At 69.3% G+C, this 115,343-nt stretch carries 96 protein-coding genes and 1 tRNA gene (2 of these 97 running past the window's edge); 41 read left to right on the plus strand and 56 right to left on the minus strand.

What is annotated here, in order from left to right; genetic code table 11:
- The 4 genes from ACWDV4_RS00860 to ACWDV4_RS00875 all read right to left on the minus strand — a co-directional run.
- Positions 1 to 1,372, minus strand: the 5' portion of a protein-coding gene (locus ACWDV4_RS00860) for an acyl-CoA mutase large subunit family protein (RefSeq protein WP_449973751.1). 317 nt of this gene lie to the left of the window's left edge; the window shows 1,372 of its 1,689 coding nt (coding positions 1-1,372); the start codon lies at positions 1,370 to 1,372; its stop codon lies off the left edge, out of view.
- A gap of 139 nt (positions 1,373 to 1,511) precedes the next feature.
- Positions 1,512 to 1,982 (minus strand): Asp23/Gls24 family envelope stress response protein, encoded by a 471-nt coding sequence (locus tag ACWDV4_RS00865; RefSeq protein ID WP_449973752.1) that lies wholly within the window; start codon positions 1,980 to 1,982, stop codon positions 1,512 to 1,514.
- 184 nt (positions 1,983 to 2,166) lie between these two features.
- Positions 2,167 to 3,150, minus strand: coding sequence for a methylmalonyl Co-A mutase-associated GTPase MeaB (meaB, locus tag ACWDV4_RS00870; protein ID WP_449974124.1), 984 nt, complete (start codon positions 3,148 to 3,150; stop codon positions 2,167 to 2,169).
- An 86-nt stretch (positions 3,151 to 3,236) separates the two neighbouring features.
- On the minus strand, positions 3,237 to 4,481 hold the full coding sequence (locus ACWDV4_RS00875; RefSeq protein WP_449973754.1) for an acetyl-CoA C-acetyltransferase: 1,245 nt from the start codon (positions 4,479 to 4,481) through the stop codon (positions 3,237 to 3,239).
- A 65-nt stretch (positions 4,482 to 4,546) separates the two neighbouring features.
- Between ACWDV4_RS00875 and mce the strand changes: the two genes are divergently transcribed.
- Complete coding sequence (gene mce, locus ACWDV4_RS00880; RefSeq protein ID WP_449973756.1) at positions 4,547 to 5,044, plus strand: methylmalonyl-CoA epimerase; 498 nt, start codon at positions 4,547 to 4,549, stop codon at positions 5,042 to 5,044.
- Between the two features lie 75 nt (positions 5,045 to 5,119).
- Here the strand turns inward: mce and ACWDV4_RS00885 are convergent, their stop codons facing one another.
- On the minus strand, positions 5,120 to 5,980 hold the full coding sequence (locus ACWDV4_RS00885) for a hypothetical protein (RefSeq protein ID WP_449973758.1): 861 nt from the start codon (positions 5,978 to 5,980) through the stop codon (positions 5,120 to 5,122).
- Between the two features lie 207 nt (positions 5,981 to 6,187).
- On the opposite strand from ACWDV4_RS00885, the gene ACWDV4_RS00890 reads away from it, so the two are divergent.
- The 6 genes from ACWDV4_RS00890 (at position 6,188) to ACWDV4_RS00915 (ending at position 15,743) form a co-directional block, all read left to right on the plus strand.
- A complete protein-coding gene (locus ACWDV4_RS00890; RefSeq protein ID WP_449974125.1) occupies positions 6,188 to 7,141 on the plus strand; it encodes a TIGR03621 family F420-dependent LLM class oxidoreductase in 954 nt (317 codons plus the stop codon).
- A 339-nt stretch (positions 7,142 to 7,480) separates the two neighbouring features.
- Positions 7,481 to 8,836: a crotonyl-CoA carboxylase/reductase gene (gene ccrA, locus ACWDV4_RS00895; RefSeq protein WP_449973760.1), complete on the plus strand. Its 1,356-nt coding sequence runs from the start codon at positions 7,481 to 7,483 to the stop codon at positions 8,834 to 8,836.
- 404 nt (positions 8,837 to 9,240) lie between these two features.
- Complete coding sequence (locus ACWDV4_RS00900; RefSeq protein ID WP_449973761.1) at positions 9,241 to 10,482, plus strand: DivIVA domain-containing protein; 1,242 nt, start codon at positions 9,241 to 9,243, stop codon at positions 10,480 to 10,482.
- A 226-nt stretch (positions 10,483 to 10,708) separates the two neighbouring features.
- Positions 10,709 to 12,682, plus strand: coding sequence for a hypothetical protein (locus tag ACWDV4_RS00905; protein WP_449973763.1), 1,974 nt, complete (start codon positions 10,709 to 10,711; stop codon positions 12,680 to 12,682).
- A 275-nt stretch (positions 12,683 to 12,957) separates the two neighbouring features.
- Positions 12,958 to 14,127: an AI-2E family transporter gene (locus tag ACWDV4_RS00910; RefSeq protein WP_449973764.1), complete on the plus strand. Its 1,170-nt coding sequence runs from the start codon at positions 12,958 to 12,960 to the stop codon at positions 14,125 to 14,127.
- 272 nt (positions 14,128 to 14,399) lie between these two features.
- Positions 14,400 to 15,743 carry a hypothetical protein gene (locus tag ACWDV4_RS00915; protein ID WP_449973765.1) on the plus strand — a complete coding sequence of 448 codons (1,344 nt, stop codon included), beginning with the start codon at positions 14,400 to 14,402 and terminating at the stop codon, positions 15,741 to 15,743.
- Positions 15,744 to 15,762: 19 nt separating this feature from the next.
- Here ACWDV4_RS00915 and ACWDV4_RS00920 read toward each other — a convergent pair whose 3' ends face one another.
- Genes ACWDV4_RS00920 through ACWDV4_RS00940 form a run of 5 tightly spaced genes read right to left on the minus strand, consistent with a single transcriptional unit; the run spans position 15,763 to position 21,082 of the window.
- Positions 15,763 to 17,091 carry a Coenzyme F420 hydrogenase/dehydrogenase, beta subunit C-terminal domain gene (locus tag ACWDV4_RS00920; protein WP_449973766.1) on the minus strand — a complete coding sequence of 443 codons (1,329 nt, stop codon included), beginning with the start codon at positions 17,089 to 17,091 and terminating at the stop codon, positions 15,763 to 15,765.
- Position 17,092: 1 nt separating this feature from the next.
- The gene (locus ACWDV4_RS00925) at positions 17,093 to 18,394 is read right to left on the minus strand and encodes a polysaccharide pyruvyl transferase family protein (RefSeq protein ID WP_449973767.1); all 1,302 of its coding nucleotides are present in this window, start codon (positions 18,392 to 18,394) and stop codon (positions 17,093 to 17,095) included.
- Positions 18,391 to 19,038, minus strand: coding sequence for a PIG-L deacetylase family protein (locus ACWDV4_RS00930; RefSeq protein WP_449973768.1), 648 nt, complete (start codon positions 19,036 to 19,038; stop codon positions 18,391 to 18,393). Before ACWDV4_RS00930 ends, ACWDV4_RS00925 begins: the two co-directional genes overlap by 4 nt.
- Entirely contained in the window at positions 19,038 to 19,853 is an 816-nt protein-coding gene (locus ACWDV4_RS00935) for a glucose-1-phosphate cytidylyltransferase (protein WP_449973769.1), read from the minus strand. Before ACWDV4_RS00935 ends, ACWDV4_RS00930 begins: the two co-directional genes overlap by 1 nt.
- Complete coding sequence (locus ACWDV4_RS00940; RefSeq protein ID WP_449973770.1) at positions 19,853 to 21,082, minus strand: methyltransferase domain-containing protein; 1,230 nt, start codon at positions 21,080 to 21,082, stop codon at positions 19,853 to 19,855. The genes ACWDV4_RS00935 and ACWDV4_RS00940 overlap by 1 nt, the downstream gene beginning before the upstream one ends.
- A 180-nt stretch (positions 21,083 to 21,262) precedes the next feature.
- Between ACWDV4_RS00940 and ACWDV4_RS00945 the strand changes: the two genes are divergently transcribed.
- The 4 genes from ACWDV4_RS00945 to ACWDV4_RS00960 are packed head-to-tail and all read left to right on the plus strand — an operon-like array spanning position 21,263 to position 26,010.
- The gene (locus ACWDV4_RS00945) at positions 21,263 to 22,303 is read left to right on the plus strand and encodes an NAD-dependent epimerase/dehydratase family protein (RefSeq protein WP_449973771.1); all 1,041 of its coding nucleotides are present in this window, start codon (positions 21,263 to 21,265) and stop codon (positions 22,301 to 22,303) included.
- Complete coding sequence (locus ACWDV4_RS00950; protein ID WP_449973772.1) at positions 22,300 to 23,505, plus strand: methyltransferase domain-containing protein; 1,206 nt, start codon at positions 22,300 to 22,302, stop codon at positions 23,503 to 23,505. Before ACWDV4_RS00945 ends, ACWDV4_RS00950 begins: the two co-directional genes overlap by 4 nt.
- A gap of 13 nt (positions 23,506 to 23,518) precedes the next feature.
- A complete protein-coding gene (locus ACWDV4_RS00955; RefSeq protein WP_449973773.1) occupies positions 23,519 to 24,457 on the plus strand; it encodes a glycosyltransferase family 2 protein in 939 nt (312 codons plus the stop codon).
- A complete protein-coding gene (locus ACWDV4_RS00960; RefSeq protein ID WP_449973774.1) occupies positions 24,457 to 26,010 on the plus strand; it encodes a lipopolysaccharide biosynthesis protein in 1,554 nt (517 codons plus the stop codon). The genes ACWDV4_RS00955 and ACWDV4_RS00960 overlap by 1 nt, the downstream gene beginning before the upstream one ends.
- Here the strand turns inward: ACWDV4_RS00960 and ACWDV4_RS00965 are convergent.
- The gene (locus tag ACWDV4_RS00965) at positions 25,991 to 28,807 is read right to left on the minus strand and encodes a PQQ-dependent sugar dehydrogenase (protein ID WP_449973775.1); all 2,817 of its coding nucleotides are present in this window, start codon (positions 28,805 to 28,807) and stop codon (positions 25,991 to 25,993) included. The genes ACWDV4_RS00960 and ACWDV4_RS00965 overlap by 20 nt on opposite strands.
- 253 nt (positions 28,808 to 29,060) lie before the next feature.
- The gene (locus ACWDV4_RS00970) at positions 29,061 to 31,901 is read right to left on the minus strand and encodes a PQQ-dependent sugar dehydrogenase (RefSeq protein ID WP_449973777.1); all 2,841 of its coding nucleotides are present in this window, start codon (positions 31,899 to 31,901) and stop codon (positions 29,061 to 29,063) included.
- 389 nt (positions 31,902 to 32,290) lie between these two features.
- On the opposite strand from ACWDV4_RS00970, the gene ACWDV4_RS00975 reads away from it, so the two are divergent.
- The 6 genes from ACWDV4_RS00975 to ACWDV4_RS01000 are packed head-to-tail and all read left to right on the plus strand — an operon-like array spanning position 32,291 to position 38,789.
- Complete coding sequence (locus tag ACWDV4_RS00975; protein WP_449973778.1) at positions 32,291 to 33,595, plus strand: glycosyltransferase family 4 protein; 1,305 nt, start codon at positions 32,291 to 32,293, stop codon at positions 33,593 to 33,595.
- A gap of 46 nt (positions 33,596 to 33,641) precedes the next feature.
- Entirely contained in the window at positions 33,642 to 34,520 is an 879-nt protein-coding gene (locus tag ACWDV4_RS00980) for a hypothetical protein (protein ID WP_449973780.1), read from the plus strand.
- 24 nt (positions 34,521 to 34,544) lie between these two features.
- Positions 34,545 to 35,897 carry an O-antigen ligase family protein gene (locus ACWDV4_RS00985; protein WP_449973781.1) on the plus strand — a complete coding sequence of 451 codons (1,353 nt, stop codon included), beginning with the start codon at positions 34,545 to 34,547 and terminating at the stop codon, positions 35,895 to 35,897.
- Positions 35,894 to 36,736 carry a glycosyltransferase family 2 protein gene (locus ACWDV4_RS00990; protein ID WP_449973783.1) on the plus strand — a complete coding sequence of 281 codons (843 nt, stop codon included), beginning with the start codon at positions 35,894 to 35,896 and terminating at the stop codon, positions 36,734 to 36,736. The genes ACWDV4_RS00985 and ACWDV4_RS00990 overlap by 4 nt, the downstream gene beginning before the upstream one ends.
- 29 nt (positions 36,737 to 36,765) lie before the next feature.
- Positions 36,766 to 37,743 (plus strand): glycosyltransferase family 2 protein, encoded by a 978-nt coding sequence (locus tag ACWDV4_RS00995; protein ID WP_449973785.1) that lies wholly within the window; start codon positions 36,766 to 36,768, stop codon positions 37,741 to 37,743.
- Positions 37,740 to 38,789, plus strand: a complete 1,050-nt coding sequence (locus ACWDV4_RS01000; protein ID WP_449973786.1) for a glycosyltransferase — start codon at positions 37,740 to 37,742, stop codon at positions 38,787 to 38,789. The genes ACWDV4_RS00995 and ACWDV4_RS01000 overlap by 4 nt, the downstream gene beginning before the upstream one ends.
- 46 nt (positions 38,790 to 38,835) lie before the next feature.
- Here ACWDV4_RS01000 and ACWDV4_RS01005 read toward each other — a convergent pair whose 3' ends face one another.
- Both ACWDV4_RS01005 and ACWDV4_RS01010 read right to left on the minus strand, forming a co-directional pair.
- Positions 38,836 to 39,660 carry an alpha/beta hydrolase gene (locus ACWDV4_RS01005; protein ID WP_449973787.1) on the minus strand — a complete coding sequence of 275 codons (825 nt, stop codon included), beginning with the start codon at positions 39,658 to 39,660 and terminating at the stop codon, positions 38,836 to 38,838.
- 175 nt (positions 39,661 to 39,835) lie between these two features.
- Positions 39,836 to 40,162, minus strand: coding sequence for a hypothetical protein (locus tag ACWDV4_RS01010; RefSeq protein WP_449973788.1), 327 nt, complete (start codon positions 40,160 to 40,162; stop codon positions 39,836 to 39,838).
- 148 nt (positions 40,163 to 40,310) lie between these two features.
- Here ACWDV4_RS01010 and ACWDV4_RS01015 point away from each other — a divergent pair, with 148 nt between their 5' ends.
- Positions 40,311 to 41,411 (plus strand): FG-GAP-like repeat-containing protein, encoded by a 1,101-nt coding sequence (locus tag ACWDV4_RS01015; protein ID WP_449973790.1) that lies wholly within the window; start codon positions 40,311 to 40,313, stop codon positions 41,409 to 41,411.
- Positions 41,412 to 41,506: 95 nt separating this feature from the next.
- Here ACWDV4_RS01015 and ACWDV4_RS01020 read toward each other — a convergent pair whose 3' ends face one another.
- Together ACWDV4_RS01020 and ACWDV4_RS01025 are read right to left on the minus strand one after the other, a co-directional pair.
- Positions 41,507 to 43,297 (minus strand): 3-hydroxyacyl-CoA dehydrogenase family protein, encoded by a 1,791-nt coding sequence (locus tag ACWDV4_RS01020; RefSeq protein ID WP_449973791.1) that lies wholly within the window; start codon positions 43,295 to 43,297, stop codon positions 41,507 to 41,509.
- 110 nt (positions 43,298 to 43,407) lie between these two features.
- Positions 43,408 to 44,034, minus strand: coding sequence for an FHA domain-containing protein (locus tag ACWDV4_RS01025; RefSeq protein ID WP_449973793.1), 627 nt, complete (start codon positions 44,032 to 44,034; stop codon positions 43,408 to 43,410).
- A gap of 265 nt (positions 44,035 to 44,299) precedes the next feature.
- Here ACWDV4_RS01025 and ACWDV4_RS01030 point away from each other — a divergent pair, with 265 nt between their 5' ends.
- Both ACWDV4_RS01030 and ACWDV4_RS01035 read left to right on the plus strand, forming a co-directional pair.
- Complete coding sequence (locus ACWDV4_RS01030; RefSeq protein ID WP_449973795.1) at positions 44,300 to 45,799, plus strand: aldehyde dehydrogenase family protein; 1,500 nt, start codon at positions 44,300 to 44,302, stop codon at positions 45,797 to 45,799.
- 132 nt (positions 45,800 to 45,931) lie between these two features.
- Positions 45,932 to 46,591 (plus strand): class I SAM-dependent methyltransferase, encoded by a 660-nt coding sequence (locus ACWDV4_RS01035; RefSeq protein ID WP_449973797.1) that lies wholly within the window; start codon positions 45,932 to 45,934, stop codon positions 46,589 to 46,591.
- On the opposite strand, the gene ACWDV4_RS01040 is transcribed toward ACWDV4_RS01035, so the two are convergent.
- Both ACWDV4_RS01040 and nucS read right to left on the minus strand, forming a co-directional pair.
- On the minus strand, positions 46,562 to 47,983 hold the full coding sequence (locus ACWDV4_RS01040) for a DUF2786 domain-containing protein (RefSeq protein WP_449973798.1): 1,422 nt from the start codon (positions 47,981 to 47,983) through the stop codon (positions 46,562 to 46,564). The two genes, ACWDV4_RS01035 and ACWDV4_RS01040, sit on opposite strands and share 30 nt — an antisense overlap.
- A gap of 119 nt (positions 47,984 to 48,102) precedes the next feature.
- The gene (gene nucS / locus ACWDV4_RS01045; protein ID WP_449973800.1) at positions 48,103 to 48,762 is read right to left on the minus strand and encodes an endonuclease NucS; all 660 of its coding nucleotides are present in this window, start codon (positions 48,760 to 48,762) and stop codon (positions 48,103 to 48,105) included.
- Positions 48,763 to 48,907: 145 nt separating this feature from the next.
- Here nucS and ACWDV4_RS01050 point away from each other — a divergent pair, with 145 nt between their 5' ends.
- From ACWDV4_RS01050 to ACWDV4_RS01060, 3 genes are all read left to right on the plus strand, one after another.
- Positions 48,908 to 49,525, plus strand: a complete 618-nt coding sequence (locus ACWDV4_RS01050; RefSeq protein WP_449973801.1) for a DUF4126 domain-containing protein — start codon at positions 48,908 to 48,910, stop codon at positions 49,523 to 49,525.
- 92 nt (positions 49,526 to 49,617) lie between these two features.
- Positions 49,618 to 50,532, plus strand: coding sequence for a polysaccharide deacetylase family protein (locus ACWDV4_RS01055; protein ID WP_449973802.1), 915 nt, complete (start codon positions 49,618 to 49,620; stop codon positions 50,530 to 50,532).
- Positions 50,533 to 50,582: 50 nt separating this feature from the next.
- Positions 50,583 to 50,879 (plus strand): DUF1540 domain-containing protein, encoded by a 297-nt coding sequence (locus ACWDV4_RS01060; RefSeq protein WP_449973803.1) that lies wholly within the window; start codon positions 50,583 to 50,585, stop codon positions 50,877 to 50,879.
- Between the two features lie 132 nt (positions 50,880 to 51,011).
- Here the strand turns inward: ACWDV4_RS01060 and ACWDV4_RS01065 are convergent, their stop codons facing one another.
- Positions 51,012 to 53,057, minus strand: a complete 2,046-nt coding sequence (locus tag ACWDV4_RS01065; RefSeq protein WP_449973804.1) for a protein meaA — start codon at positions 53,055 to 53,057, stop codon at positions 51,012 to 51,014.
- A gap of 106 nt (positions 53,058 to 53,163) precedes the next feature.
- Here ACWDV4_RS01065 and ACWDV4_RS01070 point away from each other — a divergent pair, with 106 nt between their 5' ends.
- From ACWDV4_RS01070 to ACWDV4_RS01085, 4 genes are all read left to right on the plus strand, one after another.
- Complete coding sequence (locus tag ACWDV4_RS01070; protein WP_449973805.1) at positions 53,164 to 54,027, plus strand: ABC transporter ATP-binding protein; 864 nt, start codon at positions 53,164 to 53,166, stop codon at positions 54,025 to 54,027.
- Positions 54,024 to 54,866 carry an ABC transporter permease gene (locus tag ACWDV4_RS01075; protein WP_449973807.1) on the plus strand — a complete coding sequence of 281 codons (843 nt, stop codon included), beginning with the start codon at positions 54,024 to 54,026 and terminating at the stop codon, positions 54,864 to 54,866. Before ACWDV4_RS01070 ends, ACWDV4_RS01075 begins: the two co-directional genes overlap by 4 nt.
- 601 nt (positions 54,867 to 55,467) lie before the next feature.
- A complete protein-coding gene (locus ACWDV4_RS01080; RefSeq protein ID WP_449974126.1) occupies positions 55,468 to 56,223 on the plus strand; it encodes a helix-turn-helix domain-containing protein in 756 nt (251 codons plus the stop codon).
- Positions 56,214 to 56,402: a DUF397 domain-containing protein gene (locus ACWDV4_RS01085; protein WP_449973808.1), complete on the plus strand. Its 189-nt coding sequence runs from the start codon at positions 56,214 to 56,216 to the stop codon at positions 56,400 to 56,402. The genes ACWDV4_RS01080 and ACWDV4_RS01085 overlap by 10 nt, the downstream gene beginning before the upstream one ends.
- A gap of 155 nt (positions 56,403 to 56,557) precedes the next feature.
- Here the strand turns inward: ACWDV4_RS01085 and ACWDV4_RS01090 are convergent, their stop codons facing one another.
- The 3 genes from ACWDV4_RS01090 to ACWDV4_RS01100 all read right to left on the minus strand — a co-directional run bounded on the left by ACWDV4_RS01090 (position 56,558) and on the right by ACWDV4_RS01100 (position 60,284).
- A complete protein-coding gene (locus ACWDV4_RS01090) occupies positions 56,558 to 57,406 on the minus strand; it encodes a 3-hydroxyacyl-CoA dehydrogenase family protein (RefSeq protein ID WP_449973809.1) in 849 nt (282 codons plus the stop codon).
- A gap of 66 nt (positions 57,407 to 57,472) precedes the next feature.
- Positions 57,473 to 58,549: an MBL fold metallo-hydrolase gene (locus ACWDV4_RS01095; RefSeq protein ID WP_449973810.1), complete on the minus strand. Its 1,077-nt coding sequence runs from the start codon at positions 58,547 to 58,549 to the stop codon at positions 57,473 to 57,475.
- Positions 58,550 to 58,625: 76 nt separating this feature from the next.
- Positions 58,626 to 60,284, minus strand: a complete 1,659-nt coding sequence (locus tag ACWDV4_RS01100) for an FAD-binding dehydrogenase (RefSeq protein WP_449973812.1) — start codon at positions 60,282 to 60,284, stop codon at positions 58,626 to 58,628.
- Between the two features lie 111 nt (positions 60,285 to 60,395).
- Between ACWDV4_RS01100 and ACWDV4_RS01105 the strand changes: the two genes are divergently transcribed.
- Positions 60,396 to 61,646, plus strand: coding sequence for a PucR family transcriptional regulator (locus tag ACWDV4_RS01105; protein ID WP_449973813.1), 1,251 nt, complete (start codon positions 60,396 to 60,398; stop codon positions 61,644 to 61,646).
- Here ACWDV4_RS01105 and murA read toward each other — a convergent pair.
- Complete coding sequence (murA, locus tag ACWDV4_RS01110) at positions 61,636 to 63,066, minus strand: UDP-N-acetylglucosamine 1-carboxyvinyltransferase (protein WP_449974127.1); 1,431 nt, start codon at positions 63,064 to 63,066, stop codon at positions 61,636 to 61,638. The two genes, ACWDV4_RS01105 and murA, sit on opposite strands and share 11 nt — an antisense overlap.
- Before the next feature lie 88 nt (positions 63,067 to 63,154).
- Between murA and ACWDV4_RS01115 the strand changes: the two genes are divergently transcribed.
- Both ACWDV4_RS01115 and ACWDV4_RS01120 read left to right on the plus strand, forming a co-directional pair.
- Positions 63,155 to 63,727 carry a cob(I)yrinic acid a,c-diamide adenosyltransferase gene (locus ACWDV4_RS01115; RefSeq protein WP_449973815.1) on the plus strand — a complete coding sequence of 191 codons (573 nt, stop codon included), beginning with the start codon at positions 63,155 to 63,157 and terminating at the stop codon, positions 63,725 to 63,727.
- A complete protein-coding gene (locus ACWDV4_RS01120; protein ID WP_449973816.1) occupies positions 63,703 to 64,122 on the plus strand; it encodes a VOC family protein in 420 nt (139 codons plus the stop codon). Before ACWDV4_RS01115 ends, ACWDV4_RS01120 begins: the two co-directional genes overlap by 25 nt.
- 61 nt (positions 64,123 to 64,183) lie before the next feature.
- Here ACWDV4_RS01120 and ACWDV4_RS01125 read toward each other — a convergent pair whose 3' ends face one another.
- The 17 genes from ACWDV4_RS01125 to prmC all read right to left on the minus strand — a co-directional run bounded on the left by ACWDV4_RS01125 (position 64,184) and on the right by prmC (position 80,041).
- Positions 64,184 to 64,639, minus strand: a complete 456-nt coding sequence (locus ACWDV4_RS01125; protein WP_449973818.1) for a DUF2550 domain-containing protein — start codon at positions 64,637 to 64,639, stop codon at positions 64,184 to 64,186.
- A gap of 12 nt (positions 64,640 to 64,651) precedes the next feature.
- Positions 64,652 to 64,936: a F0F1 ATP synthase subunit epsilon gene (locus ACWDV4_RS01130; protein WP_184536120.1), complete on the minus strand. Its 285-nt coding sequence runs from the start codon at positions 64,934 to 64,936 to the stop codon at positions 64,652 to 64,654.
- An 88-nt stretch (positions 64,937 to 65,024) separates the two neighbouring features.
- The gene (locus tag ACWDV4_RS01135) at positions 65,025 to 66,158 is read right to left on the minus strand and encodes an LCP family protein (protein WP_449973820.1); all 1,134 of its coding nucleotides are present in this window, start codon (positions 66,156 to 66,158) and stop codon (positions 65,025 to 65,027) included.
- Positions 66,159 to 66,348: 190 nt separating this feature from the next.
- Complete coding sequence (atpD, locus tag ACWDV4_RS01140) at positions 66,349 to 67,803, minus strand: F0F1 ATP synthase subunit beta (protein ID WP_449973821.1); 1,455 nt, start codon at positions 67,801 to 67,803, stop codon at positions 66,349 to 66,351.
- Positions 67,803 to 68,741 carry a F0F1 ATP synthase subunit gamma gene (locus ACWDV4_RS01145; protein ID WP_449973822.1) on the minus strand — a complete coding sequence of 313 codons (939 nt, stop codon included), beginning with the start codon at positions 68,739 to 68,741 and terminating at the stop codon, positions 67,803 to 67,805. The genes atpD and ACWDV4_RS01145 overlap by 1 nt, the downstream gene beginning before the upstream one ends.
- Before the next feature lie 10 nt (positions 68,742 to 68,751).
- The gene (gene atpA, locus ACWDV4_RS01150) at positions 68,752 to 70,401 is read right to left on the minus strand and encodes a F0F1 ATP synthase subunit alpha (RefSeq protein WP_449973824.1); all 1,650 of its coding nucleotides are present in this window, start codon (positions 70,399 to 70,401) and stop codon (positions 68,752 to 68,754) included.
- A gap of 53 nt (positions 70,402 to 70,454) precedes the next feature.
- The gene (locus ACWDV4_RS01155; RefSeq protein ID WP_449973826.1) at positions 70,455 to 71,276 is read right to left on the minus strand and encodes a F0F1 ATP synthase subunit delta; all 822 of its coding nucleotides are present in this window, start codon (positions 71,274 to 71,276) and stop codon (positions 70,455 to 70,457) included.
- Positions 71,276 to 71,800: a F0F1 ATP synthase subunit B gene (locus tag ACWDV4_RS01160; protein WP_449973828.1), complete on the minus strand. Its 525-nt coding sequence runs from the start codon at positions 71,798 to 71,800 to the stop codon at positions 71,276 to 71,278. The genes ACWDV4_RS01155 and ACWDV4_RS01160 overlap by 1 nt, the downstream gene beginning before the upstream one ends.
- A gap of 33 nt (positions 71,801 to 71,833) precedes the next feature.
- Positions 71,834 to 72,067: an ATP synthase F0 subunit C gene (gene atpE, locus ACWDV4_RS01165; RefSeq protein ID WP_449973829.1), complete on the minus strand. Its 234-nt coding sequence runs from the start codon at positions 72,065 to 72,067 to the stop codon at positions 71,834 to 71,836.
- 91 nt (positions 72,068 to 72,158) lie between these two features.
- Positions 72,159 to 72,938 carry a F0F1 ATP synthase subunit A gene (atpB, locus tag ACWDV4_RS01170; protein ID WP_449973831.1) on the minus strand — a complete coding sequence of 260 codons (780 nt, stop codon included), beginning with the start codon at positions 72,936 to 72,938 and terminating at the stop codon, positions 72,159 to 72,161.
- A gap of 40 nt (positions 72,939 to 72,978) precedes the next feature.
- The gene (locus ACWDV4_RS01175) at positions 72,979 to 73,200 is read right to left on the minus strand and encodes an AtpZ/AtpI family protein (protein ID WP_449973833.1); all 222 of its coding nucleotides are present in this window, start codon (positions 73,198 to 73,200) and stop codon (positions 72,979 to 72,981) included.
- A 402-nt stretch (positions 73,201 to 73,602) separates the two neighbouring features.
- The gene (locus tag ACWDV4_RS01180) at positions 73,603 to 74,034 is read right to left on the minus strand and encodes a hypothetical protein (protein WP_449973834.1); all 432 of its coding nucleotides are present in this window, start codon (positions 74,032 to 74,034) and stop codon (positions 73,603 to 73,605) included.
- The gene (locus ACWDV4_RS01185) at positions 74,031 to 75,347 is read right to left on the minus strand and encodes a serine hydroxymethyltransferase (RefSeq protein ID WP_449973836.1); all 1,317 of its coding nucleotides are present in this window, start codon (positions 75,345 to 75,347) and stop codon (positions 74,031 to 74,033) included. The genes ACWDV4_RS01180 and ACWDV4_RS01185 overlap by 4 nt, the downstream gene beginning before the upstream one ends.
- Positions 75,348 to 75,437: 90 nt before the next feature.
- Positions 75,438 to 77,489, minus strand: coding sequence for a transglycosylase domain-containing protein (locus tag ACWDV4_RS01190; RefSeq protein WP_449973837.1), 2,052 nt, complete (start codon positions 77,487 to 77,489; stop codon positions 75,438 to 75,440).
- A 241-nt stretch (positions 77,490 to 77,730) separates the two neighbouring features.
- Entirely contained in the window at positions 77,731 to 78,360 is a 630-nt protein-coding gene (locus tag ACWDV4_RS01195; protein ID WP_449973839.1) for an arsenate reductase/protein-tyrosine-phosphatase family protein, read from the minus strand.
- Complete coding sequence (locus ACWDV4_RS01200; RefSeq protein ID WP_449974128.1) at positions 78,361 to 79,005, minus strand: L-threonylcarbamoyladenylate synthase; 645 nt, start codon at positions 79,003 to 79,005, stop codon at positions 78,361 to 78,363.
- A 202-nt stretch (positions 79,006 to 79,207) separates the two neighbouring features.
- Entirely contained in the window at positions 79,208 to 80,041 is an 834-nt protein-coding gene (gene prmC / locus ACWDV4_RS01205) for a peptide chain release factor N(5)-glutamine methyltransferase (protein WP_449974129.1), read from the minus strand.
- A 134-nt stretch (positions 80,042 to 80,175) separates the two neighbouring features.
- On the opposite strand from prmC, the gene ACWDV4_RS01210 reads away from it, so the two are divergent.
- Positions 80,176 to 81,714 (plus strand): diguanylate cyclase domain-containing protein, encoded by a 1,539-nt coding sequence (locus ACWDV4_RS01210; protein ID WP_449973840.1) that lies wholly within the window; start codon positions 80,176 to 80,178, stop codon positions 81,712 to 81,714.
- Between the two features lie 34 nt (positions 81,715 to 81,748).
- Here ACWDV4_RS01210 and prfA read toward each other — a convergent pair whose 3' ends face one another.
- Together prfA and rpmE are read right to left on the minus strand one after the other, a co-directional pair.
- Complete coding sequence (gene prfA / locus ACWDV4_RS01215) at positions 81,749 to 82,837, minus strand: peptide chain release factor 1 (protein WP_449973842.1); 1,089 nt, start codon at positions 82,835 to 82,837, stop codon at positions 81,749 to 81,751.
- A 211-nt stretch (positions 82,838 to 83,048) separates the two neighbouring features.
- Positions 83,049 to 83,273: a 50S ribosomal protein L31 gene (gene rpmE / locus ACWDV4_RS01220; protein WP_449973843.1), complete on the minus strand. Its 225-nt coding sequence runs from the start codon at positions 83,271 to 83,273 to the stop codon at positions 83,049 to 83,051.
- A 276-nt stretch (positions 83,274 to 83,549) separates the two neighbouring features.
- On the opposite strand from rpmE, the gene ACWDV4_RS01225 reads away from it, so the two are divergent.
- The 4 genes from ACWDV4_RS01225 to ACWDV4_RS01240 all read left to right on the plus strand — a co-directional run bounded on the left by ACWDV4_RS01225 (position 83,550) and on the right by ACWDV4_RS01240 (position 88,645).
- On the plus strand, positions 83,550 to 84,680 hold the full coding sequence (locus ACWDV4_RS01225; protein ID WP_449973845.1) for an RNA ligase: 1,131 nt from the start codon (positions 83,550 to 83,552) through the stop codon (positions 84,678 to 84,680).
- A gap of 61 nt (positions 84,681 to 84,741) precedes the next feature.
- Positions 84,742 to 86,115 carry a glycosyl hydrolase family 18 protein gene (locus ACWDV4_RS01230; protein WP_449973846.1) on the plus strand — a complete coding sequence of 458 codons (1,374 nt, stop codon included), beginning with the start codon at positions 84,742 to 84,744 and terminating at the stop codon, positions 86,113 to 86,115.
- Between the two features lie 59 nt (positions 86,116 to 86,174).
- Positions 86,175 to 87,668, plus strand: a complete 1,494-nt coding sequence (locus ACWDV4_RS01235) for an SMI1/KNR4 family protein (RefSeq protein ID WP_449973848.1) — start codon at positions 86,175 to 86,177, stop codon at positions 87,666 to 87,668.
- Positions 87,669 to 87,748: 80 nt separating this feature from the next.
- Positions 87,749 to 88,645 (plus strand): phosphatase domain-containing protein, encoded by an 897-nt coding sequence (locus tag ACWDV4_RS01240; RefSeq protein ID WP_449973850.1) that lies wholly within the window; start codon positions 87,749 to 87,751, stop codon positions 88,643 to 88,645.
- A gap of 160 nt (positions 88,646 to 88,805) precedes the next feature.
- Here the strand turns inward: ACWDV4_RS01240 and ACWDV4_RS01245 are convergent, their stop codons facing one another.
- The 4 genes from ACWDV4_RS01245 to thrB all read right to left on the minus strand — a co-directional run bounded on the left by ACWDV4_RS01245 (position 88,806) and on the right by thrB (position 97,353).
- Positions 88,806 to 89,837, minus strand: coding sequence for a hypothetical protein (locus ACWDV4_RS01245; RefSeq protein ID WP_449973852.1), 1,032 nt, complete (start codon positions 89,835 to 89,837; stop codon positions 88,806 to 88,808).
- Positions 89,838 to 90,390: 553 nt separating this feature from the next.
- A complete protein-coding gene (locus tag ACWDV4_RS01250) occupies positions 90,391 to 93,879 on the minus strand; it encodes a phosphodiester glycosidase family protein (RefSeq protein ID WP_449973854.1) in 3,489 nt (1,162 codons plus the stop codon).
- Between the two features lie 219 nt (positions 93,880 to 94,098).
- Positions 94,099 to 96,084, minus strand: coding sequence for a transcription termination factor Rho (gene rho, locus ACWDV4_RS01255; protein ID WP_449973856.1), 1,986 nt, complete (start codon positions 96,082 to 96,084; stop codon positions 94,099 to 94,101).
- A 294-nt stretch (positions 96,085 to 96,378) separates the two neighbouring features.
- Positions 96,379 to 97,353, minus strand: coding sequence for a homoserine kinase (thrB, locus tag ACWDV4_RS01260; RefSeq protein WP_449973858.1), 975 nt, complete (start codon positions 97,351 to 97,353; stop codon positions 96,379 to 96,381).
- A 110-nt stretch (positions 97,354 to 97,463) separates the two neighbouring features.
- Between thrB and ACWDV4_RS01265 the strand changes: the two genes are divergently transcribed.
- Entirely contained in the window at positions 97,464 to 97,997 is a 534-nt protein-coding gene (locus tag ACWDV4_RS01265; RefSeq protein WP_449973860.1) for a hypothetical protein, read from the plus strand.
- Positions 97,998 to 98,034: 37 nt separating this feature from the next.
- On the opposite strand, the gene ACWDV4_RS01270 is transcribed toward ACWDV4_RS01265, so the two are convergent.
- The 9 genes from ACWDV4_RS01270 to argS all read right to left on the minus strand — a co-directional run bounded on the left by ACWDV4_RS01270 (position 98,035) and on the right by argS (position 110,630).
- Positions 98,035 to 98,217 (minus strand): hypothetical protein, encoded by a 183-nt coding sequence (locus ACWDV4_RS01270; protein WP_449973862.1) that lies wholly within the window; start codon positions 98,215 to 98,217, stop codon positions 98,035 to 98,037.
- Positions 98,218 to 98,232: 15 nt separating this feature from the next.
- The gene (locus ACWDV4_RS01275; protein WP_449973864.1) at positions 98,233 to 99,099 is read right to left on the minus strand and encodes an SPFH domain-containing protein; all 867 of its coding nucleotides are present in this window, start codon (positions 99,097 to 99,099) and stop codon (positions 98,233 to 98,235) included.
- Between the two features lie 73 nt (positions 99,100 to 99,172).
- Entirely contained in the window at positions 99,173 to 100,429 is a 1,257-nt protein-coding gene (locus ACWDV4_RS01280; RefSeq protein ID WP_449973866.1) for an MFS transporter, read from the minus strand.
- A gap of 43 nt (positions 100,430 to 100,472) precedes the next feature.
- A complete protein-coding gene (locus ACWDV4_RS01285) occupies positions 100,473 to 101,327 on the minus strand; it encodes a polysaccharide deacetylase family protein (protein ID WP_449973868.1) in 855 nt (284 codons plus the stop codon).
- 127 nt (positions 101,328 to 101,454) lie between these two features.
- A complete protein-coding gene (locus ACWDV4_RS01290) occupies positions 101,455 to 104,751 on the minus strand; it encodes an efflux RND transporter permease subunit (RefSeq protein ID WP_449973870.1) in 3,297 nt (1,098 codons plus the stop codon).
- A 266-nt stretch (positions 104,752 to 105,017) separates the two neighbouring features.
- On the minus strand, positions 105,018 to 106,067 hold the full coding sequence (thrC, locus tag ACWDV4_RS01295) for a threonine synthase (RefSeq protein ID WP_449973872.1): 1,050 nt from the start codon (positions 106,065 to 106,067) through the stop codon (positions 105,018 to 105,020).
- A gap of 164 nt (positions 106,068 to 106,231) precedes the next feature.
- The gene (locus tag ACWDV4_RS01300; protein ID WP_449974130.1) at positions 106,232 to 107,545 is read right to left on the minus strand and encodes a homoserine dehydrogenase; all 1,314 of its coding nucleotides are present in this window, start codon (positions 107,543 to 107,545) and stop codon (positions 106,232 to 106,234) included.
- A gap of 8 nt (positions 107,546 to 107,553) precedes the next feature.
- On the minus strand, positions 107,554 to 108,939 hold the full coding sequence (gene lysA / locus ACWDV4_RS01305; protein ID WP_449973874.1) for a diaminopimelate decarboxylase: 1,386 nt from the start codon (positions 108,937 to 108,939) through the stop codon (positions 107,554 to 107,556).
- A 32-nt stretch (positions 108,940 to 108,971) separates the two neighbouring features.
- Entirely contained in the window at positions 108,972 to 110,630 is a 1,659-nt protein-coding gene (gene argS, locus ACWDV4_RS01310; RefSeq protein ID WP_449973876.1) for an arginine--tRNA ligase, read from the minus strand.
- A gap of 95 nt (positions 110,631 to 110,725) precedes the next feature.
- On the opposite strand from argS, the gene ACWDV4_RS01315 reads away from it, so the two are divergent.
- The 4 genes from ACWDV4_RS01315 (at position 110,726) to ACWDV4_RS01330 (ending at position 113,408) form a co-directional block, all read left to right on the plus strand.
- Positions 110,726 to 111,637 carry a DUF3105 domain-containing protein gene (locus ACWDV4_RS01315; protein ID WP_449973878.1) on the plus strand — a complete coding sequence of 304 codons (912 nt, stop codon included), beginning with the start codon at positions 110,726 to 110,728 and terminating at the stop codon, positions 111,635 to 111,637.
- A 34-nt stretch (positions 111,638 to 111,671) separates the two neighbouring features.
- Positions 111,672 to 112,373 carry a DUF305 domain-containing protein gene (locus tag ACWDV4_RS01320; RefSeq protein ID WP_449973880.1) on the plus strand — a complete coding sequence of 234 codons (702 nt, stop codon included), beginning with the start codon at positions 111,672 to 111,674 and terminating at the stop codon, positions 112,371 to 112,373.
- A gap of 179 nt (positions 112,374 to 112,552) precedes the next feature.
- Positions 112,553 to 113,239, plus strand: a complete 687-nt coding sequence (locus ACWDV4_RS01325; protein WP_449973882.1) for a winged helix-turn-helix domain-containing protein — start codon at positions 112,553 to 112,555, stop codon at positions 113,237 to 113,239.
- A 94-nt stretch (positions 113,240 to 113,333) separates the two neighbouring features.
- Positions 113,334 to 113,408, plus strand: a tRNA-Arg gene (locus ACWDV4_RS01330).
- 245 nt (positions 113,409 to 113,653) lie between these two features.
- Here ACWDV4_RS01330 and ACWDV4_RS01335 read toward each other — a convergent pair.
- Complete coding sequence (locus ACWDV4_RS01335; protein ID WP_449973884.1) at positions 113,654 to 115,066, minus strand: MFS transporter; 1,413 nt, start codon at positions 115,064 to 115,066, stop codon at positions 113,654 to 113,656.
- Positions 115,067 to 115,284: 218 nt separating this feature from the next.
- Here ACWDV4_RS01335 and ACWDV4_RS01340 point away from each other — a divergent pair, with 218 nt between their 5' ends.
- Positions 115,285 to 115,343, plus strand: the beginning of a protein-coding gene (locus ACWDV4_RS01340) for an AraC family transcriptional regulator (protein WP_449973886.1). The gene runs 742 nt beyond the window's last position; 59 of the gene's 801 nt are visible here — the first part of the coding sequence; its start codon is at positions 115,285 to 115,287; its stop codon lies off the right edge, out of view.

The following is a 115,343-nucleotide window of genomic DNA, read 5'->3' on the forward strand; positions in this document are numbered from 1 at the left end:
GGTAGGTGAAGGCGGACTCGGCGATCTGACCGGTGAACCAGCCGTCCTCGATGCCCCGGAGGATGCCGGAGGTCATCGGGCCGATCTTGTGCGGGCCCTCCCCACCGAGCTGACGGATCCGGTCGAAGATCGCCTCGGCCTCCGCCTCGATCTTGTCGGTCAACGCCTCGACGTACCACGAACCGCCCAGCGGGTCGGCCACGTTGGTGACCCCGATCTCCTCCATCAGCACCTGCTGGGTCCGCAACGCGATCTCGGCGGACTCGTCGGTGGGCAGCGCCAACGTCTCGTCGAGCGCGTTGGTGTGCAGCGAGTTGGTGCCACCGAGCACCGCCGCCAGCGCCTCGACCGCCGTACGGACCACGTTGTTGACCGGCTGCTGGGCGGTCAGCGACACCCCGGCGGTCTGCGTGTGGAACCGCAGCCAGAGCGCCTTCTCGCTGGTCGCCCCGTACACCTCGCGGAGCCAGCGGGCCCAGATCCGCCGGGCCGCCCGGAACTTGGCGATCTCCTCGAAGAAGTCGACGTGCGAGTCGAAGAAGAAGCTGAGCCCGGGGGCGAAGACGTTGACGTCGAGGCCGCGCGACAGCCCCAGCTCGACGTAGCCGAAGCCGTCGGCCAGCGTGTACGCCAACTCCTGCGCGGCGGTCGAGCCGGCCTCGCGGATGTGGTAGCCGGAGACGGAGAGCGGCTTGTAGCGCGGAATCTCGGCGGCACAGTATTCCATCAGGTCGCCGATCAGGCGCAGGTGCGGCTCGGGGTCGAAGAGCCACTCCTTCTGCGCGATGTACTCCTTGAAGATGTCGGTCTGCAAGGTCCCGTCCAGGGTGGACAGGTCAGCGCCCTGCCGCTCGGCCGCCACCAGGTACATGCAGAAGACCGGCACCGCCGGACCGGAGATGGTCATGCTCGTCGTCACGCCGGCCAGGTCGATGCCGTCGAAGAGCACCTCCATGTCGGCCGCCGAGTCGATGGCCACGCCACAGTGGCCGACCTCGCCCAACGCCTGTGGCTCATCGGAGTCGCGCCCCATCAGCGTCGGCATGTCGAAGGCGACCGACAGGCCGCCGCCACCCGCGCCGAGGATCATCTTGTAGCGCTCGTTGGTCTGCTGTGCGTTCCCGAACCCCGCGAACTGCCGGATGGTCCAGGTCCGCCCGCGGTAACCGGTCGGATACAACCCCCGGGTGTACGGGTATTCGCCCGGCCAACCGATCCGGTCGAACCCGGGATAGGCGACGCCCTCGGGTGGGCCGTACACCGGCTCAACGGGCAGGCCCGAGAGGGTGGTGAAGTCGGCGTCCCGCTTGCGCGCGGCGTCGTACCTGGCTTGCCAGCGCGCCCGTCCGGCGGCGATCTCGTCGGCGTTCATCGGCGGGGTCCTCCTCGACTCGTCGACTGCACGTCGAGTGTAGAGCGCCAGCCTGAACGATCGATAAGGAAATGCGTACCGAGCGGTAACGTACGGGCCGGGCCGTGGTCGACCCGTACCCGTACCCGTACGTGACCGGTCAGGCGCCGGCGGCCGGCGCGGTACCCAACTCGATGTCGTCGACCTTGACGTTCACGGCGGTGACCGTGAGGCCGTACCCCTGCACGGCGGTGACCACCGCGACGCGCACCGCCTCGGTCACCTCGGCCACGACGTGCCCCTCGGCGATCACCAGTACGACGTTGATGACGGCCGACGTGCCGTCGACCTCCGCCGAGACACCCCGGCGGGCATCTCCCACACTGTCCAGGCCGACCCGGTCGAGCACGCTGTTGAAGAACCGGGCAACGTCGCCGCCGAGGTCGGCGACGCCGGGCACCTTCCGCGCCGCACTGCCGGCGATCTTCTCCACCACTTCCTCGGAGACGGCGGTGGCCCCCTGCGCGGCGCCACCCGGCGCGGCGGCTCCACTCGGCGCGGCCGTCGGTACGGCGGCAGGTGCGGCCGGAGCATCCTCGGCAGCCGGCCCGTTATCCACAACCTCGGTCATTGTTCACTTCTCCCCTGGTCTCGGCACCGGATCGACAGCCTGCCCCGATGCCATCCGCGATGAGCGAGCGTACTAGCCAAACGCGACTCCACGCCGGCCGACAACCCACCGCCCAGGGTGTAAGGAAGGGCCCCTTCTTATCGCTTTCTGTATAGGAAGGGGCCCTTCCTAACCACAGTCACAGTCAGCTGCCGAGGCCCGCCAGTAGTTCGTCGGCGGCGGCGTACGGGTCGCTCGTACCCTCGGCCACTCGCACCGCGAGCGACGACAGGGCCGTACCGTCGCGCAGCGAACCGATCCGCCCACGGAGTACGCCCAGCGCGATCGCCTCGATCTCGGCGGCGGCCCGCGCCTCCCGACGCCGACGCAGCTCGCCGTGCTCGTCCAGCCAACGGCGATGCTTGTCGATCGCGGCGGCGATGTCGTCTACACCCTCGCTGCGCACGGCCACCGCCCGGACCACCTGCGGTCGCCACTGCCCCGGCCCCCGCTCGCCCAGCGCGATCATGCCCTGGATGTCGCGGACCGTGGCGTCGGCACCATCCCGGTCAGCCTTGTTGACCACGAAGATGTCGGCGATCTCCAGGATGCCGGCCTTCACCGCCTGGATGGCATCCCCCATGCCGGGGGCGAGCAGCACCAGCGTCGTGTCGGCCAGCGAGGCGACCTCGACCTCCGCCTGCCCGACGCCGACGGTCTCTACCAGCACCACGTCGCAGCCGGCACCCTCCAGCACCCGTACGGCCGCTGGGGTGGCCGCCGACAGTCCGCCGAGGTGACCCCGGCTGGACATGGACCGGATGTAGACCCCCGGATCGGTGGCGTGGTCCTGCATCCGGACCCGGTCACCGAGGATGGCCCCGCCGGTGAACGGGCTGGACGGGTCGATGGCCAGCACCCCGACCCGGTGACCCCGCGCCCGCAGTGCCCGGACCAGTTCGTTGGTGGTGGTCGACTTGCCCACCCCGGGTGACCCGGTCAGCCCCACCACCTGCGCCTTGCCGGTGTACGGCGCGAGGGCCGCCGCGACCTGCGGCAGCACCTCGTCACCCGACTCGACCAGGGTGATCAGGCGGGCCACCGCACGCGGGTCGCCCTGCCGGGCCCGCTCCACCAACAGCGGTACGTCCCGACTGCGCCGCAGCGGCGGCGCGCTCGTCCCGGCCACGCCGGCTACCGGCGTCTCGACGTGTTCCCCGGTCCCATTGGCTACCGGCGTCTCGACCCCGCTCACTGTCGGCGTCTCGGCCTCGTTCACTGCCCCTGCTCGACACCTGGGACGTGGATGATCAGCGCGTCACCCTGGCCACCACCACCGCAGAGGGCCGCCGCGCCGGTGCCGCCGCCGCGCCGCTTCAACTCGTACGCCAGGGTGAGCACCAGCCGCGCGCCGGACATGCCGATCGGGTGGCCGAGAGCGATCGCCCCGCCGTTGACGTTGACGATCTCCGGGCTGATGCCGAGCTCCCGGGTGGACTGGATGCCGACCGCGGCAAACGCCTCGTTGATCTCGATCAGGTCGAGGTCCTCGATGCCCAGCCCACCCTTGCGCAGGGCGTGGGTGATGGCGTTGGACGGCTGGGAGTGCAGCGAGTTGTCCGGGCCGGCCACGTTGCCGTGCGCGCCGATCTCGGCGAGCCAGTCCAGCCCGAGTTCCTTGGCCTTGGCCTTGCTCATCACCACCACGGCGCAGGCACCGTCAGAGATGGGGGAGGCACTGCCGGCGGTGATCGTGCCGTCCTTGGCAAAGGACGGCCGCAGCTTTGCCAGCGTCTCGACGGTGGTGTCCGGCCGGATGCCCTCGTCCTCGGAGATCATGATCGGGTCACCCTTGCGCTGCGGGATCAGCACCGGGGTGATCTCCTCGGCGAAGACACCGTTCTTACGCGCCTCGGCGGCCCGCTGGTGGCTGGCCGCAGCGAAGGTGTCCTGCTCCGTCCGGGTGATGCCGTGCTTCGCCCCGTGCCGCTCGGTGGACTCCCCCATCGAGCAGCAGTCGTACGCGTCGGTCAGCCCGTCAAGCGCCATGTGGTCCTTGATCACCACATCGCCGTACTTGTAGCCGGATCGCTGCCCGATCAACAGGTGCGGCGCGTTGGTCATCGACTCCATACCGCCGGCCACCACGATGTCGAACTCGCCGGCCCGGATGAGCTGGTCGGCCAGGGCGATCGCGTCCAGGCCGGAGAGGCAGACCTTGTTGATGGTCAACGCCGGGATCGACATGGGGATGCCGGCCTCGATGGCGGCCTGCCGGGCCGGGATCTGTCCCGCGCCGGCCTGGAGCACCTGCCCCATGATCACGTACTGCACCTGGTCCGGGGCGACACCGGCCCGCTCCAGGGCGGCCTTGATGGCGATCCCGCCGAGGGCGGTCGCCGGAAGGTCCTTGAGGTTGCCCAGCAGCCGCCCCATCGGGGTACGAGCACCGCCAACGATCACCGAACCCGCTCGCGACACGGACTCGTTCCGCTCGCTCCTCGCGCTCACCGAAGCCATAGCTATTGCCTCCGAGGGGTGGGACTGACCAGACAACTTAACGATTGTTAGGTCAGACTAGCGCCATGACCGACCACTCCCCAGTCGAGCCCTCTGCCGACTATCTCACAGGCATCGGCCTGCTCCGCATCGACCACGTCGGCATCGCCGTCGCCGACCTGGACGCGGCGATCGAGTTCTACCAGCGGGTGTTCGGGATGCGCTGTGTACACACCGAGACCAACGCCGAGCAGGGCGTACGCGAGGCGATGCTGGCCGTTGGGCCAAGCACCGACGGTGGCTGCGTACAACTGCTGGCCCCGCTCTCCGAGCAGTCGACGATCGCGAAGTTCCTCGATCGCAACGGGCCAGGTGTGCAGCAGGTGGCGTACACCGTCGAGGACGTGGACGCCGCCAGCGCGGCCCTGCGCGAGCGGGGCGTACGGCTGCTCTACGACACCGCTCGACGCGGTACGGCCGGTTCACGGATCAACTTCGTCCACCCGAAGGACGCCGGTGGCGTACTCGTGGAACTGGTGGAGCCCGCCCGGACCACCAGTGCCGGGGCGGCTCCAGCGGCGTGAGCCCTGCCGGCCCTGGGTGTTAGGAAGGGCCCCTTCCTCTACAAAAAGCGATAAGAAGGGGCCCTTCCTAACACCTCAGCCGACCAGCTCCGCCGGCAGTGGGGTCAGGTCGGTGGCGCGCAGGAAATCGCCGAGGGTGGTGCCGGTGCACGCCGAGTCGACATTGAGGGCTCCGGCACCGTCTCGCACGTCGTCGCGGTTGACCACCCGGAAGTCGATGGAGAAGCGGGTACGCCCCGACGTGTTCGGCACCGTCGTGTGCAGTTGGGCACCGGAGAAGATGAGGATGCCACCGGGCGGGGTGATTACCCGTACGTCCGGCTGCCGCTCGATGTCCTGTTCGAGTTGGGGCTGTTTGCGGCTCTCCACGTCGATCTGCTGGGCCGCGGTGGTACGCCCGTGCGCCACCCACTCGGCATAGTCGTAGTCCCGGGAACTGTTCGCCACCGGACAGTCGAAGTACGGCGGGTGGAAGGCCATCACGTTCTCCTCCGCCACGTCGTACACGGGTATCCAGTAGTTGAGCTGGCACATCGGCGCGGAGAACCAGGTGTCGCGGTGCGGTTCGAACTGGAGGGTCAGTCCCGCGTTGAGATAGTCGCTGGTCATCGTGCGCAGCCGGGGTACGTCGAAGTAGGTCTGCTCCGGGTCGACGCCGAGGTCGGCGAGCACCCCTCGGACGAGTTCCTTGCTACGCGGGTGGTTGATGAAGGTCGGTTTCAGGCTGGCGAGCACGTCCACGTACGCCGGGCCGGCCAGATGGTGCTGGGCGTCCGGCGGAAAGTGCGGTGCGAATGCCGCCTCGGCCATTTCCCGCGCGAAGGCGACCAGCGCCGTCGAGGCGGGAGTGGGTGAATAGACGAAGAGGTCACCGCCGAAGAGTTTCCGTCGGCGTTCGTCGTCGGTGATTGGCGAGTCGAAGTACACCACTGTCATCGCGGGCCTCCTACGAGAAGATCTCAGCCGCTGGTCACGCTAGGCGTCGGCGCCGTGACTCAACAGGGCCACCTGGGCACGAGGCGCTGTCGTCAATCCGACCGGCATCGCCGGGCGCGGTGCGCTGGCGGCGTATCGGCCCGGACATAAAGTCAGCCCAGGCCGCCCCCTGCGGACCGGCACCGGCCCAGCCCTCGGGAGGACGAGATCGTCACGCCGCGCCCGTTCCGGTTCACCACCTCCGCCCCGGCCCTGGACCGGCCGGTCGCCCAGTGGCGGGACGAGATCCGCCGGATCGAGGACCTCGGTTTCAGTTCCGTGTCGGTCTCCGACCACCTGACCGGTGGCTGGTCCATGGACCCGCTGGTGGCGATGACGGTCGCCGCCGAGGCCACCACCCGGCTGCGCGTACTCGGCCTGGTCTTCTGCAACGACTTCCGACATCCGGCGGTGCTGCACCGGTCCCTGGCCAACCTGGACGTCTTCTCCGGTGGTCGGGTGGAGGTCGGGTTGGGTGCCGGCTGGCAGCGCAGCGACCACGACGCGGTCGGCCTGCGGTTCGACCCGCCGGGGGTACGGGTGGATCGGCTGGCCGAGGCGGTCGAACTTATGTCGGCGCTCTTCGACGACAAGCCGGTCACCTTCACCGGAGAGCACTACCAGGTCACCGAGTTGCTTGGCGCGCCCCGGCCGGTGCAGCTGCCCCGCCCGCCGCTGCTGATCGGTGGGGGCAGCCGGCGCATCCTGGAGCTGGCCGGTCGGTGCGCCGACATCGTCGGGGTCAATCCTCGGCTCGCCCCGGACGTCGACCCGCTCAGTGCGGTCACCGAGATGGGTCCGCAGCGGTTGGACCGCAAGGTGGCCTGGGCCCGCGATGCCGCCGTACGCGCCGGCCGCGACCCGGCCGGCCTGGAATTCCAGGTACGGATGTTCGACGTACGGGTGGTGCACCGGGGTCTGACGCACCGGTCCAGTTCCAGTCATGCGATGCGGGTCGACCCGGCAACGTTGGCCGACTCGCCAGTGGCCCTGCATGGCAGCGTCGACGAGTGCGTCGACAAGCTGCTCTCGTTACGGGAACGGTTCGGCGTCAGCTATCTGCACCTGGGCGGCAACCTGGCTGCTGCGGCCCCCATCGTCGCCCGCCTGGCCGGCCGCTGACCGACCGCCCGTCCGCTACCGCCGGGCGCTTGACCGACCGCCCGTCCGCTACCGCCGGGCGCTTGACCGACCGGCCGTCCGCCACTGTCGGCGCCCCGTCAGGATGGTCCGGACAACGGCACCGACCTGGCCGTCGGCGCGCGTACCGGTTCACGGGACAGCGACGTCACGCAGCTTCACGCATCGACCAATGCAGTTTTTCACAAACGACTTCCGCCCCTAGCTACCGTTCAGTAACCTCCGCTCCACTCCGGCGCTACCTGCGTCGACAACCGGTCGTACGCGGCGACTGGCAGCGCTGGACGGTGCCGACGGCACCGGATGAACGGAGGTTGGGCCGTGCGAAACATCCTCGAAGTGATCATGGCAGCGGAAGGCTCGGACGACCCGGGCCGGAAATTGGCCGAGATCGCCCACCTGCCCGTACCGGAGACGTACCGCGGCATGGTCGTCCGCGCGGACGAGGTCGACATGTTCGACGGGGTCGCCCCCCGCGATCGTGACCCGCGCCAGTCGCTGCACCTACAGGAGGTGCCCACCCCGGAACTCGGCCCCGGCGAGGCACTGGTGGCGGTGATGGCCAGCGCCATCAACTACAACACCGTCTGGACGAGCATCTTCGAACCGTTGCCCACCTTCAAGTTCCTCCAGCGGTACGGTCGCCTGTCGGAGTTGACCCGACGCCACGACCTGCCGTACCACGTGGTCGGCTCGGACGCCGCCGGAGTCGTACTGCGGGTCGGTCCGGGCGTGACCAGGTGGCGGCCCGGTGACGAGGTGGTTGCGCACTGCCTGTCGGTGGAGCTGGAGGACGCGGCCGGGCACGACGACACGATGCTCGACCCGCAGCAGCGGATCTGGGGCTTCGAGACCAACTTCGGCGGGCTGGCCGAACTCGCCGTCGTCAAGGCCAACCAACTCATGCCCAAGCCCCGCCACCTGAGCTGGGAGGAGGCGGCCAGCCCCGGGTTGGTCAACTCCACCGCGTACCGGCAGCTCGTCTCGCACCACGGCGCGAACATGAAGCAGGGCGACGTGGTGCTGATCTGGGGTGCCTCCGGCGGCCTGGGCAGTTACGCGACGCAGCTCGCGCTGCACGGTGGCGCCATTCCGGTCTGCGTGGTGTCCTCACCTGACAAGGCGGAGCTGTGCCGACGGATGGGCGCCGAGCTGGTCATCGACCGGGCGGCGGAGGGCTTCCGGTTCTGGTCCGACGAGCACACCCAGGACACGGACGAGTGGCGGCGGTTCGGCGAGCGCATTCGCGAGCTGACCGGTGGTGAGGATCCGGACATCGTGTTCGAGCACCCGGGCCGGGAGACCTTCGGGGTCAGCGTCTACGTGGCCAAGCGGGGCGGAACCGTCGTCACCTGCGCGTCGACCAGCGGCTACCAGCATCAGTTCGACAACCGTTACCTGTGGATGCATCTCAAGCGCATCGTCGGCAGCCACTTCGCCAACTACCGCGAGGCGTGGGCGGCCAACCGGCTCGTCTCGCTCGGTCGGATCCATCCGACCGTGTCCCGGACCTTTCCGCTGGAGCAGACCGGGGAGGCTGCGTACCAGGTGCACCGCAACACCCACCAGGGCAAGGTCGGCGTCCGCTGCCTTGCCCCCGAGGACGGGCTCGGGGTACGCGACCACGAGCTGCGGGCGCGGCACGAGACAGCCATCAACCGGTTCCGGGGACGCTGAGGAGAGGCTGAGGGGAGGGGCTCCGGGGGCGCTGACGGGGTTGGTGCTGGCGTCCACGCTCTCCGGTTGACCATTCCATCGGTCACGCATTGCATTTCCTTGGGCATCACGGTCGGCGGTTTACCCACTCGATTCGCTTTCCAGGGAAAGGTGGTTCGGGCTATTTGCCAGGGTTAACCGGGTGATGTTTCCGGGTTTCCTACGACACTGAGGACATGGTGGCACCGGTGCCGCTTTCACCGACGGTGACGGCGGCCCGGAGCTGCCAAGATCGTCAATTTGGTACGCGGGCCGCAGACCGCTCTCCGGCTGCCCGCCCACCGGTTGATCCGACCGAGAAACCGGGCCAACCGGCCCCGGCCGGCTCTTGCGAAGCACCCTGGTACGTCTGCCAGTATGTCCCAATGCCCCAGCAGCAGACCTCCCCTCTCGCGTTCTTCGATAACGCGAACTCGCAACCCGACTTCACGGTCGCCCTACGCGGTTACGACCGCGGGCAGGTCGACGACTTCCTCGGCCGGCTCAGCGCCGCACTGACCCAGTCCGAGCAGGCTCGGGGCGAGGCCGAGCAGCGCATGAACGACGCGCAGCGGCGTCTGCGCCAGGCTGAGCAGCGCCTCGCCGCAGTGGAGCAGAAGCTCACCGACACCAACAAGCAGCTTGAGGAAAACAACCGACCGACGCTGTCCGGACTGGGCACCCGGGTCGAGCAGATCCTGCGGCTGGCTGAGGAGCAGGCCAACGACCACCGTGGCGAGGCCAAGCGCGAATCGGAGGGCATCCTCTCCGCCGCTCGGCTGGAGGCGCGGGAGATCACCGACAAGGCGCGGGCCGAGGCAGCGGCGATGAAGGCTACCGCCGAGCGGGAGGCGGGCAGCGTCCGTACCGCCGCCGAGCGGGAGGCCGCCGAGGTTCGGGTGCAGGCTCGCCGGGAGGCGGACACGCTGCGCGCCGACGCCGAGCGGGAGACCAAGCAGCTACGGACGGTGACCGCCCACGAGGTGGCCGAGCTGAAGTCGACGGTCGAGCGTGAGGTCGCCACCCTGCGGGCCACCGCCGAACGGGAGATCACGCAGCAGCGCGCGAAGGCGGCCCGGGAGGCCGAGGAGAAGCGCGCCGAGGCGACCAAGCTACTCACCGACGCCCGGGACAAGCGGGACAAGGATCTCCAGGCTCTGGAGCTGCAACTCGCCGAGCGCCGGGAGAAGGCCGAGCGGGAAGAGTCCGAGCGGCACGCCGCGCAGGTGTCGCAGACCCAGAAGCTGGTCAGCGAGGCCGAGCAGCGGGCCCGCGCCGCCCAGGACCGGGCGAAGGAGATCGAGCAGCGGGCCGAGGCACGGCGGGTCGAGTCCGAGCGTACCGCCACCGAGACGGTGGAGAAGGCCAAGGCGCTCGCCGACAAGACGGTCAACGAGGCCCGTTCCGAGGCACAGCGGCTGTTGAGCGAGGCCCGTACCGAGGCGGAGCTGGCCCTCCAGACCGCTCGCCGCGAGGTCGAGGACCTCACCCGCCAGAAGAACGCGGTCACCGCCCAGCTCGGCCAGATGCTCTCCGGCCTGGCGGGCATCGTTCCGACGGTTGGCGCGACCGAAGACAAGAAGTCCGACAAGGACGACGCCGACAAGCAGGCGGCCGACGCCTCCTGACCATTCGACATACACGTACCGGAGTGCGCCCGGCTTGCCCGGCTGAGCACGCTCCGCCAAGCGGGGCATAAGTGGGTGATGCGGGGCCGCACCGGAGAAACTGGACGCGGCCCCGCATACTGTCTGAGCTGAAGTCCTTCGGGTCTCACCCGTACCCGGTCGTGAAGAAGCGTCGTCAGCAATCCGTATTGCCGCGGATCGGGACGATGCATGTGAGGATGGGGACATGTCGCACGGCGAGGAACTGTTCGCTCTTGGCGGAGACGTAGCCACGGAACCAAGCTTCGAGCCGGCCTTTCGGGGCTACGAAAAACGGCAGGTCGATCGCTACGTCGCTCGGGCCGAGCACGAGATCACAACACTGACCGCCGAACGCGAACAGGCGTACACCCAGATCCACAAGCTGGCCGGCCAGGTCGAGGTGCTCCAGCGCGACCTGGCCAACGTGCGGCGCCAGATCGGGGTGGTGGACCGAGCATCGTTCCGGCACCTCGGGCCTCGGGTCGAGCAGATCCTGGCCCTCGCCGAGGAGCAGGCCGAGGCGATCCAGGCGAGCGCCATACAGGACATCGAGGTCAAGCGGGGCGAGGCGGAGCAGTTGCTCGCCGATGCCCGGGAGCAGGCTGCCGTCGCGCTGCGGGACTTCGAGATCGCCCTCGCCGCGCGTCGGGAGGAGGAGGACCGGGTCAGCGCCGCCAAGCGGACCGAGGCCGACACCATGGTGGCGCAGGCCGCCGACGAGGCCGCCCGGCTCCGGGAGGCCGGCGAGGCCGCGCACAACCGGGCCCAGGAGGAGGCAACGCAGCTGGTGGAGGCCGGGCGGGCGGCGATCGCCAAGGCCAAGCAGGAGGCCCAGCAGATCCACGAGGCCAACAAGGCGGCGCACGCCCACGCCAAGCAGGAGGTTGCCCAACTGCGCGAAGCCGGCAAGGCGGCACACGCCCAGGTCCAGCAGGAGGTCGCCCAACTGCGCGAAGCCGGTCAGGCGGCACATGCCAAGGCCAAGCAGGAGGCCCAGCAGATCGTCGACCAGGCCACCGAGTCCGGGCGGCGCAGCCGCGCCGAAACCGACGCGTACGTGCAGCGCATGCGCACCGAGACCGAGGCGTACGTGCAGCAGGCCCGTGCCCAGACGCAGCAGGAGCTGAGCGCCTGGCGTAGCCGGGTCGAGCAGGAGATCAAGGAGCGGCAGGCCGCCAGCGAGAAGGAGATCGCCGACCGCCGGGCCGCGGTCGAGCAGGAGTTCACCCAGTGGCGGGACGGTCTGGAACAGCAGTACGCGGCGAAGCGGGCCGAGATGGAACGCGAAGCCGTCACCCTGCGCCAGAAGGCGGAAAAGGACGCTGTCAGCCTGCGTCAGCAGGCCGAGGAATACGACCAAGGCCTGCGCCGCCAGGCTGACGAGTACGTCGAGCGGGTGCGGCGGGAGGCTGAGGGGGAGGCCGCGGAGGTCCGCCAGCAGGCGACCGTGAGCGCGACGGAGATCACCCGGCTGGCGGAGGAGCAGGCGGCGGAGATCCGGCAGAAGGCCGACGAGCACGTGGCCGTCTCCAAGCGCCAGTACGAGGAGTACGCCGCCACCGCCCAGCAGGCGCTCGCCACCACCCAGCAGCATCTGGCCAGCACGCAGCAGGAGGCGGTCGCGGGGCGGCAGCAGCTTGCCGAGGTGATGCAGGAGATCGCTCAGGCGCAGCAGACGCTCGCCGACATCCGGCAGGAGGCCTGGCTGTCCCGGCAGGAGTCCGACCAGATCGAACAACGGCTGGTCGACCTGCGCAAGCAGATGGCGGGCGAGGGTGAGCGGCTGACCGACGTACAGAACTCGGCCGCGCAGGCCGCACGGCAGGTGACGCAGGCCGAGACGGAGGTACGACGGGCAACTGCGGACTCCGCCGAACCACCGGCCGACGAGCCGGACCCGGTCGGCTCACCGGTCGAGGGACAGAGCGCCACCGAGCCGGTGGCTGCCGCGACAACCGACGACGGCCAGCCGGTCACTGTGTCGGCTCCGGTCGAGGGCGGCCAGAACCCGGTGAAGTCCACCGTCGCCGGCGCCACCGCCAGCACCGGGTCGGGCTCGGGATCGGGATCGGGATCGGGATCGGGATCGGGCGACGCCAAGACCAAGCTGTCGGGTAAGGGCGGCAAGGACAAGGACCGGGGCACCAAGGCGGAAAAGGTCGGCGTCGAGTCCGACTGACGGACCACCCACCCGACCCGCGAACAGACCCCTAACCGACCAGCGGAGCGGACCACCCGACCCGACCGGAAAGCGGGACCACCCGACCGGCGGGCCGGTAGCGATCGCCCCGGTGCTGCGACCGACGCCACCTGTCCCTTCCCACGACTGGCTCCGGCTGTCCGGGCCGGTTAATCTCCCGAATACATCCCCGCCGCCGTCACCCACCGAATCGGCGTACGGCTTGCCGGCCCAGCCGCCGGCACTGGGCGGGGCCAGGCGTCGGGGAGGGTCTGGTGACGGAGAGGCAACCGGAAGCCGAGGATGTCCGACCGCCGTCGGCGGTGGCGACCGAACCTGCGGCAACCGAGGAAGCCGGTACGAACGAACCGTCTCCCGCCGCCGCGAGCAGCGCATCGGGGCGGTTCGGCGAACCGGGCCGGCCGTTGCGCCGTAGCCCGTTCCTGGTCGGCTTCACCGGCGCGCTGGGGGTGCTGCTGGCGTACACCGCCTTCCTCGCGGTGCAGAACGCGGCGTCCGTACTGGTGCTGATCTTCATCGCGTTGTTCCTGGCGATGGGGCTCAACCCCGCCATCGTCCGGCTGCGTTCGTGGGGCCTGCCGCACGGGCTCGCCGTGGCGACCGTCGCGCTGACCGTCGCGCTGCTGCTCTGCGGTGGCCTGTTCGCGCTCGTACCGCCGCTGGTGACCCAGTCCGGGCAGTTCGTCGAGCAGTTGCCAAACTACCTGGCGGAGCTGCGCCGCAACGAGACGATCAACGATCTGGTCGAGCGGTTCGACCTGATGGAGCGGGTGCAGTCAGCAGCCAACGCAGAGACGGTCGGTCAGGCGCTGGGCGGGGTCTTCGGTGGTGCCCGGTGGATCTTCGGAACGCTCTTCAACGTCCTGACCGTGCTGGTAATGACGATCTACTTCATGTCAGCGTTCGACCGGATCAAGTCCCTCGGCTACGCGCTGGTGCCGGCCTCCCGCCGGGAACGGGTGCAGCTGATCGGGGATGAAATTCTCGCCAAGGTCGGGGCCTACATGGTGGGAGCGCTGGCCATCGCGGTGCTCGCCGGCGGGGCGGCGTTCGCCTTCGCGGTCATCGTCGGACTGGCCTATCCGTTCGCGCTCGCCGTCGTGGTGGCGATCTGTGACCTCATTCCGCAGATCGGCGCGACGCTCGGTGCGGTGATCGTCAGCCTGGTCGGCTTCGCCACCGATTACAAGGTCGGCATCGCCAGCGCGGTGTTCTTCATCGTCTACCAGCAGATCGAGAACTATCTCATCTATCCGAAGGTCATGCGCCGGTCGGTCAAGGTCAACGACGTGGCGGCGATCGTGGCCGCACTGGTGGGTGTGGCCCTGTTCGGGGTCATCGGCGCATTGATCGCCATCCCGGCGATGGCGGCGGTCCAACTGATCCTGCGCGAGGTGATACTTCCCCGCCAGCAGGCACGCTGAACAGCGCAACCACTTCCCCGACAGAGGGGCCCACACTCCGACCAGGCTGCCCAATCTGTCCGTAATCCGTCAGATCGAAATATGTAACGTGTTCGGTACACCTTGTAGCATTCGAGGTGTACGGGGCAGCAGATCCGTCGATTTCCGATACGCGCGGCCCCACTCGAATGGCGGCTCGACGCGGCAGGTGCGGCGGCCACGGGGCGGGTTATTCGGGGGCAGACAAACGGCGGGTGGGCCCGAGCGAGAGTCGATCTCTGCGAGGGGAAGTCATGTCCGATACCGAACCCCTGAGCCCGTTCGACGCCGAACCAGTCAACGCCGAACCAGTCAACGCCGAGCCAGTCGACACCGAGCCGATCGACGACCAACGCTCCCGCCGCAACCGCCGGCGACTCGTCGCTGCCGGAGTTGGCCTCGGTATGGTCGCCGTCGCCGGCACCGGCTACCTGACCCTGGCCAATACCGATGACTCCGACGCCGGGCCCATGGTGATCACCGCACCGGGCACGGTACTCGCCAACCAGACCATCATCCGCCCGATCGAGATCGCGGCCAACAACGTCACCCTGCGCCGGATCGTGGTCAAGTCCGGTGGCTCCGCCGTCGTCACCGTGCGGGCCGGCTTCACCGGCACCCTCATCGAGGACAGCAAGGTCTACTGCACCGGGCGGAGCACCAACGGCATCGCTCCCGGCAACTACTCCGCCGTCCGGGTGCAGGTCTTCAACTGCGGGACCCCATTCGTCTACAGCCCGACGGCACCGGCCAGCATCGTCGACTCGAAGCACGACGGGGACCCGTACCCGAACGTGACTCCGTCCCCGAGCCCCAGCCCGAGTAGCTCGACCCCGGGTGGACCCCCCACTCCGTTGAGCTACTGGCCCGGGCCAACCACCACCGGCGTACCGGCCGGCACCATCCTGCGCGACTCCGGATCGCTGAGCCTGCGGCAGGACGGCGAGGTCATCTCCAACCTCAACATCACCGGCTGCGTCAACGTGTACGCCAAGAACGTCACCATCCGGAAGTCCCGGATCACCTGTGACAGCCCGGCCTACGCCGTCCGTACCCTCGGCGATGCCACCCTGGTGGTCGAGGACGTCGAAATCAACGGCAGCAACAAGACAGCGGCAGCGGTGTGCTGCGCCAACTACACACTCCGTCGGGTCAACATCTACAACGTCAACGACGGCCCCCGACTCGGGGACAACACCAATGTCATCGACTCCTGGATCCACGACCTGAACCGGGTCGAGGGCTCACACAATGACACCCTCCAGACCACCGCCGGGGTCAACATCGTGGTCCGGCACAACCGGCTGGACGCCTACCGAGCGAGCACTCGGGACCCGATGAACGCCTGCCTGATGATCGGCTCGACCACCGGTCCGGCCGTACGCAACCTCCTCTTCGAGGGCAACTACTGCAATGGCGGCAACTATTCGATCGGTATCCGGACCGACCTGACCGCCTCCAACATCGTCATCCGGGACAACAAGTTCGGCCGCGACTACCGCTACGGCGTGGTCGCCCGGCCCAACCATCCGGGCATCACCTGGGACCGCAAGACCAACTGCTGGTTCGACAACGGTCTCCCGGTGCCGATCGACTGACCGGATCTCCCGGTGCCGGTCAACTGACCGCCGAACGCTGGTCGTCGTACGGGGCCGACCGCTCCCCGTACGGGGTCAGCTCGGCCCGGACCCGCAACCGCTTCCGTCGGATCCGGCGCAAGGTGCCCACGGTCGACTGGAGCTTCTGCCGGGGGGAGAGCACCCGCCACCACATGCCCGCCATCGGCAGGTGCTTTAGCCGGGGGGTCATCAGACCGGCCGCCCGCAGGGTGACCAGCCGCCCCCAGACCGCCCCCCGAGCATGCAGCAGGTTGGGCTGTGAGGCGGGCAGGATCCGCGCCGGCATCGGTTCCAGCACCAACACGCCGGCCGCGATCGCCGCCTCCACCAGGCGTACGCCCCGCTCGGTGCGGGCCAGCACCAGCGAGCGTCCCGGATCGTCCCCGGTCGGCCGGTACCACGGGTCACCGACCGCCACGTCGGCGAACTCGCCGGTGTGGTCGGCGCAGAGATAGCAGCGCCACTGCCGGTGCTTTTGCAGGATGTCACCCCAGGACTGCTCGTAGCTGAGCGTCCGCTCCTGCCCCGGCGGGTCGTCCACCAGTCGGGCCCGGGCCTGCCCCGGCCAGCCGTTGCCCCGGTAGTGCACCGACGCCACCTGCTGCGGGTCCGGCGTACCGAGCTGACGCAGCATCTCCAGCGTGCCCCGAGTGGACGGGGTGCCCGCGCAGAAGACCGCGATGGTCAGCCCCACCCGTGCGTCCAGCTCCGGCTTGGCCTGCCGGGCCATTCGTACCGCCGCCACGTCGCACGGTTTGCCGATGAAGACGCAGGGCGCCTCGGCGGAGTCGATCAGGTCCAGCCGGTCGCATGGGCTGGCCGGTGCGTACCGCGAACCCGCCGCCGCGAGCAGCTCCTCCCGGGAACGGGAGAACCGGGTCTCGTTGAGGTAGGGCACGTCGGCTCGCGCCCCGGTGTGCAGCACCCCGGCCATCCCGGCCTGCTCCAGGCAGTAGGCGGCCAATGCGGTCGCCACCCCGCCGCTGGAGCCGGCGAACCGGATCCGCTCGTCGGCGGCGTACCCCTCCCAGATCGCCCGGACCGGCCCCCAGGCGGCCCGCAACTCGGCGATCTCGCCTGACGCCGGGGTGCTGGTCTCATGCTCCAGCCGTACGCCGGGGCAGCACCGCAACGCGGTGGCCGCACCGGACGTGCCCGGGGTGCGGTCCGACCGGCTGGGTTGGATCGGCAGCACCGGAAGCGGTCGGCGGCCGTGATCGAGGACGTCGACCATGCGGATCTCGTCCGGGGCCAGGTAGGCACAGACCCCGCAGCCGGTGCAGAGCTTGTGGGCGGCGACATCGTGCACGGTCCGGGGACGCACCATCTCAGTGCACCCCGACGGTGCCGCGCGTCGCGTGCTCGGCGCGGGCCAGGGCGACGATCTCGTCCATCTGCGCGGCGGCCCGCTGGATCGCCTGTGGAATACGCACCGCCAGCTCGGCGGCGGCCTCGGCCCGGGTCGTCCAGGACGACCAGAGCGTCTCCAACAGCTCGTCGTCGGTCAGCCGCCGGGCGTCGGCCACGTGCCGCTCCTGCCCCACGCTGGCGAAGACCCCCCGTGCCTTCAGGCTGTACGCGATGTTGGCGGCCGGTACGGCCGAGGAGAGCGCGGCAATGGTGGCGTGCATCCGCATCCCGCAGAACCAGGAGGTCCGGGCGATCACCCACTTGGCCTGGTGCGGGTCCAGGTCGGTCGGGGCGACGGTAACCCGGTCGGCGTACCGGGTGGCGAGCGCGTCCCGCAGTCGCTCGCTCGCCGCCAGGTCACAGTCGACCCCACCCGGGCTGCGTACGTGTGGCACCACGACCACCCGGGTGTCCGGCTCGGCGAGCAGTCGTTCACACAGGCGCTGGGCGACGTTGCCACCGTCCCCGGTCAGCCCGAACCGGGCCATCCCCGCTGACTGGACCATCAGGCCGCTGACGTTGATGCCGACCACCGGCCCCGGCGCGGCGGCGAACCACTGCGCCATCCGCTCGTACGACGCCCCGTCGGGCTCCCGCGGCTCCAATGCGAAGGCCACGTCGACGCCCTCCCGGTGCCGTTCAGGATCGAGGTCGGGGCCGACCAGCTCGGTCAGGGCGTGGAAGCTCTCCGGGTCCCGGGCCCAGGCCATCGCCGCGCCTCGGATCAGGTTGGCCGCCTCGGTCCGCAGCCGGGCCGACTGGAACGGCCCGTACGTCTGCGGCAGCAGCACCAGCGGCCGGTTCCGCAACAGGGTCAGCCGCTTGGGCCAGGCCACCGAGCGAAACCGGTGCTCGCCGTAGATGTCGCTGAAGCTGTCCCCGCCGCTGACGTCGAGCACCACGTCGGCGGCGTCGATCCGGGCCACCCCGGCGTTGCCGAGGCCGCCGAGCGCGGCGCTGACCCGCATGTTCAGATAGGACTCGGGCCGGTGGTAACGCCGGGAGTGCCGGGCCCCGGCCAGCGCGATCGGGACCGGCCGGCCGGCCACGTAGGCGCGGCCGGTGCGCTGGCCCCAGCCATCGTCGAAGGCGGTCACCCGGGCCTGCGGCTCCCGGCTGAGCAGACCGGCGAGGGTGGCGGCCCGCAACGCGCCGACGCCCAGGTTGTTTCCAGAACCGGGCACCCCGAAGAGGCAGGCCGACAACGGGCTCGTGGTCATAACCTGATCACCGCTTTCTCGCACCGGAACGCCTCGGCGTACCGGGTTCGGCATTCCATGCCGCGCAGCCGGGCCAGCCCGAGGAAAACCTCATCGTCCCACCAGTCCCGGGACTTCTGTGACGGGAAACACGCGTGGAGTAACTCCAGCTTCCGCCGGACCCGCTCCTCGGTCAGGGGCAGGTAGAGGTTGCGTCGACCGAGGTCCCCGTCCCACTTGGGAATCTCGTAGTGCAGCAGTGGAGCGTTCCGGAACGCCGTGGGTGCCAACTCGGCCAGTAGGCGATGGTCCTGGTGGGCGTCGTCCGCACCAGGCGCGACGACCAGGTCCGCGTCGGGTACGACGGCGGCGGCCCGGTCGACGATCTCCTTTGCCCGTCCCCAGTGGGCCGGCACCCGGCCGTCGGGCAGGTCGTGCAGGTCGAGAGTGATCCGCGCGCCGGCCAGGAACGTCGTCACGGCGGCGCGCGCCTCGGCCTGGCGGTCCGGACCACCGGTGAGCAGGACATAGTGGACACGTAGCGGCTCGGTCCGGGCCGTGTCGGCCAACGCCAGCAGCAGGCCGCCCGCGCCGATCTCGATGTCGTCCGGATGCGCCCCGAGCAGTACCACGGACCGCACCCCGGCCAGGTGCAACGGCAACATCAGCGGCTCACCGCCGGAATCGGGCGCAGCCCGTTGCGGTTGGCGTCCCAGAGCATCCACGGGCATCGCCCGGAGCGGTAGAGGTCCTCCAGTTCCGCGCGGTCCTTGAAGGTGTCGGCCGCGCGCCAGAATCCGGTGTAGCGCTGGGCGAGCAGCCGCCGCTCGGGCAGCAGCCGTTCGAAGGCGTGCGGCACCAGGTCCTCATTGGTACGCAGTACCGAGAAGATCTCCGGTCGGAGGATGAAGTAGCCTCCGTTCTCCCACTGCATCAGGTCGCGGATCGGATGTACCCGGCTGACCTGGTCGTGCTCGTCGATGCCGATGACGTGGTGGGTCGACTGCACCGGTACGGCCAGCAGACTGGCCACCTCGGTGCCGGCCCGGAACCGTTCGATCAGCGCCGGCAACGGCGCGTCGGTCAGCGTGTCGGCGTAGTTGGCCAGGAAGATCGGCTCGTCCTCGACGTATTCGCGCACCCGCATCAGCCGCTCCCCGATGGTGGAGTGCAGGCCGGTGTCGATGAAGGTGATGCTCCAGTCGGTGATGTCGGAGGAGAAGAGCCGGACGTCCCGACCGCCCATGGTGAGGGTGAAGTCGTTGGACAACGTCTCGTCGTAGTGCAGGAAGTAGTCCTTGACCGCGGCAGCACCATAACCGAGGCAGAGAATGAACTCGGTGTGCCCGAAATGAGCGTAGTAACGCATCACGTGCCACAGCAGCGGCCGATCACCGATCATCGCCATCGGTTTCGGCGCGGAGGCGGCGTCCTCCCGCATTCGCATACCGAGGCCGCCGCAGAAGAGGACGACCTTCATCAGACGACCTCCAGCGCCGGAATCGGAAAGACCAACCGGCCACCCCATTGGCGTACGTAGTCGAGCTGCGCGGAGATCTCCGTACGCAGGTTCCAGGGCAGGACCAGTACGTAGTCCGGCTGGTCCTGCTCGATCCGCTCCGGCGCGTGGATCGGAATGTGCGTGCCGGGCAGGAAGCGCCCCTGCTTGTGCGGGCTCCGGTCGACGGTGTATTCGAGCAGGTCGGCCCGGATGCCGCAGTGGTTGAGCAGGGTGTTCCCCTTGCCCGGGGCGCCGTACCCGACGACCCGTCGTCCGGCGGCGCGTGCGGTGAGCAGGAAGTCGAGCAGCTCCCGCTTGATGTCGAAGACCGCCTCGGCGAAGCCCCGGTGCCCGGCCACGGTGTGCAGCCCGGCCTCGGCCTCCGCTTCCAGCACCGACTTGACGTTGCTCGACGGTTCACCGGCGCTGGCGGCCGGTCGGGCGTACACCCGCAGCGAGCCACCGTGGCTGGACAGCTCCTCCACGTCCACCACGGACAGGTCGGCGGTGGCCAGGGCCCGGCGCGCGGTGAGCAGCGACAGATATTGGTAGTGCTCGTGGTAGATGGTGTCGTACTGCCGGCGCTCGACCAGCCGGAGCAGATGCGGGAACTCCAGGGTGACCAGTCCGGTCGGTTTGACCAGGGCGGCCAGCCCGGCGGTGAAGCCCACCAGGTCGGGGACGTGGGCGTAGACGTTGTTGCCGACCACCAGGTCGGCCTGGCCGTACCGGTCGGCCAGCTCGACCCCGCTCGCCGCGCCGAGGAAACGGCTCTCGGTACGGATGCCCCGGCCCTGGGCGACCTCGGCGATGTTGGCCGCTGGCTCGACTCCGAGCACCGGTACGCCCCGGGCGACGAAGTGCTGGAGCAGGTACCCGTCGTTGCTGGCCACCTCGGTGACCAGGCTCTCCGCCCCCAGGCCGAGCGTTTCGACCATGGTGTCGGCGTACCGCCGGGCGTGCGCCACCCAGGAGTCCGAGTAGGAGGAGAAGTAGGCGTAGTCGGAGAAGATCTCCTCGCCGGGGACGTACGCCGGCAGCTGCACGAGCAGGCACTCTGGACAGATCCGTACGTGCAGCGGGTAGAAGGTCTCGGCGCTGTCCAGCCGCTCAACCGGCAGGTAGCTTTCACACAATGGCGACATTCCGAGATCAACAAAGGTCTCAGTCAATCCAGTGGAGCACAGCCGACATTCGGCAAGGGTCATGCCCAATCACCCCGAATATGAATCGGATTACCGGCGCGTCCAGCCACACGCTCCGGTCACGCTAGCCAGGCGACCCAGGTGGCGGAGGGTTCAGTAAGAAGTCCGACAATAGGCCGGCCCACCAGCGGGGTCTCAATAAACTCGCCTTCTCAATTCCGATCACAATTCGGGAGCCCTGCCGTGCGTGTTCTCGTGACCGGCCATCATGGTTATCTCGGCAGCGTCCTCACCCCGATGCTCCAAGCGGCCGGGCACGAGGTGACCGGGCTGGACGTCGACCTCTACGCGGACTGCCTGCTGGGTCCGGCTCCGGCCGAGGTGCCGACGCTCCGGCTCGACCTACGCGACGTGCTCCCCGAGCACTGTGCCGGTTTCGACGCGGTATGCCACCTGGCCGCACTCTGCAACGACCCGATCGGCAACATCGACCCGGAGCTGACCTACGACGTCAACCACCGGGCCACCCTGCGGTTGGCGGCAGCGGCGAAGGCGGCCGGGGTGCCGCGTTTTCTCTTCTCCTCCTCGTGCAGCCTCTACGGGGCCGGGCTGGACGACCGGCCGTTGACCGAGGACGCCGGGTTCGCCCCGGTCACCCCGTACGGCGACTCGAAGGTCCGCGCCGAGCAGGGCCTGACCGGGCTCGCCGACGACGACTTCTCCCCGGTCTTCCTGCGCAACGCCACCGCGTACGGCTTCTCGCCCCGGTTACGGGGCGACCTGGTGGTCAACGATCTCGCCGCGCACGCGCTGCTCACCGGCGAGGTGCGCCTGCTCTCCGACGGTTCGGCCTGGCGACCGTTGGTGCATGCCGAGGACATCTGCGCCGCCTTCCTGGCGCTGCTGGAGGCACCCCGCGAGGTGGTGCATGGCCGGGCGTACAACGTGGGGCTCAGCACCGAGAACTACCTGATCCGGGACGTCGCTGAACTGGTCGCCGAGGTGGTCGACGGCTCGACGGTGACCTTTGCCGGGGGCGCCTCGGCCGACGCCCGTAACTACCGGGTCGACTGTGACCGGATCGCCGCCGAGGTCCCCGGCTTCCAGCCCCGGTGGACGGTACGCAAGGGGGTCGAGGAGCTGGTCGAGGCGTACCAGCGGCACGGGCTGACCCTGGCCGACTTCACCGGTGACCGGCACCAGCGGTTACGCCGCATCCGGACGCTGCGTTCCGCCGGCCGGATCGACTCCGCCCTGCGCTGGACCGGTGGAGTGCCGGCGTGATCCGGCCCGGCGGGCGGGCCGACCAGCTCGGCGGGGCCCGGATCTGCGACGCCTGTGGCGGCACCGTGCTGGTGCCCTTCGCCGACCTGGGCGAGATTCCGGTCTTCTGCGGGGTGCACTGGGGCAGCCCGGCCGAGGCGCTCGCCTCGCCGTTGGGGACCATGTCGCTGGCCTACTGCCCGGACTGTGCCTACGTCCGTAACATCGCCTTCGACCCGTCCGCCCTGGTCTACGACACGACCATGGACACCAACCTGCACCACTCCCCCGCGTTCCAGTCGTTCTCCACCGAGCTGGTCCGGCACCTGGCCGGACGATATCCACTACGCGGGGCGACGGTGCTGGATGTCGGCTGTGGCCAGGGCGAGTTCCTGCGCGAGCTGTGCCACGTCGCTGACTGTCGGGGGGTGGGCTACGACCAGATGTACGCCGGTCCGGTCGGCCCGGACCCGTCCGGCGCGATCTTCCACAGCGGACCGGCACCGCTGGACGACCGGCTTCCGGCGTTCGACTTCGTCACCTCCCGGCACTGGTTCGAGCACCTCGACGACCCGTACGGCTTCCTGGTACGGCTTCGGGAGCTGGCCGGTGACCGGCCGGTGCACGGCTACCTGGAGGTGCCGGACGCCGGCTACGACCTGGCCACCGCCGGCTGGGAGGTGATCTACCCGCACGTCTCCTACTTCGACGGCCATTCGTTGTGCCGGATCGTGGAGCGGGCCGGCTGGCGGGTGGTGGCTACCGGGCCGCTCTTCTCCGGGATGTTCCGGTACGTCGAGATCGCAAGCAAGGTGCCGGCCTCGGCCGTCCGCACCGAGTTGCCCGGCCCGGCCGACCGGGACCGCCAGCTCGACTCGATCGCGGGCTTCGCCGACCGGCACGCGACCGAACGCGAGCGGTGGCGCTCGGTCATCGACCGGGCGCTGGCTGCGGGTGACCGACCGGTGCTGTGGGGGGCCGGCTCCCGGGGGGTGCAGTTCCTGCATCTGGCCGACCCGGCGGGGCGGTTGGCCGCGGTGGTCGACGTCAACCCCCGCAAGTGGGGCCGCTATCTGCCGGTGACCGGGCATCGGGTGACTTCCCCCGAAGCGCTCGCCACGCTGGGCACGCGCACGGTCATCGGGACCAATCCGGCTTATCGTAACGAGATCGGCGCGACGCTGCGGGAGCTCGGCGTCGAGGCCGAACTGCTGATCGCCTGAGCGGGAGGGCGCAATGGCCGGTACGCCCCCGGTGACTCCCGGCACCCCCCGGGTCAGCCTCGGTGTCCCCCTCTACAACGCCGAGCGCTATCTCGAAGGCTGTCTGGATGCCCTGCTCGCCCAGGACTACCGGGATTTCGAGATCATCGTCAGCGACAACGCCTCGACCGACCGGACCTGGGAGATCTGCCAGCGGTACGCGGCCAACGATCCCCGCATCCGGCTCTATCGGAACCCCCGCAACTTCGGCGGGCACGTCAACTACGCCCGGGTCGTCGAGCTGGCCCGGGGCGAGCTGTTCAAGTGGGTGGCCTACGACGACGTCTGTCTGCCGTCCTATCTGAGCACCTGCGTGGCCGCGCTCGACGCCGCCGGTGAGCGGGTGGTGCTGGCCTATCCCCGTACCGTGCTGATCGACGAGGCGGGCGCGATGATCGGCCCGTACGCCGATGGCATGCACCTGCGCGACCACCGGCCCTGGCGACGGGTGGCCGGGGTCGCCCAACACCTCAGCCTCTGTCACGCCCACTTCGGAGTGTTCCGACTCTCGGCACTACGGCGGACCGGGATGATCCGACCGTTCCTCTCCTCCGACTACACGCTGCTCGCCGAGGTGGCCCGGCTCGGCGAGATCCACGAAGTGGACCAGCCGCTCTTCCAGCGCCGGATGCACGGGGCCTCCACCCGACAGGCCAAGGACAGCACGCCCGCCTCCGCCCTGGCCTGGTACGGACAACAGGACGGCCGGGTTCGGGCACCCCGACTCCGGATGCTGATGGAGACCCTGCGCATGCTCTCTACCGGCGAACCCCGGCTGACCACCCGGCTCAGCTCCGCAGTGGCGTTCCTCGCCATCTGGTGGGCGCGGCGGATCCGGGTACGACTCGGCCGCTGGCGACGCCGGCTGACCCGACGGTTCCGGGCCACCACCACGTCGAGCGGTGCCTTCTAGTGCGCGGCGCCACGTCCGCCGCGCCGAGCAGCCCGGCCAGCGCACCGCCACAGGGTCGGGTCCGGTCCGCGATCGGCTGGTCGTACCTGCTCACCGCGGGCCGGGTCGGCTCCTCCATCGTGGTGACGTTCCTGCTGGCCAAGCTACTCGGGCCCAGTGAGTTCGGGCTGGTGGCAATGGCTACCGTCTTCATCACCGTCGCCCAGACCGTCATCCAGCAGGGCCTGGTCGCGGCGATCGTGCAACGGGACCAGCTCACCTCCCAACACCTCGACGCCGCCTTCGTCGTCCTGCTCCTCACCGGGCTGGGCGTCAGCCTGCTCACGGCGGCGGCGAGTCCCCTGTGGGCGCTGATCAACCGCGCCCCCGAGCTGACGGTGATCTGTCTGGCACTCTCCCCGCTGGTGCTGATCCAGGGCATGGGCATCGTGCCCGAGGCGGTACTGCGCCGCGAGCTGCAATTCCGGGCGATCGCCATCCGGACCCTGCTCGCCGCAGTACTGAGCGGCGTCGTCGGGGTGGCGCTGGCGCTGGCCGGGGCCGGCATCTGGGCGCTGGTCGGTCAGCAACTGGTCAACGCGTTGGTGAGCCTCGTCGTACTCTGGGTGGTCTGCCCCTGGCGGCCGAGCCGCCGACCCCGGCTCGGTGCCATCCGGGAACTGTGGGCCTTCTCCGCGCATGCGGCCAACGCCGGCCTCGGCTCGTTGATCAGCTCCCGGGCGGACATCATCTTCACCGGTATCTTCTTCGGTCCGGTCGCCACCGGCATCTACCGGCTCGCCGCCCGACTGCCCGACATGCTGGTCGACGTCACGGTCCGATCGATCCAGCAGGTGGCGCTGCCGTCGCTGTCCCGGCTGCAACAGGACCGGACCGCGTTCGCCGCCCATCTGGTCCAGTTGCAGCACCTGGGGGCGGTCGCCGGCCTGCCGGTGCTGGGCGTGCTGGCGGCCACCGCCGAACCCCTGGTGACGTTCCTCGGTCCGCAGTGGGCCGGCACCGAGATCCCACTGCAACTGCTCTGTCTCTTCGGTGCCGTCAACGTCTACGGGGTGCTGCTCGGCCCGGCCCTCCAGGCGATCGGTCGACCAGCGAAGCTCGCCGCGATCCTGTGGAGCCGAGGTGTCCTCGGGGTGGCCACCCTGGCCGCCGTCGGCACGCTCATGACCAGTGACGACGCGGTGGCCCAGGCAACCGCAGTGGCGTTGGCCGGGATCGCGATACAGCTGGTCGTCAACGCGGCGGCGGTCTGGGTCACCGTGCACCGGGCGGTGGGTGCCTCGGTGGCCCGGTTCCTCGCCCCGACCGGGCCGGCGGTCCTGGCCGCCCTGGCCGCCATAGGAGTGCCGGTGGCCGCCGACCGGCTCGGGTTCGCCACCGGACCCCCACTGCTGGATCTGTTGCTGGTCGGCGGCACCGCCGGCCTGATCGCCGTGGCGGTGCTGGGGAGCACCGACCGGCGACTGCGCCGGCTGGTGGTCGTCCGGCTCCGAGCCGTCCGCCGTGCCCAGCCGACGCAGCACGTCACCCCGGCTAGGGTGCCGGCGGAGTGAAGACGATCGCCCGGCCGTTGACCAGCACCGGTTGGTTCACCGAATACTGTGTCGCGTCCGTACCGGTCGGGTCTTCGATGCCGACCGTCGCGGAGTCACCCTTCTCCCGGCCCTTGGTGCTCAGGTCCGCGTACTGGAAGGTGAGCTGTCCCGACTCCGCGATGACCACCCCGAAGGTGATCCGTGCCGACGACGAGCCGTAGAGGCCGATGTTGCGCCACTCGACCACGAACTGTCGCTCCGGCGCGGCCCCGACCAGCGCCGTCCGGATCGACGAGTCGGCGCGTACCACCAGGTCGTCCCAGAACGGATGGATCGCGGCATTCGGGGCAGCCGGGTCCGGCAGCGGCGTGTTCACCCCCCAGGAGCGGACCGGGTCCTGGAACGACATCCGCCCGTTCACGTCTATCCAGGCGCTGGTGTAGCGCTGACCGTAGAAGGTGACCGGGAAGGGCAGCTCCACCCGGGTCACTGCCTCGTCACCGGCCAACGGCAGCACCGTCTGATCGGCCGGTACGAACGGCACACCGCCGACCGTCGTACAGGTGTAGCCGAAGCTGTCCCCGCAGCCCGGGGCACCGGTGAAGGTCGCCGTGTAGGTCGTCGCCGTCTCCGGCGCGGTCACCACGTGCGTGCGGGCTCCCCCGTCGGACCAGTTGGCGAAGGTGTAGCTGCTGCTGCGGTACGCCTGCGGATCCGGGGCACTGAGCGTGGTGGTCGCCCCGACGATCACCTGCCGGGTGGCCGGCGTGGTCAGGTTGGTGCCGTCCAGGTTGAGTTGCAGCCCGCTCGGCTCGCTGGCCAGGGTGAGGCTGACCGTACGCGGGTCCAGCCGTACCGTCGTGCTGGCGGTCAGCCCGCTGCTGTCCGTAGCGGTCAGGGTCAGCTCCAGGTACGACGGGTATTCGTGGTCCGGGGCCAGGAACGAGCCGCCGGCGACGGCCGCGATGTCCTGCACCACATGGGTGTGGCAGTTGTCCGGTGCGGTGCAGTGCCGGTTGATCAGGTGCCAGGTGAGCGCCGATGGGGGCAGCTCACCGTCCTGGGCGTCGGTGGCGTGTCCGGAGTACGTGATCCCCTGGCCGACCACCCAGTTCAGCGCGGCGGTCGGTGAGTCGATCACCGGCACCGGGGCGTCCGTACCGACCATGATCTGCACCGTCGCGGTGTCCGTCCGACCGGCGGCGTCGGACACCCGCAGCTTCGCCTGATAGGTGCCGACCGTCGGATACGTATGGTTCGCCGTGGCTCCGGTCGCATCGAAGGTGCCGTCACCGGTGAAGTCCCACTGGTAGGTCAGGATCTCCCCCGGGTCCGGATCGGTGGAGCCGGTCGCGTCGAATTCGACGGCCAGCGGGGCGCTGCCCGAGGTTGGGGTGGCCTTCGCCATCGCCACCGGCGGCTGGTTGCCCGAGCTGTAGTGGAAGCGGCGCACGCTGCCGCCGGCCAGGTCCACGTAGTAGAGGTCGTTGTCCGGGCCGACGACCAGGTCCACCGGCCCGGCGGCGGTAGCCGAGAAGGCGACGATGTCGGCCGGATCCGGCACCCCGTCGGCACCGGCCCGCATCGCCCAGATGCAACCCCGGGCGTAGTCGGCGAAGAACATCGCGCCCGCGTACTCCGGCGGGTAGCTGCCGCCGCTGCGCGGATAGAAGGCCACCCCGGACGGGGACGAGCCACCGGTCGGGCAGTCGTCGCCGGCCGCGACCTGCTGGCTGTGCGCGTACGTGTAGTGCGGGGGCGTGACCGTACCGGCGGGCGCGGTGTAGAGGCTGCTGCACAGCTCAAGCCCGGCGGCCCGGTAGCCGTTCTGCCGGACGTTGCCCTCATAGCAGGGCCAGCCGTAGTTGCGCACCGGTCCGGCGGTCGGGTCGGCGATCCGGTTGATCTCCTCCCAGACACGCCACCCCACGTCGCCCAACCAGACCTCGTCGGTGCCCGGCCGGAACGCCCAGCGGTACGGGTTGCGCAGCCCGTAGGCCACGATCCGACGGGTGTTGGCGTCGGCGCTGCTCGCCCACGGGTTGTCCGGCAACGCGGCCCCGGTGGTCGGGTCGATCCGGATCAACGTCCCGGAGAGCCCGGTCGGGTCGGCCGGGGTACGGACGTCCTGCGACCGCAGCGCGCCGCCCTCGGCGGTGGGCGGGGTCATCGCCCCGCCGACCGGTGCCGGCGGGTCACCGCACGGGTTGGTCGGGTTGCCGGCCTGACCGTAGTCGGTGAAGGTGCCCGACGCCCCATCCCCGCCCGTGACGTAGAGGGCGCCATCCGGCCCGAAGGCCAGGTCACCGATGGAGTGGCTCTCGATCTGCTGGCACCAGTCGTGCAGCAGCACCTGCTCGGTCCCGGTCATCACGTTGCCGTCGGCCCGGAGCCGGGAAACCCGGCTGCTGGCCGGGCAACTGCCGATCGCCGCGCAGGCGTCGTGGTACGTCGGTGCACTGCCGCCGATCACCCCGTCGTAGCTGTAGCTGACGTACACCCACGGGTCGGCGGGGAAGTCCGGGGCCAGGGCCAGCCCGATCAGCCCCAGGTCCTCGAAGTCGTAGACCTTGGACCGGAGGTCGGCGAAGACCGTGGCGGTGGTGTCGGAGAGACCGTCGAAGACCTTGATGATCCCGTTCTTCTGCCCGACGAAGATCCGCCCGTCCGGCGAGAAGACCAGCTTGGTCGGTCGGGTCAGGCCCGAGAAAACCACCTGCTGGGTGAAACCGGCCGGTGAGGTGGCCTGCGCCGGCCGCTCGTCGCCGGACGACAGTCCGACCGTCATGGATCCGCCGAGGACGAACGCCAGCATCGTTGACAGTGTTCGTCGTACCGCACCTGACATGGTCGCCCCCATCCCCACGGCCCGCGCCACCCTCGAATTCGACGCGTTTTGCCTGGTCACAGGATCAGGGCAGGGAGGATGGGTCGGCTGTCAGCTGGCGGACCGTGGGTGCTCGTCCGACCAGCCACACTTAACGACCACTCAGTAGGGTGCGGAGGGCCGGGAGGTCGGGTGGGCGCTCCGTTCGCCCACCCGACCCCGGCTACCTGACTCGCCGCGACTACGGCGTACTCGGTGGTGGGGTGAAGACCACGGCGGTGCCGTTACGGAGACTGGGCTGGTCGGTCGAGTAGCTCAACGCCACCGCACCCGTGCCGTCCTCGATCGCCACCGTCGCCGAATCACCCCGCTCCCGCCCCTTGGTATTCAGGTCCGCGTAGTGGAACGTCACCTCGCCATCCGGGGCCAGCACCGCCGCGAAGGTGATCCGCGCCGAGGTGGATCCGTAGAGCCCGATGTTGCGCCACTCCACCACGAACCGTTGCTCCGCTCCCGTACCGACCAGTGCGGTCCGGATGCTGGAGTCGTCCCGTACCACCAGGTCGTCCCAGAACGGATAGAGCGCCGCGTTGGGTCGGTCGATGCTCGGCACCGCCGTGTTGACCGCGGACGGTCCCTCCGGCTCGACGAAGGAGAGGAATCCGTTGGTGGAAACCCAGGCGGCGGTGTGGGTCTGCCCGTACAGCGGGAAGCCGAACGGCAGCTCGACCCGGGTCGCGGCATCGTCCCCGGTCAGCGGCAGCACCGTCTGGTCCGCCGGGACGAACGGCCGGGCGGTGGTCGTCGCACAGGTGTAGCCGGCGGCGTCGGCACAGCCCGGTGCGCTGGTGTAGGTCGCGGTGTACGTCGTCGCCGTCGCCGGGGCGGTGATCACGTGCGTCCCGGCACCGTCATCGGACCAGCTGGCAAAGGTGTGGGTCAGCCCATCGGCGCTCTGCGGACTCGGCGCGCTGACCGTGTTGGTCGAGCCGACGATCACCGTACGACTGAACGGGGTGAGGGCCGTTGACGGCCCGACGCTGAGCCGCAGGCCGGGCGGATCGGTGGCGAAGTTGAGCTGCACCGTCTCCGGGTCCAGCCGGCGCACCACCGTGTCGGTGAGCCCCTCCTCGTCGGTGGCGGTCAGCTCCAGCTCCAGATAGGACGGATACTCGTGGTCCGGCGCGACGAACGAGCCGGCCGTCACCCCCCGCCACTCCTGCAGCGGGTGGGTGTGGCAGTTGTCCACCGACTCGCAGTGCCGCATGCTCAGCCGCCAGGACAGGCCAGACGGCGGCACCGTCCCCTGCTGTGGATCGGTGGCGTGCCCGGAGAAGGTCAGCCGGTCCCCCACCCGCCACCGGGTCTGGCTGGTCGGTGTCTCCACCACCGCGCTGGGCGCGCTGTTGCCCGGCTGGATCTCGACGGTCGCCGTACCGGTGACCCCGAGCGTGTCGGTGACGGTCAACGTCGCGGTGTAGTGACCGTTGGCCGGGTACGTGAACCGGGCGGTGGGCGTGGTCGCGTCGACCGTACCGTCGCTGGTGAAGTCCCAGCGGTAGGTCAGCCGGCCGACATCGGCCGGATCGGCGTCGGTGGAGGAGGTGCCGTCGAAGTCGACGGTGAGCGGGGCGGGTCCGCTGGTGGGCGTGGCCTCGATCCGGGCCACCGGCGGCTGGTTGCCCGGGTAGTAGCGGATCCGGCGGACCGTACCGCCGCCGAGGTCGACGTAGTAGAGCTCGGCACCGGGGCCGATGGCCAGGTCGACCGGGCTCGCCGCGGCCTGGCCGAACGCCTCGATGTTGCCCGGGGCGGGTAGACCACCGGGGGTGCTCGGCCGCATCGCCCAGATGCAGCCGCGCGAATTGTCGGCGAAGAACAACGCACCCGCGTACGCCGCCGGGTAGGTGCCGCCCGAGCCGGGATAGAAGGCGAGCCCGGAGACCGCGTCACCGCCCTGGGCGCAGTTCTCCCCGGGCACCACCTCGGCGCTGTGGTGGTACGTGTAGTACGGCGTCGTCTGGCCGGCCCCGCTGTAGAGGGTCTCGCAGAGGTTCAGGTTGGCGTTGTCGTAACTGGACATCCGGCCCGCACCCTCGTAGCAGGGCCAGCCGAAGTTGGTGGGTGCGGCGGTCGGATCGACCAGCCGGTCGACCTCTTCCCAGGCGTTCCACCCGACGTCCCCCAGCCACACCTCGTTGGTGCCCGGTCGGATGGCCAGTCGGTACGGGTTACGCAGGCCGTACCCGACGATCCGGCGGGTGTTGGCGTCGGCGGAGCCGGCCAGCGGGTTGCCCGGCGCGGCGGCACCGGTGGCCGGGTCGAGCCGCAGCACGGCACCGTCCAGGCCGGTCGGATCACCGGTGGTACGCACGTCCTGGGAGCGCAGTGCGCCGCCCTGGGCGGTCGGCGGGGTCATCGTGCCACCGGGCGGGTCCCCGCATGGGTTGATCGGGTTGCCGAGCTGCCCGTAGTCGGTGGCGCTGAAGCTGGCCCCGTCGCCGGCGCTGACGTACAGCATGCCGTCCGCGCCGAAACCGAGGTCGCCGATGGAGTGACTGGGGTACTGCTGGCACCAGTCGTGGATCAGCACCTGTTCATTACCGGTCATGACGTTTCCGCTGGCCTGGAGCCGGGATAGTCGCCCGGTCACGATGCACCGGCCGTTGTTGGCGTCCCCGCAGGTGTCGTTCCAGACCGGGGCGGTCTGGCCGGGTGGGGCGTCGTAGGTGTAGAGCACGTAGACCCAGGGCGTGGTAGGGAAGTCGGGGGGCAGGGCCAGCCCGAGCAACCCCCGGTCCCACTGGTTGTGCACGTTGCGGGAAAGATCAGCGAAGATCGTCGGACTGGTGTCGGCGAGGTCTTCGAAGATCTTTATCCGTCCGTTCTTCTCCGCGACGAACACTCGCCCGTCCGACGCGAACTCGATGTTCGTCGGCTGTTCGAGACCACTGAAGACAACCTGTTCCTGGAAACCGTTGGGCAGGGTCACTGCCGCTGCTGCCGGAACTCGCATCGGTACGACGAGAGCGACGAGCAGTGCCACTGCGAAAAAGAGTCGGAACGTACGGCGCAGGCGCATATTCCACCCCTCCAGAGACACGGAGCGGGCACGGGCCCACACCGGCCACCGGTGACCGCCACGGGCGGCAGGCACAGGCTAACCAGTCACCCCACGGAAAGCGACATGTCTTTACTGGCAGGAATTCTCGTCACCGACAATCGAAGTGCGTTGACCTCCACAATCGTCAATGCGGCAGCCCGATAGACCTATTCACATTCAGATAATCGAATGAACAGGCAATCCTCCGACCAGGTTTCGTCATGTAAACAAGCCGACAGCACTCGCGAATCAGCGTCCTTGCTCCGTGCGCCTCGGTAGCGCAGTCTCGCAGAGGGCATTGTCGCAGAGGGCATTGTCGCGGGCCCAGGTCACCGAAGCCCTCCACGCCGAGCCGATGGGAGCAGTTGATGGTCGACCGATCCCCGCACATCGTCATCGTGGTGGTCAATCTGCCCGTGGAGCGGGACCGTCGGGTGATCCGAGAGTGTCAGGCACTGGAATCGGCCGGCTACCGGGTCAGTGTCATCTGCCCCCGTGGGCCGGGCCGGCCACGGTTGGTCCCCGGCACCGAGGCCAGCCGGATCCATTCCTTTCCCCAGCCACTCGCCGGTTCCGGGGTGCTCTCCTTCGCCGCCGAGTTCGCCTGGGCGCTGACCGCGGTCACCGTACGACTGGCCGGGATCATGGCGCGCGACCGGGTCGACGCCGTACAGGCCTGCAATCCGCCGGACATCTTCTGGATACCCGGCCTGCTGATGCGGATGCTGGGCCGTCCGTTCGTCTTCGACCACCACGACCTGAGCCCAGAGCTGTACGAGTGCAAGACCGGCCGCCCAAAGCCAGTGATGCTGCGCATCCTGCGCCTGTTGGAGAAGGCATCCTGGCGGATCGCCTCGGCGGTCGTCTCCACCAACGAGTCGTACCGGGACCTGGCGATCAGTCGGGGCGGCTGCGATCCGGACCGGGTCGTGGTGGTCCGCAACGGCCCGACCATCGCGGAGGTCGACGCCAGCGGAATCGAATTCGCGTCGCCCGCCGAGCCGGGCTGGACCAGCGGCCCGAACCTGGCCGGCCGGACCAAGCGGATCGTCTACCTCGGTGTGATCAATCCGCAGGACCATGTCGAGGTCGCCGTCCTCGCCGCCGAGCAACTCGTCGCGCTACGCGGCGCGGACGACTGGCAACTGCTGATCGCCGGGGACGGAGACTGTCTACCGGAACTTCGCCGACTCGCCGACGAGCGCGGACTCGCCGACGTGGTGCGGTTCACCGGATGGTTGGATGCCGCCGAGGTGGGTGCGCTGCTACGGTCCGCGACGCTGGCGATCCAACCGGACGCGCCAACCAGAATGGCCGAGCTGTCCACAATGGCAAAGACCGTGGAATACGTCGCTCGGGGCGTACCGGTCGTCGCGGTCGACCTGTTGGAGACGCGACGCACCGCCGGATCGGCCGCCAGTTACCTGCCGACCGGAAGCCCCGACGAGTTCGCCAAGGCGCTCGACCAGTTGCTCAACGACGCGGCGGCCCGCAACGCGATGCGAGTAGCGGGTCGCCGCCGTTTCGTCGAGCGACTCGCCTGGGACCACCAGGTCCGGTCGTACATCCGACTGTGGAACCAATTGCTCCCGCACCACAGGGCTGGTCACCGGTCAGTCGCGTACAGTGACGGAGTTGACGCCGCGTCCCCGATCTCGGGCCGGTCCCACTAATCACTAATCCCGACAGCTCACCCGCGCCTCCGAAGGGGTCGGCACCATGGACCTTCTCGACCTGCTGAAGCTCATGTTTCGGCGGTGGTACGTCACGGCACCCGTGATCGTCCTGACCCTTGGCGCGGCACTCGTGCTCGGTGCCTCGATCCAGCCCGAATACAAGACCGAGGCGGCTGTCCTCCTTGTTCCGCCCACCACCGCTACCGCACCCGCACCCAACGCCAGCCCGCAACCGGGCAACCCGTGGCTGCGCGTCGGCGAGAACGCGATGGCCCAGGCCGTACAGATCGCCGTCTCCGCGCACGACGCGCGTACCCAGGTGGTGGCCGCCGGTGGTGACCCGAGCTACGAGGTTGGCCTGGTCAACCGCAGTTCCATCCTGACCATCGAGGTCACCGCGTCGACCCACGCCAGCGCCCTGGCGACGGTCACCTCGGTGACCAAGCTGATCGAGGAGGTGGTCGCCAGCAAGCAGGCCGAATACCAGCCTCGGGCCGGCGAGCAGATCACCACCGAAATCCTCGACCCGGGCCTGAACATCACCCAGTCCCGGTCCAATGTGTTCCGCGCGCAGATCGTGGTGGCGGCGATCGGCCTGCTGTTGGCCACCGCGGCGGCGGTCGGCTACGACGCCCTCCAGCGACGCCGGGCCACCGCGCGACAGAACAGCCAGCGGGCGGCGCGTACCCCGCTGAACTGGAACACCGGTCAGGCAGCCGTCGGGCCCCGCCGGCCGAGCCCGACCCCGTCGGCGCGCCCGAGACCCGACGCCACCAGCGCACCACCGGTCGATACTCGGACGCACAGCCGGGACACCAACAATCCACGCAACGCCCCGGACCCGAATCCGCCTCAGCAGTCCGACGACACGATCCTGCTCTCCACGGTCCGCGGTCCGGTCGAGGACTCGACCACCCCATGACAACGCGCTGAGGATGCGGGCGACGTGCCGACCTACCTCTCCACCCGGAGATCAGCCACCGTCTACGACGGGATCACCCCCGCCGTACACCACTTTCCGGACGCGACCGCCGGCCTCGTCATCGCGGTCATCCTCGCCTACCTACTGCCGTCCCGACTGATCTTTCCGCCCCTGAGCGACCTCGGTAAGCCAGGCATCATGCTCGGCTTCGGACTGCTCGTCTGGTGGGCGTTGAGCCGCCTGCACCCGGCGCTGGTCACCCGGGGCCGGCAGCCGATGCGCTGGGCCATCGCGATCTACCTGGTCACCATCGGTACGTCGTACATCGCCGCGCAGTCGCGGGGCATGCCCGGTCTGGAGTCCAACGGCCTACACCGCGCCGTACTCATGGCGTTCGCCGGAGCCGGTGTGTTGCTCGCCGCCGCCGACGGGGTGCTCACCCGGAAGCGGATCGACCACGTACTGCGCTGGATCTCCTGGGGCGCCACGGTCATGGCACTCTTCGCCCTGAGCCAGTTCATCCTCCGGATCGACCTGACCAACTACCTCAAGCTGCCGCCGGTGCTGATGTTCCAGCGGGACCTGATCGGCTTCGACGCCCGTGGCGGCGGTGGCCTGGTCCGGGTCGCCGGGACGGCCGGCCACTACATCGAGTTCAGCGTACTGATGGTGATCGGTCTCATCGTCTCGATCCACTACGCCAGGTTTTCGACCAGCCGGCGCAACCGGCAGATCTACGGCACGCTGGCGATCATCCAGGCCAGCGTCATCCCGATCTCGCTGTCCCGCACCGGGGTGCTGGCGCTGGCCGCCGCCATCCTGCTGTTCATCATGATCTGGCCGCTGCGCACCACGTTCAACGTACTCGTGATCGGCTGCTTCCTCGCGGCGATGATCCAGGTCGTCCGGCCGGGGCTGCTCGCCACCCTGCGGGCGCTGATCTTCGCTGGCGAGAACGACCCGAGCGTGCAGGGCCGACTGGAGGACTACGAGTTCGTCGCGCCCTACATCAGCGAACGGCTCTGGTTCGGCCGAGGGCTCGGCACCTGGCTGCCGGAGCTCTACCAACTGCTCGACAACCAGTGGCTGGTCACGCTGGTCAGCACCGGGGTGGTCGGTGTGGCCGGGCTCGCCCTGTTGTTCCTGATCGGCGTGGTGGTCGCCGGCCGGGTCCGCCGGTTCGCGCTGCGTCCCCGCGACCGGGACCTGGCCGCCGTCCTGGCGGTGTCGCTCGGCGTCGCCGCCGTCACCGCCTTCACCTTCGACGCGCTCTACTTCTCGACCTACTTCCTCACCGTGCATCTTCTGCTCGGACTCGCCGGCGCGTTGTGGCGAGTGACCCGGGCGGAGCGAGTCAACCAGAGCGAGGCGCCGTGACCGGGATCGACATTCTCATGATCACCTACGACCGGCCGGAGTACGTCCGGCTCTCCCTGCCCCACCTGCTCGCCACCTGCCCGCCGGACGCCCGGGTCTGGCTGTGGCACAACGGCACCGACCAACCCACGCTCGACGCGGTCGCGGAACACCTGGACCACCCCCGGGTCCACCGTTTCCACCACAGTTCGGTCAACGCCGGGCTGAACACGCCGACGAACTGGCTGTGGCAGGAGTCGACCGGTGACCTGCTGAGCAAGGTCGACGACGACTGCCTCCCCGAGCCGGGCTGGCTGGAGAAGCTTCGGCAGGCCCACGACGACGTACCCGCGTTCGGCGTGATCGGCACCTGGCGGTTCCCCGACGAGGACGCCGACGAGACGCTGATCGCGGCGAAGCTGGCCGACTATCCGGGCGGGCACCAACTGCTGCGCAACCACTGGGTCCAAGGCAGCGGCTACCTGCTCAAACGCGAGATGGTGCGGCAGACCGGCCGGCTCGGCGACGACGACTCGTTCAGCACCTGGTGCCTGCGGGCCGCCCGGCACGGCTGGATCAACGGGTGGTACCACCCGTTCCTGCGCGAGGACCACATGGACGACCCACGCAGTCCACGCACGATCTACCGTACCGACGCCGACTTCATGGCCCGTCGACCGTTGTCCGCCCGCCGGACCGGTGTCACCACCGTCGCGGAGTGGACCGAGCAGATGCGCCACTCCGCCCGGGTCGTCCAGGCTGCCTCGCTGGACCTGCGCGAATACCAGGGCTGGCGGCTGCGTCGCCGTACCGCCGCCCGCCGGATCCGGCTCGCCCTGACCGGACGAGCCCCATGGTGACCCCTGCTCACCCGGACCGGACGAGCCCCATGGTGACCCCGGTAGGCGGGCCGGGCGCGGGGCCGGCTGGCGGGGCGGGCATGGCCCCGACCGGCCGGGCCGACTCGGGGCCGATCAGTGTGGTCATCCCCGCGCACAACGAGGAGGCGGTGCTCGGCTCGTGCCTGCGCCGGCTCCTTGAGGACGCCAAGCCCGGCGAGTTCGAGGTCGTCGTGGTCCCCAACGGCTGCACCGACGGCACCGCGGCGGTGGCCCGCTCCTTCGCCGGGGTCACCGTGCTCGAACTGGCCGCGTCGTCGAAGGCCACCGCACTGAACGCGGGCGACCAGGCGGCCACCGGATTTCCACGGATCTACCTCGACGCCGACATCCAGCTGAGCACCACCGACGCGCGGGCCCTCGCGGCGGCGCTGCAGCCGCCGGGTGCCAACCCGCCACCCGAGCGAACCACGCTGGGCGGAATCAGCGACCGCCCCACCCCGCTCGCCGTGGCCCCGCGCCGGGTGGTGCTCACCACCGGCCGACCACTGCTGGTACGCGCCTACTACGCCATCAACTGCCGCTTGCCGGTCTTTCGGGACGCCCTGATCGGCCGAGGGGTGATCGCGGTGTCCCGGGCCGGGCGGAAACGCTTCGAGCGGTTCCCGGAGACCTTCGCCGACGACCTCTACCTCGACTCGATCTTCCGGGTGGGTGAGCGGATCGAGGTCGCCTCGGCCAGGGCGGCGTCGGAGAGTCCGATGCGGACCCGCGACCTGCTGCGCCGACTGGCCCGGGTCCGGGCCGGCAACGCGGCACTACGCACCATGGACGGTCGGGCACACCCCAGTTCGGGCGGCTCCTGGCTGTTTCACGTGGTGCTTCCCCGGCCCTGGCTGCTGCCGGCCGCGGTCTGCTACGTGGCGCTGACCCTGCTGGCCGAGGCGTCGGCCCGGCGGACTCCGGCCGGTACGACCTGGGGGCGCGACGAGTCGAGCCGGACGATGGCCGGCGGGGGCACCCGATGACCCCACCGGTGGTGAGCCTGATCGTCGTCTCGTACCAGACCCGGGAGTTGATCCTGCGGGCGCTGTCGATGCTGCGGGCGTCCCACCCGACCGTGCCGTACGAGGTGATCGTCGTTGACAACGCCTCCACCGACGGTTCGGCCAATGCCGTGGCCGACGCGTTCCCGGACGTCCGGGTGGTCCGGCTGGCACACAACGTCGGCTTCGCTCGGGCGGTCAACGTGGGGGCGGAGCAGGCCACCGGAGACTGGCTGTTGCTGCTCAACCCGGACACCGAACCGGTCGGTGACGTACTCGGTGAGCTGGTGAGGTTCGCCCGTGCCCATCCGGCGCACCGGATCTACGCTGGCCGGACGTTGCACGCCGACGGTACGGACGACGGGCGGTCGGTCTTCGCCCTGCCGTCACTCTGGGCGTACGTCTGCTTCGCCACCGGTTTGTCCACAGTGCTTCGTTGCTCCCCGCTCGCCAACCCGGAGGAGCTGCCCAAGCGGGATCGGACGGCTGGCGGCCCAGTGCCGGCCGCCTCCGGTTGTCTGCTGCTGATCGAACGGGCGCTCTTCATCGAACTCGACGGCCTCGCCCCGGACTACTTCATGTACAGCGAGGACATCGACTTCTGCGCCCGCGCCACAGAGCGTGGCGCGGGCCCGGCGCTGGTGCCATCAGCCCAGGTACGGCATGTTGGCGGGGCATCGTCGACCAGCGTCGGCAAACGGGTCATGGTGCTACGCGGCAAGACGACCTATCTACGGCTGCGCTGGTCCCGGCCCCGGGCCGCGCTCGGCCAGACGCTGTTGGCCACCGGGATCGCCGTACGCGCATTGGGTGCCCGGCTCACTGGCCGCGCCGGTTACTGGCGGGGCGTGTGGGCGCAACGGCGGAGCTGGCTGTCCGGCTGGCCGCCGGTGTCCCAACTGCCCCCAGTCGAGATCCTCGCAGCTGCGCCGAACGCGGAGATCCCCACAGCCCCACCGGACACAGAGATCCCCGCAGCCCCGCCGGACGCGGCGCGTTCGCCTGGACAGCCGGCGAACGCCCCGTAACCACTCCGGGTCGGGCCTGACATCGCCCGAGCCGACCGGCTGCCGGCTATTCCGGGTCGGACCCGGCCGCCCTCGACTGTGCCGGTCCGGGGACCGGACGATCGGCGAACGCGGCCACCGTACGGTCGGCGTAGGCGCTGGCGTCACCGGTCTCCATCGGACCGTCCCAGGTGGTCGGTAGGGGTACCGAAACCGCTGGGTTGACCCGCCGGACCACCTCGTCCAGCACCGTCTCCGCGTCACCGACCCAGAGGTGCTTGGCACCCGGCACCCCGATCACCTCGGCCTGCGGGATCGACGCGAACCGGCGCCGCGCCTCCTCGGGGCGCAGGTAGTCGTCGAACTCGGGCACCAGCGCGGTCAACGGCTTGCCCGACTCGGCCCACACCGTGAGGTCGTCGGCGGTGGAGTAGCGCAGCGGCGGCGAGAGCAGGATCGCCCCGGCGATGGCCGGGTCGCAGCCGTACCGTAGCGCCAGGTCGGTGCCGAACGACCAGCCGATCAGCCATAGGTTGGGCAGCTCGGCGAACTCGGCGTACTCGACTGCCGCCGCCACGTCGTACCGTTCGCCGACCCCGTTGCCGAACTCCCCCTCGCTGGTGCCCCGCAGGCTGCTGGTGCCCCGGGTGTTGAAGCGCAGGACGGCCAGGTTGGCGAGGGCCGGCAACCGCCAGGCCGCCTTGCGGAAGACGTGGCTGTCCATCATTCCGCCGTGGGTGGGCAGCGGATGCAGGCAGATCAGCGTGCCGACCGGGTCCCGGTCGACCGGTCGGGCGAGTTCCCCGACCAGACGCAGTCCGTCGGCGGTGTGCAGTTCGATGTCCTCCCGGTTGCCGGGCAGGATTGAGGAAGCGCGGATGGCGGTGCTCACCGTCCCAGTCTCGCCCCGATCCGCCCGACGCGTCAGCCGGGGCCGGAACAGCGTGACGAAGATCCTGAAGGCACATTCACCCCGCCGGGTTGATCAAGAGCTTTACGTCACGGATCCGCGCGATTGTTGACCTAAATCTCTTGATCAACGGGGCAAGTCGCGGGAGCGGGGCTCCTCAGCCGTGCCGGGGGGCGTTGCGGGAGCGCTGGATCCCGGGGGCCCGGCGGTCTCGGGCCCGCCAGCAACCGGTGTGCCAGTGCCGGCGATCGGTGAGGTCGCCCCGGCCATCCGCCGGCCAGGCCACCACATGCGCCACGCCCGGCCGGATCTCCTGGTCACACCCGGGACACCGGTACGTCTTGATCGCCCCGCCGCCGGGAATGCCGCGTACCTGCCACTCGCCGTCGCGCCAGGACTGCACCGATTCCACGCCCTGTCGGGCCCGCTCGCTGGCGAGCGGCGGATTCTCTGCGGAACGGGGACGGTTGCGACGCGGACTCACGTTCTCCAGGGTACGGGGCGCTCCACATCACGCTTTCCCGCCTTTGTCAGATCACGGTCAGAACATGCTAGATGACTACAAATCGCACTAACGTCGCCCTTAGCGCCAGCAGATAGAGACTGGACGGGAGACGCTGAGGAGGCGCGTCATGTGGGGGAAGCGCATCGCCGCAACGGTCGTGGTGGTGACAATGGCCGTGACTGTCGGGGCAGCTCCGGCCGCATGGGCGGGCGGCGTCGGTGATCCGATGTACGGCGACCTGAACACCGACGGACTACGCGACCGCGCCACGCTCGGCGTCGTTGAGCCGGACCGGTGTGTGGTCAAGGTCGAGCTGGGCAAGCGCGGGGGCGGCTACAAATCGCCAAGGACGTACACCTATCTCGAAGACACCGGCACCGACCCGATCAGCTGCCCGGATCTCGGGGTCGCGGTCGACCTCGGCGGGGACGGTGGCACGGAGCTGGTGCTGGCATGGTTCGCCGGGCGACCGCCGACGGCCGACCACGATCTGCTGGTGCTACGCGACTATCAGCCGACGGCCGGCTTCGACGCCATCCACCAGCCCAGCTATATCGGACTGGCCGACTTCAACGGCGACGGACGGCAGGACGTCTACCAGTGGACCGACCAGGGCGAGGGGTTCGTCACCTACCTGAACACCGCGAGCGGCGGGCTGACCCCCGGTCCGGTCAAGTGGTGCGCCGGGTGGCCCCAGTTCAAGCTCGCCGACTTCAACGGTAACGGCGCGATGGACGTGGTCATCTCGTACGTCGAGGGCTGCGGCGACGCCGCCAGTGGCGTGGTCGTGATCCGGGACGACGGCGTCGCGACCCACATCCGGCGGGAGGCCCCCGGCGAGAACTACTGGTCGGTGGATACCCAGGACCTCAACGGTGACGGCCGGCCCGACCTGATCGTCACCGACAACGGCAGCGACGAGGTCCGGCACTACCTGGGCAACGGGGACTGCACGTTCATCGAGTCGCCTCGGGCGATTCGGGACAAGGTCTCGATCAACGGCAGCCGCAAGACGAAGATCGCGGTGCTCGACAACGACTACGCCACCACGCAGGCGAAGATCAGTGTGGTGACCGCACCACAGCACGGCACGGTCCGGGTGACCAGTGACCGGAAGGTCCTCTACACGCCGAGCCCCGGCAAGGCCATCAGCGACCGGTTCGTCTATCGACTGACCGAGCACGGCCGGACCAGCAACGCCACGGTGAACGTCACCGTCCGGCCCTGACGGCCGGGCGGGGATAGGCCGACCATCGGGAGGTTGGCGTCTCCGATTTCCACGGAGACGCCGACCTTCCCATCGGCTGGCTGCCCGTTGACGGGTCAGCGGTTGGTGTGGTCGCGGAATCCCCGGCCGGTCTTGCGGCCCAGGTAGCCGGCGGTGACCAGGTGCTCCAACAGGGGCGCCGGGGCGAAGCCGGGCTCCCGGGACTCCAGGTACAGCTCCTGCTGGATGGCCAGCGACACATCCAGCCCGACCGCGTCGAGCAGTTCGAACGGACCCATCGGGTAACCGCAGCCGAGCTTCATGGCGTGGTCGACACCATCGGTCGTGGAGTAGTTCGCCTCCAGCATCTTCACCGCGTCGTTGAGGTACGGGAAGAGCAGCGCGTTCACCACGAACCCGGACCGGTCAGCGCAGACCACGCCGGTCTTGCCCAGCGCCGCGCAGACCGCCCGACCGGTCGCCACGGTCTCCTCCGAGGTACGGATGGTGCGGACCACCTCGACCAGCGGCATGACCGGGGCGGGGTTGAAGAAGTGCAGGCCCACCACGTCCGCCGGGCGCTGGGTGGCCATGGCAAGGTCGATAACCGGCAGCGACGAGGTCGTGGTGGCGAGCACCACACCGGGCTTGCAGATCTCGTCGAGGCTGGCGAAGAGCGCCTTCTTGACGCTCAACTCCTCGATCACGGCCTCCACCACCAGGTCGACGTCGGCCAGATGGTCGAGCGTGGCCGACCAGGTGACCCGACCCAGCGCCGCATCCCGGTCGGTTTCGGCGAGCTTGCCCCGGACCACCGCCTTGTTGAGCGAGGTCTTCACCGACTCGCAGACCTTGGCCGACTTCTCCGCGCCGCGAGTCACCGAGACGACCTCGTAGCCGGCGCGGGCGAAGACCTCGATGATGCCGGTGGCCATCGTCCCGGAGCCGACCACCCCGACCTTGTTGATCGCGCGGGCGACGTCGGTGGCCTCGGCCGGCGTCGAGGACGGCGTCTGATCGTCGGGTACGACCACCGGGGAGCCGGGCTTCTCGTAGGTGTAGAAGCCGCGCCCGGACTTACGGCCGAGCAGTCCCGCCGTGACCATCTGCTTGATCAGCGGCACCGGGGCGTGCCGACGGTCCCGGCCACCCCGGCGGTACATGGTGTCGAGGATTTCGTACGCGGTGTCGATGCCGATCAAATCCATCAGAGCCAGCGGGCCCATCGGCAGGCCACAGCCGAGCTTCATCGCGGCGTCGATGTCCTCGCGGGAGGCGTACCGCGACTCGAACATCCCCACCGCGCGGTTGAGATAGCCGAAGAGCAGGGCGTTGGCGATGAAACCGGCCCGGTCGTTGATGGTCACGGCGACCTTGCCGAGCCGGGCGCAGAGGGCCTCGACGTCGGCGACCACCTCGGGCTCGGTGACCACCGTCCGGATCACCTCGACCAGCTTCATGATCGGTGCCGGGTTGAAGAAGTGGACGCCGACGACCTGGTTGGGCCGATGGGTGGCGACGGAGATCTCGGTGACGCTCAACGAGGAGGTGTTGGTGGCCAGGATGGCTTCGGGCTTGCAGATGCGGTCCAGCTCGCCGAAGATCCGCTGCTTGAGGTCGAGGTGCTCGGGCACTGCCTCGATCACCAGATCGACCTCACGCAACGCGTCGAGACCGACGGCGAAGGTCACCTGGGCGTGCAGCGCGTCCCGCGCCTCGGGGGCGAGCTTGCCCTTGGCGACTGCCCGGTCGGTGGAGTTGGTGAGGTTCGCCCGACCCCGGTCCAGGGCCGCCTCGCTGATCTCGACCGCGACCACGGCGACGCCGTTGCGCGCGAACACCTCGACGATGCCGGCACCCATCGTGCCCAATCCGACCACACCGACGCTGCCGAACTCGCGTGCCACCGCTGGCCTCCCGCTTACTCGGAGCAGCCGTATGAACGGCCGCTAAGTTATGCGGGCGAGTCTGCCATGTGCCCAGGTGGTGTCGAGATGCGGTGGGGTATCTCATCGACCTACTGAAAGATCAGGTAGGCCCAGGTCACCCAACCCGCGAGCACGACTCCCCCGCCCAGCACCAACAGCAGCCGGCGCGGCGGACGGGTGGCGATCGCCTGGGTGGGGGCACGCAACGCCCGTGCGGTCTGCCCGTCCACCAATTCGCCGCCCATCGAAGGTCCACGCTGCACTGCTTTGCCGTTCACCGAGGGTCCGCCCTGCACCGCTTTGCCGTCCACGGACGGTTCGCCGTCCACCGGTTCGTCGTCGAGCGGGGGACGCGGGGCCACCAAGCGGTAGCTCAGCGCGCCGACCGGGTCGGTCGTGGCCGAACCGGGGTCGAAGAACCGCAGCTCGACGCCGCCGATCCGGATCCGGTCCCCGTCGCGTACCTCGCGGACACCGGAGAGCCGCTGGTCGTTGAGCCAGGTGCCGTTGGTGGAGGCAGCGTCGTTGAGGAGCACCCGACCGTCGAGCAACTTGACCGTCGCATGTCGCCGACTGACCCGGCGATCATCGATACAAATGTCGACCTCGTCACCCCGACCGATCATCGTCAGCCCCGACCGTAGCCGGAAGCTCGCGCCCCGCAGTGGGCCGCTGACCACCGTCAGCAGCGGCGACAGGCCAATCTCGTCCGCCATGGGCATATCCACTGCCTCCCGCGCCAACTGTCCACGCACCGGTCCCCGGAAGCACCCTTCCACCGTCTCGGAGCGTTTTCCACGCACCACGGTACGAAGTTGCCCATGCTGTCGGGCAGATCCCGCTACCGGTTTGGCGGACCAGGAGTAGCCGTTCGCTGCCTTAACGTAGTCGCCAACGGAGGCTGGGGCGAGCACAGTCGCACCGGCGGGCCGCGAGTCCAGACCCGTACCGGTGAGTAGTTTTCGGGTTTAGACTTCGCGCATGACGGCCACGCATGCCCCCGGGGTCCCGGTCATCGAGGATGGCGAGTTGGTCTCCACCAACCCGGCGACCGGCGTGGAAGCCGGCCGGTTCCCGGTGGCCGACGCCGACGACGTCGGCCGGGCGGTTGGCCGGGCCAGCACGGCGGCGGCGTGGTGGGCCGAGCTGGGCTACGCCGGCCGCAAGCAGCGGCTACTGCACTGGCGGGCGCTGCTCGCCAACCGGATCGAGAAGATCGCCGACCTGTCCCACCGGGAGGGTGGCAAACCGATCGCCGAGGCGATCGTCGAGACCGTCTCCGCGATCGAACACATCGACTGGGCGGCCCGTAACGCCCGCCGGGTGCTCGGCCCGCGCCGGGTCCGCTCCCGGCTCGTCGTCGCCGAGTTCGCCGCCCACCTCGAATACCAGCCGTACGGGGTGGTCGGGGTGATCGGCCCGTGGAACTACCCGGTGCTGACCCCGGTCGGCTCGATCGCGTACGCCCTGGCCGCCGGTAACGCCGTCGTCTTCAAACCGAGTGAGTACACCCCGGCGGTCGGCCAGTGGCTGGTCGACGCCTTCGCCGAGGTGGTGCCGGAGCACCCGGTACTCCAGGCGGTCCACGGTTTCGGTGATGTCGGTGCCGCGCTGTGCCGCTCGGGCGTGGGCAAGGTGGCGTTCACCGGCTCCGGGGCCACCGCCAAGAAGGTGATGGCCACCTGCGCCGAGACGCTGACCCCGGTGCTGCTGGAGGCCGGCGGCAAGGACGCGATGATCGTCGACGACGACGCCGACCTGGATGCTGCCGCCGAGGCCTGCGTCTGGGGTGCCCTCACCAACGCCGGCCAGTCCTGCATTGGCATCGAACGGGTCTACGCGGTCGACTCGGTACACGACGCCTTCGTCGCAAAGGTGGTGGAGAAGGCTGGCCGGCTGACCGTCGGCGCGGGCGACGGGGCGGACCTCGGGCCGATCACCATGCCCAGCCAGATCGACATCATCCGCCGGCACATCGACGACGCCGTCGCCCGAGGTGGGCGGGCGGTGCTGGGCGGGCCGGACGCCGTACAACCTCCGTTCGTGCATCCGACCGTCCTGGTCGACGTGCCGGAGGACTCCGCCGCCGTCCGCGAGGAGACCTTCGGCCCGACCCTGACCGTGACCCGGGTCCGGGACGCCGACGAGGCGGTGACGCTGGCCAACGCGACCACGTACGGCCTCGGCGGCTCGGTCTTCGGTCGCCGTCGTGCGCTGGCTCTCGCCCGCCGACTGCGTTCCGGCATGGCGGCGGTGAACTCGGTGATGAGCTTCGTCGGCATGTCCTCCCTGCCGTTCGGCGGCGTCGGCGACTCCGGCTTCGGTCGGATCCACGGCGACGACGGGCTGCGCGAGTTCGGCCGAGCCAAGGCGATCACCCGGCGACGGGCTCCATCCCCGCTCCCCGCAATGACCTTCGAGCGGACCCCCGCCCAGGTGGACCGGATCGTCAAGGTGATCAAGCTGCGGTACGGGCGCTGAGAGCACTTCGGCCGGAAGATGCACGCACCGGAAGGGCAGTCAGCGACCGATAACTGACAGTGGCCGATCATCCTGGACAAAACGCCGGTTCAGACATAGCCCCAGAACGCCACAGCCACTACATTCCGTCCGGTGGGGATACACGCTCTGCGGTTTCGCCTGGTCGACGGTGCCGACTCCTGGGGAGGTCGGCGACGAGAACGGCGAGCCGGCTGGCTGGCGGAGACCTTCCCGGACCTGGCCCAGATGTCCATCATCGACCTCGGCGGGCGGGTGGAGACCTGGGCACGGGCAACGGTCCGCCCCAAGCACGTCCACGTGGTCAATCTCGAACCAGTCCCAACCGAGGTTCCCGAGTGGGCCGAGGTCGACCACGGCGACGCCTGCGCCCTGCCCGCCCATATCACCAACCGCCGCTACGACCTGGTCTTCTCCAACTCGGTCCTGGAGCACGTCGGTGGGCACGAGCGTCGACTTCGGTTCGCCGAATCGGTACACCGGCTGGCCGACGCGCACTGGGTACAGACGCCGTACCGCTACTTTCCCATCGAGCCACACTGGATCGCCCCCGGCATGCAGTTCCTACCGGTCCGGGTCCGTACGACGCTGGCGCGGCGCTGGCCCCTGGCCCACACCCCGGCCCGGAGCCATGAGGGCGCCCTCAAGCAGGTGCTCTGGACCGAACTGGTGGACAAGACGCAGATGCGGCACTACTTCCCCGAGTCGCGCATCCGGGTCGAACGTCTGGCCGGGCTGCCCAAGTCACTGATCGCGATCGCCCCCGTCGCCTGACGAGGCTCCGCTGATCGCCGACCGATCGGCCAACGCGGCCCGATCCGCTGCCGCCGTACCCGCCGCCCAACCCGCCGCGTCGTTGCCCCGTACGCGACGCTCGACGATGCGCGGAAACATCGCGTCGGCGACCTCCCGTACCGCGTCCTCCCGGGCGGCCAGCACCGGCAGCAGCCGGTCCGCCCCGGCCGCGTCGACCGCTTCGCGGCGAGCCGCGTCGGCGGTGTCCCGCAGCCGTTGCCCGATCCGCACCGCGTACGCCTGGAGGAACGACTGCCGGAACGACCGGCCGGTGGAGCTGCCCGCTGATCCGTCTCGCACCATTGCCGTCGTCGCCTGCACCAGCAGCGAGGTGTAGAGCAGTTCCACCGCCTCGACATCGGACGAGAAGCCCAGCACAGTGGCGAACCCGAACTCCCCGGACCACACCGACCGACATCGGTTGGCCGTCGCCACCTCCTGTAGCAGCAGCGCCTTGGCCTGCTCGTACGGAGCGTCGACGCCAATCCGTACGGCGAGCGGCTGGCGGCCGGTCCCGTCCGGCACCCCGGCTGGCCGGCGGGCCGTACCGCCCGCCTGAAGGTCGAGCAGGGCACGGTCGATGCTGTGTCGGGCCATCAGTTGCTGTGCCTTGGCAGAGAGCGCCTCCGCCTCCTGTGGGAACTCGGTCGACTCGGCCTTGGCCAGCAGCCCTCGGACCCGGCCCAGCACCCGCTCAGTCAATGGGATGCCAGCCTGCGCGGAGCCAGCCGCTAGGGTGCCGGGTCGTGGAGTGCCGGGCAGCGGGGTGATTCGCCCGATCTCCGGCAGCCTGGTCAGCACGGCGAGTACGTGCACCGCGTCCCGGAGTGCCTCCGACCGGTCCAGCCGCTGCCGTCCGGACCAGGCGGTCAACCGGTGGTCGGTGGTGGTCGCTGCCCCGACGGTGATCCCCCACTCGCGCAGTTGGTCCTGCCACCGCTGCGGCACGGTCGCCGCCGGGTAGCCGCGTAGTTGGGCGGTGATCTGCTCGATCACCAGGTCGGCGGCGCGGTTACCGTGCCGTCGTCGGACGACCCGGACCAGATCGGCGGGGAGCCAGCCCCGTTGCCACAGCCGACCGACGGCTCGCTGGAACGCGTCGGCCAGCACCGAATCGACCAGTGCGGGATCCTCGACGGTCAACTGGTCCAGCCGCCGTTCCACCTGATCCGCCAACCCGCTGCCGAGCGCGGTCACCGTATCGCGCAGCAGGTCGCTCAGCTGCTCCTCGGGAAGCTGCTGGCCTGCGGTGCCATCCGCCACCGGGTCGTACCGCTCGCGGCGGTTGGCCGATGCCTCCTCACGGCGGCGATGCCGCTGCTCCCGCGCCTTCTTACGGGCCGCTCGCCGCGACGGGCCTTCTGTTCCCACGCGACTCAGACTTCCATTCCCACGCGACCCAGACTTCCATTTACCTGCGGCTCAGGTTCCCGTTCCCAGGCGGCCCGACCTCTCGGTTGCCTGCGGCTCAGTCTTCCGTTTGCCTGCGCTCAGAACAGGGTCAACTCGTCGCGTTCGATGCCACGCAGCTTGTTGTAGTCGACCACGACACACCGGATTCCCCGGTCCTCGGCGAGCACCCGGGCCTGCGGCTTGATCTCCTGGGCGGCGAACACCCCGGCGACCGGCGCGAGCAGCGGATCGCGGTTGAGTAGCTCCAGATAGCGGGTCAGCTGCTCGACACCGTCGATCTCGCCCCGCCGCTTGACCTCCACTGCCACCGTCCCGGAGGCGCCGTCGCGGCAGAGCAGGTCGACCGGACCGATCGCGGTCGGATATTCCCGGCGGATCAGGGTGAATCCCTCACCAAAGGTCTCCGGGTTGGCGGCCAGCAACTCCTGGAGGTGGGCCTCCACCCCGTCCTTGCGGAGCCCGGGATCAACACCCAACTCGTACGACGTGTCCTGGAAAATCTCCTCCAGGGTGATTCGCAGCTCTTCGCCGGCCTTGTTGACCACCCGCCAGACACCGGGAGCTTCCTCCAGCCGACAGGGTGGACTCATCCAGTTGAGCGGCTTGTAGGCCCGGTCATCGGCATGGATGGAAACCGACCCGTCGGCCTTCACCATCAACAACCGGGTCGCCAAGGGCAGATGGGCCGCAAGCCGTCCGACGTAATCCACTGAGCACCGCGCTATCACCAACCGCACCCAACGAGGGTAGCCGAGCCGAGTTCGCCAGCCGGTCGACCCCAGAGGCGCGGCGGGTCGCCCTGCCGAACGGCAGCCACTACCCTGCCCTGCCGAACGGCAGCCGCCTCTGGCCGGGGTGGCAGGTGAATGAGACTCTGAACCGGTGCTGGAAGCCCTCACCGGAACCGGACTCGCCGCCTCGGCGGGACTGAACGCTTACATTCCCCTGCTCACCATGAGCCTGCTCACCCGCTACACCGATCTGATCGAGCTGCCGAGCAGCTGGCAGTGGCTGTCGAACGGCTGGGTGACGCTGATCCTGGCGGTACTGCTGGTCGTCGAGTTCTTCGCCGACAAGGTGCCAGTCGTCGATCACATCAACGACGTGGTGCAGACGGTGGTCCGCCCCACCGCGGGCGGGCTGGCCTTCGGGGCGGGGGTTAGCTCGGAGACAGTCACGGTCACCGACCCGGGACAGTTCTTCTCCTCCAGTCAGTGGGTGCCAGTGGTCGTCGGGATCCTCATCGCCCTCGGCGTACACGCCCTGAAGGCGGTCGCGCGGCCCGTGATCAACGCAACCACGGCCGGGATCGGTGCCCCCGTCGCCAGCGTGGCGGAGGACGCCACCAGCGTCGTCATGTCGCTGCTCGCAATTATTCTGCCGGTGCTGGTGCTGGTCTTCCTGGTCGGCTTCGTACTCTTCCTGATCTGGGTGCTCCGGCGCCGGGGCCGTCGACGGCGGGAACGGCAGGCGGCCCGAGCCGCCGGTTTCCAGGTCTGAGCAGCAGGGTTTCGGCGGAGCGGCCGCCCCGAAGGAGGGAGCATGGGCCGCACGCCCCCCACCGACGGCGTCGTACTGCGATCATCGGCGACGTGTCCGCGAAGAAGACTCGCTTGTTGCTCTCCGCCCTCCTCGTACTGACGCTGGCCGGCGGCACGGCCCTCATCGTTGGCCTGGTCCAGCATTTTTCCCCGGCCACCCCGCCGGCAGCCGCCACCCTGCACGCCGCCGACCCGACCAGCGCCACCCCGACCGTCCCCGGTAGCGCGACACCATCCCCGCAGGTGACCGCCACACCGGGGGCCACCCGACCGGGCACCCGGCCACCGGTGGTCGACCACGGCCCGCGTACGGGAAACCGCGTCGCGCTGACCTTCGACGCTGACATGACCGACGGGATGCTGCAGAGTCTGCGTACCGGCCGGGTGAAGTCGTACGCCAACCTGCGGATCATCGAACTGCTGGAACGGGAACAGATCCCGGCGACGTTCTTCCTGACCGGCAAGTGGGTCGAGCGCTATCCCGACCTGACCCGCCGCCTCGCTGACAACCCCCGGTTCGAGCTGGCCAACCACACCTACGGCCACCTGGCGTTCACCCCGGACTGCTACGACCTGCCCCGGGTGCCGAGCCGGCAGATGACCGAGGACGTCGCGAAGACCTTTCGTGTCATCGAGCCGTACGGTGGCCGGCAGACCCGCTACTTCCGCTTCCCCGGGCTCTGCCACGACGGTGCGGCACTGGCCGCGCTGGCCCCGCTGGGGCTGACCGTGGTGGACGGCGACGTGGTCAGCGGTGACCCGTTCGCCACCGCCTGGCGACCGATCGTCGACGCCGTGTTGTCGAAGGTGCAGCCCGGCTCGGTGGTCATCATGCACGTCACCGAGGCGAACGCCGCGATGACCGACGAGGCACTGCCGCACATCCTCGCCGGCCTGCGCGAGCGCGGGTTGACCCCCGCCCCCCTCTCCGAGGTACTGGGAGGGGGCTCGACGATTCCGGAGTAACCGGGCTCACAAAAGCCTAAAATCGGGGTAAGTCTCATAAGGAGGGCAAAATGGCCACTGCTTTGGAAATGCCCCGAGTCCAGTCGTGCACCGTCACGAGCTGTTCCTACAACCAGGACGGCTGCCACGCCTTTGCCATCAGTGTCGGTGGCGAGGACGGGCACGCGCAGTGCAGCACCTTCGTCGAGATGCCGGCCCGGGGCGGGATCGAGTCGATGATTGCCCTGGTCGGCGCCTGCCAACGGTCCGACTGCCGGCACAACGCCGAACTTGAGTGCCACGCCCCGGCCATCGACGTCAGCCCGGAACAGGCGATGGCCGACTGTATGACCTACGACCCGTCCTGATTCCGGGGCGGCGGTCGGCGCTCGGCCACCGGACGCGCCGGGCGGCCGCCTCGCTCATCGGGTCGGCCGCCTCAGGCGCTGTTCGGCCAGCCTCAGCGCTGTTCGGCCCATCTCAGCGCTGTTCGGCCCACCTCAGGCGTCGAGTCCGTTCGCTTCCCGGACCACCGTGACCAGCTCGTCGATGATCTCGGTCAGCGCGAAGTCCTTCGGCGTGAAGACCCGGGCCACTCCCGCCGCCCGCAACTCGGCCACGTCGCTGGCCGGAACGATCCCGCCGAGGACCACCGGCAGATCCGCGCGGCCAGCGGCACGTAGCCCGTCAAGCACCGCCGGCACGGCGGCCAGGTGCGAACCGGAGAGTACCGAAAGGCCGACCAGGTCGACGTCCTCCTCCACCGCTGCCGCCACAATCTGCGCCGGGGTCAGCCGGATCCCCTGGTAGACCACCTCGAAGCCGGCGTCCCGCGCGCGTACCGCGATCTGTTCCGCGCCGTTGGAGTGCCCGTCCAGGCCGGGCTTGCCGACCAGCAGCCGCAGCCGTCCGGTGCCCAACTCCCCGGCGGTACGACGGACCCGCTCCCGTACCGACCGCAGGAGCACCTCGTCCCCGCCACCCGGGGCGGCCGCACCGGTCAGCCCGGTCGGTGCCCGGTACTCGCCGAACACCTCCCGCAGCACCCCGGCCCATTCGCCGGTGGTGACCCCGACCCGGGCGCACGCGATGGTGGCCGGCATCAGGTTGGTGGTGGACGCGGCCTCGGTCCGCAGCCGGGCCAGTGCCGCGTCCACGGCATCGGCGTCCCGGCCGGCCCGCCACTGGCGTACGGCGTCAGCGGCGGCCTCCTCGACCGCCGGGTCGACCCGCTGCACCGCCTCGGCACCGGCGGCGGTCAGCGGTGACGGTTCGGTCTCGACGAACCGGTTGACCCCGACCACCACGTCCGAGCCGTCCTCCATCCGCTGGCGCCGCTTGGCCAGCGAGGCGACCAGTGCGCTCTTGAGATAGCCGGTCTCCACTGCGGCGACCGCGCCGCCGAGGTCGAGGATCCGGTCCAACTCCCGCCGCGCCCCGGACACGATCTCCTCGACCAGCCCCGACACGACGTGCGACCCCTCGAACAGGTCGGGATATTCGAGCAGGTCCGACTCGTACGCCAGCACCTGCTGCATCCGCAGCGACCACTGCTGGTCCCACGGCCGGGGCAGCCCCAGCGCCTCGTTCCAGGCTGGCAGCTGCACGGCCCGGGCCCGCGCGTCCCGGGACAGGGTGACGCCGAGCATCTCCAGCACGATCCGGGCCACGTTGTTCTCCGGCTGCGCCTCGGTCAGGCCAAGCGAGTTGACCTGCACCCCGTAACGGAACCGGCGGGCCATCGGGTCGGTAACGCCGTACCGGGTCTGGACGATCTCGTCCCAGAGGGCGGCGAAGGCCCGCATCTTCGCCATCTCCTCGACGAAGCGCACCCCGGCGTTGACGAAGAAGGAGATCCGGCGCACCACGTCACCGAACCGGCCGGCCGGGACCTGACCGGAGTCGCGCACCGCGTCCAGCACGGCCACCGCCGTGGCCAGGGCAAACCCCACCTCCTGTACGGGGGTGGCCCCGGCCTCTTGGAGGTGGTACGAGCAGATGTTGACCGGATTCCATCTCGGCACGTTGCCGACCGTCCAGGCGACGGTGTCGGTGGTCAGCCGCAGTGACGGACCGGGCGGGAAGATGTGCGTGCCCCGGGAGAGGTACTCCTTGACGATGTCGTTCTGGGTGGTGCCAGCGAGCTGGTCGGCGGCGGCACCCTGCTCCTCGGCGGTCACCACATAGAGCGCGAGCAGCCACATCGCGGTCGCGTTGATCGTCATCGAGGTGTTCGCCTCGGCCAGCGGGATGCCGTCGAAGAGCGTCCGCATGTCGCCGAGATGGGACACCGGCACCCCGACCCGACCGACCTCACCGGCGGCCAGTTCGTGATCCGGGTCGTGGCCGGTCTGGGTGGGCAGGTCGAAGGCGACCGACAGCCCGGTCTGCCCCTTGGCCAGGTTGCGCCGGAACAGGGCGTTGGTCGCGGCTGCCGACGAGTGGCCCGCGTACGTGCGCATCACCCAGGGTCGATCCCGCTCCGGCAGCCGGGCGGCATCAACCCGAGCACCGTCGACCTGAGCACCGTCGATCCGTTCGTCCATTTCCGGAGTCTAAGTTACCGTTCAGTAGACCGGTCGGTGAAAAATCGCACAGCCGACAGTCACCCCGGCTTCCCACCTCGAGCCGGCAACGCGGATAGTTGACGGCATGACTGACCAGCTCGCAATCGCCGTACGGGGGTTGCGCAAGTCGTACGGCGACCAGCCCGCCGTGGACGGCCTCGACCTGGAGGTACGCCGCGGCGAGGTGTTCGCGCTGCTCGGCCCGAACGGAGCCGGCAAGACGACGACCGTGGAGATCCTGGAGGGCTTCCGGCAGCGTGACGCCGGTGAGGTCAGCGTGCTCGGGGTGGATCCGGCCCGGCCCGACGCCTCCTGGCGAGCCCGGGTCGGTCTCGTACTACAGGGCACCGGCGAGTTCGACGAGCTGACCGTGCGCGAGGTCGTGCACCACTTCGCGGCCTTCTATCCAGCACCGGACGACCCGGAAAAGGTGATCGAGCGGGTGGGGCTGGCCGGCAAGGCCGACGCCCGTACCCACGCCCTCTCCGGCGGGCAGAAGCGACGGTTGGACGTGGCGCTGGGCATCATCGGCCAGCCCGAACTGCTCTTCCTCGACGAGCCGACGACCGGCTTCGACCCGGAGGCCCGGCGGGAGTTCTGGGAGCTGATCCGCGACCTGGCTGCGGCTGGCACCACCATCCTGTTGACCACGCACTACCTGGACGAGGCCGAGGCGCTGGCCGACCGGGTCGGGGTGATCGCTGGCGGCCGACTGATCGAGGTCTCCACCCCAGCCACGCTGGGCAATCGGGAAAATGCCGTGGCAACGGTCTCCTGGCGTACCCCGGACGGGACAGTGCAGCAGGTGGAGACCGCCACGCCGACGGCGGTGGTGGCCGAGTTGGCCGCGCGGTTGCGGGCGGATGGCGAGGACGGGGAGATTCCCGGGCTCACCGTGACCCGCCCGACGCTGGAAGACGTCTACCTACGGATGATTGGGCACCGGTGAGTACGACGACAGCGGCACCGCCGCGCCAGACCACCACCCCCCGCCGGGTCGGCCCGGTCGCCCTCGGCCTGCGCCAGGGGCGGCTGGAGATCCGGCAGTTCCTGCGCAGCCGGGAGTCAGTGGTCTTCACCATGGCCTTCCCGGTCATCATGATCCTGATCTTCGCGTCGATCTTCGAAGGCGAGATCGGCGGCGGGGTGGGATACACGCAATACTTCATCACCGGCATGATCGCGACCGGGCTGATGACGGTGGGCTTCCAGAGCCTGGCCATCCAGATCCCGATCGAGCGGGACCGGGGCGTGCTCAAGCGGCTACGCGGCACGCCCATGCCGAAGTGGGTCTACTTCGCCGGCAAGGTCGTCATGGTCGCGGTCATCGGGGTGGCCGAGATCGCGCTGCTGCTCCTGGTCGCCGTGCTGCTGTTCGACCTGCAACTGCCGAACACGGCGAGCAAGTGGTTCACCTTCGGTTGGGTCTCGCTGCTCGGCATCACCGCGTGCACCCTCTGCGGTATCGCCTTCTCATCGCTGGCCAGTAGCGGGCGTGGCGCCTCGGCCACAGCGACCCCGGTCGCCCTGGTGCTCCAGTTCATCTCCGGGGTCTTCTTCGTCTTCACCCAACTGCCCAGCTGGATGCAGCAGATCGCGGCTGTCTTCCCGCTCAAGTGGATGTGCCAGGGGCTACGGTCGGTGTTCCTGCCCGCCTCGTTCGGCACCCAGGAGCCGGCCGGCTCCTACGAGCTGGGCATGGTCGCGGTAATGCTTGGGGTCTGGTGTGTCATCGGGCTGGTCCTGTGCCTGTTCACCTTCCGCTGGACCACCCGCCGCGACGGCTGAGCTGACGGCCAACTACCGTCTGCCAACTACCGTCGGCCAGCCGCCGTCGGTCAGCACTGACGCGGTCAGCACTGACGTCGCTCAGCACTGACAAACCTCGGCGTAGCACTCGACCAGCCGCGCGGCGATTCGTCCATCGGGGGTCGAGGCGAGGGTTGAAGATCGCCACGTCGAGGCTGATGGCTTGGCCACTCGACACTGTGCGCAGTTCATGCTGCCCGAACAACGCTAGATGCGCACAAACCTCGGTCACGCCGCCGGTGCCGCCGGACTGATCGGCAGCGATTCCGCAACCGACTCGCCCACGTGGCCAGTCGCGCACCTGGCGGTCGCGCACCTGGCGGTTCGCGCCGATTTACCCACTCATTTCCACGGTCGAGGATGGCCGATCATCGACAAAAGAAGCAACCATTCGCGCCCTTCACAATCCGTTGACCAGCCGACTACGTTCAGCCGATAAGGCCAGCTCAACCGGTTCGCCCCTCCGGCAATAAAACAGTGAGCTGACCCTACGCCGTGGAGCGTCTACTCGAATTGTGGAGGAAGTGTGGAGAGCGAATCCGTACCCACCATCGAACTGATCCGCGCTCAATTGCGCCGGATGCGCCTCGCCGCCAAATACAGCCAGGAGGAGTTCGGCCGGCTCATGCACTATTCGGCCTCCATGGTGTCGGCCGTGGAGTTGGGTCAGCGTCCGCTCGACCTGCCCTTCCTGACGCGGGCCGACACCGTACTCGACACGGGTGGGCTCTTCGTCGCGCTCTGGGAGCTGGCGCGGCGGGATAGGGAGCCCGTGTGGTTCCGCCCCTGGCTGGACGCCGAACGGAGCGCGGCCCAGTTGCGCTGCTTCGAGCCGACCTTGGTGCCCGGCCTGCTACAGACCGAGGCCTACGCCCGCGCCGTCCTGCGCACCGACGGCGCACTGACCAATGGGAAAGTCGAACAGTTGGCGGCGAACCGGCTGGAACGGCAGGCGATCCTGACTCGGGACGACCCGCCGGAGTTCTTCGCCGTCCTCGACGAGCGGGCACTGCGGCGCACCGGCGAGGGCTACGACGCGCTGATGGCCGAACAGCTCGCCCACCTGGTGGAATGCGCCGAGCAGCCGCACATCAGCATCCACGTCATCCCCTCCGACGTCGTCTTCCACATCGGACAGTCCGGTCCGTTCGCCCTGGCCCGGTCCCCCGAGGGCGGCTGGGTGGGACACCTGGAGACCCAACTCGGCGGCTTCCTGGTGGACAGCGAGGAGGGTCTGGCCGCGCTGCTGAGTAGGTGGGATGGTGTGCGCAACGAGGCGCTGTCGCGCCGGCAGTCGCTGGACCTGATCAAGGAGATGATGAAGCAATGGACCTGACCGACGCCCGGTGGCGCAAGTCCAGCCGCAGCGGCGCCAGCGGCGGCAACTGCGTCGAGGTAGCCGACAACCTGCCCGGCGCGGTGGCCGTACGGGACAGCAAGGACCCGCACGGCCCGGCGCTCGTCTTCCCACCCGCCGCCTGGCGGTCGTTCGTGCAGGTCATCGGCGAACGCTGACCCGCCTGACAGCGGCGTCGCGCACCCGGAGCGAACACGATCGGGCACCCCAGCCAGAGATGGTGGGGTGCCCGATCCGCAGTTCGGCGAGCCGAGCCGGGGCAAGGCTGCCCAAGCTCAGTACGAGCGGCCCAAGCCCGGTACGACCGGCAGGCTCAGTACGAGTAGAAGCCCTGGCCGGTCTTGCGACCCAGGTCACCGGCGGTGACCATGCGCTGGAGCAGCTCCGGCGGGAAGAACTTCTCGTCGGCGGTCTCGGTGTAGATGTTCTTGGTGGCGTTCAGCAGCACGTCTGCACCGGTCAGGTCGGTGGTCGCCAGCGGCCCCATCGCGTGCCCGAAGCCGAGCTTGCAGGCGGTGTCCAGGTCCTCCGGCGACACCACTCCGGACTCGACCAGCTTGACCGCCTCCATCACCAGCGCGGTGATCAGGCGGGTGGTGACAAAACCGGCGATGTCCCGGTTGACCACCACGACGGTCTTGCCGATCTCCTCCGCGAAGGCGCGGGCCGTCGCCAGGGTCTGGTCACTGGTCTTGTGCCCCCGGACCAGCTCGCACAGCTTCATCATCGGTACCGGCGAGAAGAAGTGGGTGCCGACCACGGCCTCCGGCCGCTGGGTCACGGCCGCGATCTGGGTGATCGGGATGGCCGAGGTGTTGGTGGCCAGGACCGTATCCGGACCGCAGATCTTGTCGAGCGTACGGAAGACCTCGTGCTTGATGTCGAGCCGCTCGAACACCGCCTCGACCACGATGTCGGCCTCTGCGGCAGCCTCCAGGTCGGTGGTCAGCGTGATACGGCCGAGCGTGGCTTCGACATCCTCAGCACTGATCTTGCCCTTTTCGGCGAACTTCTCCAGCGACTTGCGGATGCCGGTCAGCCCCCGCTGGGTCGCCGCGTCGTCGAGGTCTCGAAGCGTCACCTGCCAGCCCGCCTGGGCCGATACCTGGGCGATGCCCGCACCCATCAATCCGGCTCCGACGACCGCGAGTCGACCCGCCATCTCTTTCACTCCCTCGCCTGGTTGTGCTGCCTTGCAGCACCTTATCCGGCCCGCCTGAACGCTTCTTCAGGCGGCTGATCCTGACGGCTGATCCGGCCCCGTCCCGGATCGGCGCGCGGGTAGGTCGATGAAGGGGTCGGTGGGCTGCCAGCTGGTGGGCAGCCGCAGCTCGATCCCGGCCACGCCGGCCTTCGCGTACAGGAAATCCAACGCGCGCGGTATGTCGTCGACGAGGGCGGGGAGCGGGACGAGCGGCTGGTCCAGTGGTCGCCAGAAGTCGTCCCAGTGGATGGGGATGACCCGGCGCGCACCGACGGTCTCGACCGTCTCCCGCCAGTACCGTTCCTGGTAGTCCCGGGGCTGCCGGGCCAGGGTGCCGATGCCCAGATAGGCGACGTCCGCCTGCTGCCCGACCAGGGCACCAGGTCGAAATCCGGCACTGCCCTGGACGAGGATCCGGCCCTGGTCGTGGGCGAAAAGCAGGGAATAGCACTGGCCCATCCGATAGGCACTGGCCCGGACCGGCGGGATCACCGGGTGGGACAGCTCGCCACTGAACCGATGCGGCGGGACATGCTCGGACGGAATCGGCGTGACGGTGAACCGGCCAAAGGTGAGCGGCTCCCCCTCGGCCGGCACGAGCAGCTGAGCATCGTCGAGAGCAGGGCCGCCGCCGGCTCGACCATTCGCCTCCCGGGCACCGAGCGCGACCATCCGGGTGGAGGGCGAGCCGACCAGCACCGCGCCGGTACGGGCGGCGATGAGGGGCGCGTCCATGACATGGTCGTAGTGCGAATGTCCGACGATCACGGCGGCAAGCCGGGTGATGCCGGCGCGGTGGAGACTCCGGTCGATCACCGCAGGGTCTGGCGCGATCCGACCGAGCAGGGTACGCAGTTTGCCTGGCCGGGTGAAGAAGCCGTCGACGAGCAGCGCGGTCTCCTCGTCCTCGATCAACAGGGTGGAGACACCGAGAAAGGTCACCCGTAGTCGGGTATCGGGTGTAGCGGCGGGCAGCATCCAGCGTGGGTCGTCCGGCCGCCGAGGCCCTTCCCGGCCGGGCCGGTCGGCACCGCTGTTCCCTATCGGGTCGGGCCGGTCGGTACCGCTGTTGCCCGCCCTGCCGAACAGCTTCCGCAGCACGTCCACCTCCGGGCCGGGCCGGCGACCGGTCCGGGTCGCCGCCGACCATCCATTGAACGTCTCCCCCGCTCCTGGATCAAGCGACTGCGGCGGCGGCTGCCCGCCCGGCCACCCGGCCGGAGAACAGACAACCACCGAGGAACGTCCCCTCCAGGGAGTTGTAGCCGTGCATGCCACCGCCACCGAACCCGGCGACCTCTCCGGCCGCGTACACCCCGGGCAGGGGCTGCCCGTCGGAGCGCAACACCCGGGCGGACAGGTCCGTGTGCAGACCACCGAGGGTCTTGCGGGTGAGGATGTTGAGCCGTACGGCGATCAGCGGGCCGGCCTTAGGGTCCAGCAGCCGGTGTGGGGTGGCGACCCGGATCAGCTTGTCGCCCAGGTAGCCGCGTGCTCCACGGATCGCGGTGACCTGCGCGTCCTTGTTGAACACGTTGTCGATCTCCCGGTCCCGGGCCTCGACGAGCCGCTGTATCTGGGCTAGCTCGATGGCGGGGCCGTCGACCTGTGCGGCGAGTTCGTTCATGCCGGTGACCAGCTCAGCCAGCGTGCCGGCGACAACGAAGTCCGACCCGTGCTGCTTGAACGCCTCCACCGGGCCGGGCGCACCCGGGCGGACCCGTTGCAGAACCTGCCGAATACTGCGGTTGGTGAGGTCGGGGTTCTGCTCCGACCCGGAGAGGGCGAACTCCTTCTCGATGATCTTCTGGGTGAGTACGAACCAGCTGTAGTCGTACCCGGTGGCCATCAGGTGCCGCAGCGTGGCGAGGGTGTCGAAGCCGGGAAAGAGCGGCGCGGGCAGGCGACGACCGGTGGCGTCGAGCCACAGTGACGACGGGCCGGGCAGGATCCGGATGCCGTGGTTGGGCCAGATCGGATCCCAGTTCTGCAAGCCCTCGGTGTAGTGCCACATCCGGTCCGGGTTGATGACCTGCCCACCGATGCTCTGGGTGATGGCGAGCATCCGCCCGTCCACATGTGCGGGTACCCCGGCCACCATGCGTTTCGGCGGCGAGCCGAGCCGGGCCGGCCACGCCTTGCGTACCAGGTCGTGGTCACCACCGATGCCGCCCGAGGTGACGATGACCGCCTGCGCGCAGTATTCGAAGTCGCCGACCTCCACCCGCGAGCTGCTCTGCCCCCGTGGCACGTCGCTGGCTTCGAGCAGCCGCCCACGGACACCCGTGACGACGCCGCCCGCTGTGACGAGTTCGTCGACCCGGTGCCGGAACCGAAGCTGGACCAGTCCACGGGCGACGGCATCATGGACCCGGCGGGCGAACGGCTCCACCACGCCCGGTCCGGTGCCCCAGGTGATGTGGAACCGGGGCACCGAGTTGCCATGCCCGTCGGCCGCGCCGCCACCACGTTCGGCCCAGCCCACCACCGGAAACAGCCGGTGCCCCATCGCGCGTAGCCAGGCGCGTTTCTCCCCGGCGGCGAACTGCACGTACGCCTCGGCCCACTGCCGGGGCCAGTGGTCCTCGTCCCGGTCGAACGCGGCGCTGCCCAGCCAGTCCTGCCACGCCAGCTCGACCGAGTCCCGGATACCCATCCGCCGCTGCTCGGGCGAGTCGACCAGGAACAGCCCACCGAACGACCAGAAGGCCTGGCCGCCGAGGCTCTGCTCCGGTTCCTGATCCAGCAAAAGCACCCGGCGGCCCGCGTCGGCCAACTCCGCAGTGGCGACCAGGCCGGCCAGTCCCGCTCCGATGACGATCACGTCCGCTTCCACGCCATCCACCGTAGGTACGTTGCTGCCAAATTTCGTCGCCGCCCAGGCAGAATACGTACGCTAGCTTGTCATCAGGATGACAAATTTCCGGTAGGTGGAGGCAGAGCCGCAATGCCACAAGCTCTCATCGACCTCGAACCCGGCCTCGCCGGCCTCGCTCCGCACGTCGGCGAGCACCTCCGCGCGATCAAGGCCGAACTGCTCGATCGGATCCTGCACACCGTGCGGAGCGCCATGCGCGCGCAGGGTCGGTCCCTGACCGGTGGCCAGGGGCGCGGTCTCACCCTCGGGGTCGAGACCGCCGTCGACGCCTTCGTCGAAGCCGTCGCCGACCCCACGCGGGACCTGGACCAGACCAGGTCGGTGTTCCAGGTGCTCGGCCGCACCGAATACCGCGAGGGCCACCGGGTCGACGCGCTGCGGTCGATCCTCACCATCGGCGCCCGGGACATCTGGGCCTTCCTCATCGAGCACGCTGCCCCGGCCCGACTGGGACCAGCCGACCTGTACGTCATCGCCGCCGCGCTCTTCGGCTACAGCGACGCGCTGGCCGGCGCCGCCGCCGAGGGCTACCTCGACGAACAGCGGGAAGCCGCCCGCGACTGGGCCACCACCCGGCGTCGACTCATCACCCTGCTCGTGCAACCCGACCCACCCGGCGAGGCTGCCCTGCACGCCGCCGCCGACGCGGCATGCTGGCCGCTGCCGGAGACGGTCGCCGTCGTCAGTGTCGACGGCACCGACGCCGAACATCTCGCCCGCACCACCGGCGGCAACGCCATCGCCACCGTCATCGACAACGCCGTCCGGCTCGTCCTACCCGAGCCCGGTACGCCGGGTCGCCTCGCCCAGCTGCGGCGGGCCGTCATCGGCCGACTGGCCGCGATCGGTCCGACCGTCGGCCTGCGGGAGGCGCGGGACTCGTACCGGCTGTCCCGACGCGCGCAACAGTTGCAGCGGGTCGGCACCCTCCGCGACGGCGTCGTGGACTGCGACGCGCACCTCTTCACCCTGCTCACCGCCTGGGAACCCGGCCTTGTCGACCGGCTCGCCGCGAACGTCCTCGCCCCGCTGGCACAGCTCAAGCCCGCAGCCCGGCAGAACCTGGCCGAAACGCTGTTGGCGTGGCTGTGCAGTCAGGGACAGGTGGTGCCGACCGCCGAACTCCTGCACACCCATCCACAGACCGTGCGATACCGCATGCGTCGGCTCCGCGAACTGTTCGGTCCGGCCCTCGACGACCCCGACGCCCGACTCGCGCTCCACCTGGCCCTGCGTCATCGTCTCGGCGACCTGGCCCTGCGCCACCGTCTCGGCGACCGATCACCGGAGCGGGTCGCCGCGGACCAGGTCACAGGGTGAACGTGGTCTCCTCGGGCGCGACGGCCCGTTCGACCTCCACCCCGAGGGCCCGCAGGTCCGCCACGAAGTCCGGATAGCCCCGGTCCACGTGGTGCACGTGGGAGATCTCGGTGGTGCCGTCCGCGCAGAGGCCGGCGATCACCAGTCCCGCGCCGGCCCGGATGTCGGTGGCGCGTACGGGTGCACTGGAGAGCCGTTCCCGGCCCCGTACCACCGCGTGATGGCCGTCGGTCTTGATGTCTGCGCCGAGCCGGGACATCTCGTTGATGAACATGAACCGGCCGTCGAAGATGTTCTCGGTGATCAGGGAGGGCCCCTCGCTGACCGCGGCGAGTCCGATCGCCATCGGCAGCAGGTCGGTGGCGAATCCGGGGAAGGGCAGGGTCACCACGTCCACCGCCGTGGGGCGCTGGTCCATCCGTACCCGGAACGAGTCGGCCCGGGTCTCCACCAGGCCACCAGCCGAAACGATCTTGTCGAGGGCGATCTCCAGGTAGGCGGGGCTCACCCCGGTCACGGTAACGTCGCCTCGGGTCATCGCCGCCGCGAAGGCCCAGGTGCCGGCGACGATCCGGTCGCCGACGGTGGCGTGTCGGACCGGCCGCAGCTCGGTCACCCCTTCGATCCGGATCGTCGAGGTACCGGCTCCCTCGATCCGCGCCCCCATCTGCGACAACATCGCGCAGATGTCGACGATCTCCGGCTCGCGCGCAGCGTTGTCGATCTCGGTCACGCCCTTGGCGAGTACCGCCGCCATCACCAGGTTCTCGGTCGCGCCGACGCTGGGGAAGTCCAACCAGATGGTCGCCCCGCAGAGCCCGTCCGGCGCTGAGGCGATGACGAAGCCGTGCTCGCCGGTGATCTCCGCCCCCATCCGGGCCAGGCCGGAGACGTGCATGTCCAAGCCTCGGGAACCGATCGCATCGCCGCCCGGGTGGGCCACCCGAACGTAGCCCCGGCGGGCCAACAGCGGCCCCAGTACGCAGATGGACGCGCGCAGCCGACGGACCAGGTCGTAGTCCGCCTCCGCTCCCGGCTGCTCCGGTACGTCGATGGTGATGGCCCGGCACCGCTGCGCCGTTCCGGCCGCCTCGGCGGGTAGGCATCCGTCCGGCCCGGGAGTGTCGTCCTCGGCGAAGGAAACCTCGCAGCCCAGTCGGCGGAGCACCTCGCCCATGATGGCGATGTCGGTAATCCGGGGGACGTTGGTGATGACACTCCGGCCGGGCGCGAGCAACGCTGCCGCCATCAGCTTGAGCGCGGAGTTCTTCGCCCCGGCCACCCGGACCTGCCCGGCGAGCCGAGCGCCCCCGCTGACCCGAATCAGGTCGGCATCCGCCGAGCCGGACGAGCCCGGGTCACCCGGCAGGTCGGCATCCGCCGAGCCGGACGAGCCTGGGTCACCCGGCCCCACCGGCATTGGCCAGTCACCCACCGGCTCGCCGCCTACCCCGTTGGCCGATGACCGGGCTGGGAGTGGCCGGGCGGACATCCGTACGCTTTGCGTCATGGCCGTCCACCTCACGCGTATCTACACCAAGGCCGGCGACGCCGGCATGACCCGGTTGAGCAACAACGAACAGGTCGCCAAGACGGATCCCCGGATCACCGCGTACGCCGACGTCGACGAGTGCAATGCGGCGATCGGGGTGGCGCTGGCGCTCGGGCAACTCGACGACGACCTGCGTTCGGTTCTCGCCACGGTCCAGAACGACCTTTTCGATGTCGGGGCCGATTTGTCCAACCCGACCGAGCCGGACCCGGCATATCCGCCATTGCGGGTAACCGAGGAGTACGTGACCCGCCTCGAGGGCTGGTGCGACGAATACAACGCACGGCTGGCCAATCTCGACTCCTTCATCCTGCCGGGCGGTACCCCGGGTGCGGCGCTGCTACACGTGGCGCGAACTGTCGCACGCCGGGCCGAGCGATCGGCTTGGTCGCTGATTACCCACGATTCGGAACGAACTAGCATTCTTCCGGCAAAGTATCTCAATCGGCTATCGGATCTGTTGTTCATCCTGGCAAGAACGGCAAATCCGGCCGGCGATGTGCTATGGGTCCCAGGCGGCAAGCGTTGACCCGAGGTGCACTGCACCACGTCGAACTCTGGGTTCCGGACCTGGCCAGCGCATACCCCGGCTGGGACTGGTTACTCACCGAACTCGGTTGGCAGCCGTTCCAGGACTGGCCGGCCGGCCGCTCCTGGCGGCTGGGCAGCACCTACCTGGTGCTGGAGGAATCGCCAGCCCGGGCCGGCCAGGTTCACGACCGGCTCGCCCCGGGCCTGAATCATCTGGCCTTCCACGCCGGTTCCACCACCGAGGTGGACCGGCTGGTGACGCAGGCGCCGACGTACGGCTGGACGCTGCTGTTTCCGGACCGACACCCGTACGCGGGCGGGCCGGAGCACTACGCGGCCTACCTGGCGGACCGGTTCGGGTACGAGGTGGAACTCGTCGGCGAAGAGCCGTAGCCGGTCAACCGACAGCCAGCGCCAGCCGCTATCGCTGCCGGGGTCGCGGCGGTTGGCGCACCTAGGCCGCTGGCCAGTCCTGTACGGCAAGACGCGGCGAGGCCGCCCCGGGCGGGGCGGCCTCGAGCCACGAAAGAAATCCGGTCACGGTGGATTCCGCCATTGCGATCTCCACCGGAGCATGGTGACTGGTACACCGGAGGATCACCCAGTCGGCGGGCATAATAAGCCGTTCCTGCCCCTCGGGCAGCCGACGAAGATCCACCGCGAGCCCTCGGCGGGTCAACACCCGCTTCGGACGGATCGCGAAGCTGAACATCCGGTAACAGCGCAGCTCGTCGTTGACGAACCGGCCGAAGCCTGGGGACCAGCCACGCCCGTCAAGCAGGGTGGAGACCCGGACACTGAGTCGGATGATCCCGCCAGCGCGGGTCACCAGCGCCCGCCGGACGAACAATACGGCCAGCGTGAGGCACAGGGCGAGGACGCCGACCCCGATCCATTTCAAGACCAGCATCGACGTACCCGACTAGCGTGCCGAAGCGGCGGTTACCGGGGTGGCCTCTTCGGCCAGGATGGTGACGCCGTCGGGGGTCACCGACAGGAAGCCACCCGCGACCTCGTAGGTGATCTCCTCGCCACCGGCCCGCTTGATCCGGACCTGGCCCGGCTCAGCAAGTTGGCCCAGCAGCGGCTCGTGGCCGGGCAGCACACCGAGCTCACCTTCGGTCGTCCGGGCGAGAAGCATCTCGGCCTCACCGGACCATACCTTTTCCTCAACGGCTACCAGCTCGACCTGTAGCGGCTTTGCCACGCTGTCTCCTCTGCGGCGGCGGGGTTGACCCGAGTCTAATCCCGCACCTGGTCGGCACCCAAGGCGGGTGGCCAGGCGCACATTCTCGCTACGGCTCCTTGTTCACCAGCTCAGGATGTTCGAGCAGGAACTCGGCGACCGTCTCGGCCCGCACCGCGGCGAAGAAGTCCTCCGCGATCGACTCCAACCGCTCCCCCTGGTAGGCACTGCCCATTCCGACGCCGCCACCGGGCAACTTGACCGTCTTGATGGAGTCGGAGCGAATTCCCCGCAACGCGAACCCGAAGTCGACGACGTCATTTCCACGGCCGTTGAAGATGAGCGACTTACCGGCCGCCCGCAACACCGAGTCGAGCTTGAGTGGGTTGGTGACCACGTCCCGACTGAATGCCTGGTCGACCATTGCCTTGACGAACTGCTGCTGATGGCGCTGACGGCCATAGTCGGCGTCCGGAACGCCATTACGGGGGTAGCGCTGACGGACGTAGTCCAGCGCCTGCCAGCCATTCAGGTGCTGCATACCCTTCTTGTACTCCGCCTGGGGGCCGATGTAGCCCTCCCCGTAGGGATTGCCGTCCCGGTGGGTGCCGTCCGGCTTACGGTGCTCGGACACGACGTCCCGCTCGATGTACATCGTGACGCCCCCCATGGCGTCGACGATCTTCTGAAAACCGCTGAAGTTGATGATCGCCCCGGCGTCGAACCGCTCGATCCCCGTGTACTTGCTGATCGTCATGGCGAGCAACTCGAACCCCCGGGCCGCGTCCGGGTTCTTGCCGGAAACCCGACTGCCGTACGACATGGCCGCATTGAGCCGGTCCTGCCCGCCGGAGAAGTCCGCCTTCTCGAACCGCGGAATGTCGACGATCAGGTCCCGAGGCAACGAGAACAGGTACGCCTGGTCGAGCGAGGCCGGCATATGCATGATCATGATCGAGTCGGCGAGCGGTGGGGTTTCCGGCTCGCGGGGGTCGATCCCCACCAGCAGGATGTTCAGCGGACCGGTGATCTCCTTGCGCTGGGTCTGCGTACCAGCCGCCTGGTCACCGAAGAGGTCCGCCTTGGCGACGGCACCCTCGTAGCGCACGGACAGCGCCTGGGCCCCGACGAGGGCAACTCCACTCAGCACGATCAGCACTGTTCCGAAGACCGTACACAGCCAGGCCCACCAGGGCCCAAAACGCCTTTTCCCGCGGCGCTCACCGTCGACGGCCTTTGCCACCAGAACCTCCGATAGTCACGTTCTGCCCATAGGAATGACGGGCACGCGCCACAAATTCGTTGCTGAGACTAACGTGGATTGTTTTCAACCAGCCAATGAAGGTACCGCACTGGAGCAGTCATCGACATTTACGACGAAAAGGGCTGCACCGGTTTTCACCGGTGCAGCCCTTTTGTCCGTACGAGAAGGGTCAGCCCTTCATCAGCTCGGCGGCCTTGCGCTCCAGGTCCTCCAGACCACCGCACATGAAGAAGGCCTGCTCGGGGAAGTGGTCGTACTCGCCCTCGCTGATCTTCTTGAACGCCTCGATGGTCTCCTTGATCGGGACCGTCGAGCCCGGTACGCCGGTGAACTGCTCGGCGGCGTAGGTGTTCTGCGACAGGAAGCGCTCGATCCGCCGCGCACGCTGCACGACGAGCTTGTCTTCCTCGGAGAGCTCCTCGATACCGAGGATGGCGATGATGTCCTGCAGGTCCTTGTACTTCTGCAGGATCCGCTTCACCTCACTGGCGACCGCGAAGTGCTCGGCACCGACGTACTCCGGCGCGAGGATCCGCGAGGAGGACGCCAGCGGGTCCACCGCCGGGTAGATGCCCTTGTCGGAGATCGACCGCTCCAGGTTGGTGGTCGCGTCCAGGTGGGCGAAGGTGGTGGCCGGCGCCGGGTCGGTGTAGTCGTCGGCGGGAACGTAGATCGCCTGCAGCGAGGTGATCGCCTGGCCCCGGACCGAGGTGATCCGCTCCTGCAGCTCACCCATCTCGTCCGCCAGGGTCGGCTGGTAACCCACCGCGCTCGGCATCCGGCCGAGCAGGGTGGAGACCTCCGAACCGGCCTGGGTGAAGCGGAAGATGTTGTCGATGAAGAGCAGCACCTCCTGCTTCTGCACGTCGCGGAAGTACTCCGCCATGGTCAGCGCGGAGAGAGCGACCCGCAGACGGGTGCCCGGCGGCTCGTCCATCTGGCCGTAGACCAGCGCGGTCTTGTCGATAACCCCGGACTCGGTCATTTCGGCGATGAGGTCGTTACCCTCACGGGTCCGCTCACCCACACCGGCGAAGACCGAGGTACCACCGAAGTTCCGGGCGACACGGGTGATCATCTCCTGGATGAGCACCGTCTTGCCCACACCCGCACCACCGAACAGACCGATCTTGCCGCCCTTGACGTACGGGGCCAGCAGGTCGATCACCTTGATGCCGGTCTCCAGCATCTCGGTCTTCGGCTCCAGGTCGGCGAAGGCCGGGGCCTTGCGGTGGATGCCCCACCGGTCCGACGCCTCGAGCTTCTCGCCCGGCTTCAGGTTGAGGCACTCGCCGATCGCGTTGAAGACGTGACCCTTGACGGCGTCACCAACCGGCACGCTGATCGGGCCGCCGGTGTCCCGGACCTCGGCACCCCGGACCACACCGTCGGTCGGCTGCATCGAGATCGCCCGGACCATGTTGTCACCCAGGTGCTGGGCGACCTCCAGGGTCAGGAGCTTGTCTCCACCGGAGAGTGCGACGGTGACGTGCAGGGCGTTGAAGATGTCGGGCATGGCGTCGCGCGGGAACTCGGCGTCGACGACCGGGCCGATGACCCGGACCACGCGACCCGTGGCCGTCTTGGTCTCAGCTGGTCCACCAGCAGCTGCGGATACAGTCATCACACTTCACTTCCCGACGCGGCGAGCGCGTTCGCGCCGCCGACGATCTCGCTGATCTCCTGGGTGATCCCGGCCTGGCGGGCCGAGTTCATCTCACGCGTGTACTTGTCGATCATCTCTTCGGCGTTGTCGGTGGCGCTCTTCATCGCCCGCCGCCGGGCGGCCGACTCACTGGCCGCCGACTCGATCAACGCCGCGTAGATCCGCGTGTTGATGTACTTCGGCAGCAGCGCGTCGAGCAGCGCCTCGGCGTCCGGCTCGAACTCGTACGCCGGCAGCAGGCCCGGCGCGGCCTCGGACCGGGGCCGGTCCTCGACCTCCATCGGACCGACGATCCGGGTCACCGGGTTCTGGGTCATCAGCGACTTGAACTCGGTGTAGACGATGTGCAACTCGTCGACACCGCGTACCCCGTCGAGCCCGGCACCATCCTCGGTGTCGTCCGCGCCGTGCGTGAACGCCTTGATCAAGGTCTCGCCGACCTCCCGAGCGTTGGCGAACGACGGCTGCTCGGAGAAGCCGGTCCAACTCGCCTCGATCGGCCGGTTACGGAACCGGTAGTACGTCACGCCCTTGCGGCCGATGACGTACAACACCGGTTCCTTGCCGTCGGCCTTCAACCGGGCGACCAGCGACTCGGCAGCCTTGATCGCGTTGGTGCTGTAGCCACCGGCCAGTCCCCGGTCGCTGGTGACCACCACGACGCCGGCCCGCCGTACCTTGGGCCGGGCGGTCAGCAGCGGGTGGTCGATCTGCGAGTTGGACGCCAGCGCGGTGAGCACCCCGGTGATGGCCTGGGCGTACGGCAGGGACGCCGCCACCCGGGCCTGGGCCTTGGCGATCCGGCTCGTCGCGACGAGCTCCATCGCCTTGGTGATTTTCTTCATCGACTTCGCCGAGCGAATCCGTTGACGAAGAACGCGAACCTGGGCTGCCATGGATCAGCCCTTACTGCTTCTCGTCAGCGGGAGCGCCGTCCCGGTAGCGAGTGACCGTCTCACGGTTCTCCGGACCCTCGGCCGGCTTGGCCGCCGGCTCGTTGATCCGCAGCTCGTCCTCCTTGCCGAGGAACGTCTGCTTGAACCGCGCGATGGCGTCGTCGAGGGCCGCGATGATCTCGTCGTCCCACTTGTTGTCGGCGATCGCCTGGAGCGTGGCGTTGTGCTTGTGCCGCAGGAACTCCAGGAACTCCGACTCGAAGCGGCGAACCTCACCGACCGGGATGTCGTCCAGCTTGCCCTCGACGCCGGACCAGACCACGACGACCTGCTCCTGCACCGGGACCGGCGCGTAGTTCGACTGCTTGAGCAGCTCGACCAGACGGGCACCACGGTCCAGCTGGTTACGCGAGGCCTTGTCCAGGTCCGAGGCGAAGGCGGCGAACGCCTCCAGCTCGCGGTACTGGGCCAGGTTGAGCCGCAGCGAACCCGAGACCTTCTTCATCGGCTTGACCTGGGCGGCACCACCGACCCGGGAGACCGAGGTACCGACGTTGATGGCCGGCCGGACGCCCTGGTTGAACAGGTCGGTCTCGAGGAAGATCTGGCCGTCGGTGATCGAGATGACGTTGGTCGGGATGAAGGCCGAGATGTCGTTGGCCTTCGTCTCGATGATCGGCAGACCGGTCATCGAACCGCCGCCCATCTCGTCGGAGAGCTTCGCGCAGCGCTCCAGCAGCCGGGAGTGCAGGTAGAAGACGTCACCCGGGTAGGCCTCACGACCCGGCGGGCGGCGCAGCAGCAGCGACACGGCCCGGTACGCCTCGGCCTGCTTGCTCAGGTCGTCGAAGACGATCAGAACGTGCTTGCCGTTGTACATCCAGTGCTGTCCGATGGACGAGCCGGCGTACGGGGCGATGTACTTGAAGCCGGCCGGGTCAGAGGCGGGCGAGGCGACGATGGTGGTGTATTCCATCGCGCCCTGCTCCTCCAGCAGGCCCTTCACCGAGGCGATGGTGGAGGCCTTCTGGCCGATGGCGACGTAGATGCAGCGGACCTGCTTCTTCGGGTCGCCGGAGCGCCAGTTGTCCCGCTGGTTGAGGATCGTGTCCAGGGCGACCGTGGTCTTACCGGTCTTCCGGTCACCGATGATCAGCTGCCGCTGACCCCGGCCGATCGGCGTCATCGCGTCGACGGCCTTCAGACCGGTCTGCAGCGGCTCGGAGACCGACTGCCGGGCCATCACGTTCGGAGCCTGGAGCTCCAGCTCGCGGTAACCCTCGTTGGCGATCTCACCCAGGCCGTCGATCGGCTGGCCGAGCGCGTTGACGACGCGGCCCAGGAACGCGTCGCCGACCGGCACCGAGAGCACTCGGCCGGTCCGCTTGACGCGCTGTCCTTCCTCGATGCCGGCGTAGTCGCCGAGCACCACGGCACCGATCTCCCGGACGTCGAGGTTCAGCGCCACGCCCAGCGTGCCGTCCTCGAACTCCAGCAGCTCGTTGGTCATGGTCGAGGGCAGGCCCTCGACGTGGGCGATGCCGTCACCGGCGTCGGCGACGGTGCCGACCTCCTCGCGGGAGACGTCGGGCGAATAGGAGGAGACATAGCGCTCCAGGGCGCCGCGGATCTCCTCCGTCGAGATGGTCAGCTCGGCCATCCTCTGCTTCCTCTATTCAGCGCCCGGAGAACCGGAACGGCGTGGATGTCTTCTCAGCGCTTTGCGAGCGCGTTACGGGTGTCGTTGAGGCGACGCAGGACTGTGCCGTCGTAGAGATCGGAACCGACCTGGACGCTCATCCCGCCGAGGATCTCCGGGTTGACCGTCTGCTTGACGGTAACCTCCCGGCCGTACAGCTCGGCGAGCTTGGCACCCAAACGACGCTCCTCGTCTTCACTGAGGGGCGCCGCGACGGTTACGTAGGCCACCTGCCGGTCCCGGCGATCGGCGGCCAGCTCCACCAGCCGGGTCAGCGAACCCGAGAAGGACCGCCCACCGAAGCCGGCAAGCGCGACCTCGACCAGGCGGACCGTCGCTGGCTTGGCCTTGCCGGCCAGCAGCGTCCGGGTCAGCTCGGCCCGCTGGGCCGGCGGAGCGATGGAATCGGACAGGACGCTGCTCAGCTGCGGGTCACCGGAGACCAGCTGGCCGAAGCGGAACAGCTCGTCCTCGACCTCGCCGAGGTCACCGGCGCGGTCGGCGCTGGCCAGCAGCGCCTCCACCCCCAGCCGCTCGGTCGCTTCGAGCAGCTCCGACGGAGCCGACCAACGGCCGGACACCAGTGCGATGAGCAACTCCCGCGCCTCGGCGTTGACCTTGTCGGCGACGAGGCTGGCGAGCAGGCCCGCCCGGTCCTCGCCGGGGCGGGCCGGGTCAGCCAACGCCCGCCGCAGCCGGGGCTCGCGCCCCAGCAGCGCGGCCACGGAGAGCAGCGCCTCCGCGGTGTCCGCCAGCGAGGCCGGTTCGGCACTGCCGGCGTACGCCTCGAAGCGCTCGTAGGCGGCCGCGTACGACTCGCGGCTGGCTGCCTGCATCAGCGGGCCCCCGCGCTCTCAAGCCCGGTCAGGAACCGCTCGACCGTGCCCTTGCGCCGTGCCTCGTCGGCCAGCGACTCGCCAACGATCTTGCTGGCCAGGTCGACGGCGAGCGTGCCCACCTCCGTGCGCAGTTCGCGCACGAGGGTCTGCCGCTCGACGGCGAGGGCCTCCCGCCCAGCCGTGATGATCCGCTCGGACTCCTCGCGGGCCTTCGCCAGCACGTCGCTACGGATCGCCTCGGCGTCGGCGCGGGCGTCGTCCCGGATCCGGGCCGCCTCGGTGCGTACTTCGGCGAGCTGCGCCTTGTACTGCTCCAGCACCTGGTTGGCTTCGGCCTGGGCCGCCTCGGCGCGCTTCAGGCCGCCCTCGATCGCGTCCACCCGAGCCTGGTACATGCCTTCCATCTTCGGCATGACGAACTTGAGCAGGACGAAGCAGAGGATGGCGAAGGAGATCGAACCGACGACGATCTCCTGCCAAATCGGCAGGATCGGGTTGTGTCCTTCGGCAGCGAGATACATCTCAGACCTCCCGGTTACGGTGCGGACCGTTGCTTATTCGCCGCCGCCGACGGCGAAGGCGAGCACCAGGCCGAACAGCGCCAGCGCCTCGACCAGAGCGAAGCCCAGGATCAGCCAGGTCCGGTTGTAGCCGGCCGACTCGGGCTGACGGGCGCTGGACTGGATGTAGGCCGCGAAGACCAGTGCGACACCGATACCCGGGCCGATGGCCGCGAGGCCGTAGCCGATGGTGTTGACGCTACCGGCGATCTCGGCAAGTACGTTCATTGCGAGGATTCCTCCTAGTTCGCGCGTGACTGTTCACGCGTACGACAAGTCAGTACCAAAGTTCTCGGACGGTGCCGGCCGGCCCGCCAAATCAGTGTGAGTCCGCCATCGAGGTGGAGATGTAGTTCGCGCTCAGCACCACGAAGACGTATGCCTGCAGGGCGGCGACCAGCAACTCGAAGAAGGCCATCAGGATCGCCATCAGGAACGAGAAGACCGAGGTCGCCTGGATGAACAGGCTGTCGGAGGCGAGCATCACGAACCCACCGACGGTGAAGACCAGCAACAGCAGGTGCCCGGCGAACATGTTGGCGAAGAGTCGCAGCGCGAGGGTGACCGGGCGAATGATGAAGTTCTGTAGGAACTCGATCGGGATGAGCAGGAAGTGCATCGGCCACGGCACGCCCGGCAGGATCAGGCTCATCTTGACGTACTTGAAGAACCCGTGCTTCTTGACGCCGATGTAGTTGTACAACGCGTAGGAGACCGCGGTGAGCACGATCGGGAACGCGATGTGCGAGTTCGGGGAAATCTGGAAGCCCGGGATGATGCTGAAGAGGTTCGTCAGCAGGATGAAGCTGAAGAGCACCGTCAGATAGGGGGCAAACTTGATGCCCGCCGCGCCCATCTGGTCCTTGGCGACACTGTTACGGATCAGCCCGTAGATCTCCTCGGCCGCCCATTGCGTCCGACCCGGAACCAGCTTCGGCTTCCGGTAGGCCACCATGTAAAAGATGATCAGGGCTGCGACCGCGATCCACACCATGATGCCGAACTTGGTGACCCAGGGGCCGGCCACATTCGGTGGATAGAAGTCCCCGACGCTGGGGGGCCAGGGCAAATCCTGGGCGACGACCAGCTGTCCGCTCACCGTGTCATCCTCCGCATTCGACAAGACCGGCACGCTGACATCAGGCACCGAGCCTCCTAATGATCAGGTAGATCGCTCCGACCGCGCCGATCATCATGCCCGTCACGAGCCCGACGCCGGACGGCAGATCAAACCATCGATCTACCAACCAGCCGAGGAATCCCCACACGCCGATTCCGGCGATCAGGTAACCCACGACAGAACCGGCCACACCCTCCGACGACTCGTCGTCGGACTTCTGGGGGTGAAGGTTGTCGGCCATGACGTGGCGAACGATATCAGCCTGGATACGCGCAGGTGCGGGGCACCCCCCACACGGCATCAGGTGTGCGGGACGGGAACCAAAGGCGCGTCAACCCCCGCACACGTTACTCCCCATGGGACAGGTTGACGCCGTGCCATACCCGGCAAAATTCCGACAACCGAACGGCCGACGCAGGACGCAGAGGTCAACCCGATCGGGTGACCCTCAACAGAGTGGGAACCCCTGGTCAGCCCTTAACCCAAGCACCCCACTGACCAAAAAGATCGCTGGTCAGCACCTACCCAAGCACCCCACTGACCAAAAAGATCGCTGGTCAGCACCTACCCAAGCACCCCACTGACCAGAAAAATCGCTGGTCAGCACCTACCCAAGCACCCCACTGACCAGAAAAATCGCTGGTCAGTCCTGAGTCGGCTGCACGTAGGGCAGCGGTGCCCGGACCGTCCACACCAGTTGGGTGATGGTCCAGACCGCCACCGCCGCGATGATCGCCGCCCCCATCGGTTCCAGACCCGACCAACCGGTCGCCGCGATCGCCGCCATCACCACACCGAGAATGACAATCTTGGTTGCATAGGTGACCAGGCCGACCGACATGATCAGTTTCGGGTTCACCGCATCCGCCCAGGCGATCGAGAACCCGGAGACCAGATAGCTGAGCACCACCAGTGCCACCCCGGCGGCGGCGCCGGCCGCGCCGGTCGGGCCGCGCAGCACCGCGCCCACCGGAACCGCCAGCACCAACAGCGCCGCCGAGGCGAGCAGGGTGGTCCGCAGATAGGGCATGCGTTGACGAATCGCGCCGGGCTGTCCGGCCGGTGGCGCGCTCATCGGGGGTACGCCGGGAAGGCGGCGGTCAGGTCGGCGACCGCACCGGCGATCGTGGCGAGGGTGTCGGTGCCCCCCGGAGCGGTCGGGTCGGTACGCACCGCCCGCGCGATGAGCGCGGCGATCTGGTGCATCTCCCCCTCCCGCATGCCCTGGGTGGTGACACTGGGCGTACCGACGCGGATGCCGGAGGCGGTCAGCGGTGGCCGCGGGTCGTACGGAATGGCGTTCTTGTTCAACGTGATCATTGCGGCGTCGCAGCGCTCCTCAGCTTGCTGGCCGGTCACCTCGATCGCGCGCAGGTCGATCAGGGCCAGGTGGGTGTCGGTGCCGCCGGAGACCGGACGCATCCCCTCGGCGGCGAGCCCGGCGGCCAGCGCGCGGGCGTTGCGTACCACCTGGGCGGCGTACGCCTGGAACTCGGGCATCGCGGCCTCGCGTAGCGCGACCGCCTTGGCCGCGACGGCGTGCATCAACGGACCACCCTGGGTGAACGGGAAGACCGCCTTGTCGATGCGCTGGGCCAGCGCCTCCCGGCAGAGGATCATCCCGCCCCGGGGACCGCGCAGCACCTTGTGCGTGGTGGCGCAGACGACGTCGGCGTAGGGCACCGGGGATGGGACCGCCCGACCGGCGACCAGACCGATGAAGTGGGCGGCGTCCACCATCAGGTAGGCCCCGACCTCGTCGGCGATCTGCCGGAACCGGGCGAAGTCGATCAGTCGCGGGTACGCGGTGGCACCGCAAATGATCATCTTCGGCTGGTGAGTGAGGGCGAGGTCACGTACCTCGTCGTAGTCGATCAGCTCGGTGTCCTCCCGGACCCGGTAGCCGACCGTGGTGAACCACTTGCCGGAGAAGTTGACCCGGCTGCCGTGGGTCAGGTGACCGCCGTGCGGCAGGTCCATCGCCAGCACCGTGTCCCCCGGCTGCACCAGTGCCGCGTAAGCGGCCAGGTTGGCGCTGGCACCCGAGTGCGGTTGCAGGTTGGCATGCTCGGCACCGAACAGCTCGCGGGCCCGGGCCAGGCCGATCTCCTCGGCCCGGTCCACCTCCGCACAGCCACCGTAGTAGCGCCGCCCCGGGTAGCCCTCGGCGTACTTGTTGGTCAGCGTCGAACCGAGCGCCGCCAGCACCGCCGGGGAGGTGAGATTCTCACTCGCGATCAGCTGAAGACCGCTGCGAAGTCGGTCCAGCTCACCCAGCACCACCGAGGCGATCTCCGGATCGGTCGTCTGGAGCTGGTCGAAATCCGGCCCCCAGAACTGGCCCGGGCCGACCGCCCGACCGCCACGGGCAGCATCGGGCCCACTCATCGCCAACTCCTCGTCGAGTTCCCCACGACACCAGAGTCTAGGCCGCCCCGGCGAACCACCTCGCCACGCAATGGCCCTGAGCTGGCCGGGTCACTCCTCGACCCCGAAGGCAAGGTCCAGGCTGGGTGCCGTGAAGCTCCGCTTCGGCTCGTCGCGCAACGCGTCCACCATGATCCGGGCCACCCCATCGGCCACCTTCGCCTGCACCCGAGAGCCGACCAGATCCTGCGGATCGTCCGGGTTGGCGGCGATCGCGGCCACCGCCAGTTGCGGTGAGTAGATCACTACCGTCTCGGTGGCGTAGTTGTCCGAACTACCGGTCTTGCCGGCCACCGGGCGCTTCACGATGTCGTACACGCCGGTCGCCGTGCCGCCGTTGCACCGGCCGAACTCCGACTGGTCACCGACCGGGCAGCGCGCCGCATCCGTGGCCGCCCTGGCTATGTCGGCGTGCAGCACCTGCTTGCAGGACGGGTTGCCGGCCGGAACCGGGCGACCGGCGGCATCCTTGATCGTGACCACCGGCAACGGATCGCAGTACCGACCCTCCGCCGCCACCGTGGCGTAGGCATTCGCCAGGTCCAACGGTGTGGTGGCGGCCACCCCGAGGACGAACGGCCCCCACTGGCGAGCCCCGTTTCGGGCCAGCTCGGCGTCACTCTCGGACCGGAAGGTGATGCCCAACCGCTCGGCCATCTCCACCACCGCCTCCGCCCCGATTCGCTCCGCGAGGTGTACGAAGTAGGTGTTGACCGAACGCCCGAAAGCGGTCCACATGGTGCGATAGCCGTCCATCCGCTCCGGATTGGCGTTACGCGGACACCAGTAGCCGCCACAGCTCGCCGATCCGGTCACCGACCACTTGGTGACCAGCCGGGTGGGCGAGTCGTAGCCGGTGCTCAGCGGCAGGTCGTCCTCCAGCGCGGCCAACATGGCGAACAGCTTGAACGTCGAGCCCCCCTGGTAGCCCTCGATCGCTCCGCCCCCAGCGATCAGCTGGTTCACCGTGTTCGGGTAGTTCTCCTGGCCATCGGGGTTCTCGGCCAAGCTGTAGTGCCGGTTGACCGCCAGCGCCAGCACCCGGCCGGTGCCCGGCTGCACCACCGCGGTCGGTACGGCCCGGGGGTTGTCGTAGTCGTACACCGCCAGGGCTTCCTCCAGCGCGGTCGCCTGGGTTCCCGGGTCGAGCGAAGTGGTGATCGCGTACCCGCCCCGGCGCAGTGCCCGTTGCCGTTGCTGTACGTCTTCCCCGAAGGCCGGCTGGGCGTTCCACCACTGCTGGAAGTAGTCGCAGAAGAAGCCCCAGTCGTCGTGCTTGGCCGGCACTCCCACGCAGTCGCTGGGCTCGGTGCTGGGCCGGAGCTGGAGCTTCTCCGCCTTCGCCGTCGCCGCCTCGGCGGCCGACACCATGCCCATCTCCACCATCTGGCCCAGCACGTACGACCGGCGCCCCAGCGCCGCGCCGACGTCGCCGCTGATCGGGTCGTCGGTGTGCGGCGACTGGACGAGTCCGGCCAGGAGCGCCGCCTCCGCGAGGGTCAACTTGCCGGGCGGCTTGGAGAAGTAGCGCTGACTCGCGGCCGCGATGCCGTACGCCCCGGCCCCGAAGTAGGTGATGTTGAGATAGCGGCTGAGGATCTCCTCCTTGGTGAGCTGGCGCTCCAACGCCAACGCGTACCGCATCTCCTGGAGCTTGCGGCCGGTGGTCGTCTCGGTGGCCGCCGCCCGCTGTTCCTCGGTCAGGTTGGGGTCGTTCTTCAGCACGTTGCGGACGTATTGCATGGTCAGCGTGGAGGCGCCCTGCCGGACCTCACCGTTCTGCTGGTTCGCGACGAACGCCCGGACGACGGCGCGCGGGTCGACTCCGCTGTGCTGGTAGAACCGGATGTCCTCGGCCGCCACGATCGCCTCGCGCATTACCGGTGCCACCGCGTCGAGCGCCACGTCGTGCCGGTTCTCGGCGTAGAACGAGGTGATCAGGGTCTTGCCGTCGTTGGCGTAGAGGTAGGACCGTTGCGCCGTCGGCGGGGTCGACAGGTCGCGAGGCAGATCGTCGTAACCGGCGCTGATCGAGCCCAGCCCGAGCAGGAAGAGCGCACCGGACGGGATCGTCGCCACCCCGAGAATTACGCCCGCCACCATCCCGGCAACCAGCAGAAACCAGATCTTGCGGCGCTGGGACCGAGACCTGGACCGAGACCGAGACCTCGGTCGGGACCGAAACCGGAACCGCAACCGGGACTGTGACCGTGACCGTAACCGTGCCCGAAACCGGGTCATACGCTTACCCCTCGCAACGGCGTAGAAGCGTTAGAACCAGTTCAGAATGGCCACGAACTATCTGGTAAGGCCGCGTTTTCGGTTAATCAGCAGGAAGTTCACACTATCCGGGCAGCAGTACGGCCGCGAAGGGCTGCACTGTCTCCTCGATCTCGTCGGCCACCCGGCTGAAGCACTGGTCCCCGCGACCCCACGGGTCGTCCAGGTCGTCCGCCGGTAGCGGGGCGACTCCCCGCCGGGCCGCGTCGACCGCCTCGACCAGGGCGACGCCCCGGGCGTACACCGAGTCGGGGGTCAACTCCACCGGGGGCAGCGCCGCAGCCTCCACCCCGGCCAGCAGCCGGCCAAACTCCCCCAGCACGAACGTCCGGGCGGCGGCGTCGGGCCGCAGCGCCACCACGTACTCCAGCTGGTCTGCGGTTGCGGTCAACACCAGGTCGGCGGCGTCGATCTGGTCCGACCGCAACTTCCGGGCCGCAAACCCGGTGATGTCACCGCCCCGGCCCCGCACCTGCCGGGCGGCCGGCGGGTTCATCTCCTCACCCGCGTGCCAGCCGCCGGTACCGGCGCTGTGACTGTGCAGCAGTTCGTCAGGCGTCACGGCCTCGACGGAGGACGCCGAACCGACCAACCGGGCCACCCGGGTACGGACCGCGAGGGTCAACAACCGCTCCGCCATCGGCGAACGGCAGATGTTGCCCATACAGACGTGCAGGACGGTGAAGGGCGGCACTCAGGTCACCTGCCCCTGGATGTCCGGCACCACGTCACGAAGCTTCTCCAGCGGAATCGCGCCCTGCCGCAGCACCCGGCAGACCTGCCCGGTGACGTCGACGATCGTGCTCGGCACCGGATCGGGGCACGGTCCCGCCTCCAGGTAGGTCCGCACCGAATAGCCGAGCTGGTCGCGGGCCTCCACAGCGGTCACCGCCGCCGGCTGGCCGGTCTTGTTGGCCGAGGAGACCGCCATCGGCCCGGTCTCCCGCAGCACCTCCAGCGCCACCGGGTGCAGCGGCATCCGCACCGCGACCGTGCCGTCGGTGTCCCCGAGGTCCCACTGAAGGCTGGGCGAATGCTCCACCACGATGGTCAACGCACCCGGCCAGAACGCCTCGACCAGTTCACGGGCGACCGTCGGCAACGAGTAGACCAGTCCGTCGAGGGTGTGTCGCGAACCAACCAGGACCGGCGGGGGCATCTGCCGGCCCCGGCCCTTCGCATCGAGCAGCGCCTTCACCGCGTACGGAGTGAAGGCGTCGGCGCCGACGCCGTAGACCGTGTCGGTGGGCAGCACGACCAGTTCGCCGTTCTTGACCGCTTCGATCGCCGCGGCGATGCCTCGGTCCCGTTCGGCCAGCGAACGGCAGTCATAGAGCATCACGGGAAGCCAGTCTGCCACGCCCCGGCCGGCCCGGGGTTGCCGGAGCCACCTCATCCCAACGGTCCGGCGGCTCCCCGGGCGGTGGCGGTCAGGCCCGCCGGGCAGTAACGAACCGGGACGCGGTCAGGCCCGCCGGGCAGTAACGAACCGGGACGCGGTCAGGCCCGCCGCAGCGCGGCGAACCGGGGTCGGGCGGTGGCTAGATCCGGCGGGCGGTGGCGAACCGGGGCCGGCCGGTCAGATCCCGGTGCCCGACGATCTCGGTGAACCGGCCGTCGGCCTGGAACAGCTCGGGCACCGCCTCGCCATGGCTGTCGTCGTGCTCGATCCCCACCACGCCCCCCGGACGCAACAACTCAGCGGCGCGGGCGATCACCGGGCGGATCACCGATAGCCCGTCCGCTCCGGCGAAGACCGCCTCAGCTGGATCATGCTCGGCCACCTCGGCCGGTACGACCGTGGCCGCCGGCACGTACGGCGGGTTGCACAGCAGGACATCCACCTGCCCGGCGAACCCGGACAGCAGCTCCGGATCGGTCACATCCCCGGCCAGCACCTCGACCCGAGAGCCGCCAGCGGCCACGTTTCGCCGTAGCCAGTCCAGCGCGGCAGCCGACTGTTCCACCGCCACCACCCGGGCCCCGGGCACCTCGTCGGCCACCGACAGGGCGATCGCGCCGCTGCCGCTGCACAGGTCGAGAACGAGGGCGGGGCCAGTCGGCGGGACTGCGCGGGCATGCTCGATCCCCCAGCCGGCGAGCAGCTCGGTCTCCGGCCGGGGCACGAACACCCCCGGCCCGACCGCCACCTCGACGTGCCGGAACGCAGCCGAGCCGAGCAGATGCTGGAGCGGCTCCCGGCGGATCCGTCGGGCGACCAGCTCGGCCAGCCGGTCGTACTGCTCGGGGGTGAAATCCCCGGCCAGCGCCAGCCGCCCCCGGGACACGCCCAATATGTACGCCGCGAGAAGTTCTGCCTCGACCCGGGCCGGTCCGATACCCGCCCCAGCCAGCGCCGCCGTCGCGACCGCCACCGCCCGGGAGGGTCGAAGCAATTCCGCCCCGCTGCCGGAGCCTGCGCCGCGTCCTGTCACGACATAATCATGGAACGTCGGCAACGACGACGCGCCACGGGGGCGTACCGCTCACGACCGCTGGGGAGGTTACCGTGAGCTGGCTCGACCGGGTCAATGACCAGGCCGATGTCATCCTGCGCGCCCAACAGCTCCAGGAGAGCGACCGGTCGGCCGAGGCGTGCCTGGCCCTCGAACTGGTGATCAGCACCACCACGGACCCGTACACCCGGGCCGAGGCGATGCTGCAACGGCTCTCCGCGCTGATCAATCTCGGCCGGACCGCCGCGTACACCAGCGCCGTCGAGCAGGCCTTCGCCGCCGCCCGTGACCTCGCCGATCCGTACCTGATCGGGCATCTGCACGCGTTGGCCGGGCTCGCCGCGCACCACCAGGGGGCGTTGGACCGCTGCGTCACCCACCTGGTCCGCGCCGAGCGGGCGCTCGGCACCGTGGACGATCCCGGCCGGGCCACCGCCTGGGCCTGGCACGACCTGGCCATGGCGTACTCGTACCTCAGCTTCCATGGGTACGCGTTGCGCGCCATCGAGCGCGCCCGCCAACTGGGCAGCACCGCCGGCATCCCGGAGGAGACCTTCGCCGCGCCCGGCATCCGGCTGCGCAACGCCGTCGCCCTCGACCACAACGGGGACAGTGACGGCTGTCTGCGGGTGCTCCGGGACATCGGCGGCGACTTCCAACGCTTCCAACAAAGCGGCCGGGCCACCCGGCTCCGCCCGAGCGGGCTGGTCGCCTACGGCTATGCCATCGCCCGGGGGGCGGCGCTCGGCGACCCGACCGGTCCGGCCGGTAGACCCGACGCCGCCGAGCTGCTCAGCCACGGTGGTGACAGCGCCCGGGCCCGGGACATGCGCCTGCTCGGCGCGGTCTGTCTGGCCATCGCCGCCGGCCGCCCGGCCGAGGCGATGACCCAACTGGACGCGATGACCGTCTCCGTCGAGACCCTCGGCGCGGCCGAGCAGGCTCGGCTGCGCAGCATGACGTACGCCTTGGCCGGCGACCACGCGGCGGCGCACCGGACCGACCGGTACGCGTTCCGGCTGGCCACCCAGCGCAACGACCGACTGCGGGACGTCTACGTCGACGGGATCGCTGCTCGTATCGACCACGAGGAGGTACGCCGGGACACCGCCCGGTACGGCGGCGAGGCGCTGATCGACCCGCTCACCGGCCTACCCAACCGACGGCGGCTGGAACGGTACGTCGCCGCCCTGATCGACCGGGGCGATCGGGCGGTGATCGGGGTCTGTGACGTGGACGGGTTCGGGGCGGTCAACGCGGCCCACGGCCACCACTCCGGTGACCTGGTGTTACAGCGCATCGCCGGGGTGATCAACCGGGTGATGCGCCGGGGTGATCTGGTGGTCCGCTACGGCGACGACGACTTCGTACTGCTGCTGCCCGGGGCCGGGATGACCCAGGCGACCGAGGTGGCCCGGCGGATCACCCACGCGATCCTCGCCGAGGACTGGGAGTCGCTGGTGCCGGGCACCCCGATCGACGTGCGGGTCGGCTTCGCCGAGGTACGCCCCGGTGCCCCGCTCCAGCAGGCGCTGGGTCTCGCCTTTGAACTCGCCGACCGGGAGAAGCACAACCGGCCGCGCCCCGCCTGACCGGCCGGGCCCCCGTCAGCGGCCGAGCCTCCGGTCAGCGACGGGACAGCTCGGTCTCCCCCGCCAGCCGGGCCGTCCGGTCCGCCTCGGTGAGCGCACCGAGGACGCCGTCCAGTTCCCCGGCGAGCACCAGGTCCAGGTTGTACGCGGTGAAGCCGATCCGGTGGTCGGTGATCCGGTTCTGCGGGAAGTTGTAGGTCCGGATCCGCTCGGACCGGTCCACCGTACGCACCTGCGCCTTGCGGGCGTCGGAAGCGGCGGCGTCGGCCTGCTCCTGGGCCACGGCCAGCAGCCGCGCCCGCAGGATCCGCATCGCCTGCTCCCGGTTCTGCAACTGGCTCTTCTCGTTCTGGCAGGAGACCACGATCCCGGTCGGCACGTGGGTGATCCGGACCGCCGAGTCGGTGGTGTTGACCGACTGGCCACCCGGGCCAGACGAGCGGAACACGTCGATGCGCAGGTCGTTCTGGTCGATGGTGACGTCCACGTCCTCGGCCTCGGGTAGGACGAGCACCCCGGCGGCGCTGGTGTGGATCCGGCCTTGCGACTCGGTGACCGGCACCCGCTGTACGCGGTGCACGCCACCCTCCCACTTGAGCCGCGACCAGACGCCGTTGCCGCCCTCGGGTACGCCCTTGGTCTTCACCGCCAGCGAGACGTCCTTGACGCCGCCGAGGTCGGAGTCCTGCGCGTCGATCACCTCGGTGATCCAGCCGTGCCGCTCCGCGTAGCGGGTGTACATCCGCAGCAGGTCCCCGGCGAACAGGGCGGATTCCTCACCGCCCTCGCCGGCCTTGATCTCCAGGATCACGTCCTTGGCATCGTGCGGGTCGCGCGGGATGAGCAGCTCGGCCAGCCGTTCCTCCAGCGCCGGCAGGGACGCGGTAATCTCGTCCACCTCGCTGGCGAAGGACGGGTCCTCGGCGGCCAACTCCTGGGCGGCGGTCAGGTCGGCCCGGGTCTGTTCCAGCTCACCGGCGGCCTTGTGTATCGGGGTCAGCTCGGCGAAGCGTCGGCCCACCCGCCGGGCGGTGGCCTGGTCGGCGTGGATGGCGGGATCGGCCAGGCGCTTCTCCAGCTCCGCGTACTCGGCAAGAAGCCCGGCCAGGCGTTCGTTGCTCATGCGCCGGCCCCGACGATTCGCTCGCTCATACCCGTACTCCTTCGATCGAGACCGGAACCACGACGCCGCCGGTCGGCTCGCTGCCAGACCGGATCAAGACGGACCGGCCAACGACCGACCGGCCCAAGACGGACCGGCTCAGATCAGCCCGGCCCAAGACGGACGGCGCCCGCGTCCGGTGCGAAACCGGACGCGGGCGCCGTCGACGCAGCTACTTGGCCTTCTTGGCCTGAACCTTGGCGTACTTCTGCTGGAACTTCGCGACCCGACCAGCGGTGTCGAGCACGCGCTGCTTACCGGTGTAGAACGGGTGGCAGGCGCTGCAGGTCTCGACGTGGATCGAGCCGCCCTTGGCGGTGCTGCGGGTCGTGAAGGAGCTGCCGCAGGAGCACGTGACCTCGGTGGTGACGTACTCCGGGTGGATGTTTTGCCTCATGTCGCCTCGGTCCTTTCGTTGACGGTCGCCGGGTCGCCCTCGCCGCACCGCAGTCCGCGTGACGAACCGCTCGCGTGACGTACTCGGGCGTGAACCGGAACCCTGGCCGATTGACCAGTGTGCCATGCACCGTCGGGCGCGGCGAAATCGGACTGCACACCGGTTCCCGTGACGGCTAACCTGCGCCCCTCAGGTATTCCCCGGCCCTTGTCGCGGAACCGGATCCGCCTTGAGCGGGCTACCTGTCGATTTCCCGCCCTGCCGGAAGGCACACCCGTGACCACCCCCGTACGCACCTCGACGACCCGACTCACCGACGTCCTCGACGCCACCGCCCTGGCTGACGCGCTCACCGCCGGGCACGTCCGGGTCCAGCGGCACCCCGAGCACCCGCTGTCGATCTACAACTACACCGAAGCGTGCACGTACGGACAGGTCTGGACACGGGTGACGACGACCTGCCGGGGGCTGATCGTGGACGACCGTACCGAAATGGTGCTGGCCCGGCCCTTCGCCAAGTTCTTCAATCACAACCAGCCCGAGGCACCGACGCTGCGGATCGACGCGCCGGTGACGGTCACCGACAAGGCGGACGGCTCGCTGGGCATCCTCTATCCCGACCCGGACGGCGGCATCGCGGTCGCTACCCGGGGGTCGTTCGCCTCCAGCCAGGCTGAGCACGCCACCGCCGTACTGCGCGACCGGTACCCGGACTTCGTCCCGCCGGCCGGGCTCACCGTACTGGTGGAGATCGTCTACCCGGCCAACCGGATCGTGCTGGACTACGGCGGGCTGGACGACCTGGTGCTGCTCGGTGCGGTCGAGATCGCCTCTGGTCGTACGCACGGGCCGGAGGCGGTGCCCGACTGGCCGGGCCCCGTGGTCGACCGGCTCGACCATGCCACGTTCGCCGAGGCGCTGACCGCCCCGCCCCGGGACAACCGGGAGGGTCTGGTGGTGCACTGCCGGGAGACCGACCAGCGGGTGAAAATCAAGTACGCCGACTACCTGCGACTGCACCGTCTGGTGACCGGCCTGACTGCCCGCGCGGTGTGGGACGTGCTGGTCAACGGCGGGAATCTCGCCGCGCTCGTCGAGCCGCTGCCCGACGAGTTCCACACCTGGGTACGCGAGGTCGTGGCGACGTTGACCGCGACCGTCGAGGCGCAGGCGGTGGAGATCGAGGCGGCGTACCAGGAGATCGTGGCCGCGCTGCCGGAGGGCTGGACCCGACGGGAGTTCGCCCAGGCCGTACAGGGGCATCCCGACCGGGGACAGCTGTTCCTGCGGCTGGACGGCAAGGACTTCCGTCCCCTGCTCTGGCAGCGGGTACGGCCGGCACCGGAATGGACCCCGTACTCGGCGGCGGGCTGCCCGGACCCCACCCCGACGCATTCAACGCATTGAGATACTTACATTAAAGAAAGTTAACCGATAGGCTTCCCGCACCCAACCGAGGTGGGATGCCATGAGACTTCGTCGAGAATTGATCGCGCTGGTGGCGGGCACGGCGACGGCCGTCCTGGTCGGGTTCGTGTCCGCGCCGTACGGACTCGCCAGGGCGGTCGACGCCTCCGCGAACGTACCGCTCGTCGCCTGCTCAGCGCCGGCCTGGGCCGAGGGCACGAGCTATCCGGCGGGCAGTCAGGTGACCTACCTCAGCCGGTTGTACGAGGCCCTGGTGACGCACACCCCGCCAGTCGGCGCGGGTTGGAACCCGGTGGCTGCCGCCTCGCTCTGGCGGGACCTCGGCGCCTGTGACGGCGGGGGGTCACCCAGCCCGACGCCGACCCGTACCGCCTCCCCGTCCCCCACCGTCAGCCCGACCGCGAGCCCCACCGCCTCGCCGTCGCCGACGGTGAGCCCCACCTCCTCCCCCGGGACCGAGACCTGCCCGGTCAGGTCGAAACCAGCCGGCAAGGTGCTCCAGGGCTACTGGGAGAACTGGGACGGCGCGGTGAACGGCGTACACCCGCCACTCGGCTGGATCCCAATCACCGACCCCCGCATCCCCGCGCACGGCTACAACGTGATCAACGCGGCGTTCCCGGTGATCCGCTCGGACGGCACAGTCCTCTGGGAAGACGGCATGGACGCCACCGTGCAGGTCGCCACCCCGGCCGAGATGTGCCAGGCCAAGGCATCCGGCCTGACGATCCTGATGTCCATCGGTGGCGCGACGGCCGGCATCGACCTCAGCTCGAGCACCGTCGCCGACCGGTTCATCGCCACCGTGGTGCCGATCCTCAAGCGGTACAACTTTGACGGGATCGACATCGACATCGAGACCGGCCTGACCGGCAGCGGCAACATCAACCAACTCTCCCCGTCGCAGGCGAACCTGATCCGCATCATCGACGGCGTACTCGCCGCGATGCCCGCCAACTTCGGCCTGACCATGGCACCCGAGACGGCGTACGTCACCGGGGGCAGCGTGACGTACGGCTCGATCTGGGGCGCGTACCTGCCGATCATCAAGAAGTACGCCGACAACGGCCGCCTCTGGTGGCTGAACATGCAGTACTACAACGGCAGCATGTACGGCTGCTCCGGCGACTCGTACTCCGCCGGCACGGTCCAGGGCTTCATCGCACAGACCAACTGCCTCAACGCTGGACTGGTCATCCAGGGCACCACCATCCGGGTGCCGTACGACAAGCAGGTGCCCGGACTGCCCGCCCAACCCGGCGCCGGGGGTGGCCATATGTCCACATCGTTGGTGGCCCAGGCGTGGAACAACTACCAGGGCGGCCTGAAGGGGCTGATGACCTGGTCCCTGAACTGGGACGGGTCGCGTGGCTGGACGTTCGGCGACAACGTCAAGCAGCTCCAGTCCCGCTAACGTCACAGCCTTCCCCTACCCTCGCTATCTTGCTCGCGACTCGGCGAAGGAGATCGGCGATGACAGACCTGCAAGGGCTGGTGGGCGAGATGGCGTCGGTGCTGGCCGGCACCGACGTAGCGGTCCTGCAAGGGTGTCACCACCCCCAGGGCGGCAGCTCGCTGCACAAGTTCGACGCCGCCGGCCGGTCGACGCCCGCCAACACCGGGTTCGTCATGCACGACCTGCTCCGCCAGTTGGACGAGGTGCTACGCCCGGCCGGGGAGGACCGCCCACTCGTCGTCGAACTCGCCCGCGACGGGACCGGACGCGCCGCGCTCTGCTACACCTTCGACCTGCCCAGCGTGGCACCGGTACGACTGGTACTCGACCCGGACTACCGGCACCCCAACCACCCGACCACACCAATGCCGGTGCCGCCCGGCGTGGTCGTCACCGACAGACCCACCGACCCGCAGGTCCTCGCCACCATCCGGGGCCTGGTCGCGGAGTTCTCGACCGAATATCTGCGGACGTCCGGGCGTACGCCGGAATTTGGTGCCGGGCACTCGGAAGCGGAGATCCACGCCGCCGAGACGGCCATGGGCCTACGGTTACCCGAGGACCTTCGGGCTCTCTACCGGACCGTTTCGAACGATGAATACCGGCTGCTCGGTACAGGGGCCCTGCTGTCGCTGGACTCCGTGGCGGCGGGCTACCAGGAGAACGGGCCCGGGGTCGACACCGGGTTCGATGATCTGTTCGCGGTGTTCCCGGTCGTCTACGAGGCGTACCCGCCAGGCCGGGTGCGGCGGGTGTTCCGCAGCGACTGGTGGGTGGAGATCGGCGCCGACTTTGGTGGAAACTACTGCGCGATCGACCTCGATCCCGGGCCGGAGGGAACCGCAGGGCAGATCATCGAGTACGGCAGAGACGTCTATGGGCCGGTCCGATACGTCGCCGAATCCGTAACTGTGGCGCTGCAGAACGCACTCGCGGCGCTGCGCGACGACGGTACTTCCCGGCGCGACTCGGATGACCCGCAGTACAACCACTCGGAGTGGGTGGGCGAGCGGCGGGTCGCGGACGTCGTCGCGGGGCTCGACATACAGGAGCTCTACCTCGGCGGGGCCGACCTCCAGCTGGCGGAGCTCGCGCCGCTACGTCACCTGCGCTCTGTCTCGGTCAACCGGGCGACAGTGGTCACGGCGGCACTCCCGTCCGACGTACCGGTCGAGTGGCTGTCGATCGACGCCGCCGAGGTCGATCTCTCGCCGTTGGGCAGCCATCCGACCCTGTGGGGCATGCGGCTCGCTGCCCATTCCCCGATCTCGATCGCGCCGCTGGCCGAACTGCCGGCGCTCGCCCACCTCGACCTGTCCGAGGTCGACGTGACTGATCTGCACCGGGTAGCGGAGCTGCCCGGACTCCGGGTGTTGGAACTCAGCCTGGCCCAGTGGCGGGAACTACGCGACCGCGATGCGCTGCCGGCCGGACTGGCGGCTGCCGCGCTGAACGGGTTCACTCCGCTGACCGAGGCCGACGAGTGGGTGACCTGGCTACGGGCGCAGTGACACCAGAAACTGTCACGCTGTAAAGATCGATTCCGCGTACGGTGGGACCGACCGACGCTACCCGAGCCGGAGTAATCGCCGTGACGCGCCTGATCCTCACCCGGGGGCTGCCTGCCTCCGGCAAGACGACCTTCGCCCGTGAGTTGCAGCCGAGCGTGGTGCGGGTCAACCGCGACGACCTACGCCGGATGCTGCACGGCGAGCGGCTCTTCGTGCACTGGGCGGAAAGCCAGGTCACCACGGCACAGCGGGTGCAGGTCGAGGCGTTGCTGCGGGCCCGGGTCGACGTCTGCGTGGACGACACCAACCTGCGGTCCAAAACCGTACGGGAGTGGGCCGAACTCGCCGCCCGGCTCGGCGCGACGTTCGAGGTGCACGACTTCACCGACGTACCGGTGGACGAGTGTGTCCGCCGCGACGCCGTACGGCCGGAGCAGGACCGGGTGGGCGAGGAGGCGATCCGGCGACTGCACGAGCGCTACCTGGCTGGGCGCAAGCTGCCCCTGCCGGTGCCGTACGTCTCCCCGGGCGGGCCGGCCACCGTCTATAGCCCGCCGACCGGGGCACCGGAGATCGTCCTGGTCGACATCGACGGCACGGTCGCGTTGATGAGCGGGCGCAGCCCGTACGACATGACCCGGGTCGGTGAGGATCGGCCCAACCACGCCGTGATCGCGGCGGTACGGGCGATGCACGCCGCCGGCTACGGCGTCGTCTTCTGTTCCGGTCGGGATGCCTCCTGCCGGGAGGTGACCGAAACCTGGCTGGCCGAGCACGTCGGCGTCCCCTACCTGGCGCTGCACATGCGGGCGGTCGGTGACTCTCGCAAGGACTCCGTCGTCAAGAAGGAGATCTTCGAGCGGGAGATCCGCGACCGATACCGGGTGGTTGGCGTCTTCGACGACCGGATGCAGGTGGTACGCATGTGGCGCGATCTTGGCCTGACCGTGTTCCAGGTCGCCGACGGCGACTTCTGAGGTGTAAGGAAGGGCCCCTTCTTATCGTTTTTTGCATAAGAAGGGGCCCTTCCTAACCACTAAGCGGCGGGGGCGGCCGCCTTGGGCAGCAGCCCTGATGGCGCAAGCGGCCTGGTCGATGCGGACGAGCCTGGATTCGGTCGCTCCAGACGGTGCGTGTTCAGGCCTGCCCCAGCCGCCCAAGCGGCGTAGAACGACACGCAGCGAGGACTTCGGCGAACATCCGTACCGTGGGCGTCGAGCGCAAATCAGCGGGAATGCTGCGGTAGAGGTCAATGGCACGGCTGTGGGTAAGGCCGATTCGGTAGCGGGCAGGGACATCGATCAGCGCGGCAGTAGCGGCTTGGCAAGCGGCGATGGTGTCACCGTCACGGTGCTGGCAGGTCGCTGCGTCAAGACGCAACAGTATGCGGGTGAGGTTGCTGGTGGGAGCGGACAGGGCTAGGGCGTGAGCCTGGCTTTCCCGCGCCCGGCTCGTCTCGCCGAGAGCAGTCAGCGCATGGGAAAGATGGACGTGATACTTCTGTTCAGAGAAGCCAAACCATGTATCAGCGCGTTCAGCCTCGGGCAGCATGTTGACGAGCTGGTCAGCAGCGCGGAGCGCGAAGCCGGCTTTGTCGGCACGGCCGGCTAGTGCGTAGGCGCGGCCGGTGACGACGGCGGCGAGAACAGCGGCGGCCGTCGGTGTTGTTCCGGCTATCTGCCATGCCTTCTCAGCAAGATCAGCGGATGCTTGGGGTGCGCCGAAATTTAGGGGCACCATCGCTTTGCGGGCGAGGATCCAGGCTTGCAACGACCGGTCGCCGGCTTCCGCGGCAGCGCGGGCTGCGGTGACAAACCAGGTGTTTGCCTCACGCCGGTTGCCAAGGTCGTGCAGGACAACGGCTGCCATTCCACCGACTTGTCCCATGATCCGGGTCAAGGCAATGCGGGTGGCTGCCGGTTGAGGACGTTGCAACAACGCGATGACATCGCCAAAGTCGTCGATCAGCTCGGCAAGGACGCCAATGGGAGCCCGACCAGCGTAGCCGTAGCTGTGTTGCTCGGTGATCGCTTGCAAATACGCGAGTTCGGCCGGGCCGGAAACAGCCAAGGCCCGATTCGCCTCGGCCAACACATCGCCGAGGTGGTGCAGCGGAGTGGCAGTCAGGCCAGCAGCGAGGGTGGTACGCAGGAGTTCGCGACGGTGCATGGGCTTCTCCGTTCTCGCGGGCTGTGGTCCGATGGCGGTGTCGTGCTCCCAGGGCCGCGCGGCGAGGCCTTACATCGCACCAGGGATGAACGCCTGGATGCGCGACAACGGCAGCAGATCCAGGCGCAACGACCGTCTGCGGCACGTTCGATGGTGTCTATGCCCGCGATGCGCGCCTCGCCGCGAGCGACCAAGCCGAACCGCTCGGCCTTGAAGCCCAGCGCGGCGGCGATAGCGTTAAAGCTCATCCCAGCCGCCTTCCTGGCAGCGCGAAAATTGCTGCGAAGGCACGGTTTCGCCAGGGCTTGCACCACGACCGGTTCGTCAAGCAAGCGTCGGGGCAGCCCTCGGATTAACGCCGACAGATCCATAGCGCCCTCGTCGGAGACGCTGGTTATTCAGCGCACTATAACGCCCACCGACACCCTGACGTCACCCTCCGCAACCGACCGGGTCGAACCTGAGCTGGCTGCTCAGCAGGCGGGGGCAGCGAGGGTGTTAGGAAGGGCCCCTTCCTATACAAAAAACGATAGGAAGGGGCCCTTCCTAACCACTAAGCGGCGGGGGCGGCTGCCCGGGACGCGAGCTGGAGCGTCGCCTCGGCTCGTACGCCGTTAACCGTCACCGCCACCACCACCGAGCCCGTCGACCGCAGCGCGGTCAGCCGACCGGTCGCCGGGTCGAACCAGGCGGTGTGCCAGGGGCGCAGCCCCAACGGCGATCCGATGTGGACGCTCGGCGAGGCGGACCAGTCGGCGCTGACCGGGGCCGCCACCGGCACCTGTCGACCGCCAGCCTGGGTCACCGTGGCGGTCACCTGGACCGGCGTACCGAGCGTGACCGTCGGCGGGGCGGTCACCGTCAACCCGTCCACGTGTGCGCGCATCTGCGCGGTCACCCACTGCGGCCCCTCCACCAACGGGTTCCGTCGAGCCCGGGACGCCTCGGCCTCGGTCACCGGGTCGACGCCGAACATCGTCCAGCCGGTGAACCCACCGAGGTGCGGGGCGGACGACGGGTTCTTTCCCGAGTTGCCGTTGATCACGTACGGCACACCGTCGACCCGCCCGGCAGAGAAGGCACCGACGTGTCCACCGACGAAGAGCGCACCCTTGCCGGTGGTGTGCTGGAACTCGGCCAGCCACCCCTCCACCAGCGCCGCCTCCTTGCGGTCACCGAGTTGGCTGGCCTTGGCCGGGGACGGGTCACGCGGCGGGTGGTGGTGCAGGACCACCACCGAGCCGATCGCCGGGTCGGACGCGGCCCCGTCCAGGGCCGCCCGGAACGCGGCGATCTGGTCGAAGCCGCCACCGCGCAACGTGCCGGTGGCGGAGTTCAACGTCACGAACCGGGTGGCGGTGCCGCCGCTGGCCGGGCGGTGGTCGAAGACCCGGTGGGTGTCACCGAAGACCGCCTTGAAGTTGCTGATCGGCGCGCCCATGATCTCGTGGTTGCCGGGGACGTAGTAGTAGGGCACGGTCCCGGCCAGTTCCTCGTCCAGGATCTGCTTGGCCAGCGCGAAGTCGGCCGGGTAGGCGGTGTCCACGAAGTCCCCGTTGATCACCAGGAAGTCCGGCTTCGCGGCCCGGATCTCCCGCAGCGTACGACGGGCCTGGGCGACCAGGTCACTGTCCGGGTTGGCGGCGACGAACTGGGTGTCGGACATCACCGCGAAGCGCCAGGGTGCCCCGTCCACCGTGCCGTCGCGCAGCACCACCCGGTCGGTGCGTGGCGACTCGGCCGGCACGTCGACCGTCGGGGGTACCCGGGCCACGATGTCGTCCACCACCACCTCGTTCTGGTAGGCGGTGCTGGCGTCGGTCTCGGCCACGTAGAACCGCCGAATCCGTACCGGGTACTGCACGCCGGCCGGCACCGCCATCTCGACGTAGCGCCAGCCGGTCCAGTCCAGGTCCGGCCCGCGCAGCACGTGCTGCTGGTCCAGCGCGTCGTGCAGGTGCAGGCTCGGCCACTCACCCCGACCGTTGGCGTAGATCCACATGCCGAACGCCTGTGGTTGGCCGGGTACCTCGATCCAGGCGGGCGGGTTGGCGTACGCGGCCCGGGTGCCGGTGGACTGGCTGAAGTCGTACGACAGTTTCAGGCCGGTGCCGGTGTGGCCGGCAGCCGGGGCGGCCGATCCGGTGGCCCGCGCGGCGCTGAACGTCCAGTTGGCCGCGTCGTCGAAGGTGGCCACCGGCACGTCGGTCAACCCGATGGTGACCGGTACGACCGTGCTGGCACCGCCCACCCGCACCGTGACCAGTCCGGCACCGGATTCGGCCCGGGCCTTGATTGACAGGTTGCCCTCGGCGGTGGGCGTGATCTCGAACAGGTTCTGGTCGTAGGCGAGCCGCACGTCGGCCGGCTCGATCGGCGCGGTGTTGCCCTCGACGTCGTACCCGACGACCCCGATCAGTCCGGTCGCCCCGGCACCGACCAGGCCCACCCGGTCGACCGTGCCGCTGATCCGGTCCAACGGGCCGAGCACGGTGAGTTTCACCTCGCCCCGAGCAGTGCCCTGCGCAGTGCCCCGGGCGGCGGTCACCGTCGCGTCACCGGGCACCAGCGCCCGGAAGACGCCGTCGGCGTTTACGGTGCCCCGTACCGCCGGGTTGGTCTGCCAGGTGGGTTGGCCGGCGGCCGGGCCGTAGGTCTCGTCGTGGCCGGCGGCGGTGAGCCGCCGGGTGAGGCCGGGAAAGACCCGGTCCGGCCGTCCACCGCGTACCGGTCCGACGCCGGGGGCGGCGGCCGGGTCGATGGCTGTCTCCACCCAGTAGCCGGTCAGGTTGCCGCTGCCTTCAGGGGCGTAGATGGCCAGGCCGTTGGGCACCGGCCGCTCGGAGCCGTCCGACGGGCTGTTCTCCACCTGTACGGTGGCGGCACCCGGCTCCCGGGCGAGCAGCGTGGAGGAGCCGCCGCCGTCGAGGTTGAGCGCGTTGTGCGCGCCGAGTTCGGCCATCATCCGGCCCAGCTCGGTCTGCGTCACGCCCCGGCTGTCGACCTGCCGGCCGTCCACGGTGAGCAGGAACATCTTCCGGCCGTCGGCGGAGAACCCGACCGAGGTACGCGGGGCCAGGGTGACATCGGCGATGTCCTGCGGTACGCCGTCGCGCAGGATCACGTTGGCACCGCCGACCGCGGCGTGCGGTGCGCCACCGGCGGAGGGGCGCGGCTGGTAGGTGACGTCGACCTGGTCCCCCGGGCGGAGACCGGCGAGGGCGTTCGCCCCGCCGTCGCGGCCGAGCAGGATGGTGGTGCCGGCCGGGATGGGACCGCTGCCGGCGGTGTCGGTGACGCTGGCCACGCGACCGTCGACCAGGGTCACCTCGGTGACGCGCGCGGCGCCGTTGACCGCCCGACCCCGGGTGTACGACCCCCAGAGCGGCGTGAACACGCCGATGCCGTTGGCCTGGATCATGTTGTTGAACTGGGTCAACGGCACCGGGCCGGTGGGCAGGGTGGCGGTGCCCTCGAAGTGCACCTGAATCACCCGGCCGATTCCGTCGGCGGTGATGGCGACGGCGTTGTGGTGCCCGGCGACCGGCGACTGGACGAGCTGTCCGTTCTGGATGCCGATGCCCTGGGCGGCGCCGGAGTTGTTGATGTCGAAGAAGTCGCCGTTGACCGCAGCCACGGCGCGGGACCGGTCGGCGGCCTGCCGCAGTGGCTCGGTCTTGGCGACCTCTCCGGAGTTGACGTAGTCGACGGTGAGACTGCCGGAGAGGTCGGCGGTCAGCGCGTCGGCCCGCAGCCAGCCGGCGGAGTCGAAGCGGTCGAACGAGGTGAGGGTCAGCCCGGGGGCGACGGGTCGGGTGCGTCGGTCGGTGTCGAAGCCACCGGCCGGTTCGGCGGCGAGCAGTGAGGAGGACCGGGCTGGATAGGAGGAGGCGATCGGGCCGTCTTCGGCGACGGTGACACCGGCCGGCAGGCCGCCGGCGGGTGCCGGGTCGGCGCTGGCCGGCAGCGGGCCAGGCAAGGTCAGCAGCGGTGCCAGCAGCAGGGCACCGAGGAGGTGGGCGGGTCGACTGCGGGTACGCATGCCGGGTAGTCAACCGGAAGGTGAATAGAAGTTTCAATACCTACCGATTGAACTGAAGGAAAATTCCGCACCGATCATGGTCCGCGCCGCCCGGGGAACACAGCGCGGCAAAGCGCGGGACAGCAAAGCGCGAAGCAGCGAAGCCAGAAACGGCGTGCGCCGGACCACTCGGGGTCCGGCGCACGCCGTTGACAACTGAAGACGAGCAGGGGCTGGAAACTACTCCCCCGGCGTCGACTTCGCGATCTGCATCAGGAACTCGATGTTGGTGCGGGTCTGCTTGAGCTTGTCGAGCAGCAGGTCCAGCGCCGCCTGCGAGTCCAGCGAGTGCAGCACCTTACGGAGCTTGTGCGTGATGGCCAGTTCCTCCGGTGCGAGCAGGATCTCCTCCTTACGCGTACCGGACGGGTGGATGTCGATGGCCGGGAAGGTCCGCTTGTCGGCGATCTTCCGATCCAGCTTCAGCTCCGCGTTGCCGGTGCCCTTGAACTCCTCGAAGATGACCGTGTCCATCATGGAACCGGTCTCCACCAGCGCGGTGGCGAGGATGGTCAGCGAGCCGCCGTTCTCGATGTTGCGGGCCGCACCCAGGAAGCGCTTGGGCGGGTAGAGCGCGGTCGAGTCGATACCACCGGACATGATCCGACCACTGGCCGGGGCCGCCAGGTTGTACGACCGGCCGAGCCGGGTCACCGAGTCGAGCAGTACGACCACGTCGTGGCCCAGCTCGACCAGGCGCTTGGCCCGCTCGATCGCCAGCTCGGCGACGGTGGTGTGGTCCTGCGGCGGCCGGTCGAACGTGGCCGCGATGACCTCGCCCTTGACCGAACGCTGCATGTCGGTGACTTCTTCGGGCCGCTCGTCGACCAGCACGACCATCAGGTGCACCTCGGGGTTGTTGTGGGTGATCGCGTTGGCGATCGCCTGCAACACCATCGTCTTACCGGCCTTCGGCGGTGACACGATGAGCGCCCGCTGGCCCTTGCCGATCGGCATGACCAGGTCGATGACCCGGGTGGTCAGGATGTGCGGCTCGGTCTCCAACCGCAGTCGCTCCTGCGGGTAGAGCGGGGTCAGCTTGTAGAACTCCGGCCGACGCTTGGCCTCGTCCGGGTCCATGCCGTTGATCGCGTCCAGCCGGACCAGCGGGTTGTACTTGTCCCGACGCTGCTCGCCCTCGCGCGCGGCACGCACCGCACCGGTAACGGCGTCACCGCGCCGCAGGCCGTACTTCTTGACCTGCGACATCGACACGTAGACGTCGTTGGGGCCGGAGAGGTAGCCGGTGGTGCGGACGAACGCGTAGTTGTCGAGCACGTCGATGATGCCGGCCACCGGGACGAGCACGTCGTCCTCGTTGACCTGCGGCTCGCGGCCGCCGCTCTCGCCCTCGGGTCGGTCGCCCCGGCCACGACGACGGTCGCGGAACCGGCTACGGCGACCGCGGCGACCGCCGCCCTCACCGTCGTCGTCCCCGTCGTTGTCGCGGTCCCGATCCGCAGTCCCGCGCTGACCCCGGTCACCGCGCTCGGCCCGCTCGCCACGGTCACCGCGCTCGCCACGGTCACCGCGCTCGGCCCGCTCGGTACGGTCGCCACGGTCACCGCGCTCGGCCCGCTCAGCACGGTCACCGCGCTCGGTACGGTCACCGCGATCCCGACCGGTGCGCGACTCGCCCCGCTCGGTGCGGTCGCCCCGCTCGGCCTGCTCGGACCGTTCCGCCTGGTCGGCACGCTCGCCTCGACCGCCAGCCTGAGCCGGGGCCTCCTCGGCCCGCGAGTCGGTCTGAACGGCCGTGGCAGCCGCGCTCCGGGACCGGCGCGAGCGGGGGCGGGTCTCGCCCTCAGCCTCGGCCGCCGGCTTGGCCGGTGCCTGCGTCGTGTCGCCACGCCGCTCACCAGCGTCCCGTACCTCGGCGCGGACCTCGTCTCGTGCGGGAGCTGCCGCTGCCGCGACCTCAGCCCGAGGACGCGGCGCGCTGCCCGCAGCAGCAGCGCCGCCCTGCCGCTCGGTGATAGCGGCGATCAGTTCGCCCTTGCGCATCCGGGCCGTACCGGAGATGCCGAGCGACGCGGCCAGGCTCTGGAGCTCCGGCAACAGTTTTGCCGAAAGTCCAGTGCCGGTCCGCCGACGGCGGGCGGGACCTGTGGTGGCTTCGCCAGCGACGTTGGAAACATCCGACGTCACGTCGGTGGTGTCGCTCAATGGATTCCTTCCCTCGATAAGGCCGGGGCTGCCCGGGGTCGAAGAACAGGTGGCCGGGCGGCCTCGGTGCACCCGCCTCGCATGACACGTAACGGGAGTCTGTAACACAGCAGTCGGCCGGTTTCGACTCACCAAAACTGGTGAGCGAGTCTCGCCTTCTGCGGCGACCTTGGAGAACTGCGGTGCGGCGTGGGCCTAGGCAGGGGTAGACGGGCTAACCGCCGAAAGCTTCGGGGGTGCGCCGACCCGCAGGAGATCGCGGTGCTTCGCGGCTGTGCTAAGTCTAGAGCGTAATCAACTCTTCCGACCTGCGGCAACAGGGTCCCGCTCGGCGTGTCCCAGTCTACCCCCCTCGACCAGGGCACCGGTGACATCTACCGACAACCTTTGAGAGATCCAATCCATTCCCGGATCGAACCCTTCCGGCAGGTCGGTCAACGCCAGGACCGTCGGTCCAGCCCCACTGACCACAGCTGCCACACCCGCCGCACGCAGGGCCGTGAGCAGGGCAGCAGTGCCGGGCATGCCCGCCGCCCGGTAGTCCTGGTGCAGCCGGTCCTCGGTCGCGGCAAGGAGTAGACCGGGCTCCGCAGTGAGGGCATGTACGAGTAGTGCGGAACGCCCGGCGTTGAACGCGGCGTCCGCATGCGGCACGGCGGCCGGCAACGCCGCGCGGGCCACCGAGGTCAACCCACGTTCGCTGGGGATGAACACCACCGGCTGCACGGTCGGGGCCATCGGCCGGGAAATCGCCCGGGCGCCAGGCAAAACGCCGGTACGCGTCGCGGACTGCGCGGTTTCCGTCCAGGCGATGGTAAACCCGCCGAGCAGGCAGGGCGCGACGTTGTCGGGATGCCCCTCGATCTCGGCGGCCAACCGCAGTGCACCGGCATCGTCGAGGCGCTGCCCGCCGTCGGTGACGAGCGCACGGGCGAGCTGTACGCCAGCGACGATCGCCGCCGACGAGGACCCCAGGCCACGTGCCTGCGGAATGCGGTTCACACAGTCGACGGCCAAGCCCGTCGGCTGGCCACCGAGCACGTCGAAGGTGGTCCGCATGGCGCGTACGACCAGGTGCGTGTCGTCGTCAGGCAGTTCACCAGCACCTTCGCCGGTCACCTCGACCCGGCAACCGGCCGGGGTGACCTGGGCGGTGACATCGTCGTAGAGCGCCAGTGCCAGGCCCAACGCGTCGAAGCCCGGTCCGAGGTTGGCGCTCGTCGCGGGCACGCGTACCCGCGCCGGCCCGGAGACGAAGGACAGCCGCATGCGGTCATGTTAGGCCGCATCCAGCTCCCCACTAGCGCCGGTATGCCTACTGTCTCGCCGCGCGGGCGTATCGACCATCGCCGGTAAGGTGTCCCAATAATCCTGGGAGCGTGGAGGAAGTTGTGTTTGGAGACGTACTCGGGCCGCTGTTGGGCACACTGCCATCCCTGCTGGTGTTGCTGGTTGGGCTGATCCTGGTGCTGGTGGCTGGCAAGCGGCTGCCTGGTCGGGCCCGGGTGCTGGCCGTCCTGGGCGGCGCGATCCTCTCCGTGGGTCTGCTCCTCGGCATGGCCTGGACACTGGCGATACCCACGTTGATCAGGGAGGGCCATCTCGCCTACGGCGACTTCAATCGGTACAACCTTTTTGTCACCGTGGTGTTGAGCCTCATGCAGGCAGCCGGGTTCGGTCTACTCATCGGTGCGCTGCTGTCCGCCCGTACCGCTCCGGTTGCACCGCCGGCCATGCCAGCGGCCCCGTCCCCTGCCTGGCCGGGTACGCCAATGCCAGCCGGGGCGATGCCGGCGCCCTACCCTCCGGCCGCCGCACCGGCCTCCGCACCGCCAAGCTCCGCACCGCCGGCACCGTACCCGCCGGCCGCCGCACCGCCGGCGCCGACCCAGTGGACGCCGCCGAGGTCCTGACGGCCACCACACCACACCCGGATCCGACGGCCGGAGGTCACTCGTCCGGTGACTTCGCGGACGGTGGTTGTTTCGGCGTACGCCCTGCGGCCCGCAACGCCTGCCGCAGGGCGTACTCGATCTGTGCGTTGACGCTGCGCAGGTCGTCAGCGGCCCACTTGGCGATCGCCTCGTAGATCTGCGGATCGAGCCGCAGCAACAGTTTCTTGCGTTCGGCCATCAGCCGGCAACCGCCTCAGCTGTAGAGGGAACCGGCGTTGACGACGGGCTGGGCCGACCGGTCGCCACAGAGTACGACGAGCAGGTTCGACACCATCTGCGCCTTGCGTTCCTCGTCCAAGTCGACGATGTGTTCCTCGCTCAACCGCTCCAGGGCGTTGGAAACCATGCCCACCGCTCCCTCGACAATCTTGAACCGGGCCGCGACGATGGCGTTCGCCTGCTGCCGGGCCAGCATGGCCTGGGCGATCTCCGGCGCGTACGCCAGGTGGGTGGTCCGTGATTCCAGCACCTCGACGCCGGCCAGTTCCACTCGCTCGCGCAATTCCTGGGTCAACTCGTCGCTGACGGCGAGGCTGTCCCGCAGGCTGGCCCGCCCCGAGTCGTGCGCCTCGTATGGGTAACTGGTGGCCAGGTGCCGGACCGCCGCCTCGGCCTGCACCGCGACGTACTCGACGTGATTGTCGACGGCGAAGATGGCCTTGGCCGAATCGACCACCCGCCACACGACGACGGCCGCGATCTCCACCGGGTTGCCGTCAGCGTCGGAGACCTTGAGCCGAGCGGTCTCGAAGTTACGCACCCGCAGGGTGACCTTCCGGTGCGCGGTCAGCGGCCAGGTCCAGTGCAGCCCAGCCTCTCGGACGGTGCCGACGTAGCGGCCGAAGAACTGCACGACCTGGGCGTCGTTGGGGTTGACGATGACAAATCCGGTCGCCGCGACGACGAGGAGCACGGCATAGCTGACGGCAATGACGATGATCCACAGGACGGCGGCCGAGGTGCCCGCCATCGCCACGATCGCCGCAAGCACCACACCGGCCAACGCCACCAGTATCGCGATCATCAGGAAACCGGACAGTCGGAACGCGCGCCTCTCCATGACATCTCCTTGCCATCAAAGTGATATCACCAAGGTATCCAACGGCTCGCCGGCCACACAAGTCCCTGCAAATTCAGGCAGTAGCGACCGGCTCGGTCACCTCGTCGTCGGTCACCTCGTCGTCGGTCAGCGACAGTCGACGGGTGGCGATCCGCCAGCCGATCGCGTACACCACCGTGGTCAGGCCGCAGCCGACCAGCACGATCCAGGCGTCGATGTGGTCCACCACGGCGGCCACCACCAGTTGGCTGATCGAAACCGCCAACGTCGCCAGCATCATGTCGGTGGCGAAGACCCGACCCCGGAGCCGGTCCGGTACCTCGCCCTGCAACGCGAAGTTGGACAGCACCCAGTTGCCCCCGCCCGCCAGGTGTGCAACGAAGACCAGCACCAACACCAGCCAGAACCAGGGAGCCGCTGCCACCCCGATGTAGGACAGTCCGTAGCCGGTCATCGACAACGCCAGGCCGGGAAGCAGCCAGGACCGGTGGCTGAGTACCCGACGCATCAGCATCGGCCCGGCCAGCGCCCCGGCGCCGCGTACCGCGAAGAGCAGGCCGGTGCCGATCGAGCCGACGCCGTACAGGCCGGCGAGGAGCGGAAAGACGGTCAGCACCCCATTGCCCAGCCCCACCGCCGACTTCACCGTGACCAGCGCGAGCACCCGCGGGCGGTGACCGATGTAGCGCAGCGCCTCGCTGATCGCCGCCCAAGTGCGTGGCCTTGGCGCCGCATCGTCCCGGGGTGCCTGCAACGGGCGACGGATCCGCCCCGCGAGCAACGCGGCCACCACCAGGAAGGCCGCCGCGATCCAGAAACAGGCGTACGGCCCGAACGCCGAGGTCAGCACCCCGCCGAGGGACGCGCCAACCACCGTCATCGTGCCCCACGCCGAGCCGGCGATGGCGTTGCCGGCGGCGAGTTCCGCCGGCTCCAGCACGTTGGGCAGCGCGGCCTGGGCAGCCGGCGAGTAGAACGCCTTCGCCACCGCCACCATCCCGATCGCCACCAGGGCGAGCCACGCGGTCCCAGCACTGTGGACGCCGAGCAGGAGCAGTACGCCGAGCAGGGCGGCCAGGTTGGCCACGATCATGATCTTCCGGCGGTCCACGCGATCGGCGATGGTGCCGGTGTACGGCAGCAGCAGAGCGACGATGCCGGTGTCCAGGGCCAGCACCAGCGCTCCCCAGACACCGCTGCCGGTCAGCTCCGGCAGCAGCACCAGCAGTGGCACCATGACGAACCAGTCGGCCCCGAAGACCACCAGTTCGGCGCAGAAGAGATTGCGGAAGTCGCGGTTACGAGTAAGGACCGAAAGCGATGACGCCACGTACCGGAACCCTACTCCGGACCCCCTCTGCCGACCGGAGGGGTCAGACCCGGACTGCGGCCTGCGTCGCCATCAGTTGGGAAACGGTCACGAACTCGAAGCCCCGAGCCCGCAAGCCGGTGATCATGTCGGGTAGACCACGGATCGCCACCAGCCGGTCCTGGGGTCCGACGTCGTGCGCGAGCAGGATCGCCCCCGGCTCGGTCTGCTCCACCATGTGTCGGGCGTGCCCGGCCGGATCACCGGGAAACTTCGACTCCAACATCTGCAACGACCACAGCACGATCCGATAGTTCAACCGCGCGGCCGCCAGTACCGCACCGCCGCCCAGGTGCCCGTACGGCGGTCGGAGCAGAGCCGCCTCCTGCCCGGTCACCTCGGCGATCGCCTGGTGCGCCCGGGACAGGTCCCGGTACGCCTCCTCGGCGTCGACCCGGGCCATGTCCCGGTGGTTCCAGGTGTGGTTACCCACCTCGTGCCGGTCCATCCGGCCGGTCAGTACCGACGCGTACTTGCGTACCCGGCGACCCACGAGGAAGAAGGTGGCCGGCACGTCGTACCGCTGGAGGGTGTCCAACACCATGTTCGTCCACTCTGGACGCGGCCCGTCGTCGAAGGTCAGTGCCACCAACTTCCGGTCGGGTGGTCCCGCCCAGGTAACCAGCACCTGCCCCGCGCCCGGGTGATGGTCCCGACTGGCCACCGTAGCGCCCGCGGCACCGCCCCGGATCGGCAGCTTACGGTCGACGACGTCGGCCGCCTCGGCAAACGCCACCGCCCCCACGCCGGCGCCCGCCGCCACCAGGGCAGCCCGGCGCAATATGGTCCGGCGACGGGTGTCCCCGCCCGCTCCGGCCTCGTCCGGCCCGGCATCCTCCGGCGCGGGCCGGCGCGGCATGGGTACATGCCCCTGCCCAGCTGAGTCTCTGCCCTCGACGCTCACCCTGGTCCCCCATCCCCAAAACCAACGGCGTCCCGCTGACCATAACCGTCAGCGGGACGCCGTTTGCGTGCAGGATGCGCCGTTACTCCGCAGGCGGCAAAGGTGACCGGCGGCTCTTCGGCAGCCGCAGCACCTCGAACTGGTCCGTACCCTCCACCAGTGCGGTGGACGGTGCCGGGCGGGCCGCTGCCGGAGTGGTGGCCGGCACCGGCGTCTCCGCCTGGTCCGAGCCCTCCTCCGTCGACCGGCCCGGGGCCGTCGTGCCGTTCACGGTCGCCGTGGCCGGGACGGCCTCGGCCACCTCGGCGGAGGCGGCCGGAGCAGCCGCAGCGCCGCCGGAACGGTTGGCCCGACGCTGCTGCCGCCGCTCCTTGGCGTACTCCACCATCGTGTAGAGCGTCGGGACCAGCACCAGGGTCAGCAGGGTCGAGCTGATCAGCCCACCGATCACCACGATCGCGAGCGGCTGGGAGATGAAGCCACCCTCGCCGGTCAGCCCGAAGGCCATCGGCAGCAACGCGAAGATGGTCGCGATCGCGGTCATCAGGATCGGCCGCAGTCGCCGCCGACCGCCCTCGATCACCGCCTCACGTACCCCCATGCCCTGTTCCCGGTACTGGTTGACCAGGTCCAGCAGCACGATGGCGTTGGTCACCACGATGCCGACCAGCATCAGCACACCGATCAGGGCCGGTACGCCCAGCGGCGTGCCGGTGACCAGCAGCAGCCCGATCGCACCGGTCGCCGCGAACGGGATGGAGACCAGCAGGATCAGCGGCTGGATCAGGCTACGGAAGGTGGCCACCATGATCAGGAAGACGATCGCGATGGCGGCCAGTACGGCCAGCCCCAGGTCGGCGAATGCCTCCTCCTGGTCGGCGCTCACGCCGGACACGGTGAAGGTGGCCCCCGGTACGTCGAGCTTCTCCAGCCGCTCCTTCAGCGCCTCGGTGGTCTCACCCAGGTTGCTGCCAGTGGCCGTACCGGTGACCGTTGCGCTCCGCTCACCGTCGATCCGGGTGATCTCCAGCGGCCCCTTGACCTCACTGATCTTGGCGATGTCGCCGAGCTTCACCGGTCCAACCGGCAACGCCCGCAGCGCCTCGACCGAGGTCGGTCCGGCACCAAGCCGCAGCACCACGTCCTGCTGCTCGTTGTCGAGCACCACCTTGCCCACTGGGCTGCCCCGGAACACCTGCGCGACGATCTGGCCGACAGCAGCCTCGGACATACCGACCTTGGCCGCCGCGGCCCGGTCCACCACGACCTCGATCCGGGGAGAGTTCCCGGTCAGGTTGGTGGTCACATCCGCCACGTCCGGTGTCTCCGCCACCGCCTGCCGGGCCTGCTCGGTCGCCCGGGCCAGCACCTCCGGGTCGGACGCCTGCACGACAACGGCAACCTGGTTGGTCGACCCCATGCCGGCGGCAGCGCCCGCACCGAAGCTGATCTCGCCAGCGTTCAGCGCGGTCAACTCGCTCCGCAACCGCTCGGTGAGCTGTTCCGTGTCGGTGTCCTCGGTCAGGGTGAGCGAGAAGCTCGAGTTGCTACCGCCGGACTCCCAGGGCATTCCGCCGCCACCGACGGTGACCTGGTAGGTCTCCACCTCCGGCGTACGGGCCAGCACCTCCTCGACCTTGCGGGCCGCCGCGTCGGTGGCCGCCAGGCTGCTACCGACCGGCATCTCCTGGGAGAAGCTCAGGGTGTCCTGCCCGGACTGGTCCAGGAAGTTGGTCTTGAGCCCGGTGGATAGCCCGAACGTGCCGAGCAACACCAACACGCCGATCCCGAGGGTGAGCCAACGCCGCCGGGTGGCGAACTCGATCACCGGCAGGTAGCGGCGCTGCAACGGGTCGCGCAGCTCCTTCTCCTCGGCCGCCTGGCGTACCGCCTCGGCGTCCACACCACCGCCGGCCGGCTTGAGGAACCAGTACGACAGCACCGGGATGACGGTCAGCGACACCAGCAGCGAGGCCAGCAACGCCACCGTCACAGTGATCGCGAACGGCGCGAAGATCTGCCCGACGAAACCGCCGACCAGCGCGATCGGGGCGAAGACCGCCACCGTGGTCAGGGTGGAGGCGGTCACCGCGCCGGCCACCTCGCGTACGCCCTTGATGATCGCTTCGCGCTTGTGCTCGCCGTACCCGAGATGTCGTTTGATGTTTTCCAGTACGACGATCGAGTCGTCGACCACCCGCCCGACGGCGATGGTCAACGCGCCGAGGGTGAGCAGGTTGAGCGAGTAGTCCCCGATCCACAGCACCAGCAGCGCCACCACCACCGACAGCGGGATGGAGACCGCGGTGACCAGGGTCGACCGGACCGACAGCAGGAAGACCAGGATGACCAGCACCGCCATCACCAGACCCAACAGGCCCTCGGTGGTGAGGCTCTTGATCGACTTCTCGACGTACGGCGCCTGGTCGAAGACCACGTTGAGTTCGGCCCCGGAGGCGGTCCGCAGGTCGGCGAGACGGTCCCGGATGTCGTTCGAGATCTGTACGGCGTTGCCGTCCGGCTTCGCGGTGATCGCGATGCCGAGGCTCTCCTTGCCGTTGGTCCGGCTGTACGAGGTCGGCGCTTCGAGCTGCTGCTCGACGGTGGCGATGTCACCCAGCCGGACCGGTGGCGTGCCGGGCGCGGTCAGGTAGATGCCGCGCAGCTCGTCCAGCGAATCGATCCGGCTGCCGACCTGTACGGGCAGGCTCCGCTGCGCATCGGTCAGCGTGCCCGCCGGAATGGAGACCCCGTTGGTCTGCAACGCCGTGGCGATCGCGGTCGGCTGGATCCGAGCCTTGGCCAGCTTCGCCGGGTCCGGGGTGATGACCACGCTCTGGTCGCGGGCCCCGGTCACCTCGACGGTACGAACCCCGTCGATGCCCTCCAGTTCGGGTACGACCGTGTTGCGCAGCTTGTCGACCAACGCGCGCTCGTCCCCGCCACCACCGGCCGCCAAGATCACCGCAGGCAGGTCGTTGGTGGTGCCGGTGAGCACCGTCGGTTCGACGCCTTCCGGCAGTTGACTGGCGATCCGACCGAGCGCGGTCTGCATCTTGTTGACCGCAGCGTCGATGTCGGTGCCGAACTCGTACTCCACCTGGATGGTCGCCACGCTCTCCCGAGAGGTCGAGGTGACCTTGGTGATTCCGGCGATCCCCTGGATGCTGTCTTCGATCGGCTCGGTGACCTGCGCCTCCACGATCTCCGGCGCGGCACCCGGATAGGCGGCGATGACGAACGCGCCGGGAAACTCCAGCGACGGTAGAAGTTGTTGCTTCAGCGATGGAACGGCGAATACGCCGAACACGGTGACAACCACCGCGATGAGGGCGACCAGGCCTCGGTTGACGAGGCTGAATCTGGCGAGCAACGACATGATCGGGCTTCCTCCCGAGGAAGCTAGGCAAAAGACCGCCCGAGAGCGGGCGGCGGAGGCTCGGCGACAAATACTGCCCGATCCGGGCAACTGATTCGGGAGCGGGGGCGCGGCCCGGGCTCCGGGGCGGGTGGGCATGATTTTCCCAGCCCAGCCCGCCCATCGAGGTAGGGCTCCTCAGCCCACTCTCAGTGATCAGCTGTTAGGAAGGGCCCCTTCCTAACGTTTTTTGCATAGGAAGGGGCCCTTCCTAACTCCCCAACGCCTCAGGCGAGATCGAGCGCGCGGGCGGCAGCCAGTGGGTCGTTCTTGATAGTGATCGGCGCGGGCGCGGTCGAGATCGCCCACTCCGGATCCTTGAGACCGTGCCCGGTGACCGTGCAGACCACGGTCGAGCCCCGCGGCACCTGACCCGCCTCAGCCTGCTGCAACAGTCCGGCGACACTGGCCGCGCTGCCCAACTCCACGAAGACACCAACCTGCCGGGCCAACAGCCGGTACGCGCTGAGGATCTCCCGATCGGTCACGGCCGCGATCAGCCCACCCGAGGCGTCCCGCGCATCCAGTGCCTTGGTCCAGCTCGCCGGGTTGCCGATCCGGATCGCGGTGGCGATCGTGGACGGCTCCCGTACCGCCGTGCCGTTGACGATCGGCGCGGCCCCAGCCGCCTGGAAGCCGTACATCTTCGGGGTCTTCCCGGCGTTGCCCGCCGCCGCGTCCTCCTGGTAGCCCAGCCAGTACGCGGCGATGTTGCCGGCGTTGCCGACCGGCAGGCAGTGGATGTCCGGGGCGTCGCCCAGCGCCTCGACGATCTCGAACGCGGCGGTCTTCTGGCCGTGCAACCGGTCGATGTTGACCGAGTTGACCAAGGCCACCGGGTAGTCCAGGGAAAGCTTCGAGGCCAACGTGAGGCAGTCGTCGAAGTTGCCGCTGACCTGTAACAGCTTCGCCCCGTGCACCAGTGCCTGGGCCAACTTGCCCAGCGCGATCTTGCCCTGGGGCACCAGGACCGCACAGGTGATCCCGGCCCGGGCCGCGTACGCGGCGGCCGAGGCGCTGGTGTTGCCGGTGGATGCGCAGATGATGGCCTTGTTGCCGGCTTCGATCGCCTTGGAGACCGCCAGGGTCATCCCCCGGTCCTTGAACGACCCGGTGGGATTGGCCCCCTCCACCTTGAGGTAGACGTCAGCGCCGATCCGGGAGGAGAGCGCGGGGGCCGGCAGCAGCGGGGTGTTCCCCTCGTGCAGCGTGACGACCGGCGTGGACTCGGTGACCGGCAGCCGATCCCGGTACGCCTCGATCAAACCACGCCACATGTCGGTCTCCTTGCCTGCTCACGCCTGCTCGGGCGGGTCACCAGCCTGCCTCAGCGTGACTGGTCGGCCGGCGGCGCACCCGCGATTAACCACCTGTCGGGATGCTCCCACCTGCGCCACCGGGCCAACGCGCCGACCCCGGCGGGACCAGCGCAGCGCCTCGGTCAGGGGGTGCCCTCCACCCGCAGCACGCTGGCGATCGACTGGACGATATCCAGGCCACGCAGTTCCTCCACGGTGGCGGCCAGGGCAGCATCCGGTGCGGCGTGCGTGACGATCACCAGAACCGCGTCGTCGCCCCGACCGGCCGGACCACCCGTGGCCGGGGCCTGCCGTACCGTGGCGATCGACACGTCGTGCCGGGCGAAGACCCCGGCCACCCCGGCCAGCACACCCGGCCGGTCGGCGACGTCGAGGCTGATGTGGTAGCGGGTGACCGCCTCCCCGATCGGCCGCACCGGCAGTGCCGCGTACGCCGACTCGCTGGCCGTGCGCACTCCCGCGAGCCGGTTACGGGCCACCGCCACCACGTCACCGAGCACCGCGCTCGCGGTCGGCGACCCGCCCGCGCCCCGGCCGTAGAACATGAGTTGGCCGGCGGCCTCCGCCTCCACGAAGACCGCGTTGAACGCGTCACCCACGCTGGCCAGCGGATGGCTCAGCGGGATCATCGCCGGGTGTACCCGGACGCTGATCGACTCGGTGCCGGTGGAGTCCAGCCCGCGTGCGGCGATGCAGAGCAGCTTGATGGTGCAGCCCATCGCCTTGGCACTGGCCACGTCGGCGGCGGTGACCTCGGTGATGCCCTCCCGGTAGACGTCGGCGGCACCCACCCGACTGTGGAAGGCGAGCGACGCCAGGATCGCCGCCTTCGCGGCGGCGTCGAAGCCCTCCACGTCGGCGGTCGGGTCGGCCTCGGCGTAGCCCAGCTCGGTGGCCTCCTCCAGGGCCTCGGCAAAGCCGGCCCCGGTGGCGTCCATCGCGGAGAGGATGAAGTTGGTGGTGCCGTTGACGATGCCGGTGACCCGGGTGATCGTGTCGCCGTGCAGTGACTCGCGCAGCGGACGCAGCAGCGGGATGGCCCCGGCCACCGCCGCCTCGTAGTAGAGGTCCGCCCCACCGTCGAGCGCCGCGTCGTGCAGCGTGCCGCCGTCCTCGGCAAGCAGCGCCTTGTTGGCGGTGACCACGCTCTTGCCGGCCCGTAACGCCTCGACCAGCCAGGTCCGGGCCGGCTCGATGCCGCCGACCACCTCGACGACCACGTCGACGTCGTCCCGCTTCACCAGGCCGAGGGCGTCGGTGGTGAACAGCGACGGGTCCACCGGCAGCGGACCCCGGTCGCGGCCGAGCCGGCGTACGGCGATGCCGGCGATCTCCAGCGGAGCGCCGATCCGGGCGGCCAGGTCGGTGGCCTGCTCATGCAGCAGGCGTACCACCTCGGCACCGACCGTGCCGCACCCCAACAACGCCAGCCGCACAGCTCTTGTCATCCCACGTCCAATGCCAGCAGATCGTCTTCGGTCTCCCGCCGGACGATCACACGTGCCTGACCGTCCCGGACCGCCACGACCGGCGGCCTCGGCACATGGTTGTAGTTGCTGGCCATGCTCCGGCAGTAGGCACCCGTACCGGGCACGGCAAGAAGATCTCCGGGCCGCACGTCAGCGGGCAGGAATTCATCCTTCACTACGATGTCCCCGGACTCGCAATGCTTTCCCACCACCCGGGCAAGGATCGGCGGGGCCGTCGAGCTGCGGGAGGCCACCGTCGCCGAGTACGACGCGTCGTACAGCGCGGTACGGATGTTGTCGCTCATCCCGCCGTCCACGCTGACGTAGGTGCGGATGCCGTCGACGTCCTTGACCGTGCCGACCTCGTAGAGGGTGAAGACGGCCGGCCCGATGATCGCCCGTCCCGGCTCGATGGACAGGTGCGGTACGGCGAGCTGGGCCGCCGCACACTCACTGCTGACGATCTTGTTCAGCCGCTTGCTGAGATCGTGCGGCGAGGACGGGTCGTCCTGCGTCGTGTACGCGATGCCGAAGCCACCGCCCAGGTCCAGCTCGGGCAGCTCGACCCCGCGCGCGTCCCGGATCTGGGCCTGTAGGTCCAGCACCCGGCGGGCGGAGACCTCGAAGCCGCTGGTGTCGAAGATCTGCGAGCCGATGTGCGAGTGCAACCCGCGCAGCTCCAGTACGTCCTCGTCGAGGATCTTGAACGCGGCCTGAAGGGCGGCACCCCCGGCCAGCGAGAAGCCGAACTTCTGATCCTCGTGCGCGGTGGCGATGAACTCGTGGGTGTGCGCCTCGACCCCGACGGTGACCCGGATCAGCACCCGGGGTCGTACCGACCGCTGGCGGGCCAGCGCGGTCAACCGGTCGATCTCGTCGAACGAGTCGACGATGATCCGGCCCACCCCGGCATCCAGCGCCCGGGTCAGCTCGGCGACCGACTTGTTGTTGCCGTGGAAGCCGATCCGCTCCGGGGGCATCTCGGCGGCCAACGCCACCGCCAGTTCCCCGCCGGAGCAGACGTCCAGGTGCAGCCCCTCCTCGGCGATGACCCGCACCACCGCGCGACACAGGAACGCCTTGCCCGCGTAGTAGATGTCCTCGGTCGGGAAGGCCGCCCGGAACTCCCGGCACCGGGCGCGCAGGTCGCCCTCGTCCAGGACGTAGGCCGGGGTGTCGAACCGCTCGGCCAACTCGCGGACGCCGAGGTCGCCGACGGTGAGCGCGCCGTCGGCGGCCCGCGCCACGTTGCGCGGCCACAGTTGCGGCATGAGGGCGTTGACGTCGGCCGGGGTACGCAGCCACGCCGGCCCCCGGGTGCCGAGTTCGCCGTGCAGCGCCCCGGCCTCATGTGCCCGCATTACCTACCTCCGCTTCCTGGTGCTCGCACCGGTTACATCCTCTCCGGGGCGGAGACGCCGAGCAGGTCCAAACCGTTGGCGAGGACCGTCCGGGCCGCTTCGACCAGCCACAGCCGGGCCCGGGTCAGGTCGGTCGCCGGCTCGTCGCCGTGCGGCAGCACCCGGCAGGCGTCGTAGAACCGGTGGTAGGTGCCGGCCAGCTCCTCCAGGTAGCGGGCGATCCGGTGCGGCTCGCGCAGCTCGGCGGCGGTGGCGACCACCGTGGGGAACTCACCGATGCTCTTGAGCAGGTCGTTCTCCTTGGGGTGGTCGAGCAGCGCCGGGTCGAAGTCGTCGCCCCGGCTGATGCCCAAGTCGGCGGCGTGCCGCAGCAGCGAGGCGATCCGGGCATGCGCGTACCGCACGTAGTGCACCGGGTTGTCGTTGTTCTTCCGGGTGATCGCCTCGATGTCGAGGGTCAGCGGCGAGTCGGTGGAGGACCGGGCCAGTGAGTAGCGGGCCGCGTCCACGCCCACCGCCTCGACGATCTCGTCCAGCGTGATGATGTTGCCGGCCCGCTTGGAGAGCCGTACCGGCTGCCCCTCCCGCACCAGGTTCACCAGCTGGCCGATCAGGATCTCGATGTTGAAGTCGGCGTCGTCCCCAGCACAGGCGGCGATGGCCCGCAGTCGGTTGATGTAGCCGTGGTGGTCGGCACCGAGCAGGTAGACGCACTTGTCGAAACCGCGCTCCCGCTTGTTGACGTAGTACGCCGAGTCGGCCGCGAAGTAGGTCCAGTCACCGTCGGCCTTGCGCAGCACCCGGTCCTTGTCGTCCCCGAACTCGGTGGTACGCAGCCAGATCGCCCCGCCCTCCTCGTAGACGTGGCCCTGCTTGCGCAGCGTGTCCAGGGCATGCTCGACCGCCCCGCCGGAGTGCAGGTCCCGCTCGGAGAACCACACGTCGAAGTGCACGCCGAACCGGCCCAGGCTGGCCCGGATCTCGTCCAGCATCAACCGGTAGCCCTCGTCCCGGAACAGCGTCCGGGCCTCCTCCTCGGGCAGGTTGAGCGCCTCCGGGTGCGCGGCGAGCAGCCGCTGGGCGATGTCGGTGATGTACTCACCGGCGTACCCGCCCTCCGGGGTCGCCTCGCCCTTCGCCGCTGCCAGCACGGAACGGCCGAAGAGGTCCATCTGCACGCCGGCGTCGTTGATGTAGTACTCGCTGGCCACCTCGGCCCCGGCGGCGGCAAGGACCCGACGCAGCGAGTCGCCGACTGCGGCCCACCGGGTGTGGCCCAGGTGGATCGGGCCGGTCGGGTTGGCCGAGACGAACTCCAGGTTGACCTTCTGACCGGCGAGGTGGTCGCTGCGCCCGTACGCCGGACCGGCCTCGACCACCGCGCGGGCCAGCTGCCCGGCGGCGGCGGCCTCCAGTCGGATGTTGAGGAAGCCTGGGCCAGCGATCTCCACCGACTTGATCCCGGGCTCCTGCCCGAGCCGCTCGGCGAGGGCGGTGGCCAGCTCCCGTGGGGGCACCCCGGCCCGCTTGGCGAGTTGCATGGCCAGCGTGGAGGCGTAGTCGCCGTGCTCCGGATTGCGCGGTCGCTCTACCGCCGTCGTCTCCGGCAGAATAGTGTGATCCAGCCCACGGTCGATAAAGACGGCGTGGGCGGCGGAGAGGACGACCTCGGCGAGTTTGGCAGGAGTCACCGAAACATGTTACCGGGGGTAGACTGGGTTGCTCGGCGGCGACCCTGTGCGTACCTGACCCGCCACCCCCCGACCAACCGACCTGGCGAGGCACCATGAGCATAAGCACCCCGAGCGGCAATCAGCGCCGACCGTCCGTGGTCAGCACCGGCAAGAAGCCGGCGGCCGGCAAGAAGCCACCCGCTGGTGAAAAGGCCGCGCCAGTCGACAAGACCACGTCGGCTGACAAGAGCGCCGATGCCAAGTCGACCTCCACCGGCAAGAGCACGGCCACCAAGACCACGGCCGCCAAGACCGCGCCCCCGAAGAAGCCGGGCGGCGGCACCCGCCCGACCGGCGGCGGCAAGGGGCCGCGTAAGCCGATCGCCCCGGTCAAGGTCAGCCAGGGCCGGGCCTGGGGTCCGATCGCGCTCTTCGTGGCGGTCGGCGTGCTCGCGGCCGGAATCATCGGCTACGGCGCCTGGGCGGCATTCAAGGGCTCCCGGTCGTGGGAGGACCGCGCTGCGGAGATCGCTGGCATCGTCAACTACCGCGACCACGCCGACAAGTCGATCACCTCGCAGGAGCACGCCTGGGGTCCGTTGACCTACGCGGTCACCCCGCCGGTCGGCGGCAAGCACAACTTCAACTGGCAGAACTGCATGGGCGACGTCTACGCCGCGCCGATCGCCAACGAGCACGCGGTGCACAGCATGGAGCACGGTGCGGTCTGGGTCACCTACCGCTCCGACCTGCCCGCCGACCAGGTGTCGGCGCTGGCCGAGAAGGTGCGCGGCAACGAATACATGATGATGAGCCCGGTCGACGGCCTGGACTCGCCTATCTCACTGCAGGCCTGGGGCTACCAGCTCAAGGTCGACAAGGCCGACGACAGCCGGGTCGACGAGTTCATCAAGGCGCTGCGGCAGAACGCCAACGTCGAGGAGGGCGCGACCTGCGGCCGGGGCATCACCGCGACCGGCACCACGCCACGGGATCTGGGCCAGGAACAGCCGCAAATGCAGTAGTTGGGACCACCAGCAGCAGTAGTTGGGAGCGGCAGTGAGCAGCACCTCGACGCAGACCGAGACGCCGGCGGCAGCCAGCGCCCCGGATGGCGGCGACTACACCGGATCGGACGCCTCGGCCACCGTCGGGGGCGGCGGCCGACGTTTCGGTACGGCCTGGCTGGCCGCGATCCTGGCGGTCGGGCTGGCGCTCGGCCTGGTCGCCGGGCTGCTCGTACCCGGACTCACCCGGCCCGGCGACACCTCGCCCGAGGCCGGGTTCGCCCGGGACATGTCGACCCACCACGCGCAGGCGGTGGAGTTGGCGATCCTCGCGCACGAAAAGGGCACCGACCTGGACGTACGTACTCTGGGGGCGGACATCGCCCTGACCCAGCAGGCCCAGATCGGCATCATGCAGACCTGGCTACGCAGCTGGGACCTCAACCCGACCGGCTCCCAGGCCCGAATGGCCTGGATGCCCGACGGTGGGGGCATGATCCGCGACGGGTTGATGCCGGGCATGGCCACGGAAGAGGAACGGGAACGGCTGCGTAACGCCACCGGCCGCGACTTCGACATCCTCTTCCTCCAGTTGATGCGCCAGCATCACCTCGGCGGCATCCACATGGCCCAGGCCGTGCTCGACCTCAGCGACGACGAGCAGGTCACCCACCTGGCCGGGCAGATGGTGACCGGCCAGAAGAAGGAGATCGACGGCATCCAGGCTCTACTGACCAAGCTGGGCGCTGCCTGACCTGTCGAAATCGCGGCGGCCCTCACCCCTCGGGCGTGAGGGCCGCCGTCGTTTATCTGCACGACTGCCACATCTCACCCATTTTGTCGGTATAGCCCAGTTAAGACCTAGTGCACGCTTTCAGGAGTTTTCTCCACAGATATCGTGACCAGGCATGATCCGGGGTCGTTGTCCTAGACGTGGGGGTTGCACTCAAGGACGCACGACGTTCCGTCACCGACTGGTGCCGGCGTCACACCATCGGCGGTGACGGGGCGGTGGCAGCCGTCCGTCGCGGACAACGGTCGGGCGCGCAGGGGACGCTCAGCCGCGACCAGGAACTCGAACTGATCGAGGCCATCCGGGGCAACTATCCCGACGGGTACGGCCTGGACGACGAACTGTGGTCCCGGCACACCGTGGCCGCCCTCATCCAGCGCCGCTTCCAACTCGACCTCGACCTGCGCGACGTCGGGGCGTACCTGGGGGCGTGGGGCCTCGGCCCGCGCGAACCCCGGGAGCGGGCCTGCAGCCTCTGCGCCGACTCGGTCGCCCGGTGGATGGAGCACGCCTACCCGGCGATTCTCCGATCCGCCCAGGAGCATCACGCCGACGTCTACTGGCTCGGTCGGACCCGCCTGCACGGCGTGGTGCCACCGGCTGATGTCCTGTCGGCGGCGTCGGCACGCGGCCGTACCCGCTTCATGATCGCCACTCCGGCGGTCAACCCGCCCCTGCCCCGCGACTTCCTGTTGCGGCTCAGTGGCGCGGCCGGCCGTACGGTGCACGCGATCGTGGACAGCTCGTGGCCCATCGCCCGGTGGCCACGCCGACTCCCGCCCCGCATCGTGCTGCACCCGCTGCCCAGTTGCGGCCGGAACACCTAGCCGAGGGCAGGTACGAACGGAATGCAGCGGCGACATGCGCGGATACCGATTGGGCTGACCAACCGGGTGCCTGCTACAGTTCCTGAGTCGCTGAGCCCCCGTAGCTCAGGGGATAGAGCACCGCCCTCCGGAGGCGGGGGCGCAGGTTCGAATCCTGCCGGGGGCACCACCGACAAAAAGCACGTAATGCCGCTGACCAGGCAACTTAGTCAGCGGCCTTCATCGTGTGTCCGGCAATGTTCGGCCGTCAGCGGCCCATCGCGGGCGTCTGTGCCAAATGCGTGCCGAAGTTTCGGCGCTGGTCAGTCGTGGCCGAGCGCTCCGGCCCACTCGGCTGCCTCAGTCGGCGGCACTCCCCCATTGAGCCATCAATGCTCGGACGCGCCACCAGAAAAGGGCCAACTGAAATGGTGGCTACGTACGGTTCCCGGGGGTGGCCGGAGCTTCTCCGGCGTCGAGCGCGTGTCCTGGGCGATGGTTCTTCCCGAGCAAGGTGGCTATGAGGACAGCGCCGAGCGCAAGGAGGGCGGCAGCGACGGTGAGTGCGAGTGAGAAGCCTTGCGTCGCGGCGTGCAGGGGGTCGCCCTTCGCGGTTAGGGCGTCGCTGCGGCTCGTGGCCAGAGCGACAAGCACCGCCACCCCCACAGCGCCTCCGACCTGCTGAACAGAGCTCAGGACGGCTGACCCGAGCCCGGCGTTCTCCTCGGTGGTGCCCGTGAGCGCGGCGACGGTCAAGGCGGGCAGACTCAGTCCGCATCCCAGGCTCGTGACGAGCATGCCGGGCAGCACCCCGGAGGCGTAGCCGTCGCTCGGTGCCACGCCGGATAGCAACAGCAATCCGGCCGCGCTGATCAGGAACGACATGACGAGGGCCGGGCGCATGCCGAACCTGACCACCGCTCGGGAGGAGAGCCACATGCCCGCAAGGATTCCAGCGCAGTAGGGCAGGTAGGCCACGCCGGCCGTGAGTGGGCGGTAGCCCAGAACGGTCTGCAGATGCACCATCAGCAGGAAGGCCATCGCGTACATAGCGGCGGAGAACAACAGGGTCGCCCCGTTGGCGACGGTGCGGATCCGAAAGGACAGGAACGACAACGGCACAAGTGGCTCGGCAGCTCGTGCCTCGACCGCGAGGAAGGCGACGGCCAGAAGCACGGCCAAACACAGGGAGCCGACAACGACCGGGTCCCCCCAGCCCGACTCCCCGATCCCGAGCAGACCGTAGACCAGGGACACCAGGGCACCGGTGCCGAATACTGCACCGGGTGCGTCGAGGCGCGCCCCGCGCCCGGCCCGGCTCTCGGGGACCAGGCGCGGGAGTAGCGCAACGGCCGCCAAGGCCACCGGCAGGTTGATCAGGAAGATCCAGCGCCAGGACGCAAGGCCGGTCAACGCGCCAGAGATCACCAGGCCCATCGTGCCGCCCAGAGCCGCGATGCCGCCCCAGATGCCAAATGCCTTGGCGCGCTCCTCGGTACCGGGGAACAGAAGTGTGATCAGTGCCAGCGCGGCCGGGCTGGCCATGGCCGCACCCGCGCCCTGAACGAACCGCCCAGCCACCAGTTGCCAGGGCTCCTGCGCGAGCCCGCAAACCAGACTCGCCACACCGAACAGCGCCACACCAGTAAGGAAGACGCGTCTGCGGCCCAGCAGGTCGGCCATGCGGCCGAACAGCAGCAGCAGCCCGCCGAAGGCGAGGAAGTAGGCATTGACGACCCAGGCCAGGCCCGCGGCGCTGAAGCCGAGATGATCGCGCATGCTGGGGAGCGCGACGCTCACCACGTTGTCGTCCAAGACAAGCATGAACTGCACGAAGCACAGCACCACCAGAGCAAGTCCGCGGTGCCCAACGACATTGGCAGCGGCCGTGGTTGATACGGACGTCATGCCGGGCGCCCCGTCTCCGTAAGCGGCCTGTACGAACGGTGGTAGCACCCATGGCGCGGTCGTTTGATCAACATAGGACGACGCTATGCACCAACGGCGCTGGCCGCGATGCGCTACGAGGCCACGTCATATCGCATTGAGGACATAGGCTTGGAAGTATGACCAATGCCGTCGTGGGGCCCGTCCCGGCCGGGGTGGGCGCAATCGTCGTCGGGAA

Source organism: Micromonospora sp. NPDC003197, from assembly GCF_053590565.1.

What these genes read in the sequence shown, in the direction of transcription:
- ACWDV4_RS00865 (WP_449973752.1), bottom strand. Translation starts at nt 1,982, where the DNA reads ATGACCGAGGTTGTGGATAACGGGCCGGCTGCCGAGGATGCTCCGGCC.
- ACWDV4_RS00875 (WP_449973754.1), bottom strand. Translation starts at nt 4,481, where the DNA reads ATGGCTTCGGTGAGCGCGAGGAGCGAGCGGAACGAGTCCGTGTCGCGA.
- mce (WP_449973756.1), top strand. Translation starts at nt 4,547, where the DNA reads ATGACCGACCACTCCCCAGTCGAGCCCTCTGCCGACTATCTCACAGGC.
- ACWDV4_RS00885 (WP_449973758.1), bottom strand. Translation starts at nt 5,980, where the DNA reads ATGACAGTGGTGTACTTCGACTCGCCAATCACCGACGACGAACGCCGA.
- ACWDV4_RS00900 (WP_449973761.1), top strand. Translation starts at nt 9,241, where the DNA reads ATGCCCCAGCAGCAGACCTCCCCTCTCGCGTTCTTCGATAACGCGAAC.
- ACWDV4_RS00905 (WP_449973763.1), top strand. Translation starts at nt 10,709, where the DNA reads ATGTCGCACGGCGAGGAACTGTTCGCTCTTGGCGGAGACGTAGCCACG.
- ACWDV4_RS00915 (WP_449973765.1), top strand. Translation starts at nt 14,400, where the DNA reads ATGTCCGATACCGAACCCCTGAGCCCGTTCGACGCCGAACCAGTCAAC.
- ACWDV4_RS00920 (WP_449973766.1), bottom strand. Translation starts at nt 17,091, where the DNA reads ATGGTGCGTCCCCGGACCGTGCACGATGTCGCCGCCCACAAGCTCTGC.
- ACWDV4_RS00925 (WP_449973767.1), bottom strand. Translation starts at nt 18,394, where the DNA reads ATGACCACGAGCCCGTTGTCGGCCTGCCTCTTCGGGGTGCCCGGTTCT.
- ACWDV4_RS00930 (WP_449973768.1), bottom strand. Translation starts at nt 19,038, where the DNA reads ATGTTGCCGTTGCACCTGGCCGGGGTGCGGTCCGTGGTACTGCTCGGG.
- ACWDV4_RS00935 (WP_449973769.1), bottom strand. Translation starts at nt 19,853, where the DNA reads ATGAAGGTCGTCCTCTTCTGCGGCGGCCTCGGTATGCGAATGCGGGAG.
- ACWDV4_RS00940 (WP_449973770.1), bottom strand. Translation starts at nt 21,082, where the DNA reads ATGACCCTTGCCGAATGTCGGCTGTGCTCCACTGGATTGACTGAGACC.
- ACWDV4_RS00955 (WP_449973773.1), top strand. Translation starts at nt 23,519, where the DNA reads ATGGCCGGTACGCCCCCGGTGACTCCCGGCACCCCCCGGGTCAGCCTC.
- ACWDV4_RS00965 (WP_449973775.1), bottom strand. Translation starts at nt 28,807, where the DNA reads ATGCTGGCGTTCGTCCTCGGCGGATCCATGACGGTCGGACTGTCGTCC.
- ACWDV4_RS00970 (WP_449973777.1), bottom strand. Translation starts at nt 31,901, where the DNA reads ATGCGCCTGCGCCGTACGTTCCGACTCTTTTTCGCAGTGGCACTGCTC.
- ACWDV4_RS00975 (WP_449973778.1), top strand. Translation starts at nt 32,291, where the DNA reads ATGGTCGACCGATCCCCGCACATCGTCATCGTGGTGGTCAATCTGCCC.
- ACWDV4_RS00980 (WP_449973780.1), top strand. Translation starts at nt 33,642, where the DNA reads ATGGACCTTCTCGACCTGCTGAAGCTCATGTTTCGGCGGTGGTACGTC.
- ACWDV4_RS00995 (WP_449973785.1), top strand. Translation starts at nt 36,766, where the DNA reads ATGGTGACCCCGGTAGGCGGGCCGGGCGCGGGGCCGGCTGGCGGGGCG.
- ACWDV4_RS01000 (WP_449973786.1), top strand. Translation starts at nt 37,740, where the DNA reads ATGACCCCACCGGTGGTGAGCCTGATCGTCGTCTCGTACCAGACCCGG.
- ACWDV4_RS01015 (WP_449973790.1), top strand. Translation starts at nt 40,311, where the DNA reads ATGTGGGGGAAGCGCATCGCCGCAACGGTCGTGGTGGTGACAATGGCC.
- ACWDV4_RS01025 (WP_449973793.1), bottom strand. Translation starts at nt 44,034, where the DNA reads ATGGCGGACGAGATTGGCCTGTCGCCGCTGCTGACGGTGGTCAGCGGC.
- ACWDV4_RS01030 (WP_449973795.1), top strand. Translation starts at nt 44,300, where the DNA reads ATGACGGCCACGCATGCCCCCGGGGTCCCGGTCATCGAGGATGGCGAG.
- ACWDV4_RS01060 (WP_449973803.1), top strand. Translation starts at nt 50,583, where the DNA reads ATGGCCACTGCTTTGGAAATGCCCCGAGTCCAGTCGTGCACCGTCACG.
- ACWDV4_RS01065 (WP_449973804.1), bottom strand. Translation starts at nt 53,057, where the DNA reads ATGGACGAACGGATCGACGGTGCTCAGGTCGACGGTGCTCGGGTTGAT.
- ACWDV4_RS01070 (WP_449973805.1), top strand. Translation starts at nt 53,164, where the DNA reads ATGACTGACCAGCTCGCAATCGCCGTACGGGGGTTGCGCAAGTCGTAC.
- ACWDV4_RS01080 (WP_449974126.1), top strand. Translation starts at nt 55,468, where the DNA reads ATGCGCCTCGCCGCCAAATACAGCCAGGAGGAGTTCGGCCGGCTCATG.
- ACWDV4_RS01085 (WP_449973808.1), top strand. Translation starts at nt 56,214, where the DNA reads ATGGACCTGACCGACGCCCGGTGGCGCAAGTCCAGCCGCAGCGGCGCC.
- ACWDV4_RS01090 (WP_449973809.1), bottom strand. Translation starts at nt 57,406, where the DNA reads ATGGCGGGTCGACTCGCGGTCGTCGGAGCCGGATTGATGGGTGCGGGC.
- ACWDV4_RS01105 (WP_449973813.1), top strand. Translation starts at nt 60,396, where the DNA reads ATGCCACAAGCTCTCATCGACCTCGAACCCGGCCTCGCCGGCCTCGCT.
- murA (WP_449974127.1), bottom strand. Translation starts at nt 63,066, where the DNA reads ATGCCGGTGGGGCCGGGTGACCCAGGCTCGTCCGGCTCGGCGGATGCC.
- ACWDV4_RS01115 (WP_449973815.1), top strand. Translation starts at nt 63,155, where the DNA reads ATGGCCGTCCACCTCACGCGTATCTACACCAAGGCCGGCGACGCCGGC.
- ACWDV4_RS01120 (WP_449973816.1), top strand. Translation starts at nt 63,703, where the DNA reads ATGGGTCCCAGGCGGCAAGCGTTGACCCGAGGTGCACTGCACCACGTC.
- ACWDV4_RS01125 (WP_449973818.1), bottom strand. Translation starts at nt 64,639, where the DNA reads ATGCTGGTCTTGAAATGGATCGGGGTCGGCGTCCTCGCCCTGTGCCTC.
- atpD (WP_449973821.1), bottom strand. Translation starts at nt 67,803, where the DNA reads ATGACTGTATCCGCAGCTGCTGGTGGACCAGCTGAGACCAAGACGGCC.
- ACWDV4_RS01145 (WP_449973822.1), bottom strand. Translation starts at nt 68,741, where the DNA reads ATGGCAGCCCAGGTTCGCGTTCTTCGTCAACGGATTCGCTCGGCGAAG.
- atpA (WP_449973824.1), bottom strand. Translation starts at nt 70,401, where the DNA reads ATGGCCGAGCTGACCATCTCGACGGAGGAGATCCGCGGCGCCCTGGAG.
- ACWDV4_RS01155 (WP_449973826.1), bottom strand. Translation starts at nt 71,276, where the DNA reads ATGCAGGCAGCCAGCCGCGAGTCGTACGCGGCCGCCTACGAGCGCTTC.
- ACWDV4_RS01160 (WP_449973828.1), bottom strand. Translation starts at nt 71,800, where the DNA reads ATGTATCTCGCTGCCGAAGGACACAACCCGATCCTGCCGATTTGGCAG.
- atpE (WP_449973829.1), bottom strand. Translation starts at nt 72,067, where the DNA reads ATGAACGTACTTGCCGAGATCGCCGGTAGCGTCAACACCATCGGCTAC.
- ACWDV4_RS01175 (WP_449973833.1), bottom strand. Translation starts at nt 73,200, where the DNA reads ATGGCCGACAACCTTCACCCCCAGAAGTCCGACGACGAGTCGTCGGAG.
- ACWDV4_RS01180 (WP_449973834.1), bottom strand. Translation starts at nt 74,034, where the DNA reads ATGAGCGCGCCACCGGCCGGACAGCCCGGCGCGATTCGTCAACGCATG.
- ACWDV4_RS01185 (WP_449973836.1), bottom strand. Translation starts at nt 75,347, where the DNA reads ATGAGTGGGCCCGATGCTGCCCGTGGCGGTCGGGCGGTCGGCCCGGGC.
- ACWDV4_RS01190 (WP_449973837.1), bottom strand. Translation starts at nt 77,489, where the DNA reads ATGGTGGCGGGCGTAATTCTCGGGGTGGCGACGATCCCGTCCGGTGCG.
- ACWDV4_RS01200 (WP_449974128.1), bottom strand. Translation starts at nt 79,005, where the DNA reads ATGCTCTATGACTGCCGTTCGCTGGCCGAACGGGACCGAGGCATCGCC.
- prfA (WP_449973842.1), bottom strand. Translation starts at nt 82,837, where the DNA reads ATGAGCAACGAACGCCTGGCCGGGCTTCTTGCCGAGTACGCGGAGCTG.
- rpmE (WP_449973843.1), bottom strand. Translation starts at nt 83,273, where the DNA reads ATGAGGCAAAACATCCACCCGGAGTACGTCACCACCGAGGTCACGTGC.
- ACWDV4_RS01230 (WP_449973846.1), top strand. Translation starts at nt 84,742, where the DNA reads ATGAGACTTCGTCGAGAATTGATCGCGCTGGTGGCGGGCACGGCGACG.
- ACWDV4_RS01235 (WP_449973848.1), top strand. Translation starts at nt 86,175, where the DNA reads ATGACAGACCTGCAAGGGCTGGTGGGCGAGATGGCGTCGGTGCTGGCC.
- ACWDV4_RS01245 (WP_449973852.1), bottom strand. Translation starts at nt 89,837, where the DNA reads ATGCACCGTCGCGAACTCCTGCGTACCACCCTCGCTGCTGGCCTGACT.
- ACWDV4_RS01250 (WP_449973854.1), bottom strand. Translation starts at nt 93,879, where the DNA reads ATGCGTACCCGCAGTCGACCCGCCCACCTCCTCGGTGCCCTGCTGCTG.
- thrB (WP_449973858.1), bottom strand. Translation starts at nt 97,353, where the DNA reads ATGCGGCTGTCCTTCGTCTCCGGGCCGGCGCGGGTACGCGTGCCCGCG.
- ACWDV4_RS01270 (WP_449973862.1), bottom strand. Translation starts at nt 98,217, where the DNA reads ATGGCCGAACGCAAGAAACTGTTGCTGCGGCTCGATCCGCAGATCTAC.
- ACWDV4_RS01275 (WP_449973864.1), bottom strand. Translation starts at nt 99,099, where the DNA reads ATGGAGAGGCGCGCGTTCCGACTGTCCGGTTTCCTGATGATCGCGATA.
- ACWDV4_RS01285 (WP_449973868.1), bottom strand. Translation starts at nt 101,327, where the DNA reads ATGCCGCGCCGGCCCGCGCCGGAGGATGCCGGGCCGGACGAGGCCGGA.
- ACWDV4_RS01290 (WP_449973870.1), bottom strand. Translation starts at nt 104,751, where the DNA reads ATGTCGTTGCTCGCCAGATTCAGCCTCGTCAACCGAGGCCTGGTCGCC.
- thrC (WP_449973872.1), bottom strand. Translation starts at nt 106,067, where the DNA reads ATGTGGCGTGGTTTGATCGAGGCGTACCGGGATCGGCTGCCGGTCACC.
- lysA (WP_449973874.1), bottom strand. Translation starts at nt 108,939, where the DNA reads ATGCGGGCACATGAGGCCGGGGCGCTGCACGGCGAACTCGGCACCCGG.
- ACWDV4_RS01315 (WP_449973878.1), top strand. Translation starts at nt 110,726, where the DNA reads ATGAGCATAAGCACCCCGAGCGGCAATCAGCGCCGACCGTCCGTGGTC.